The 112,342-nt window shown below is 59.9% G+C and carries 115 protein-coding genes and 3 pseudogenes (1 of these 118 cut by a window edge); 72 read left to right on the plus strand and 46 right to left on the minus strand.

Annotated features, from left to right (window positions below):
• Positions 1-251, plus strand: a pseudogene (locus tag ATN84_RS27925) (hypothetical protein); the annotation flags it as partial.
• 242 nt (positions 252-493) lie between these two features.
• On the opposite strand, the gene ATN84_RS23980 reads toward ATN84_RS27925, so the two are convergent.
• From ATN84_RS23980 to ATN84_RS27120, 5 genes and pseudogenes are all read right to left on the minus strand, one after another.
• The gene (locus ATN84_RS23980; protein ID WP_082766469.1) at positions 494-1,303 is read right to left on the minus strand and encodes a beta-galactosidase trimerization domain-containing protein; all 810 of its coding nucleotides are present in this window, start codon (positions 1,301-1,303) and stop codon (positions 494-496) included.
• Positions 1,304-1,333: 30 nt separating this feature from the next.
• The gene (locus ATN84_RS23985; protein ID WP_068885043.1) at positions 1,334-1,738 is read right to left on the minus strand and encodes a type II toxin-antitoxin system VapC family toxin; all 405 of its coding nucleotides are present in this window, start codon (positions 1,736-1,738) and stop codon (positions 1,334-1,336) included.
• Entirely contained in the window at positions 1,738-1,980 is a 243-nt protein-coding gene (locus tag ATN84_RS23990) for a type II toxin-antitoxin system VapB family antitoxin (RefSeq protein ID WP_068885044.1), read from the minus strand. Before ATN84_RS23990 ends, ATN84_RS23985 begins: the two co-directional genes overlap by 1 nt.
• Before the next feature lie 234 nt (positions 1,981-2,214).
• Positions 2,215-3,205 (minus strand): annotated as a pseudogene (locus ATN84_RS23995) (transposase); the annotation flags it as partial.
• 69 nt (positions 3,206-3,274) lie between these two features.
• A complete protein-coding gene (locus ATN84_RS27120) occupies positions 3,275-3,415 on the minus strand; it encodes an autotransporter outer membrane beta-barrel domain-containing protein (protein ID WP_161939618.1) in 141 nt (46 codons plus the stop codon).
• 133 nt (positions 3,416-3,548) lie between these two features.
• Between ATN84_RS27120 and ATN84_RS24000 the strand changes: the two genes are divergently transcribed.
• The 13 genes from ATN84_RS24000 (at position 3,549) to ATN84_RS27930 (ending at position 13,560) form a co-directional block, all read left to right on the plus strand.
• Entirely contained in the window at positions 3,549-4,217 is a 669-nt protein-coding gene (locus tag ATN84_RS24000) for a FadR/GntR family transcriptional regulator (RefSeq protein ID WP_201026440.1), read from the plus strand.
• Positions 4,218-4,422: 205 nt separating this feature from the next.
• Positions 4,423-4,998 (plus strand): TRAP transporter small permease, encoded by a 576-nt coding sequence (locus ATN84_RS24005; RefSeq protein ID WP_068885047.1) that lies wholly within the window; start codon positions 4,423-4,425, stop codon positions 4,996-4,998.
• On the plus strand, positions 4,995-6,275 hold the full coding sequence (locus tag ATN84_RS24010) for a TRAP transporter large permease subunit (RefSeq protein WP_068885048.1): 1,281 nt from the start codon (positions 4,995-4,997) through the stop codon (positions 6,273-6,275). The genes ATN84_RS24005 and ATN84_RS24010 overlap by 4 nt, the downstream gene beginning before the upstream one ends.
• Before the next feature lie 70 nt (positions 6,276-6,345).
• Positions 6,346-7,320 (plus strand): DctP family TRAP transporter solute-binding subunit, encoded by a 975-nt coding sequence (locus tag ATN84_RS24015; RefSeq protein ID WP_244491198.1) that lies wholly within the window; start codon positions 6,346-6,348, stop codon positions 7,318-7,320.
• Positions 7,321-7,377: 57 nt separating this feature from the next.
• Complete coding sequence (locus ATN84_RS24020) at positions 7,378-8,208, plus strand: carbon-nitrogen hydrolase family protein (protein ID WP_068885050.1); 831 nt, start codon at positions 7,378-7,380, stop codon at positions 8,206-8,208.
• Positions 8,209-8,230: 22 nt separating this feature from the next.
• Positions 8,231-9,016, plus strand: coding sequence for an HpcH/HpaI aldolase family protein (locus ATN84_RS24025; protein WP_244491199.1), 786 nt, complete (start codon positions 8,231-8,233; stop codon positions 9,014-9,016).
• Positions 9,013-9,702, plus strand: a complete 690-nt coding sequence (locus ATN84_RS24030) for an RraA family protein (RefSeq protein ID WP_244491200.1) — start codon at positions 9,013-9,015, stop codon at positions 9,700-9,702. Before ATN84_RS24025 ends, ATN84_RS24030 begins: the two co-directional genes overlap by 4 nt.
• 222 nt (positions 9,703-9,924) lie before the next feature.
• Complete coding sequence (locus tag ATN84_RS24035; RefSeq protein WP_068885052.1) at positions 9,925-10,662, plus strand: FadR/GntR family transcriptional regulator; 738 nt, start codon at positions 9,925-9,927, stop codon at positions 10,660-10,662.
• A 72-nt stretch (positions 10,663-10,734) separates the two neighbouring features.
• Positions 10,735-11,640, plus strand: a complete 906-nt coding sequence (gene kdgD, locus ATN84_RS24040; RefSeq protein WP_068885053.1) for a 5-dehydro-4-deoxyglucarate dehydratase — start codon at positions 10,735-10,737, stop codon at positions 11,638-11,640.
• Positions 11,641-11,817 (plus strand): hypothetical protein, encoded by a 177-nt coding sequence (locus tag ATN84_RS27610; RefSeq protein ID WP_201026445.1) that lies wholly within the window; start codon positions 11,641-11,643, stop codon positions 11,815-11,817.
• A gap of 210 nt (positions 11,818-12,027) precedes the next feature.
• The gene (locus ATN84_RS24045; protein ID WP_068885054.1) at positions 12,028-12,276 is read left to right on the plus strand and encodes a type II toxin-antitoxin system Phd/YefM family antitoxin; all 249 of its coding nucleotides are present in this window, start codon (positions 12,028-12,030) and stop codon (positions 12,274-12,276) included.
• Entirely contained in the window at positions 12,273-12,710 is a 438-nt protein-coding gene (locus tag ATN84_RS24050) for a type II toxin-antitoxin system VapC family toxin (RefSeq protein ID WP_068885055.1), read from the plus strand. Before ATN84_RS24045 ends, ATN84_RS24050 begins: the two co-directional genes overlap by 4 nt.
• A gap of 580 nt (positions 12,711-13,290) precedes the next feature.
• Positions 13,291-13,560, plus strand: coding sequence for a hypothetical protein (locus ATN84_RS27930; RefSeq protein ID WP_068885056.1), 270 nt, complete (start codon positions 13,291-13,293; stop codon positions 13,558-13,560).
• Between the two features lie 52 nt (positions 13,561-13,612).
• Here ATN84_RS27930 and ATN84_RS24060 read toward each other — a convergent pair whose 3' ends face one another.
• Entirely contained in the window at positions 13,613-14,137 is a 525-nt protein-coding gene (locus ATN84_RS24060; protein ID WP_068885057.1) for an RES family NAD+ phosphorylase, read from the minus strand.
• Positions 14,134-14,523, minus strand: coding sequence for a hypothetical protein (locus ATN84_RS24065; RefSeq protein WP_068885058.1), 390 nt, complete (start codon positions 14,521-14,523; stop codon positions 14,134-14,136). Before ATN84_RS24065 ends, ATN84_RS24060 begins: the two co-directional genes overlap by 4 nt.
• A gap of 822 nt (positions 14,524-15,345) precedes the next feature.
• Between ATN84_RS24065 and ATN84_RS24070 the strand changes: the two genes are divergently transcribed.
• The 3 genes and pseudogenes from ATN84_RS24070 to ATN84_RS24080 form a co-directional block, all read left to right on the plus strand.
• Positions 15,346-15,597: an AbrB/MazE/SpoVT family DNA-binding domain-containing protein gene (locus ATN84_RS24070; RefSeq protein WP_068885059.1), complete on the plus strand. Its 252-nt coding sequence runs from the start codon at positions 15,346-15,348 to the stop codon at positions 15,595-15,597.
• The gene (locus ATN84_RS24075; protein ID WP_068885060.1) at positions 15,594-15,992 is read left to right on the plus strand and encodes a type II toxin-antitoxin system VapC family toxin; all 399 of its coding nucleotides are present in this window, start codon (positions 15,594-15,596) and stop codon (positions 15,990-15,992) included. The genes ATN84_RS24070 and ATN84_RS24075 overlap by 4 nt, the downstream gene beginning before the upstream one ends.
• A 76-nt stretch (positions 15,993-16,068) precedes the next feature.
• Positions 16,069-16,676 (plus strand): annotated as a pseudogene (locus tag ATN84_RS24080) (transposase); the annotation flags it as partial.
• A 283-nt stretch (positions 16,677-16,959) separates the two neighbouring features.
• Here the strand turns inward: ATN84_RS24080 and ATN84_RS27935 are convergent.
• Positions 16,960-17,697 carry a DUF930 domain-containing protein gene (locus ATN84_RS27935; protein ID WP_244491201.1) on the minus strand — a complete coding sequence of 246 codons (738 nt, stop codon included), beginning with the start codon at positions 17,695-17,697 and terminating at the stop codon, positions 16,960-16,962.
• Positions 17,698-17,888: 191 nt separating this feature from the next.
• Here ATN84_RS27935 and ATN84_RS24090 point away from each other — a divergent pair, with 191 nt between their 5' ends.
• The 10 genes from ATN84_RS24090 (at position 17,889) to mog (ending at position 30,197) form a co-directional block, all read left to right on the plus strand.
• Positions 17,889-18,290 (plus strand): hypothetical protein, encoded by a 402-nt coding sequence (locus ATN84_RS24090; RefSeq protein ID WP_153020375.1) that lies wholly within the window; start codon positions 17,889-17,891, stop codon positions 18,288-18,290.
• Between the two features lie 187 nt (positions 18,291-18,477).
• On the plus strand, positions 18,478-21,222 hold the full coding sequence (locus tag ATN84_RS24095; RefSeq protein WP_068885063.1) for a nitrate/nitrite transporter: 2,745 nt from the start codon (positions 18,478-18,480) through the stop codon (positions 21,220-21,222).
• Between the two features lie 15 nt (positions 21,223-21,237).
• On the plus strand, positions 21,238-24,969 hold the full coding sequence (locus tag ATN84_RS24100; protein ID WP_068885064.1) for a nitrate reductase subunit alpha: 3,732 nt from the start codon (positions 21,238-21,240) through the stop codon (positions 24,967-24,969).
• The gene (narH, locus tag ATN84_RS24105) at positions 24,966-26,492 is read left to right on the plus strand and encodes a nitrate reductase subunit beta (RefSeq protein WP_068885065.1); all 1,527 of its coding nucleotides are present in this window, start codon (positions 24,966-24,968) and stop codon (positions 26,490-26,492) included. The genes ATN84_RS24100 and narH overlap by 4 nt, the downstream gene beginning before the upstream one ends.
• Positions 26,492-27,208, plus strand: coding sequence for a nitrate reductase molybdenum cofactor assembly chaperone (gene narJ / locus ATN84_RS24110; protein ID WP_068885066.1), 717 nt, complete (start codon positions 26,492-26,494; stop codon positions 27,206-27,208). The genes narH and narJ overlap by 1 nt, the downstream gene beginning before the upstream one ends.
• Positions 27,201-27,905: a respiratory nitrate reductase subunit gamma gene (gene narI / locus ATN84_RS24115; protein ID WP_068885067.1), complete on the plus strand. Its 705-nt coding sequence runs from the start codon at positions 27,201-27,203 to the stop codon at positions 27,903-27,905. The genes narJ and narI overlap by 8 nt, the downstream gene beginning before the upstream one ends.
• Positions 27,905-28,786 (plus strand): peptidylprolyl isomerase, encoded by an 882-nt coding sequence (locus ATN84_RS24120; RefSeq protein WP_082766470.1) that lies wholly within the window; start codon positions 27,905-27,907, stop codon positions 28,784-28,786. Before narI ends, ATN84_RS24120 begins: the two co-directional genes overlap by 1 nt.
• Positions 28,787-28,793: 7 nt before the next feature.
• Positions 28,794-29,087: a hypothetical protein gene (locus ATN84_RS24125; protein WP_068885068.1), complete on the plus strand. Its 294-nt coding sequence runs from the start codon at positions 28,794-28,796 to the stop codon at positions 29,085-29,087.
• Positions 29,088-29,120: 33 nt separating this feature from the next.
• Complete coding sequence (locus tag ATN84_RS24130) at positions 29,121-29,669, plus strand: DUF2478 domain-containing protein (protein ID WP_244491202.1); 549 nt, start codon at positions 29,121-29,123, stop codon at positions 29,667-29,669.
• A 6-nt stretch (positions 29,670-29,675) separates the two neighbouring features.
• Entirely contained in the window at positions 29,676-30,197 is a 522-nt protein-coding gene (mog, locus tag ATN84_RS24135) for a molybdopterin adenylyltransferase (protein ID WP_068885070.1), read from the plus strand.
• 72 nt (positions 30,198-30,269) lie between these two features.
• Here the strand turns inward: mog and ATN84_RS24140 are convergent, their stop codons facing one another.
• Entirely contained in the window at positions 30,270-30,734 is a 465-nt protein-coding gene (locus ATN84_RS24140) for an AAC(3)-I family aminoglycoside N-acetyltransferase (RefSeq protein ID WP_280139622.1), read from the minus strand.
• Between the two features lie 133 nt (positions 30,735-30,867).
• Between ATN84_RS24140 and ATN84_RS24145 the strand changes: the two genes are divergently transcribed.
• Positions 30,868-31,377, plus strand: coding sequence for a DUF305 domain-containing protein (locus ATN84_RS24145; protein WP_068885071.1), 510 nt, complete (start codon positions 30,868-30,870; stop codon positions 31,375-31,377).
• Positions 31,378-31,431: 54 nt separating this feature from the next.
• On the opposite strand, the gene ATN84_RS24150 is transcribed toward ATN84_RS24145, so the two are convergent.
• Positions 31,432-32,304: a LysR family transcriptional regulator gene (locus ATN84_RS24150; protein ID WP_068885072.1), complete on the minus strand. Its 873-nt coding sequence runs from the start codon at positions 32,302-32,304 to the stop codon at positions 31,432-31,434.
• A 157-nt stretch (positions 32,305-32,461) separates the two neighbouring features.
• Here ATN84_RS24150 and ATN84_RS24155 point away from each other — a divergent pair, with 157 nt between their 5' ends.
• The gene (locus tag ATN84_RS24155) at positions 32,462-33,355 is read left to right on the plus strand and encodes a carbapenem-hydrolyzing class A beta-lactamase PAD-1 (RefSeq protein ID WP_068885073.1); all 894 of its coding nucleotides are present in this window, start codon (positions 32,462-32,464) and stop codon (positions 33,353-33,355) included.
• A 66-nt stretch (positions 33,356-33,421) separates the two neighbouring features.
• Here the strand turns inward: ATN84_RS24155 and ATN84_RS24160 are convergent, their stop codons facing one another.
• A complete protein-coding gene (locus tag ATN84_RS24160) occupies positions 33,422-33,745 on the minus strand; it encodes an ArsR/SmtB family transcription factor (RefSeq protein WP_068885074.1) in 324 nt (107 codons plus the stop codon).
• A gap of 49 nt (positions 33,746-33,794) precedes the next feature.
• Here ATN84_RS24160 and ATN84_RS24165 point away from each other — a divergent pair, with 49 nt between their 5' ends.
• From ATN84_RS24165 to ATN84_RS24190, 5 genes are all read left to right on the plus strand, one after another.
• A complete protein-coding gene (locus ATN84_RS24165; RefSeq protein ID WP_068885075.1) occupies positions 33,795-34,289 on the plus strand; it encodes an SRPBCC domain-containing protein in 495 nt (164 codons plus the stop codon).
• 17 nt (positions 34,290-34,306) lie between these two features.
• A complete protein-coding gene (locus ATN84_RS24170) occupies positions 34,307-34,669 on the plus strand; it encodes a VOC family protein (protein WP_068885207.1) in 363 nt (120 codons plus the stop codon).
• Positions 34,670-34,916: 247 nt separating this feature from the next.
• Positions 34,917-35,663, plus strand: a complete 747-nt coding sequence (locus ATN84_RS24175) for a YfdX family protein (protein ID WP_082766471.1) — start codon at positions 34,917-34,919, stop codon at positions 35,661-35,663.
• A 566-nt stretch (positions 35,664-36,229) separates the two neighbouring features.
• Entirely contained in the window at positions 36,230-37,333 is a 1,104-nt protein-coding gene (gene nspC / locus ATN84_RS24185; protein WP_068885078.1) for a carboxynorspermidine decarboxylase, read from the plus strand.
• 46 nt (positions 37,334-37,379) lie between these two features.
• Complete coding sequence (locus tag ATN84_RS24190; RefSeq protein ID WP_068885079.1) at positions 37,380-38,624, plus strand: saccharopine dehydrogenase family protein; 1,245 nt, start codon at positions 37,380-37,382, stop codon at positions 38,622-38,624.
• A 91-nt stretch (positions 38,625-38,715) separates the two neighbouring features.
• Here the strand turns inward: ATN84_RS24190 and ATN84_RS24195 are convergent, their stop codons facing one another.
• From ATN84_RS24195 to ATN84_RS24230, 8 genes are all read right to left on the minus strand, one after another.
• Positions 38,716-39,579 (minus strand): alpha/beta fold hydrolase, encoded by an 864-nt coding sequence (locus tag ATN84_RS24195; RefSeq protein WP_068885080.1) that lies wholly within the window; start codon positions 39,577-39,579, stop codon positions 38,716-38,718.
• A gap of 165 nt (positions 39,580-39,744) precedes the next feature.
• Positions 39,745-40,758: an ABC transporter ATP-binding protein gene (locus ATN84_RS24200; RefSeq protein ID WP_068885081.1), complete on the minus strand. Its 1,014-nt coding sequence runs from the start codon at positions 40,756-40,758 to the stop codon at positions 39,745-39,747.
• Complete coding sequence (locus tag ATN84_RS24205) at positions 40,758-41,726, minus strand: ABC transporter ATP-binding protein (RefSeq protein ID WP_068885082.1); 969 nt, start codon at positions 41,724-41,726, stop codon at positions 40,758-40,760. Before ATN84_RS24205 ends, ATN84_RS24200 begins: the two co-directional genes overlap by 1 nt.
• The gene (locus tag ATN84_RS24210) at positions 41,726-42,637 is read right to left on the minus strand and encodes an ABC transporter permease (protein WP_068885208.1); all 912 of its coding nucleotides are present in this window, start codon (positions 42,635-42,637) and stop codon (positions 41,726-41,728) included. The genes ATN84_RS24205 and ATN84_RS24210 overlap by 1 nt, the downstream gene beginning before the upstream one ends.
• A gap of 5 nt (positions 42,638-42,642) precedes the next feature.
• Complete coding sequence (locus ATN84_RS24215; RefSeq protein WP_068885083.1) at positions 42,643-43,617, minus strand: ABC transporter permease; 975 nt, start codon at positions 43,615-43,617, stop codon at positions 42,643-42,645.
• Positions 43,618-43,632: 15 nt separating this feature from the next.
• Positions 43,633-45,243 (minus strand): gamma-glutamyltransferase, encoded by a 1,611-nt coding sequence (gene ggt, locus ATN84_RS24220; RefSeq protein ID WP_068885084.1) that lies wholly within the window; start codon positions 45,241-45,243, stop codon positions 43,633-43,635.
• Positions 45,240-46,094 carry an alpha/beta hydrolase gene (locus ATN84_RS24225; RefSeq protein ID WP_068885085.1) on the minus strand — a complete coding sequence of 285 codons (855 nt, stop codon included), beginning with the start codon at positions 46,092-46,094 and terminating at the stop codon, positions 45,240-45,242. Before ATN84_RS24225 ends, ggt begins: the two co-directional genes overlap by 4 nt.
• A gap of 60 nt (positions 46,095-46,154) precedes the next feature.
• Complete coding sequence (locus tag ATN84_RS24230) at positions 46,155-47,729, minus strand: ABC transporter substrate-binding protein (protein ID WP_068885086.1); 1,575 nt, start codon at positions 47,727-47,729, stop codon at positions 46,155-46,157.
• Positions 47,730-47,933: 204 nt separating this feature from the next.
• Here ATN84_RS24230 and ATN84_RS24235 point away from each other — a divergent pair, with 204 nt between their 5' ends.
• From ATN84_RS24235 to ATN84_RS24275, 9 genes are all read left to right on the plus strand, one after another.
• Positions 47,934-48,686, plus strand: coding sequence for an IclR family transcriptional regulator (locus ATN84_RS24235; RefSeq protein ID WP_068885087.1), 753 nt, complete (start codon positions 47,934-47,936; stop codon positions 48,684-48,686).
• Positions 48,687-48,882: 196 nt separating this feature from the next.
• Complete coding sequence (locus ATN84_RS24240) at positions 48,883-49,167, plus strand: toxin-antitoxin system TumE family protein (protein ID WP_068885088.1); 285 nt, start codon at positions 48,883-48,885, stop codon at positions 49,165-49,167.
• Positions 49,164-49,535 (plus strand): HVO_A0114 family putative DNA-binding protein, encoded by a 372-nt coding sequence (locus tag ATN84_RS24245; protein ID WP_068885089.1) that lies wholly within the window; start codon positions 49,164-49,166, stop codon positions 49,533-49,535. The genes ATN84_RS24240 and ATN84_RS24245 overlap by 4 nt, the downstream gene beginning before the upstream one ends.
• A 217-nt stretch (positions 49,536-49,752) precedes the next feature.
• Positions 49,753-50,673, plus strand: a complete 921-nt coding sequence (locus ATN84_RS24250; protein WP_068885090.1) for an ArsR/SmtB family transcription factor — start codon at positions 49,753-49,755, stop codon at positions 50,671-50,673.
• A 117-nt stretch (positions 50,674-50,790) separates the two neighbouring features.
• Entirely contained in the window at positions 50,791-52,299 is a 1,509-nt protein-coding gene (arfA, locus tag ATN84_RS24255; protein ID WP_068885091.1) for an arabinosylfuranosidase ArfA, read from the plus strand.
• 29 nt (positions 52,300-52,328) lie between these two features.
• Positions 52,329-53,426 carry an ABC transporter ATP-binding protein gene (locus ATN84_RS24260; protein WP_068885092.1) on the plus strand — a complete coding sequence of 366 codons (1,098 nt, stop codon included), beginning with the start codon at positions 52,329-52,331 and terminating at the stop codon, positions 53,424-53,426.
• A 1-nt stretch (position 53,427) separates the two neighbouring features.
• On the plus strand, positions 53,428-54,309 hold the full coding sequence (locus ATN84_RS24265; RefSeq protein WP_082766472.1) for a carbohydrate ABC transporter permease: 882 nt from the start codon (positions 53,428-53,430) through the stop codon (positions 54,307-54,309).
• Positions 54,306-55,157, plus strand: coding sequence for a carbohydrate ABC transporter permease (locus ATN84_RS24270; protein ID WP_068885094.1), 852 nt, complete (start codon positions 54,306-54,308; stop codon positions 55,155-55,157). Before ATN84_RS24265 ends, ATN84_RS24270 begins: the two co-directional genes overlap by 4 nt.
• 110 nt (positions 55,158-55,267) lie before the next feature.
• A complete protein-coding gene (locus ATN84_RS24275; protein WP_068885095.1) occupies positions 55,268-56,578 on the plus strand; it encodes an extracellular solute-binding protein in 1,311 nt (436 codons plus the stop codon).
• Positions 56,579-56,654: 76 nt separating this feature from the next.
• Here ATN84_RS24275 and ATN84_RS24280 read toward each other — a convergent pair whose 3' ends face one another.
• Positions 56,655-57,734 carry a transporter substrate-binding domain-containing protein gene (locus tag ATN84_RS24280; RefSeq protein WP_201026441.1) on the minus strand — a complete coding sequence of 360 codons (1,080 nt, stop codon included), beginning with the start codon at positions 57,732-57,734 and terminating at the stop codon, positions 56,655-56,657.
• A gap of 514 nt (positions 57,735-58,248) precedes the next feature.
• Between ATN84_RS24280 and ATN84_RS24285 the strand changes: the two genes are divergently transcribed.
• From ATN84_RS24285 to ATN84_RS24305, 5 genes are all read left to right on the plus strand, one after another.
• Positions 58,249-58,494 carry a hypothetical protein gene (locus tag ATN84_RS24285; RefSeq protein ID WP_068885096.1) on the plus strand — a complete coding sequence of 82 codons (246 nt, stop codon included), beginning with the start codon at positions 58,249-58,251 and terminating at the stop codon, positions 58,492-58,494.
• A 23-nt stretch (positions 58,495-58,517) separates the two neighbouring features.
• Positions 58,518-58,865 carry an EF-hand domain-containing protein gene (locus tag ATN84_RS24290; protein WP_068885097.1) on the plus strand — a complete coding sequence of 116 codons (348 nt, stop codon included), beginning with the start codon at positions 58,518-58,520 and terminating at the stop codon, positions 58,863-58,865.
• A gap of 96 nt (positions 58,866-58,961) precedes the next feature.
• The gene (locus tag ATN84_RS24295) at positions 58,962-59,318 is read left to right on the plus strand and encodes a hypothetical protein (protein WP_425287446.1); all 357 of its coding nucleotides are present in this window, start codon (positions 58,962-58,964) and stop codon (positions 59,316-59,318) included.
• Positions 59,318-59,782, plus strand: a complete 465-nt coding sequence (locus tag ATN84_RS24300; RefSeq protein ID WP_244491216.1) for a hypothetical protein — start codon at positions 59,318-59,320, stop codon at positions 59,780-59,782. The genes ATN84_RS24295 and ATN84_RS24300 overlap by 1 nt, the downstream gene beginning before the upstream one ends.
• Before the next feature lie 64 nt (positions 59,783-59,846).
• Positions 59,847-60,254 (plus strand): lysozyme inhibitor LprI family protein, encoded by a 408-nt coding sequence (locus ATN84_RS24305; RefSeq protein WP_068885100.1) that lies wholly within the window; start codon positions 59,847-59,849, stop codon positions 60,252-60,254.
• Positions 60,255-60,322: 68 nt separating this feature from the next.
• Here the strand turns inward: ATN84_RS24305 and ATN84_RS24310 are convergent, their stop codons facing one another.
• The 6 genes from ATN84_RS24310 to ATN84_RS24335 form a co-directional block, all read right to left on the minus strand.
• The gene (locus ATN84_RS24310; RefSeq protein ID WP_082766474.1) at positions 60,323-61,867 is read right to left on the minus strand and encodes a sugar ABC transporter ATP-binding protein; all 1,545 of its coding nucleotides are present in this window, start codon (positions 61,865-61,867) and stop codon (positions 60,323-60,325) included.
• Positions 61,857-62,831 carry a sugar ABC transporter substrate-binding protein gene (locus ATN84_RS24315; protein ID WP_068885101.1) on the minus strand — a complete coding sequence of 325 codons (975 nt, stop codon included), beginning with the start codon at positions 62,829-62,831 and terminating at the stop codon, positions 61,857-61,859. Before ATN84_RS24315 ends, ATN84_RS24310 begins: the two co-directional genes overlap by 11 nt.
• Before the next feature lie 29 nt (positions 62,832-62,860).
• Positions 62,861-63,754, minus strand: coding sequence for an ABC transporter permease (locus ATN84_RS24320; protein WP_082766489.1), 894 nt, complete (start codon positions 63,752-63,754; stop codon positions 62,861-62,863).
• A 71-nt stretch (positions 63,755-63,825) separates the two neighbouring features.
• On the minus strand, positions 63,826-64,596 hold the full coding sequence (locus ATN84_RS24325; RefSeq protein ID WP_068885103.1) for an enoyl-CoA hydratase/isomerase family protein: 771 nt from the start codon (positions 64,594-64,596) through the stop codon (positions 63,826-63,828).
• A gap of 9 nt (positions 64,597-64,605) precedes the next feature.
• Positions 64,606-65,754 carry an ABC transporter substrate-binding protein gene (locus tag ATN84_RS24330; protein ID WP_068885104.1) on the minus strand — a complete coding sequence of 383 codons (1,149 nt, stop codon included), beginning with the start codon at positions 65,752-65,754 and terminating at the stop codon, positions 64,606-64,608.
• A 2-nt stretch (positions 65,755-65,756) separates the two neighbouring features.
• Complete coding sequence (locus ATN84_RS24335) at positions 65,757-66,950, minus strand: CaiB/BaiF CoA transferase family protein (RefSeq protein WP_068885105.1); 1,194 nt, start codon at positions 66,948-66,950, stop codon at positions 65,757-65,759.
• A gap of 221 nt (positions 66,951-67,171) precedes the next feature.
• On the opposite strand from ATN84_RS24335, the gene ATN84_RS24340 reads away from it, so the two are divergent.
• The 6 genes from ATN84_RS24340 to ATN84_RS24365 all read left to right on the plus strand — a co-directional run bounded on the left by ATN84_RS24340 (position 67,172) and on the right by ATN84_RS24365 (position 73,097).
• Entirely contained in the window at positions 67,172-68,368 is a 1,197-nt protein-coding gene (locus ATN84_RS24340; RefSeq protein ID WP_082766475.1) for a substrate-binding domain-containing protein, read from the plus strand.
• A gap of 72 nt (positions 68,369-68,440) precedes the next feature.
• Positions 68,441-69,280 carry an ATP-binding cassette domain-containing protein gene (locus ATN84_RS24345; RefSeq protein ID WP_082766476.1) on the plus strand — a complete coding sequence of 280 codons (840 nt, stop codon included), beginning with the start codon at positions 68,441-68,443 and terminating at the stop codon, positions 69,278-69,280.
• Complete coding sequence (locus tag ATN84_RS24350; protein WP_068885106.1) at positions 69,270-70,031, plus strand: ATP-binding cassette domain-containing protein; 762 nt, start codon at positions 69,270-69,272, stop codon at positions 70,029-70,031. Before ATN84_RS24345 ends, ATN84_RS24350 begins: the two co-directional genes overlap by 11 nt.
• Entirely contained in the window at positions 70,028-71,011 is a 984-nt protein-coding gene (locus tag ATN84_RS24355) for an ABC transporter permease (protein WP_068885107.1), read from the plus strand. The genes ATN84_RS24350 and ATN84_RS24355 overlap by 4 nt, the downstream gene beginning before the upstream one ends.
• A complete protein-coding gene (locus ATN84_RS24360) occupies positions 71,008-71,973 on the plus strand; it encodes an ABC transporter permease (protein ID WP_244491203.1) in 966 nt (321 codons plus the stop codon). The genes ATN84_RS24355 and ATN84_RS24360 overlap by 4 nt, the downstream gene beginning before the upstream one ends.
• 11 nt (positions 71,974-71,984) lie before the next feature.
• Positions 71,985-73,097 carry a M24 family metallopeptidase gene (locus ATN84_RS24365; RefSeq protein WP_068885108.1) on the plus strand — a complete coding sequence of 371 codons (1,113 nt, stop codon included), beginning with the start codon at positions 71,985-71,987 and terminating at the stop codon, positions 73,095-73,097.
• Between the two features lie 100 nt (positions 73,098-73,197).
• Here the strand turns inward: ATN84_RS24365 and ATN84_RS24370 are convergent, their stop codons facing one another.
• The 6 genes from ATN84_RS24370 to ATN84_RS24395 form a co-directional block, all read right to left on the minus strand.
• Entirely contained in the window at positions 73,198-74,187 is a 990-nt protein-coding gene (locus ATN84_RS24370) for a LacI family DNA-binding transcriptional regulator (protein ID WP_244491204.1), read from the minus strand.
• Between the two features lie 53 nt (positions 74,188-74,240).
• On the minus strand, positions 74,241-75,326 hold the full coding sequence (locus ATN84_RS24375) for a lactonase family protein (RefSeq protein ID WP_068885109.1): 1,086 nt from the start codon (positions 75,324-75,326) through the stop codon (positions 74,241-74,243).
• 83 nt (positions 75,327-75,409) lie between these two features.
• Entirely contained in the window at positions 75,410-76,165 is a 756-nt protein-coding gene (locus ATN84_RS24380) for an SDR family NAD(P)-dependent oxidoreductase (protein WP_068885110.1), read from the minus strand.
• A 31-nt stretch (positions 76,166-76,196) separates the two neighbouring features.
• The gene (locus tag ATN84_RS24385) at positions 76,197-77,375 is read right to left on the minus strand and encodes an aldose 1-epimerase family protein (protein ID WP_068885111.1); all 1,179 of its coding nucleotides are present in this window, start codon (positions 77,373-77,375) and stop codon (positions 76,197-76,199) included.
• Positions 77,376-77,426: 51 nt separating this feature from the next.
• The gene (locus ATN84_RS24390; protein ID WP_068885112.1) at positions 77,427-78,341 is read right to left on the minus strand and encodes a sugar phosphate isomerase/epimerase family protein; all 915 of its coding nucleotides are present in this window, start codon (positions 78,339-78,341) and stop codon (positions 77,427-77,429) included.
• Between the two features lie 28 nt (positions 78,342-78,369).
• The gene (locus ATN84_RS24395; RefSeq protein ID WP_068885113.1) at positions 78,370-79,461 is read right to left on the minus strand and encodes a Gfo/Idh/MocA family protein; all 1,092 of its coding nucleotides are present in this window, start codon (positions 79,459-79,461) and stop codon (positions 78,370-78,372) included.
• A 268-nt stretch (positions 79,462-79,729) separates the two neighbouring features.
• Here ATN84_RS24395 and ATN84_RS24400 point away from each other — a divergent pair, with 268 nt between their 5' ends.
• Positions 79,730-80,743 (plus strand): LacI family DNA-binding transcriptional regulator, encoded by a 1,014-nt coding sequence (locus ATN84_RS24400; RefSeq protein ID WP_068885114.1) that lies wholly within the window; start codon positions 79,730-79,732, stop codon positions 80,741-80,743.
• Between the two features lie 47 nt (positions 80,744-80,790).
• On the opposite strand, the gene ATN84_RS24405 is transcribed toward ATN84_RS24400, so the two are convergent.
• Complete coding sequence (locus tag ATN84_RS24405; RefSeq protein ID WP_153020376.1) at positions 80,791-81,441, minus strand: glycosyltransferase family 29 protein; 651 nt, start codon at positions 81,439-81,441, stop codon at positions 80,791-80,793.
• A gap of 241 nt (positions 81,442-81,682) precedes the next feature.
• Here ATN84_RS24405 and ATN84_RS24410 point away from each other — a divergent pair, with 241 nt between their 5' ends.
• The 4 genes from ATN84_RS24410 (at position 81,683) to ATN84_RS24425 (ending at position 85,589) form a co-directional block, all read left to right on the plus strand.
• Positions 81,683-82,066, plus strand: coding sequence for a VOC family protein (locus ATN84_RS24410; protein ID WP_082766478.1), 384 nt, complete (start codon positions 81,683-81,685; stop codon positions 82,064-82,066).
• 51 nt (positions 82,067-82,117) lie between these two features.
• Entirely contained in the window at positions 82,118-83,557 is a 1,440-nt protein-coding gene (locus ATN84_RS24415; RefSeq protein WP_068885115.1) for a carotenoid oxygenase family protein, read from the plus strand.
• Between the two features lie 161 nt (positions 83,558-83,718).
• Complete coding sequence (locus ATN84_RS24420) at positions 83,719-84,567, plus strand: site-specific integrase (protein ID WP_068885116.1); 849 nt, start codon at positions 83,719-83,721, stop codon at positions 84,565-84,567.
• Between the two features lie 38 nt (positions 84,568-84,605).
• Positions 84,606-85,589, plus strand: coding sequence for a glycerophosphodiester phosphodiesterase family protein (locus ATN84_RS24425; protein ID WP_068885117.1), 984 nt, complete (start codon positions 84,606-84,608; stop codon positions 85,587-85,589).
• Positions 85,590-85,600: 11 nt separating this feature from the next.
• Here ATN84_RS24425 and ATN84_RS24430 read toward each other — a convergent pair whose 3' ends face one another.
• A complete protein-coding gene (locus ATN84_RS24430; RefSeq protein WP_068885118.1) occupies positions 85,601-86,302 on the minus strand; it encodes an FCD domain-containing protein in 702 nt (233 codons plus the stop codon).
• A gap of 80 nt (positions 86,303-86,382) precedes the next feature.
• On the minus strand, positions 86,383-87,756 hold the full coding sequence (locus ATN84_RS24435) for an MmgE/PrpD family protein (protein ID WP_068885119.1): 1,374 nt from the start codon (positions 87,754-87,756) through the stop codon (positions 86,383-86,385).
• 335 nt (positions 87,757-88,091) lie between these two features.
• Here ATN84_RS24435 and ATN84_RS24440 point away from each other — a divergent pair, with 335 nt between their 5' ends.
• The 6 genes from ATN84_RS24440 to ATN84_RS24465 are packed head-to-tail and all read left to right on the plus strand — an operon-like array spanning position 88,092 to position 94,291.
• The gene (locus tag ATN84_RS24440; protein ID WP_068885120.1) at positions 88,092-89,036 is read left to right on the plus strand and encodes a Bug family tripartite tricarboxylate transporter substrate binding protein; all 945 of its coding nucleotides are present in this window, start codon (positions 88,092-88,094) and stop codon (positions 89,034-89,036) included.
• Between the two features lie 47 nt (positions 89,037-89,083).
• Entirely contained in the window at positions 89,084-89,578 is a 495-nt protein-coding gene (locus ATN84_RS24445; RefSeq protein ID WP_068885121.1) for a tripartite tricarboxylate transporter TctB family protein, read from the plus strand.
• Positions 89,579-89,622: 44 nt separating this feature from the next.
• Positions 89,623-91,137, plus strand: a complete 1,515-nt coding sequence (locus ATN84_RS24450) for a tripartite tricarboxylate transporter permease (RefSeq protein WP_068885122.1) — start codon at positions 89,623-89,625, stop codon at positions 91,135-91,137.
• Between the two features lie 3 nt (positions 91,138-91,140).
• The gene (locus tag ATN84_RS24455) at positions 91,141-92,517 is read left to right on the plus strand and encodes an MmgE/PrpD family protein (RefSeq protein ID WP_068885123.1); all 1,377 of its coding nucleotides are present in this window, start codon (positions 91,141-91,143) and stop codon (positions 92,515-92,517) included.
• Positions 92,514-93,257, plus strand: a complete 744-nt coding sequence (locus ATN84_RS24460; protein WP_068885124.1) for an SDR family NAD(P)-dependent oxidoreductase — start codon at positions 92,514-92,516, stop codon at positions 93,255-93,257. Before ATN84_RS24455 ends, ATN84_RS24460 begins: the two co-directional genes overlap by 4 nt.
• An 11-nt stretch (positions 93,258-93,268) precedes the next feature.
• The gene (locus ATN84_RS24465; RefSeq protein ID WP_201026442.1) at positions 93,269-94,291 is read left to right on the plus strand and encodes an AbrB family transcriptional regulator; all 1,023 of its coding nucleotides are present in this window, start codon (positions 93,269-93,271) and stop codon (positions 94,289-94,291) included.
• 3 nt (positions 94,292-94,294) lie between these two features.
• Here the strand turns inward: ATN84_RS24465 and ATN84_RS27365 are convergent, their stop codons facing one another.
• The 4 genes from ATN84_RS27365 to ATN84_RS24480 all read right to left on the minus strand — a co-directional run bounded on the left by ATN84_RS27365 (position 94,295) and on the right by ATN84_RS24480 (position 96,864).
• Positions 94,295-94,468 carry a hypothetical protein gene (locus ATN84_RS27365; RefSeq protein WP_161939619.1) on the minus strand — a complete coding sequence of 58 codons (174 nt, stop codon included), beginning with the start codon at positions 94,466-94,468 and terminating at the stop codon, positions 94,295-94,297.
• Between the two features lie 157 nt (positions 94,469-94,625).
• On the minus strand, positions 94,626-94,931 hold the full coding sequence (locus tag ATN84_RS27370; protein ID WP_068885126.1) for a hypothetical protein: 306 nt from the start codon (positions 94,929-94,931) through the stop codon (positions 94,626-94,628).
• Between the two features lie 36 nt (positions 94,932-94,967).
• Positions 94,968-96,251 (minus strand): hemolysin family protein, encoded by a 1,284-nt coding sequence (locus ATN84_RS24475; RefSeq protein WP_068885127.1) that lies wholly within the window; start codon positions 96,249-96,251, stop codon positions 94,968-94,970.
• 115 nt (positions 96,252-96,366) lie between these two features.
• Positions 96,367-96,864, minus strand: coding sequence for a hypothetical protein (locus ATN84_RS24480; RefSeq protein ID WP_068885128.1), 498 nt, complete (start codon positions 96,862-96,864; stop codon positions 96,367-96,369).
• Between the two features lie 812 nt (positions 96,865-97,676).
• On the opposite strand from ATN84_RS24480, the gene ATN84_RS24490 reads away from it, so the two are divergent.
• Genes ATN84_RS24490 through ATN84_RS24500 form a run of 3 tightly spaced genes read left to right on the plus strand, consistent with a single transcriptional unit; the run spans position 97,677 to position 102,660 of the window.
• The gene (locus ATN84_RS24490) at positions 97,677-98,084 is read left to right on the plus strand and encodes a FixH family protein (protein ID WP_068885130.1); all 408 of its coding nucleotides are present in this window, start codon (positions 97,677-97,679) and stop codon (positions 98,082-98,084) included.
• Positions 98,081-99,511: an efflux RND transporter periplasmic adaptor subunit gene (locus ATN84_RS24495; RefSeq protein WP_068885131.1), complete on the plus strand. Its 1,431-nt coding sequence runs from the start codon at positions 98,081-98,083 to the stop codon at positions 99,509-99,511. Before ATN84_RS24490 ends, ATN84_RS24495 begins: the two co-directional genes overlap by 4 nt.
• On the plus strand, positions 99,508-102,660 hold the full coding sequence (locus ATN84_RS24500; protein ID WP_068885132.1) for an efflux RND transporter permease subunit: 3,153 nt from the start codon (positions 99,508-99,510) through the stop codon (positions 102,658-102,660). Before ATN84_RS24495 ends, ATN84_RS24500 begins: the two co-directional genes overlap by 4 nt.
• 141 nt (positions 102,661-102,801) lie before the next feature.
• Here ATN84_RS24500 and ATN84_RS24505 read toward each other — a convergent pair whose 3' ends face one another.
• The 5 genes from ATN84_RS24505 to ATN84_RS24525 all read right to left on the minus strand — a co-directional run bounded on the left by ATN84_RS24505 (position 102,802) and on the right by ATN84_RS24525 (position 108,532).
• Positions 102,802-104,292: a sulfatase family protein gene (locus tag ATN84_RS24505; protein WP_068885133.1), complete on the minus strand. Its 1,491-nt coding sequence runs from the start codon at positions 104,290-104,292 to the stop codon at positions 102,802-102,804.
• Between the two features lie 68 nt (positions 104,293-104,360).
• Positions 104,361-105,332: an aliphatic sulfonate ABC transporter substrate-binding protein gene (locus ATN84_RS24510; RefSeq protein WP_068885217.1), complete on the minus strand. Its 972-nt coding sequence runs from the start codon at positions 105,330-105,332 to the stop codon at positions 104,361-104,363.
• Positions 105,333-105,339: 7 nt separating this feature from the next.
• Complete coding sequence (locus tag ATN84_RS24515) at positions 105,340-106,140, minus strand: ABC transporter ATP-binding protein (RefSeq protein WP_068885134.1); 801 nt, start codon at positions 106,138-106,140, stop codon at positions 105,340-105,342.
• Positions 106,137-106,910, minus strand: coding sequence for an ABC transporter permease (locus ATN84_RS24520; protein ID WP_068885218.1), 774 nt, complete (start codon positions 106,908-106,910; stop codon positions 106,137-106,139). The genes ATN84_RS24515 and ATN84_RS24520 overlap by 4 nt, the downstream gene beginning before the upstream one ends.
• A 71-nt stretch (positions 106,911-106,981) precedes the next feature.
• Positions 106,982-108,532, minus strand: a complete 1,551-nt coding sequence (locus ATN84_RS24525) for a sulfatase family protein (protein WP_068885135.1) — start codon at positions 108,530-108,532, stop codon at positions 106,982-106,984.
• Positions 108,533-108,769: 237 nt separating this feature from the next.
• On the opposite strand from ATN84_RS24525, the gene ATN84_RS24530 reads away from it, so the two are divergent.
• From ATN84_RS24530 to ATN84_RS24540, 3 genes are all read left to right on the plus strand, one after another.
• Entirely contained in the window at positions 108,770-109,675 is a 906-nt protein-coding gene (locus ATN84_RS24530) for a LysR family transcriptional regulator (protein WP_161939620.1), read from the plus strand.
• A 146-nt stretch (positions 109,676-109,821) separates the two neighbouring features.
• Positions 109,822-110,352, plus strand: coding sequence for an RNA-binding protein (locus tag ATN84_RS24535; RefSeq protein ID WP_244491205.1), 531 nt, complete (start codon positions 109,822-109,824; stop codon positions 110,350-110,352).
• A complete protein-coding gene (locus tag ATN84_RS24540) occupies positions 110,349-110,633 on the plus strand; it encodes a type II toxin-antitoxin system RelE/ParE family toxin (RefSeq protein WP_068885138.1) in 285 nt (94 codons plus the stop codon). Before ATN84_RS24535 ends, ATN84_RS24540 begins: the two co-directional genes overlap by 4 nt.
• Positions 110,634-110,755: 122 nt before the next feature.
• On the opposite strand, the gene ATN84_RS27375 is transcribed toward ATN84_RS24540, so the two are convergent.
• Complete coding sequence (locus ATN84_RS27375; protein WP_161939621.1) at positions 110,756-110,902, minus strand: hypothetical protein; 147 nt, start codon at positions 110,900-110,902, stop codon at positions 110,756-110,758.
• 293 nt (positions 110,903-111,195) lie between these two features.
• Here ATN84_RS27375 and ATN84_RS24550 point away from each other — a divergent pair, with 293 nt between their 5' ends.
• Positions 111,196-111,672 (plus strand): EF-hand domain-containing protein, encoded by a 477-nt coding sequence (locus ATN84_RS24550; protein WP_068885140.1) that lies wholly within the window; start codon positions 111,196-111,198, stop codon positions 111,670-111,672.
• Between the two features lie 49 nt (positions 111,673-111,721).
• Here the strand turns inward: ATN84_RS24550 and ATN84_RS24555 are convergent, their stop codons facing one another.
• Positions 111,722-112,342, minus strand: the 3' portion of a protein-coding gene (locus ATN84_RS24555; protein ID WP_068885141.1) for a GlxA family transcriptional regulator. The gene runs 411 nt beyond the window's last position; the window shows 621 of its 1,032 coding nt (coding positions 412-1,032); the start codon falls outside the window, past its right edge; the stop codon is at positions 111,722-111,724.

Consider the following 112,342-nt stretch of genomic DNA (forward strand, 5'->3'; position numbering starts at 1 on the left):
CCCTGCTGACTGCGGTCTGGCCCCGCGACAGCCATTTTGCCAGGCAGTGCCTTGCCCGCCTTGACCGGGCCTATGTCGAGGCCCGCTATGCATACCGCTACGAAATCACCGGTGAAGAACTGGCCTGGCTCACCGAGCGTGTGAAGGTGCTGCAGGAGACCACCGCCGCGATCTGCGCTGCCCACCTCAATGGTCTCGACTGCGCGGGAATGGAGAAAGCCGAGCCGCGCCATGACCATCAGGAGACCTGAGCGTCAGTCACTGTCATGGATCAGAGTCCGAGCCCCCGCCTGGACGTCGGCTATCTTTCCAACAAAATGTGAAACTCTGGCTGCCGTCCGCGGCACCTGAGCATTGCGCGGGTGCGTTGGCTTTCATCATGCTCGGCCGCCTCGATGCAAATCGACTCGCGGCCCTATTTCGATAGGAACCGCTTAGCGCCCAATTCCGGACATTTCGGCCGCACGCGGAATCAACCGCGAGGCGGCCTTCTTCACACGCGCAGAACCGCACAACCATAGGGTCCCAGAACCAGCCGGCCGTTCACCGGATCGCCCGAAAGGAGGTCCGTTCCAGCGGGAACAGAGCTCAATTCGACCGGCCCCGCATCGCAATTCAGCAGGAAAAGCAACTTCCTGTCTTCCGCCCCCCTTAGGACGACCTCCACGGCAGACGGCAAGTCCGGCACCAGCGGCTGGACAACCGCGTCGAGGACATGGTCCACCAGACCTTCGACGAGGGACCCGGTCAGGGAGGTCCCGACGTAGCAGGCCCGGCCCTTGCCGACCTTCCGGCTCGTCACCGCAGCCCTGCCGCTCGCAAAGCGGTTCGACCAGTGCCCCAGAACCTCGACGTCGTCATCGAACACGAGAATCTCGTAAAGATGTGCGGCCTCGTGCTCCTGGTTACCCAAGGTGAAACGATAGCGCCTTGATGCAGAACTGGACGGCAGGCGCTTTGCCGGGTTGTGAAGGCCGAACTCGGTTCCATGGAGGCCGAACAACCCGTCAGCGCCGGGCTCCGTGACCCGGCCGAATTCCTCGACGCGCACGCCGCAGAGTTTCGACAGGCCCGGGCCGGGGGCAAGGTCGGTCGGGATGTGATTGTTCTCATCCCGCGTGCCGGTCATCGCCCCAACGACCAGAGTTCCGCCATTGCGGACGAAAGCCTCGACATTCGCGTTCCACGCCTGCTTCCACATGACCCAATGCGGTACGTGGAGCACCTTGATCCTCGCAAGATCGTCCTCGGGATGGATGAAGCCGCAGGCGATACCCTTCGAGTAGCAGTAGCGATGGAGCAGCGGTCCATCCTCAAGCGGGCTCCGGCCATGTCAGGGTACGGTGTCGATATCTGTCTGTCTGAACTCATCTGCCGTGGCCAGAATGGGTACGTTGTAATATTTGGCGCATGCATAATGCAGGCAATCACCGAGATTGAGGCCCCGGCGGCCCACGCGATAGCGATGCGCGGCGGTAAGAGCGATCCGGGTTGTCGCGTCCGCGGGCGGCAGATCGCGGATTTCGATTCCGCGCTCTTCGAGGAACTCGATGACGATCGGTTCCACCTCCACTACGGCGAGGCCAAACTTGTCGGGGCGCGCAAGGCCGAGCACCGCCTCAAGCACGGCAACCGGGGAGGTAAAGGCGGCCTTCGCTGACGAGATCGCAGCGGAGACGCGCTCCGCTTCCGGCTCGTCGGAGAGAAGCGCGATGATGGCGCAGGCATCGACGAACATCAGCTTTCCCACAGTTCGTCATAGGCTTCACGGGGAAGCGGCTGCCTGGCTGCCGCATCGAGTTTGACGCCATGTTGTTCGCGGAGCCGGGCAGCGGTCTCTAGTGGGGTCTCCTTGTGACGCCGACGTTCAATCGCCTCCTTCATGGCGATCACGATCGCATCGGTAATGCTGACGCCGGCCATATGGGCGAACTTGCGCGTGAGCGCGTCCGCTTCCGGATTGTTGACGTTGATCGGCATGGCTCACTCCATGTAGATAATCTCAGAAAATAATGTAGATCGCTTCGCCCATTTCTGCAAGGTTTCTTGCAACGAGGGGCGAGAAAGACCGCATGACCGAATGGGAAAGGCGCCGCGCGCGCCCCGTCTGCCATCGAAGCCTGGAACCATCACGCTGCTGTCAATCGGCTCGGAATGCGGACCCTGGATCGGCGTCCAAACGGGGGTCTGACGCGATCTCGATGATTTCCGCGATCATGCTGCGCCGATCAGCCTTACCTGGAGAAGATCGATCTTGCCGCGCCCATAGATCTGGCGCTTCACCAGTTTCAGCTTCGTGATCTGTCCTTCCGTCTGGCCGTTCGACCACGGCTCGATGATCGCAGCACGGACAGCGGCTTTGTCGCGCGCGATGCCGCTGGCGAAAGAGGCGATCAGGCTAACACTGACTTCGGCGATCCAGGGTTCGAAATCGGCGGCGATGATCACGGTATCCGCCTTGCTCAGATGATCGCGCGCCATGGTCATCGAGCGGGCAACCGTCCTGGCCGACGGAACCTTGCGCAACTGATCGGACGCTTGCTCCGCCCGCCGACGCCGCGTAGCCCATTCGGCGACGACGCGCAGAGCCCCCCGGAAGCCTCGCGCCTTCAACCGCCGCCAGAGTTCGGCACCGTTGCGGCAGCCCAAGGCCCATTGCTCGTCGAGAAAGGGAAGATGGGCGTCGAGTGAATTTTGCCGGACCCGGAACGCGTCGGTTCGCTCGCCGCGCACGATCTGGCGGACGAGCTTTCGGCTGTGGCCGATGCGACACACGATCTCCTTGATCGGGATGCCGCCCGCAGCGAGCTTCATGACGGCAGCGTTCGTCTCCTCACGCCGCAGAAAGCCTTCATACTGCAGCCTCTCCGTGCAGGTGAGCAGTTCCGGATCGACCTTGCCGGTCCCGATTGCAGTCCGGATCGCCCGCATCGACTTGCGTACGGCATCGAGGAACGCGGCGCTGGCATTTTCCATCAGGTGCCAGCGGTCGGCGACCTGGACCGCGTCCGACAGGGCTTTCGCTGTCGCTTCTCCGTACCCGCCGCCGCGATCGCGCGCCACGATCGTGATACCGGGATAATCGGCCAACCACGCCTCCACCGTTGCAGTTTCCCGATCGGGCAAGAGTGTCACGATCCTGCGCCGTTCCACGTTCCAGGTCACATACGATGCTGCCGTAGCGGTGGTTGCGGCGGAACGCCCAAGCGTGTAGCCGAAGCCGTCATTGTCGCGTGCCAGATTACGGCTGGCGGCGCCCGACGACAGATCGCTGTCATACCACATGGCCTGCCTGCCCGTCGACATAGACGCCGCCGGCGCCGATGCATGTGAGGGTGCTGCCGATGCCATAGCCAGTGGTGTCGGCCTTGCCGCGGCCATGGGAGGAGGAGACGTCGGTGGAGACGGTGCGCAATCACGAGCTCATCGTAAACAGCACCAATGAATTGGGGCTAGCAAGCGCATCTCCCTATATTGTATGACATAGTACCAACATTCTGATGTTAGGGAGCGAGATGAGACGAAGACGCGACAGTTTGGCAAGCGTTGTGGCGAAAGATATCGCCCAACGCATCGACACAGGTGAATATGCGGTGGGAGCCAGAATTCCCATCGAGACGGAGTTTTGTGAGATCTACAATGTCAGCAGGACAGTCGTTCGGGAAGCGATCGCCTATCTTCGTTCCGAAGGGCTGGTCGATTCTCGCCAGGGAATTGGGGCCTTCGTTACCGGCCGGGGAAACGTCACCCTGAAGATACCGCCTGAAGCCGCGGAAGAGCTGTCTGAAATCATCGACATTCTTGAGCTGCGGATCGGCGTCGAAGTCGAATCTGCAGGTCTCGCGGCGCAACGTGCGAACCGAGACGAATTAGATAAGATACTGGAGAACCTTGAGAAAACGGCGGACCCGGATGCTTTCAACCAGAATCCGCGCCAGCTTGATTTCAATTTTCACAAGGCGATCGCCCTCGCCTCGGGCAACGCATACATGCCCCGTTTCATGGATTTCGTCGGGCCGGTGATCATTCCACGTAGCCAGTTAATCCACTCTACCGTGCCGAAGATCACCCGGGAGTATCTTGCCAAGATGACGGACGAGCACCGGCGCATCGCTGTCGCAATCAAGCGGAAGGACGTGCTCGGCGCGCGCGAAGCGATGCGCTTCCATCTCGCCGGGAGCCTGGAGCGCTATCGGGAACTTCAGCCCGAAAAGTGAGCCATGGCTGAAATTGTCTGTTGACAGTCATCATACAATTGAAATAGTGAACTCCTGTCGAATGGGAGTGAGGTCTTGGGAGCCTTCGGCGCCAGCTGGAGGAAACCCGACTTTTTTCAACGGCGCCAACACAGGCTCCGATACAAGGGAAGGCCCATAACCTATCGAGCTGGAAATTTGGCACTCAATGCCAATGGGAGGAGCGATGGGACATCTAAGGAGTTTTTATCTGAGGTTGCTGGAGTACGTGGTTATCACCAGCATCCTCACAATCCTGCTTCTTATCTTTGCGAATGTTTTCCTGCGCTATGCATTCAACTCGGGCATATTTCTGGCCGAGGGCATCGCGCGATTGCTGTTCGTATGGATGACCTTCATAGGCGCGCTTCTCGTTCTGTATGATCGAGGGCATATCGGCGTCGACATGGCGGTTCGCAGGTTACCTTTGCAGCTGCGCCGCGTGTGCTTCGTGCTGACCCACGGGATCATGATCTATGCCACGTGGCTGCTGCTAAAAGGCAGCTGGGCGCAAGCCCTCATCAATCTTCATGTCGTTTCAACAGAAACGCGGCTTCCGATTGCCCTGCTCTATCTGGCTGGCGTGGCGTTTGCTGCCGCAAGCGGTCTTTTCCTGGTTTGCCAGCTTCTCCTGATGCTCACGGGCAAGCTCACCGATGAGGAACTCGTTGTGAGCGTCGGAGAGGACGAAGCCGAGGCGGATCGGATGGCGTCCGAACTTCATCGAGATGAGCTCGCCAATGCCAGGGGTGGGTTCAAATGACGATCGCGATCTTCACCGGAACGCTGCTCCTCGCAATCGCCATCGGTGCGCCCATTGCCTACGCGCTTATCATCACGGGCGCCGCACTCATGTGGCAGCAAGGGCTATTCGACGGCCAGATTCTGGCGCAGAACATCCTCAACTCAGTTGACAGTTTTGCGATGATTGCGGTCCCGCTGTTCATTCTGGCGGGAGAAGTCATGAATGCCGGAGGGCTTTCCCGCCGCATCATTGCCCTGGCTAAGGCTCTCGTAGGTCACAGGCGGGGAGGATTGGGTTATGTGGCAATCTTCGCGGGCGTGCTGCTCTCGAGTCTCTCTGGCTCCGCTCTCGCTGATGCGGCATCTCTCTCCGCCCTCCTTCTGCCGATGATGGTTGCGGCCGGGCACGACAAGGCGCGCGCCGGCGGTCTCATAGCCTCATCCTCCATAATCGGCCCGATTATCCCCCCGAGCATCGGATTCATTGTATTCGGTGTCGCCACGAACCTGTCCATCAGCAAGCTTTTCCTGGCCGGAATTGCCCCCGGTCTGATGATAGCTGCGGCACTCGCCGCGACATGGTTCTTTGTAGCAAGACGGGAAGACGTCGAAGCAGCTCCGAAAGCAACGGCAGGCGAGCGCCTTTCGGCATTCATCGACAGCCTGTGGGCCCTGATGCTGCCGATCATCATCGTCGTGGGGCTGCGTTTCGGTGTTGTCACACCGACCGAAGCCGCGGCGCTAGCAGCTGCCTATTCGTTGTTCGTAGCGCTTTTTGTCTATCGCGAACTCAAGATCTCGGATCTTCCTGACCTCGCGCTCCGCGCCGGTAAAGTAGCTGCGGGGGTGATGTTTCTGGTAGGGGCCGCGGCCATACCAGCGTGGATGATCACCATCGCCGACATTCCTGGCCAGATCGTGGATATGATCGGTCCGTTCATGGACCATCCGAGACTGCTCGTCCTCGTTCTGATGCTTGTCATCATCGTCGTGGGCACGGCTATGGATCTTACGCCAACGATCCTTCTTCTCGGACCGATCCTTGTGCCGGTTGTCGTTCAAGCGGGTGTGGATCCGATCTACTTCGGCGTTCTGTTCATGATTAACGGCGCAATCGGACTCATTACGCCGCCCGTGGGAACCGTGCTGAACGTGGTCTGCTCCGTTGGCGGCATGAAATATGAGGCGCTGCTAAAAGGCACGTGGCCTTTCTTCCTGGCGCAGCTGCTGGTGCTTTTTCTTCTGGTTGTGTTTCCGGAACTGGTCACAGAGCCAGCTCGCTGGATCGCGCACTGACCGAGTCACGAAGCCTTCAACTTTAACCAAACAAAAGGGGAGTAAAATGAAACGACTTGTTGGAATGGCCATGGCCCTCGCGCTGCTGGTCGGCGGCGCCGAGGCACAGGAATACCAAAATCGCACGATCAAGTTTGCGGCAACCGGGCAGGAAGGCACGCCTCCTGTTCTGGGAATGCATATCTTCGCCGAGAAGCTGGCCGAACGCAGCGGTGGCAAGCTCAACACGCGCGTCTTCTCGAATGGTGTGTTGGGAGGTGACGTGCAGGTGCTCTCATCACTTCAGGGCGGTGTCGTGGAAATGATGGTCTGGAATGCCGGCAACATGATCGCCCAGGAGAAGGACTTCGGGATATTCGACCTTCCCTTCATCTATCAGGATGCGGACGTCATGGACCGCCTACTCGATGGCGAGGTCGGCAAGTCGCTGACCGACAAGCTGCCTGCCCACGGCGTTATCGGGCTCGCCTTCTGGGAGCAGGGCTTCCGCCTCCTCTCGAACAACCGGCGCGAGGTCCACAATCTCTCTGACATATCTGGTCTGAAGATCCGGGTGCAGCAGAATCCCTTGCTGGCGGACATGTGGGCGGCTTTAGGAGCAAACCCGACGCCGCTGGCCATCACCGAGCTCTACACTGCACTCGAGACCGGAGCAGTTGACGGTCAGGAAACCACCGCACCTTTCATGCTCGGCTCGAAATACTATGAGGTGCAAAAATATATCACTGTTACGCGACACAACTACAATCCTCAGATCGTCCTGATCGGGAAACCGTTCTGGGATCAGCTTAATGACGACGAAAAGGCCTTGATCATCGAAGTCGCGCGTGAGACCGCCATCGAGCAGCGCAAGATCTCGCGCGAGGCACAAACCACGGCACTCGACAAGATACGCGCCGCTGGCAATGTCGTCACCGATCTGGACCCGGCCGCCCTGGCCGAGATGCAGAAGGCCGTTGAGCCAGTCATCGAAAAATACGCCAAAACCTTCGATCCGGAACTCACCAAGACTGTTTTCGAGGCAGTTGGCTTCTCCCTTAACTGAAAAATCAAGCCGCACACGGCACGCCCGTGTGCGGCTCCAACCTGACCGGATTTGCTCATGAAGATCTCCTTTGCCCAATTCTCCCCTGTTCACGGGGGCACCGCCGCCACAACACGCCTTGTCGCGCAAAAGGTCCGCGAAGCGGCTATAGACGGAGCGCAGCTTATTGCGTTTCCCGAGTGCTTCCTGACTGGCGGCTCTTTCGACGATCGCGAAAGCCTGCTGAATGCGGCCGTCAATATCGAGCGCGGCGATCTGGAGCCGATCATCGCCGCCGCACGTGAGACAGGAATATTGGTCGTGGTGGGCTTCTATCAGGCCAAAGGCGACCAAGCGCTCAATACGGCAGCTGTCATCGGCCCTGAAGGCATAATCGGACTGCATCATAAGATGCACCTGCCCTTCATGATCGGCGACCGGTTCGCGGAAATCCCCGATGTCAAAGGGCCTTCGGTATTCGATACGCCCATCGGAAGGATCGGCGTCGCAATTTGTTACGAAATCCGGTTCCCCGAAGTTGCGCGGACACTGGCGCTGGAAGGGGCCGAACTTATCGTTCTTCCGGCAGCGTGGCCTGAGGCGGCACGCATCCTGCCGGATCTGTTCACGACAGTGAGGGCTGCGGAGAACTTCGTGTTCCTGCTGGCGGTGAACCGCAATGACATAGACCAGGGGATGGCCTTCATGGGATCCAGTCATGTCATCGGACCGGACGGGCGCGAAATCATCAATGCCGGCATGAAGGATGGCATTTTCTCGGTCGACATAGATATCGATAGTGCTCGCGTTAAGTCGATCATCCGGGAGCCTGGCGTTTACGAGGTACATCCGTTCCGAGACAGGAGGCCGCAGGACTACCGGATCTGCGCGATGCCCAGTGCGGTCTGATGCAATGCTCGATAGTTCGGCCTTGAGACAGAAACTCCAGGCAAACGAAGTCGTTTTTGGCATCAACGTCTATTCCGGCGCCCCGGCCGCAGTCGAAATTGCGGGACAAAAGGGACTCGATTTCGTGTTCATCGATGCCGAGCACACGGTGCTGGGTCTCGATTCGCCCATGGAGCGCATGATCCTTGCTGCGCGGCTCGCAGGTACTGCTCCCCTGGTGCGTGTACCCGACAGCGGCGCGGTGGGATTGCGCAAGGCGCTCGAACTGGGCGCGGCAGGTGTCATTGTCCCCCAGGTCCATACGGCGGAACAAATGCGGAGAATAATTGCCGCGACCAAATTCCCCCCGCTCGGACGACGAGGTGGAGATAGCTCCGTTCGTTCCGCCGGCTATGGGGGCCCAGGCTTTGATTGGTCCTCCTATACCGAGCAGGCGAACCGCGAAACGCTGATTATTCCGATGGCAGAGAGCTTCGAGTTTTTCGAGGAGATCGACGACATACTCGATGTTCCGGGAATCGATGCGGTCCATTTCGGTCCGGCTGATTATGCGCTTTCCCGCGGAATCGAAGTGGATTACGCGATGAACCATTCAGTGGTTCGGATGGCGATGCGTGAGCTTGTTTCCAAATGCCGACCACGGGGGATCAAGGTGATGCTGCCTTGCTTTCCTGCCGAGAGCACCAAGGTACAGGAGCTGATGTCCGAAGGCGGGGACATGCTACTTCTGGGCAATGATCTGGGTTTTCTACACCAAGGTTGCGCGAATGCCGCGAGCATCGCCCTTAGCACGCGGAGACAAGCATGATGATCGTGCATCCGCGTGCAGCAGCGTCTGATGACGCGGATCTGTTCAACATGTTGGCGAAGGTGCAGCCTGCATCTCTCGGCCATTATCTTGCTTCCGGTTCCATACCGTCCGGAATCCGGGCGCTAGCGCCCGTGCAGCGTATGGTCGGGCGTGCCATGACGGTCAAGCAGCCTCTCCCGGACGGCGTACCGGTACACCTCGCACTCGATGAGCTTCGTGAGGGTGATATTCTCGTCATTGATCGACAGAGCGACCATCAGGTCGCATGCGTCGGGGAGATGGTCGCACGTGCCGCGTTTCACGCCGGCGCAGCCGGTATCGTCGTGGACGGCGTTGTCACGGATATCGAGGAGCTCGCTGCGCTTGGGTTGCCGGTCTATGCGCGCGGCACAAGCGTGATCACCACGCGATCACTTGGCGTGCCCGGCGCAGAACTGTTTGGAACAGTATCGATCGGGGGCGTGGCGGTTTCAACCGGAGACATTCTGTTCGGGGACATGAACGGCATTCTGTGCCTCGGCGTCTCGCACGTCGACCTTCAAGACTTGATCGAACGCGCCTTAGCCGATGAACGGAGAGAAGTCGAATGGCGACAAAGGTTGGCTGCCGGCGAATCTCTGGCTGACTTGAACGGAACTCGGCAGCGTGCAGCGAGTGTCTGCTCTGTGGCGGTCACTCCTTGATTTGGCATCTGCTGCACGCCTCGCGTGGCTCGGACCCGTGTTCTCCAGACCGTCGAGGTGAGTGTTCCGCAATCGTTGACTGGGAGAGCCGGCTTGACAACCTGTCCATGATACCGCTCTACGTATCATTATAACTTTCCGAACTTCGCAAGACGCGGGCATAGCTCATTCCGCGTGTCACCGACGCCGGAAAGAAGTGGTAAGCAAGAACGGTCACCGAGCATGGAAAGAATATCAAGCGATAACAATCGCCGGCGTTATGGGACGCTGACCCGTCATGTCCACGACACGCTTAGAGAGGGCATACTCGACGGCAATCCCGCACCCGGCGAGAAACTGCCGAGTGAAGCCCAGTTGATTGAGCGTTTCAATGTGAGCCGAACTGTCGTGCGCGAGGCGATTGCCCATCTGCGCGAGGAAGGACTGGTCGATCCACGCCGGGGAGCTGGCGTGTTCGTAATAGAACCTGCCGATGCCGTCGGCCCTGCATTGGCCGGGATCGATTCTAACCGTATTTCTTCGGTTGTTGAGGGATTGGAAGTCCGTACCGCCATTGAGGTAGAGGCAGCCTATCTCGCCGCCGCGCGGTGCTCGCCGCTTCAGGAGGAAGCGATCATCCGCTGCCATCGCGAAATCGGAAAGCTCATCAAAGAAAGAAAGCCGACCATTGACGCCGACTTCGCTTTCCATCTTGCGATCGCCGAGGCAAGCAACAACCGTCGCTTTATAGAAATATTGAAATCACTGGGAGTCGAGATGGTTCCGCGCGCCGCTCTTGAGGGGCCGGGTGCTGTCACTCCAAACGCTTATCTGGAGCGCCTGCATGAAGAGCATCGCCTGATCGTGAAAGCCATCACGGATCGGGATCAGATGGCCGCGAGGGAAGCGATGCGAGCTCATCTCGCCGGAAGTCAACAGCGCTATCGCTCTTATCTGAACGAAGATACTAACTTATCATAATAAGTTTATTGACATGTATTTTTAAAAGGGCATAACCGTGGTGCAGCGGACATCAGAAAGGTTGTACCATCCATGGATTTCTTGACTCTCAAACAAACCCTCGGGGCCGGCCTTCTGTCGTTCCCGGTCACCCATTTCAATTCCGAAGGGAAATTCAACCCCGACAGTTATGGCGAGCATGTCGAGTGGCTCTCAGGCTTTGGAGCGGCTGCACTCTTTGCCGCAGGCGGAACGGGCGAGTTCTTCTCACTGGCGCCGGACGAAGTTCCTGCGGTCGTCAAGGTCGCCAAGGCAGCGGCAGGCGCAACACCGATTGTAGCGGGCTGCGGTTACGGAACCGAGGTTGCCGTTTTGATCGCGAAAGCTGTCGAGAAAGCTGGCGCGGACGGGATACTTCTACTGCCTCACTACCTGATCGACGCTCCTCAAGAGGGCCTCTATCGTCATATCAAGGCCGTCTGCCAGGCCACCGCGATGGGCGTCATGGTCTATAACCGCGACAACTCGGTCCTGCAGGCAGACACTCTCGCTCGGCTTTGCGATGAATGCCCTAACCTGGTCGGCTTCAAGGATGGCACTGGCGAGATCGGGCTCGTCCGTCAGATTACCGCGAAGATGGGTGACCGGCTTACCTATCTTGGCGGCATGCCGACTGCAGAACTTTTTGCCGACGCTTATCTGGGGGCAGGCTTCACCACTTATTCTTCGGCAGTGTTCAACTTCGTGCCTGGCCTTGCGGTGGAATTCTACGATGCCCTGCGCGCTGGCGAACGGGCCAAGTGCGAACGGATTCTGCTGGATTTCTTCTATCCATTTATGACGATCCGGAACCGGGCTAAAGGCTATGCGGTTTCCGCGATCAAGGCAGGCGTTCGGATTCAGGGGTTCAATGCGGGCCCGGTCCGCCCCCCTCTGAACGATCTTTCGGCCGAAGAGATGGACATGATGGCTGAACTGATCGCGCCATATAAGCGCTGAATGAGTAAAACGGCGTGTCGCCTCGGCCAAATCGGGGCGACGCTTCTCAGGGAGGGACAGAGATTAGCTCCCGGCACCCAGAAGCAGCTCGGTCACGCCTCGGCCGAGATGAACCGCAAGTACCAGCGCCGCCGCGATCGGTTCCGTACCAATCTCACCAGGGCGAGCGGCCTCTGAAAACCCCTCCCCTGCCCGCCAGCAGCTAAGTTGTGGGGTTGAGGCCGGCGAGATTTTCGACGTCGCGCTTTGAAACTTCGCGATCCCATGGCCATCCTGGAAATCCGTCCCCGGAGTTGGGCCATGAGCAACCAAGTCTATGGGTGGGATTGACCTCTTCGATCCGAACACTCATATATGGTCACATATGACCACTTTGCGGAGTGCCCAATGTCGACTGTAAGCTTGAAAGATGCCAAGGCCGGCCTCTCGACCTATGTCGATGAAGCGATCCGGGGCGAGTTCGTGACCATCACGCGGCACGGCAAGCCGGTCGCCGCTCTCGTGCCACTGGCGGCGGCCGAGATCGCGCAACGCACGCTGAAGCCTACACGACGGAGCTTTGCCTCGTATTTGAAAGAATTCCCCGGCGGCGAGTTTGAGCGCAATCGGTCGCCCGCCCGAGAGGTCGACCTTTGAAGGGATACCTCCTCGACACCAATGTCGTCTCCCTTCTGTCACCGTCACAGGGTGAGGCGTCGTCAAGGTTTCTTTCTTGGCTCGACGAGGCTGACGCAAAGGCAGAACTCTTTCTGTCGGTGGTGACGGTCCACGAGATCGAACGTGGCATCACCCTGCTTGAACGTAAGGGCGCCACGGCGAAGGCGAGAGAGTTGCGGCGTTGGATGGATGGCCTCGTTTCCATTTATGAGGATCGCATTCTTCCTATCAACGCGGTAGTCTCCACGAGCTCCGGCCAGCTCGAAGCCGCGGCGGTTTCGTCTGGACATAGTCCGGGAATGGCGGACGCACTCATCGCCGGAACCGCGCGTGCGCACAATTTGACAGTCGTGACCTCCAACCTCCACCACTTCGGCCATTTTGGCGTTGATGTCATGCCCGCACCGGTTTAAGGCTGCGAAGTCAAGTCAGCGCTAAGGCGGCGCCGGACCGCAGATATCAGCGCCGACGCGATCGGTTCCGCGCAGCCTCTCCCTTACTAAGTGCGGAATGGTCCACGAGGATCTTGGCACCGCCAGCGAATGACCATTCGAAACTCGCTACCGCCTCTTTGGGCCGACAGACTAGCCCATCGTGGATTTGTCGCCTGGTTATCCTCGTGGTCAGCCGCAGGTGGCGCGCTCCAGTGTTCCAGCAGACGTTGTGAAGAGGTTCAAACGCGTCTCGCGGTAGTCCTCGGTATGGGGCTGGCCCGGACCTATGCCCCGCACGACACTGGACCGTTGACCTCGGCCCAACTGATGATCGAGATGTGTGGACGGAAATTGAGGATCATCTCGCCAAGAACGACGTGCGCGGGGCGGCAGCTCTTCTCAGGCACTATCTGGAACACTTCTCCGAGGAGGCCTATGATCGGCTGCGCGCAAATGTGAAATTTCGTGGCGATGCCCAGTTCATGCTTGGCGACCTTTTGCCGAACGCCACCGCAACGTTTGGGACCTTGCTGAAGAAATCGAAATCGGCGGCCAACTCTTGGAACAAAAGGATGTTGTCGAGCGCATCACATCTATCGAAGCGGCTTTCTCGGAGGCAAAGGTCAAGACCGGCTATGACAACTGGCAGGTCAACGCCGCTGTTCACTTCAACGAATGGGCCGACCTGAAGAAGGAAGATTTCGGACCGGTTGTGGCGGCGTTTCGGGAGTTCACCAATTCGTATGCGTGCGACGCCTGCGGCGAAAGTATTCAGTCTCACCGGAACGCGGCAAGAAGGAAGCGCTGCGTTGCGGATGTGGCAAACTGAACCTCAATCTACTCGAAAAAAGCGCCTAACTGGCGCTACCAGCCCTATGCCTCTAAGACCATGAAGACTGGTCTTTCGGAAGCCGGCCGTCGGGATCATGGACGGCTACTGAATCCGCGCCCGTCAGATTCGCAGGATATAGGACGAGGTTCGTCCCTCCGATATGACGCAAAGATGGGAAAAGCAATCCGCGTAGCCCGGACGAAATAACGGCATCAGCGAGTTTCCACGATGCCGGAACGTTCTTGTCGATACGTGCAATTTTGCGCCACTGGCAATCCCACTCATTCCATGCGGGATCCCAGTGATCTGGATCGAACCCCTCGGATAGATCGGCAACCTCTTCCAACGTAATCTTATATGCTGCGAGGGTGGCGGGCGGCGTGATGGTGGCGCCCTGCCGATATTCCTCAAGCGCTGTTTGCGGAGCCTTCGACAGGTACAACGCTTCGACGCCAGGCCGATTGAAGCGGCCGCCATCACCTGCTGCTCCGGCCCCGCTCGTCGGCAGGAACGCCCATCGCGGTGTAAGATATCGATGGTAGACGGCGTCTGGACCGATGCGGGTGATCTTCACCCACGGGCTCCGTTCTCAAGATCGCGAATATAGGCCAGGACGGCATCAGCATGACCATCCGCGACGAGCTCGGCCGCAGTATGGTGGTCGTAGTCGGCGATCGGCTCATTTCGATACCAGTAGATCGCTTTCTGGATATCGCCTGTTAGTTCAGCAGCAGCCGATATCACCTTAATCATCTCTCGCATCTTTAATTGCAGACGTTCCGATGATGGATTGCGCAGCGTGTTGCGATGGACGCCGGTCAGCTCCGCTAAAGCCATGACCCTTACGCCGAGCACCTCGGAAAAGCGTGCCGGCGAGATATAGGGTGTCCTAGGTTCCTGGAGGCTGTCCACGAACTTCGATACTACTACGTTTGCCTGTTCGGCATGGACGGGTGACATGACTAATCTCCGCACTGTTTGCTGCACAATATATGCACATTTTTGAGCATATCAAGTTAAATCGCGGATGCATCACCTGCCCGCAATGCCCTGAATCGCAACACCGACGTTCAGCAACGCGGATTTGGCGAAGCGACACACGATGAGCGTAAACGGGCATCCTCGATCTGGCCAAGGAGACGCACATAATATCTATGAGCATCAGTTGGAACGAAATCGTCGAGGTTTTTCGGACTCAGCCATGGTGGGTTTCAGCTTGGGCCCTGGACTCTTCGACGCGGGAGAGAACAAGGCAGTCCCTGGCCACTGGTATTGGGATGAACTGAACCGACATGTTCTCTGCCTGATGATTGACCAGGCAATGGGCCGAGAGGCAGCGGAGCTGTTCTGGACTGCATGCCTCGGCGACTATTTTTACGGCGTAATTGAACCGCACCGGATTTGCCGGAGAACGGCGCCTGGTCGTAGGTCAGCGCATAGGCATCGCGCTGGGCCGAGCCGACCCTGATGCCAATGGTGCGGATGCGCCGCCGCGTGACCGAGAGGTCGTGGCCGTTGGCCATCAAGATCGTGTCAGGGCGGGTTACTGACCGCGTTGTCCGCTGATTAAAGGCGGAGAAGCGCAAAACCGCCTTCTGGTGGAGAAGCGACTGGCCGATATCCGCCGGCCATATCTCGGTGCGGATGGCAAGACTATCGTCGACAGAAAATTACTGTGGGTTGTGGTGCTCCACACAGTAGCGAATGAATAGCAACCGTCGTCACTTGCCAGTAATGAAATTTTCAATTACTGTGTACTAATTCACACGGAAAGGATCACCAATGCCGTCACTAGCAGTCACAATGAAAGGGCAGGTCACGCTGAAGCGAGATCTGCTGCAACATCTGGGCATCAAGCCTGGCGAACGGATCGAGTTCGATAAACTTCCCAATGGCGAGCTTCGGGTGAAGGCGGCGAGGCCAACCGGCACCATTGATAACTTCATCGGGCGGCATGCCGGCAAGGCCAGAAAGCCGATGACGATCGAGGAGATGAATGAGATCGCCGCTTCCAGTTGGGCGGGTGAAGAGTGAAAATATCGGTCGATACAAACATCCTCGCTCGCGCTGTGCTGCAGGATGATCCGGCGCAGGGAAAAGCCGCCGGCCAACTGTTGAGGGAAGCGTCGCTGATCGCGGTTTCCTTGCCCTGCCTGTGCGAACTCGTCTGGATATTGCGAAGGGGCGCCAAGCTGACAAAGGAAGAGATTGCGGTAACTATCCGTGATCTGTTGGATGCTGGGAATGTCGTAATGAACCGGCCCGCAGTCGAGGCGGGGCTAGCGATCCTTGAGGCGGGAGGTGATTTTGCGGATGGTATCATGGCCTATGAGGGTAATTGGTTGGGCGGAGAGACTTTCATGTCATTCGACAAACAAGCAGTCGAACTTCTGACTCAGCAGGGAGAGACAGCAAGGCTGCTGTCCTAATCTCACTCACGTGCATTGGAGCATGCTAAAGGAGGCACCACGCTTCCATTCTGCCGTCTCGAACGCCCGTCGCACGGTGCGCGCCATCCTGCGCGAGGCCAGCGTCAAGCTCGGCACGCCCTCGCGCACCGCCTTTGCTGATCGCGTGCGCGAGCTGGGCTGGCACCGACGTCGAGCGATGGGGATGGTCGAGCCGCTGCTTACGATCCTCGGCTCCATGCTCAAGGAGTTCGCCCGCCTGACCAAGCAGGTTCAGGGCATCGTGCGCAAGGAGGAAGTCTGTCGGCGACTGATGAGCGCGCCGGGCGTCGGTCCGATCACCGCGCTCACCTTCCGCGCCACGATCGACCGGCCGGAGCGCTTCGGCTCCTCGCGGGCAGTGGGAGTCCATCTGAGGCTGACGCCGGCGCGATACCAATCCGGTGAGACCGACATACCGGGCCCAGTCAGCCGCTGCGGCGACGAACTTGCCCGCACCGCCCTCTACGAGCACATTCGCTGCTCGTGCGCTCGAAGAAATGATCGAGTTTGCGCGCCTGGGGCATGAACATCGCCAAACGCCGCGGCATGGCGCGAGCCCGCGTTGCGGTCGCCCGCAAACTGGCCATCATCCCGCACCGCATCTGGGCAGACGCAACCGAATTCCGCGTTGGAAAGGAAGCCGCCGGCCCCATATCGGCATGAAAATAGGACAAGGAACAAAAACGAACACAGACAGTGGTTCGCCCAGAGAGGGCGATCCGGATCGTTTCCGTGAGGACGATGGGCAAGGCGATCTCGTTAGCAGGCACGATCCCGGGCGAATTCTCCAAGGCCGTTCAACAGATTGAGACGCCTCGCTCTCCTGACCCCATCATGCGGCGCCCCCGCGCGGACCGCGGAGAGAAGCGAGTGGCCCGCGGGGCGACATGATCCGGAAGAACGACAGGAAAAGCTTGACCTCACCGACCCCAATTAGAGAAGCCTGCTAGTCAAATGATCCATTCTCGTAGGGAAGACTGTGCTCTGACCATTCCTCTTTCGGTATTGGGTCGCCGACGACAAATTCGAATGCTGTCACTTTCTTATGGTCAGGCGTCAAATCGCATTTAAACCGGAGGCGCAGCCAACTTTTCCCGCTATGCACGGCCGCTCCGTCAGCGGAAAAAGAGTTCTGTTCAAGCTTGGTATCATCCATCGCATAGGCAACGATGCGGTCGGGCTGCAGTGCCTTGTTCGATTCGGCGACTTGGGCCATTGCTTCGAGGTTGCAGAGTTGCTCAACCTGTTCAGCGGGCGCAAGCTGAGAAAGAGCCGCTCTCGCTTGGCTATTGCGGCGATCGGCCAGCATTGCATCAGACAACATGCGCGGAGGCTTTATGGTTTGCGACGCCCCGCCGCTCGGCGTTTGCGCACGAAAATCTGTAGATTTCACGTTTTCTTCCAACGGTTCTGTCATCCTCGCGGCCTTCCCGGCTCGCAGCACGGGCACCTGCGGGAATTCAGGTTGCGGAACCACAGGCGAACCTATCACCTGCGCAACAATCTCGACCGATATGCTTTCCACAGATGGAGCAGGCACTTCGGGAGTAAAGGGTAGAAGCAGAATTACGATGACTAGAGCGGCGTGAAGAAACGCGGATACTAAAATGATCTTCGGTGCCATGTCGCGCTCTGGCGGTGTGACACCGGCAATCGAAATATGCGGTGAGTTGCCCGGCGGCATTGCCCTTCAAGTTTCCTACGCAAAGCTGCGGGCCGCATCTGCTGCGACACTCAAATTGATCAACTATTCGGTGAGCATACTGGGTTTAGCATCCTGTTCAATGACCGCTTCTGATGCTGTGGACGGCTCCTCCACCGGCATCGCGACGTGCCCATCATTGCGGTGTTGTTAGCCCTCAGTTTGCGTGGACGATGACCAAGCGATTGCGCAAGTCCGGCCCACAAGGTTTCCACCAGCCGTTCCTCGCGCTCTGTCGCAAGCGCTTTCGTCTCTCTGACGCGGCTGTGGCCGATGTGGCGGTTGGCTTCGTCCCAACCCGCTTGCAAAAGAGCAAGCTCGGTTTCCTTACCGGCGCGCAGATAGGCGCGTTCCGGATATTGGCGAAACTAGAAGTCCAGATCCTTCACAACGCAGATCGGAACGCACCGTTGCTGGCCCGGCAGCTGGATCTCGACGCGCGGGATTTCCACTTCCGCCATCAATCTTGCATCGAGTTGCTGCTGGTTCTTGCAACATCGCAGTGTCTCTACATGGGCCGTCGGCCATCCCCGCCGCAGACCAAGCAGCGGATCGGCAAGATCAACCTCCACTGATTGCCACATGCCGGCCGGTCACACCATTGTGGCCGCCTCTCATTCAAATGATGCTGCGACAATCCGCCCCCGGCTTTTCTGCCGACCACAGGCGTGAAATTGCGCTGGCGCAAAGATCGTAACCGACATTTCTGGTGATGGTTCTGCAGATCCTGGGAAAAATATCCAGGAGATGAGGAAACGAACCATGATCCATCATCACCCCATGGGCCGCGACGGCCAGTCCCGGGCGCTCGCCGTGAGCACCGTCGCCTTTACCGTCTGCTTCGCCGTCTGGACCATCTTCTCGATCATCGGCGTGCGGATCAAAGACGAACTCGGACTGAGCGAAACCGAATTCGGGCTTCTCGTCGGCACACCCATTCTCACGGGTTCGCTCATCCGGATCATGCTCGGCGTATGGGCCGACCAATATGGCGGACGACCGGTCTATGCCGTGGTCATGCTGTCGGCAGCCGTCGCGACATTCCTCCTGTCCTACGCCGAAACCTATCCGCAGATGCTTCTGGCGGCGCTCGGCGTCGGCATTGCCGGCGGCTCTTTCTCGGTCGGCGTCGCCTATGTCTCACGCTGGTACGAAACGGGAAAACAGGGAACCGCCCTCGGCATCTTCGGCGCCGGCAATGTCGGCGCGGCGGTCACCAAGTTCTTCGCGCCTTTCGTCCTCGTCGCCTATGGCTGGCAGACGGTGGCGCAGGTCTGGGCCGCCGGCCTGGTCGTCATGGCGATCCTCTTCTGGTTCACCACGTCAGACGATCCCGTGACGCGCGAGCGCCGCGCACGCGGCGAGAAGCCCCGAAGCGCCTGGCTGGAGCTGGAGCCCCTGAAGAAGCTGCAGGTCTGGCGCTTCGCCCTTTATTATTTTTTCGTGTTCGGCGCCTTTGTCGGGCTGTCGCTGTGGCTGCCGCGTTATCTCATCGGCGTCTACGGCCTCGACATCACGACGGCCGGCATGATTGCCGCGGCCTATTCGGTACCGGCTTCCGTCTTCCGCGCCTATGGCGGAGTGCTCTCCGACAAATACGGCGCAAGAAGGATCATGTATTGGACGTTCCTCGTCTGCGTCGTCGTCACCTTCCTTCTGTCCTATCCGCCCACCGACTATGTCGTACGGGGCATCAACGGGCCGTTCGCCTTCCATTTCGAGGTCGGCGTCATTCCCTTCATCGTGCTCATCTTCATCCTCGGCTTCTTCATGAGCCTCGGCAAGGCCGCGGTCTACAAGCACATTCCCGTCTATTACCCCAACAATGTCGGCGCGGTGGGCGGTCTCGTCGGCATGATCGGCGGCCTGGGCGGCTTCGTACTGCCGATCGCCTTCGGCGTCCTCAACGATTACACCGGCATCTGGACGAGTTGCTTCATGCTGCTCTTCCTGCTTGTCGGCATCGCATTCATCTGGATGCATCTCGCCATCCGCCGCATGGAGCGCGGAGCCACCGAGCCGGAGCTTCGCGCGCTGCCCGAATTGCCGGAAATGCAGGAGGTCCATGGGCCGAAGCAGGTCGGCGCGCTCGGACCCCATCTCATCGACGACTGGCAGCCGGAAGACCCCACCTTCTGGGAAAAGACCGGCCGGCGGATCGCCCGGCGCAATCTCTGGCTCTCGATTCCCTCGCTGCTTCTTTCCTTCGCCATCTGGATGGTTTGGTCCGTCGTGGTGGCAAAACTGCCGGCTGTCGGGTTCAACTTCACGACCGACCAGCTCTTCTGGCTTGCCGCGCTCCCCGGCCTTTCCGGCGCCACGCTCAGAATCTTCTACTCCTTCATGGTGCCGATCTTCGGCGGAAGATTATGGACGACGCTCGCCACCTGGTCGCTGATGCTGCCGGCGCTCGGCATCGGCTTCGCGGTGCAGAACCCCGATACGCCCTATGTGGTGTTCCTTGGTCTTGCCCTGCTTTGCGGCTTCGGCGGCGGCAATTTCGCCTCGTCCATGGCCAATATCTCCTTCTTCTTGCCGAAATCGGAGAAGGGCAACGCCCTGGCGCTTAATGCCGGCCTCGGCAATCTCGGCGTCAGCGTGGCGCAGTTCGTGGTCCCGCTCGCCATCACGGCCAGCGTGTTCGGCTGGCTCGGCGGCGGACCGCAGGCGGCCGCCGGGACGGATGCGACGGCACGACTGTGGCTGCAGAACGCCGGCTTCATCTGGGTGCCGTTCATCGCGGCTTCCGCCTTCGCGGCCTGGTTCGGCATGAACGACATCGCCTCGATGAAGGCCTCGTTCGCCGAGCAGGCGGTCATCTTCCGCCGCAGGCACAACTGGATCATGTGCTGGCTCTATACCGGCACCTTCGGCTCCTTCATCGGCTATTCGGCGGGCTTCCCGCTGCTTGCCAAGACGCTGTTCCCCGAGGTCGACGCGCTGCAGCTTGCGTTTCTCGGCCCCCTCGTCGGCGCCATCTCGCGCTCGGCCACGGGCTGGATTTCCGATCGCTGGGGCGGCGGGCGCGTCACCTTCTGGGTGTTCGTGGCGATGATGGCCGGGGTTCTTGGCGTGCTCTACTTCCTCGGCATCAAGGATCAGCCGCATGCCTTCTGGGGCTTCTTCGCAAGTTTCATGCTGCTCTTCTTCGCCACCGGCGTCGGCAACGCCTCGACCTTCCAGATGATCCCCGCGATCATGCGCCAAGAGATCGCAAGGCTCGAGCCGGGAATGAGCCCTCCGGAGCGGCTGAAGCAGGCCGAGAAGGAATCGGCCGCCATCATCGGCTTTACCTCGGCGATCGCGGCCTATGGCGCCTTCTTCATCCCGAAGAGCTACGGCAGCTCGATCGCGCTGACAGGCGGCGCCGAAGCGGCACTGTGGGGCTTCTTCGCCTTCTATGTGAGCTGCCTCACCATCACCTGGTTCGTCTACACCCGCCGCGGCGGCCTGCTCCACGCGGTGGAGCGGGTCCGTCAAGTCCCGGCCGTTCGTGCGGCTGAATGAAAGGAGCAAAACTGAATGAGCCACTTTCTCGACCGCCTTGCCTTCTTCCGTAAGAATGTTGCCGAGTTCTCTGATGGTCACGGCATCGTCACCCACGAGAACCGCGACTGGGAGGAGAGTTATCGCAAACGCTGGCAGCACGACAAGATCGTGCGCTCGACCCATGGCGTGAACTGCACCGGCTCCTGCTCTTGGAAGATCTATGTGAAGGGTGGCATTGTTACCTGGGAGACGCAGCAGACCGACTATCCCCGAACGAGACCCGATCTGCCCAACCATGAGCCGCGCGGCTGCCCCAGGGGCGCGAGCTACTCCTGGTATCTCTATTCCGGCAACCGCGTGAAATATCCGCTGGTGCGCGGACGGCTCCTGAAGCTCTGGCGCGAGGCCCGTAAGGACAAGGCGCCGGTCGCGGCGTGGACATCCATCGTCGAGGACCCGGAGAAGCGCGCCTCCTACACCTCCATCCGCGGCCATGGCGGCTTCGTGCGGGCGGACTGGGACGAGGTCAACGAGATCATCGCCGCAGCCAACGCCTATACGGCCAGGCGATACGGCCCGGACCGGGTGGTCGGTTTCTCGCCCATCCCGGCCATGTCGATGGTTTCCTATGCGGCGGGCACGCGCTATCTGTCGCTCCTCGGCGGCACCTGCCTTTCCTTCTACGACTGGTATTGCGATCTGCCGCCCTCAAGCCCGCAGACCTGGGGCGAGCAGACGGACGTGGCCGAATCCGCCGACTGGTATAATGCCGGGTTTCTCATGCTCTGGGGCTCCAACGTGCCGCAGACGCGCACGCCGGACGCGCATTTCTACACCGAAGCGCGCTACAAGGGCACGAAGAGCGCCGTGGTTTCGCCCGACTATGCCGAGGCGACCAAGTTCGCCGATATCTGGCTGCAGCCGAAGCAGGGTACCGACGCAGCACTTGCGCTCGCCATGGGCCATGTGATCCTGAGGGAATATCACCTCAACCGGCAGGTGCCTTATTTCGCGGACTATGCGCGCAAATATACCGACCTGCCGATGCTGGTGCGCCTGGTCGAGAAGGACGGCGCCTATGTGCCCGAACGCTTCCTGCGCACCTCCGATTTCAGCCGCAATCTCGGCGAAAGCGAGAATGCCGACTGGAAGACCGTCGCCCTCGACGAGATTTCGGGCAAGGCAGTCGCGCCCGGCGGCACGGCGGGGTTCCGCTGGGACAAGAAACAAGGCCACTGGAACCTGGAGGAGAAGGACGGGAAAGGCCGAGAGACGCGCCTGAAGCTCAGCCAGATCGACGGGGAAAGTGAAACCGTCACCGTAGCCTTCCCCTATTTCGGCGGCCGCGCGACCGAGCACTTCGTCAAGACGGAGCATGGCGAAATCCTCACCCGCAACGTTCCCGCCAGCCGCGTCAAGCTCAGGGATGGCGAGGCGCTGGTCGCCACCGTCTTCGACCTTCTCTGCGCCAATTACGGTGTCGATCGCGGGCTGGGTGGCGACAATGTCGCTGCTTCCTACGACGAGGACGTGCCCTGCACCCCGGCCTGGGCGGAAAAGATCACCGGCGTGCCGCGCCAGGCGATCATCACGGTGGCGCGTGAATTCGCCACCAATGCCGAAAAGACCAATGGCCGCTCGATGGTGATCCTCGGGGCGGGGCTGAACCACTGGTACCACATGGACATGAACTACCGCGGCATCATCAACATGCTGGTGCTTTGCGGCTGCATTGGCCAGTCCGGCGGCGGCTGGTCGCATTATGTGGGGCAGGAGAAGCTGCGGCCGCAGACCGGCTGGCTCCCGCTCGCCTTCGGGCTCGACTGGGGCCGCCCGCCCCGGCAGATGAACGGCACTTCCTTCTTCTACGCCCATACCGACCAATGGCGCTACGAAACGCTGTCGGTGGCGGAAATCCTCTCGCCCACCGCGCCCGCCGGCGACTGGTCAGGCAGCCTCATCGACTACAATGCCCGCGCCGAGCGCATGGGCTGGCTGCCATCCGCACCGCAGATCAAGGCCAACCCGCTGATGATCGCGGCAAAGGCGCGGGCCGCCGGACTAGAGCCGAAGGATTATGTGGTGCGGGCGCTGAAAGCGGGCGAGCTCGAGCTTTCCTGCCACGACCCGGATCATCCCGACAACTGGCCGCGCAATCTCTTCGTCTGGCGTTCGAACCTGCTCGGTTCATCGGGCAAGGGGCACGAATATTTCCTGAAACACCTGCTCGGCACCTATCACGGCGTGCTCGGCAAAGATCTGGGCGAGGAAGGCCAGGAAAAACCGAAGGAAGTCGCCTGGCATGACGAAGCGCCCAAGGGCAAGCTCGACCTCTTGGTGACGCTGGATTTCCGCATGTCCACCACTTGCGTTTATTCCGACATCGTGCTGCCGACCGCCACCTGGTACGAGAAGAACGATCTCAATACCTCCGACATGCACCCCTTCATCCATCCGCTGACAGCGGCGGTGGACCCTGTCTGGGGTTCACGCACCGATTGGGACATCTACAAGGGCATCGCGAAGAAGTTCTCCGAAATCGCCCTCGAAGTGTTGGGGGTAGAAAAGGACGTGGTGCTGACGCCCATCCTGCACGATAGCCCCGGCGAACTGGCGCAACCCTTCGACGTGAAGGACTGGAAGCGGGGCGAGACGGAGCCGGTCCCCGGCCTCACCATGCCACAGGTCGCGGTGGTGGAGCGCGACTACCCCAATCTCTACAAGCGTTTCACCGCGCTCGGCCCCCTCATGGAAAAGCTCGGCAATGGCGGCAAGGGTATTGCCTGGGAGACGACACATGAGGTCGAACTCTTGAAGGCGCTCAACGGCACCGTGCTCGAAGAGGGCCCGGCGAAGGGGCTTGCCAGGATCGAGACCGACATCGATGCAGCCGAAGTCATCCTCACGCTCGCGCCCGAAACCAATGGCGAGGTGGCCGTGCGCTCGTGGGAAGCGCTTTCGCAGCGCACCGGCCGCGACCATGCCCACCTCGCGCTCCCGAAGGAGGACGAGAAGATTCGTTTCCGTGATCTGGTCGCCCAGCCGCGCAAGATCATCTCCTCGCCGATCTGGTCTGGGCTCGAAAGCGAGCATGTATGCTACAACGCCGGCTACACCAATGTGCATCAGCTGATCCCGTGGCGTACGCTGACCGGCCGCCAACAGCTCTATCAGGATCATCTGTGGATGCGCGCCTTCGGCGAGGGCTTCGTCACCTGGAAGCCGCCGGTCGATCTCAAGACTGTCGCCAACGCGCTCAGGAATAATCACGACGGCAGCCCGCATGTAGTGCTGAACTTCATCACGCCGCACCAGAAATGGGGCATCCACTCCACCTATTCCGACAATCTCCTGATGCTCACGCTCAATCGCGGCGGACCGGTGGCTTGGATTTCGGAAGAGGACGCGAAGAAGGCCGGTATCCGCGACAATGACTGGATCGAGGTTTTCAACTGCAACGGCGTGCTCACCGCGCGCGCCGTGGTCTCGCAGCGCGTCAATCCCGGCATGTGCATGATGTACCACGCGCAGGAGAAGATCGTGAACACCCCTGGCACGGCCATCACCGGCCAGCGTGGCGGCATTCACAACTCCGTCACGCGGGCTGTGCTGAAGCCGACCCACATGATCGGCGGCTACGTTCACCAGGCCTACGGCTTCAATTATTACGGGACCGTCGGCTCCAACCGCGATGAATTCGTGATCGTGCGCAAGATGGTGGGCGCGGTCGATTGGATGGAAGAAAAAATGGAGGCCGCAGAATGACCATTCGCGCCCAGATCGGCATGGTGTTGAACCTCGACAAGTGCATCGGCTGCCACACCTGCTCGGTAACCTGCAAGAATGTCTGGACGAACCGCGAGGGCGTCGAATACGCCTGGTTCAACAATGTCGAGACGAAACCCGGCATCGGCTACCCCAAGGACTGGGAGAACCAGAAACGCTGGAAAGGCGGCTGGAAGCGCCGCAAGGACGGCAAGATCGAGCCCCGGATCGGCGCCAAATGGCGGGTGCTCGCCAATATTTTCGCCAATCCCGACCTGCCCGAGATCGACGACTATTACGAGCCCTTTACCTTTGACTATGGGCATCTGCAGAACGCGCCGCTCTCCAGGGCCTTCCCGACCGCGCGTCCGCGCTCGGCCATCACCGGTGAGCGCATGGAAAAGATCGAATGGGGACCGAACTGGGAAGAGATACTCGGCGGCGAGTTCGAGAAGCGCTCCAAAGACTACAATTTCGAGGGCGTGCAGAAGGAAATCTACGGACAGTTCGAAAACACCTTCATGATGTATCTGCCCCGGCTGTGCGAGCACTGCCTTAACCCGACCTGCGTGGCGTCCTGCCCCTCCGGCGCGATATACAAGCGTGAAGAAGACGGCATCGTGCTGATCGACCAGGACAAATGTCGCGGCTGGCGCATGTGCATCTCCGGCTGTCCCTACAAGAAGATCTATTACAACTGGTCATCAGGCAAATCGGAGAAATGCACCTTCTGCTTTCCACGCATCGAGGCGGGAATGCCGACCGTCTGCTCGGAAACCTGCGTCGGTCGCATCCGGTATCTGGGCGTGCTGCTCTATGATTCCGACGCCATCGAGAAGGCGGCGAGCACCCCTAACGAGAAGGATCTCTATCAGGCCCAGCTGGACCTGTTCCTCGATCCCAATGATCCGGAGGTGGCCGCCCGCGCCCGCGCCGACGGCGTACCAGAGACCTGGATTGAAGCCGCCAAGCGCTCGCCGGTCTACAAGATGGCGATGGAGTGGAAGGTCGCCTTCCCCCTCCATCCGGAGTACCGCACGCTGCCGATGGTCTGGTACGTGCCGCCGCTATCGCCCATCCAGTCGGCCGCCGAGGCCGGCAAGATGGCCCTCGACGGCGATATGCCCGATGTGCGTTCGCTGCGCATCCCGCTGAAATATCTCGCCAATCTGCTTACCGCCGGAGACGAGGAGCCGGTGGCGAAAGCGCTGGAGACGATGCTCGCGATGCGTGCCTATATGCGGGCGAAGACGGTGGACGGCGTGACCGACGAGGCTATCGCCCAAAAGGTGGGCCTTGGCGCGCACCAGATCGAGGAGATGTATCGCATCATGGCGATCGCCAATTACGAGGACCGCTTCGTCATCCCCACCTCCCACCGGGAACTGGGCGAGGACGCCTACGATCTGCGCGGCTCATGCGGCTTCTCCTTCGGCAATGGCTGCTCCGGCGGCGACAGCACTGCGAGCCTCTTCGGCGGGGCGAAACAGCGCAAGGCCAGAAATCCAATGGAGATCGTCTGATGAAAACCTTCAAAGCGCTCTCGGCGCTCATTTCCTATCCCACGTCTGATCTCGTTGCCGCGCTGCCCGATATCCGTGACCTCCTTCATGAGGAAAGGCTACTTGCGCAGGAGCGGCTCGCCGATCTCGACCGTCTTTTCGGCTGGATAGAGGAAACCGGGCTCTATGAGCTGGAGGAAACCTATGTCCTTCTGTTCGACAGGTCGCGGGCGCTTTCGCTCAACCTGTTCGAGCATATCCATGGCGAGTCCCGCGACCGCGGCCAGGCGATGGTCGACCTGAAGGCGCTTTATGAGCGCCATGGCCTCCATATGGGGTCGGAAGAATTGCCGGATTTCCTGCCGTTGTTCCTGGAATTCCTTTCCATTCTGCCGCCCGGCGAGGCCCGCGAACATCTTGGCGACGCAGCGCATATCGTGGCGGCGCTCAATGAGCGGCTCACAAAACGGGAAACGCCCTATGCGGCGGTATTCGCGGCAATAGAGGATCTGGCGGGCGAAGCCTCGCCCGTTGAACTCGTCGCCGATGACGGCGTCGCTCCCGACGATCTCGCGGCACTGGATGCCGCGTGGGAAGAAACCGCGGTCACCTTCGGCCCCGGCGAAGCGCTCGACGGCTGCTCGCGCGACCGGCTGGCGATGCGCATGCGTGCCCATCAGCGCCCCGGCGGAACAGCATTTGGAGACAATGTAAGTGGAGACCAGGCAAATGTTTGAACATGTCAATTATGCCGTCTTCGGCCTCTATCCCTATCTGTGCCTGACCGTCTTCCTGGCCGGCAGCCTCATACGCTTCGATCGTGAGCAATATTCCTGGAAGAGCTATTCCAGCCAGCTCCTGCGCGGTCGGCAGCTCCTCTGGGGCTCGAACCTGTTTCATGTGGGCATCCTCGTTATCCTGCTCGGTCACATGGGTGGCCTGCTTACGCCAATATGGATCTGGGATTTCCTGGGCGTCTCGCACGGGGCAAAGCAGTTGCTTGCCATGATTGTCGGCGGCATCGCCGGCGTCGCCTGCTTCATCGGGCTGACCCTGCTTTTGCACCGGCGTCTCTTCGATGCGCGTATCCGCAAGACGTCGAAACCCAGCGACATCGCCGTGCTCGTCATCCTCTATGCCCAGCTCATTCTCGGGCTTGCCACCATTCCCGTCTCGGCCGGGCATCTCGACGGCGAAGAGATGGTGAAACTCATGAGCTGGGCGCAGGCGATCGTCACATTCCAGCCCGGGGCGGCGGACCATGTCGCCAACGTACATCCCATATTCCGGGCGCATCTCTTCCTTGGCATGACGATCTTCCTCATCTTCCCGTTCACGCGCCTGGTGCACGTCTGGAGCGCGCCGGTGTGGTATCTCGGGCGGCGCGGCTATCAGATCGTACGGACGAAGCGATCTCCGGCGGAGCGCGCGTGATGACGACGATCTGCATCGACCACCGCGCCTCTCAGAGCGCCAGCCCGAAGCGGAACGCCCCCGCTCCAGTGAAGCCAACCACCCGACGCCCGACCGTAGCGGTCAACGGCGCCACCATTCCGCATGCGGCGATCGCCCGCGAGGTGCAGAACCATCCGGCGGAAGATCCGGACACCGCATGGGCCGAGGCGGCGCGCGCCTTGGTCATTCGCGAACTGCTCCTGCAGGAGGCCAGCCGGCTCGGTCTCATGCCGGAGCCGGGCGAGGAAGGCGAGGGACGCCGCGAGACCGAGGAAGAGGCGCTTATCCGTACGCTGCTCGACCGGGAGCTCTCGGTGCCGCAAGCGGATGAAGCCTCCTGCCGGCGCTATTTCGAGAAGAACCGCAGCCGCTTCAAAAGCCCCGATCTTTTCGAGGCGGCGCATATTCTCTTCTCCGCCGACCAAAGGGATGAAGCGGCATTCGCCGAAGCGCGCCGGTCCGCCGAGGCGGCGCTGGAGTTGCTGGCCTCGAACACTAAGCGATTCCCGGATCTTGCCCGCGAGTTCTCCGCCTGTTCCTCGTCCCGTGATGGCGGCCATCTCGGCCAGTTCACGCGTGATCAGGTCACGCCGGAATTCGCTGGGGCCCTCGACCCTCTCGAACCGGGCGAGATTGCAGCCGCACCGGTCGAGACGCGCTACGGCGTGCATGTCATCCGGCTCGACCGCCGCATCGAAGGTCGCCCCCTCCCCTTCGAGGCCGTGCGGGAACGGATCGCCGACTATCTCACCGAGGCTGTCTGGTCCCGAGCGGCGGCGCAATATATCTCCCTGCTTGCGGGGAAGACTGCGATCACCGGCGTCGATTTCGACGGCGCCGGTACACCGCTTGTGCAGTGAGGATGCGATGTTCGGCGAACTGATTGCCCGTCTCGACCGGCCGGAAATAGCAGCGGAAGCGCTGGCTGCGCTCGATGACGCCGCGCTGGAAACAACCATCCGGACCTATGCCGCCGACAACGGTATGGCCATGGCCGATTGCCTGGCCGGCATCGTCCGGCGTTTCCTCGACCGGGCCGATGACGACACCTGGCTGCAGCTTGTCGGCATCATGGGACGAGCTGACGATCCGGGCCTTGCCGCGCTTGGCGCGATCCTGCGACACTGCGCCCATGATTTGCAACCGGCCGCTGCGACCTGAGCGAACACGAAAGGCGATGCCATGCTCCCAGACATGCCTGTGATAGCAGCCATCCGCGCGGAGGGCGGCGAACCGCTCGATACGGTCCTTGCCGAAGTCGCCGCCGCGCTGCGCTCATCCGACCTCAGCATCGGCGGCATCCTGCAGGAAGAACATTACGGCTTCGATGGCGCACATCCTATCACGCGGCTGCGCGACCTCTCCGACGGCACCCTCATCCAGATTTCGCAGGATCGTGGACGCCATGCCCGTGGCTGCCGTCTTGATCCGGGCGCGCTGGCCGAGGCCTCGCGCCGCCTTGAAGACACCATCGAGAGGGGCGTCGACCTTCTTATCCTCAACCGCTTCGGCAAGTCCGAGGCGGAGGGAACCGGCTTGCGTTCCATAATCGAGCGGGCGATCCTGGCCGGCACACCCGTGCTCATCGCGGTTCGGGGCGAATATATCCCCGCATGGGAGGATTTCCACGGAGGCATGGCAACCTGGCTCCCCCCTGAAATGGGCGCTGTACTTGGCTGGTGCCGCGCCGTTACAGGTTTCGACCGGATGCCGGCCCGCGCATCCGATATGATGGCGAGTTGAACAATCATGGTCCGCATCGGCATTCTTACCATTTCCGACCGCGCCAGCCGCGGTGAATACGAAGATTTGAGCGGCACCGCCATCGAGGCCTGGCTGAAGCGCGCCGTCACCACCGAATGGAAACCTGTCCGGCGCATCGTACCCGACGGTATCGAGACGGTGCGCGATGCTCTGCTTGCCCTTTGCGACGAGGAACGCGTTGATCTCGTTCTGACGACCGGTGGCACGGGACCGGCGCCCCGCGATCTGACACCTGAGGCGATGTGCATGGTGATCGAACGGGAATTGCCGGGCTTCGGCGAGCTGATGCGCCGCGTCAGCCTGGAGTCCGTACCGACAGCCATCCTGTCGGGGCAGATGGCGGGCACGCGCGGACACACTCTCATTATCAACCTGCCGGGCAAACCCGCCTCGATCGACGTCTGCCTGAATGCGGTATTCCCGGCAGTACCCTATTGCCTGGACCTGATCGGGGCCGGTCGGATAGAAACCGACCCCAGACTGTGCAAGACATTCCGACCCGCCTGATCGACTGCCGACACTCATCCCGTTGCGCTGCGCTCTAGCGCGGAGGAACAGGCGCACGCGGACAGCTTCTCGTCAAATAACGGGGATGTCGAAATGCAGAACGTCTTCCCTTGTCCCCAGCTTTGAGTAGAGAGCAATGGCAGGGGGATCGGTGAGGTCGGCCTGAACATATATCACATAGGCTCCGCGTGCGGCGGCAATCGCCTTCAACCGTGTGATAAGGCTGGTGGCGACACCCCTGCGGCGATGATCGGCCGCGACCGCTAGATCATAGATGTAGATTTCACTACGCTCGCGTTCGAATTTTTTCAGCTCATATGCCGCGAGGCCACCGATGACAGCGCCGTCCTGTAACGCGGCCAGGGCTATGAACTGATCACCGCCCAGCAGCTCCCTGAGATATCCGTCTTCCGGCTGCGCCGCCACATATGTGTCCTTCTCGCCGAATGCTTCGCCGAATATCGCGAGAAGTCCTCGAAAAAGGCGGATATCCCGCGCCGAAAGCGCATGAACGGAAAATTTGGTGTCGCGCGGCACTTGTCTATCTCCTGCTATACAGCTCAGCCAACCCATCGCCTGAATTCCGAAGAGAACGGGCGCCCTGCCGGTTGCATCCATTTCGACGGCAGCGAGTTAATCTCTATCAGACCCGAATGAAAGGTTTGCAGAGATGAGATACGGACGCTTTGCGGCAATGATCGCAACTTCCACGGTCGTCATGTTCGGACTGATGTATCTGAACACCTATTCAATCGATCATGTGGTCTACAGCCAGACGCGAACCTGGATGGCTGTCGTCATGGGCGCGACGATGGCCGCCATCATGCTCGGCTTCATGTGGTCGATGTATGGAAGCCGCGGGATCAACGCAGCGATCTTGATCGGCAGCGTGATCGCTTTCTCGGGCGCGCTGTGGCTTGTCCGGTCGCAGGAAACCGTTGACGACGTGTCCTACATGAAGGCCATGATCCCGCACCATTCCATCGCGATCATGACGAGTGAACGGGCGCATATTCGTGATCCGCGGGTTCGCGACCTCGCGGACAAAATCATCGAGTCGCAGGAACGGGAAATCGGCGAGATGAAGCAGCTGATTGCCGAACTTCAACGAAACCCGCCTCCGGACAGTGCGCCCGATATATTGTCCTATCGCAAGCGTGGAGCGCCACCGCCCGGATAAGCCTTGCAGATAATGCGCGCCGGCCAGAAGCCGGGACACTGAACAGATGGACTGCTAACCCGCCTCGACTTCATCCAACAGCCATTGCCGGAACGCCTTCATCGCCGGCGTTTCGCTGCGGGATTTCAGCCGCGTCAGCCAATAGCCGCCCGTCAGTGCAGTTATTCCGAATGGCTGAACGATGTGACCTTCCTCGATCTGGCGGGCAAACATGGCGACGGGGACCAGCGCGACACCTACTCCTTGAATTGCGGCATCCACGAGCGTCAGCGAGGAATCGAACATCCAGCCGCGCAGGCTGGGCGGCTGGATGCCCGCGGCCCTGAACCAGATCGACCATTCATCCATGCGATAAGAGCGCAACAATTCCTCGCCCGCCAGATCCTTCGGCGCTTGAAGCCGCCCGGCGATCGCGGGCGCGCAGACCGGCGAAAGCGGTGCATCCATCAGATGGATCGCGTCCGTTCCATGCCACGCGCCATCCCCGAAACGGATGAAGAAATCGAGACCGTCGAGGAGAATGTCGGAGCGGTTGTTGTTCGTCTTTAGGCGGAAATCCACATGCGGATGCATGTCCTTGAAGGTCTTCAGACGTGGCAGCAGCCAGCCGATCGCGAAAGTTCCGACCACGCCGACAGTCAGCACCTCCCGAAAATTGCCCTCTTCGAACTGGCTGAGCGTCGCGCTCATTCGGCGAAACGCGTCAGTCAGAACCGGCAGCAAAGCGTGGCCCTCATCGGTCAGTGCCAGCCCGCGCGGAAGGCGCGTAAAGAGGGTCACGCCCAATACCTCCTCCAGCGCCTTCACCTGATGGCTGACAGCTGTCTGCGTGACCCGGAGCTCGAGCCCGGCACGCGTGAAGCTGCCATGCCGTGCGGAAGCCTCGAAAACGCGCAGTGCATTAAGGGGGAGTTGCGATACGTCCATTATCCGTTTGACCCAAGTTTTTCTCATAGCAGAGCGAAGAAATCATCGTTTGTCTAGGGCAATTGCCCCGCGCATATTCGCCACGGCAGGCAGCCGCCGAGCTTCATGAGGGTTCGACTGCCCGCCTCGACCTCCCACCCAAGGACGGAAAAACAAAATGACGATATCCCTTTCCCGCCGGCAGGCACTTGCCGGAAGTCTGCTCGCCGTTCCGGCATTGGCCTCGCTGACAAGCGCCGCACGGGCGCAGAGCGGCGGCAAGCTGGAGAACGAACTCGCAAAGCTTGAAGACAGGCATGGCGGCCGTATCGGCGTCGCGATCCTCAATCTCGCCACCGGCGACAAGATCGGACATCGTGCCGACGAACGCTTCCTGCTGTGCAGTACCTTCAAGGCCCTGACGGCAGGCTATATCCTCGCCCGCGTCGACAGAGGCGAGGAAGAGCTCGACCGGCGGATCGTCCATGCGAAGAAGGATCTGGTCACCTGGTCGCCGATCACGGAAAAGCACGTCGGCGGCGCCGGCATGTCCGTGGCCGAGCTCTGCCTGGCGACCGTGACCCTGAGCGACAACACCGCCGCCAATCTGCTGCTCAATAGCTTCGGCGGGCCGGCGGGGCTGACGGCATTTTTGCGCTCCATCGGTGACGAGACCACGCGGCTCGACCGTTTCGAAACCGAGCTGAATGTGCATGAAAAGCCGGGTGACCTGCGCGACACCACGACGCCCGCGGCCATGCTGGAGACGCTGCGCAAGCTTCTCTTCGGTGACGTGCTTTCCCGCTCCTCGCGCGCCCAGCTTGCCGCCTGGATGGTCATGAACAAAACGGGCGACGAAAAATTGCGGGCGGGCTTTCCCGCTGACTGGATGATCGGCGACAAGACCGGAGGCAATGGCGACAAATACGGCAACAGTAACGACGTCGCGGTCGCCTGGTCACCGGACCGGGGCGCCGTCATCGTGTCAGCCTATTGCGAGATACCGTCGGTCTCCGAAAAGGAGCGCGCCGCCATTCTGGCCGAAATCGGGCGGATCGCTTCGCGGGTCTAAAATCGGAATGATCGAACCGCATCGGCACCAACGCCGGTGCGGTTCGATCGGCGTGTCACCGGGCCGCTAATTCTCCAGATCGGATTTCATGCGATCGAGAATAGACATCGCATGGGCGGCGTACTGGCCGATCCATCGGTCATGAATCTGCTTGATCGGCAGCGAATTGAGATGGTTCCACCGTTCGCGCCCTTCGCGCCTGACGATGACCAGTTCGGCCTCTTCCAACACCTTGAGATGCTGCATGACGGTGCAGCGGTCCATATCCGCGAACACGTCGCACAACATGCCGGTGGTGCGCGGTTCATCCTTCAGCTGATCGAGCATGGCGCGCCGGCGCGGATGGGCCAGCGCCTTGAAAATACGGTCTTCCTTGGCTTCGCTTGACATGTTATGTTTTTATAACATACGCTCCTCTCATGCAATAGGGAGGTAGCCCATGAAACCGGAATTCAGGGTTTCCGCGCGGATAGCAAAGCCGGTTGCCGAGGTATTCGATGCGGTCGTCAACCCGACGAAGCTCAGCAGCTATTTCACCACCATCAAGGGCGCGAGCGCACCGCTCGTCGCTGGAACGACGGTCGTCTGGTGGGGTGAAATTCCCGTCGAGGTGGATGAGGTGACCAGGGATAGACGCATCATCCTGCGCTGGGACGGGCCGGGTTCAGCCGATGGCAAAGCCATCTACAAGACGCGGATCGAAATGGATTTCAAGCCGCTCGAAGACGGCGCAACCCTGGTCACTATCGCCGAGACGGGATGGCGCGAGGATCTGCAGGGCCGGCAAGCCTCTTACCTCAACTGCGAGGGCTGGACCCAGATGCTGTGCTGCATGAAGGCATTCCTCGAGCACGGCATCAACCTGCGCGAGGGTTATTACGAAAACGAACTGAAGGGCGAGCCTGGCTGCGAGCCCAAAACGGAAATCCTATGAAACAGGAGAAAAGCGCAATGGCTGCGAAAATCCATGGCGGCGTCGACATCGCCATCAAGGTGCCACCGCATCAATATGAGGCGACCATCGCCTTCTATCGCGATGTCATCGGCCTGAAGCCGATAACCGCCAAGGCTCCCGCCGTCGGCTTCGAATTCGGCCCCAACAAGCTATGGATCGATGAAGCTCCCGCGATGAGCCAGGCCGAGATCTGGCTGGAATTCTTCACGGACGATTTCAACGCGGCGGCCGATCATCTCGGCAAGGCCGGCGTCGTCCGCTGCGATGCGGTCGAGCAACTGCCCGAGGGGTTCAATGGAGGCTGGATCACCAGCCCGGCGAACATCGTGCACATGATACGCGAACCGGACGCCTGGTAACTGGTAGCCCCGTGACGGCTGGAACTGTCGCGGGGCCGAGGAACCGTCATTAGCAATGCTTTATATGTTTTAATCGCGATAAAGCAAATAACATCAAAATAATAATACTATTTTACTTGAAATATCATTCAACAATAGAAGTGCTATTTTCTTACATAAGTTTAACTATGTGACAAAAACAAAAGTTCCTATCATGGATTTTGTGACAGAATAGATCATCATCTTTTTGTCCAAAAGGAGTTATCACATGAAATTGAGAACTTTGTCTGCCTGTCTCTTGTCTGCAACGATCATTTCTTCTTTCGCTGTGGCTCCAGGCTTTGCCCAGACCCAGCCTAACACGGCTGCGGCTGCGCCTTCGCAACCGTCCCAGCCGACGCCGGCACAGATAGCCGCGATCAAGAAGCTGAATGTCATCTCCGATGAAGGCTATTCGGCGGTTCGCGGGATCGCCCTTGCCAGGCTCGCCATTTTCCAGGGTCAGCCGGACCGTGCGAAGACTATCCTGACGACAGTCAAGCAGAATCTCGACCAGGCCCAGGCCAGCACGGCTGATCTGGCTGAGAAGCTCAAGCAGGCCGGCGGGCCGCAGGACGAGATCGCCGCGATCCAGTCGGGCCAGGTTCCGATCGATTTCGCGGTGGGGGTCGATGACGACTACACCGTGACGCCGGAGAACGCCAAGCACATCGCCAATGCCAACCAGCATCTCGGCAGCGGCAACACGCAGAAGGCCGTCGAGGAGCTGAAGCTTGCCAATAGCAATGTCTTCGTCACGGAAACCGACGCGAAGCTTCCCGTTCTTGAAAAAGCGGTCGACGACGCGCTGGCCCAGCTCTCGGGCCAGAAATATTACGAAGCGAACCTGGCCCTGATGAAGGCCGGCGACGGCATCACGGTGCGTTCGCTTTCCCAGAACCAGAATTCGCCAAACACGTCCAGCACGACGACACAGCCGGGCGCGGCTCCCGCTCCCTCGGGAAGCGCCAATTAATGGACCAATCGTGACAGGCCCGCACCTGATCCATGGTGCGGGCCTGTCATGAATATCCTTTTCCGAGCACCACCCACTCCCAGACCAGATCGATCGCATTCCATCACGGCGGCGATCGCCTTCTCCAGCCCGCACGTTGCATTCCGCGGAAGCGCTGCTATAAGGCACCCAGCCTGATGCAGGCATCATCTGCTGGTTGGGGAGGACGCTATGTCTCACGACGCCCTCTTCCAATTGGGGATGGGCTCAGTCGAACTGGACGCCACCCAAACGGAAGAACCTTTCGCCACGCGCGCAGTGAAAGCGTGCGTAAAGGTGCTTTATGCCGTTCGCCCGAGCGAGCGCATGGGTTTCACGGCCGTTGTCTGTGCGATAGCCGACCTTCTCCGTAGAGAAAAGAGAAGCCGGGGAACAGCGCCGAAACGCTGATCTCCTCTGCGGGATATCCGATACCCCCGCAAGAGCCCGACGGCTCGATCCAGATATTCGAACAATAAGATCGAATTCACCGCCATGGGCAACCATGGCCTTCCGCAATCTGCCATTTGCTGTTTCACGGGATCCCAATGGAGAAGATCCAGACCCCCTATTACCTGATCGAGAAAAGCAAGCTCCTGCGCAATCTCTCGACGATCAAACATGTTCGCGAACATTCCGGCGCGAAGGCGCTTCTGGCGCTCAAATGCTTCGCGACGTGGTCCGTCTTCGATCTCATGCGCGACTATATGGATGGCACTACATCCTCCTCGCTTTACGAGATGAGGCTCGGCCGCGAGAAATTCGGCGGCGAGACCCATGCCTATAGCGTCGCCTACGCCGATCACGAGATCGACGCGGTGATAGCCAATGCCGACAAGATCATTTTCAATTCGATCGGCCAGCTCGAGCGCTTCGCCGATCGCTCGGCTTCCCTGAGCCGGGGCCTGCGGCTTAATCCGGGCATCAGCTCGTCGAGTTTCGACCTGGCCGATCCCGCGCGCCCTTTCAGCCGGCTCGGGGAATGGAATCCCGAAAAGATCGCGGCCGTCCTCGACCGCGTCAACGGCTTCATGATCCACAACAACTGCGAGAACGCGGATTTCGCGCTGTTCGACCGGATGCTTCACCAGATCGAGGAGAAGTTCGGTTCGATGTTCTCGAAAGTCGACTGGATAAGTCTCGGCGGCGGCATCCATTTCACCGGCGATGGCTATCCGCTCGATGCGTTCTGCGACCGGCTCAGGGCTTTCTCGCAGCGCTATGGCGTTCAGGTCTATCTCGAGCCCGGCGAAGCCGCCGTTACCAGAAGCACGACGCTGGAAGTCACGGTGCTCGACACGCTGTTCAACGACAAGGACATCGCCGTCGTCGATAGTTCGGTCGAAGCGCACATGCTTGACCTCTTGATCTACCGCGAGAGCGCCAGAATGGCGCCCGGGTCCGGCGACCAACGTTACATGATCTGTGGCAAGTCCTGCCTTGCAGGCGATATTTTCGGCGAATTCGCCTTCAACCACCCCCTGAAGCCCGGCGACCGCATCTCGATCGAGGATGCGGCCGGTTACACCATGGTCAAGAAGAACTGGTTCAATGGCGTGCAAATGCCATCGATCGTCGTGCGAGAACTCGACGGCAGCCTGCGTGTCGTCCGCAAGTTCTCATTTGAGGATTATCTGTCGAGCCTGTCCTGAGGCTCTTTCCGGTCTGTGAAGAAGAAAATGGAGGCCCCAGCCTGAAATGAAAAAGAACGTCCTGATCATTGGTGCCGGTGGCGTGGGCCACGTGGTTGCCCACAAATGTGCCCAGAACAACGATGTGTTGGGCGACATACATATCGCGTCGCGCACCCTCGAAAAATGCACCGAGATTGTCGCTTCCGTCATGGAGAAGAAGAGCCTGAAGACGGAAGGCAAGGTGGAGGCACATGCGCTCGATGCCATGGATGTGGAGGCGACGAAGGCCCTGATCCAGAAGACGGGGGCGCAGATCGTCATCAATGTAGGCTCGGCCTTCGTCAATATGTCGGTTCTGTCGGCCTGTATCGCGACGGGCGCAGCCTATATCGATACCGCGATCCACGAAGATCCGCTCAAGATCTGCGAGACACCGCCATGGTACGCCAACTATGAATGGAAGCGGCGGGAGGAATGCGAGAAAGCCGGTGTGACGGCCATTCTCGGCGCCGGCTTTGATCCCGGCGTGGTCAATGCCTATGCACGGCTCGCCAAGGACGACTATTTCGACCGCATCGACTCAATCGACATCATCGATGTGAATGCCGGTGACCACGGCCGCTACTTTGCCACCAATTTCGATCCCGAGATCAATTTCCGCGAATTCACCGGCCAGGTATGGTCCTGGCAGAATGGCGAATGGACCTCGAACAAGATGTTCGAGATCCGCAAGGATTGGGATCTGCCCGTCGTCGGCACGCGTCCGACCTACATGACCGGCCATGACGAGATCCATTCGCTCTCGCAGAACCTCGGCGTACCCGACGTCCGTTTCTGGATGGGTTTCGGCGAACGCTACATCACCGTCTTCACCGTGCTGAAGAACCTCGGCCTTCTCTCCGAGCAGCCTGTCAAGACCGCCGAGGGGCAGGAGGTCGTGCCGCTCAAGGTGGTCAAGGCGGTGCTGCCCGACCCGTCGTCGCTCGCTCCCGACTACAAGGGCAAGACCTGCATCGGCGACGTGGTGAAGGGCGTCAAGGACGGCAAGGAGCGCGAGGTCTTCATCTACAATGTCGCCGACCATGAGGAGGCCTACGGTGAAGTCGGCAGCCAGGGCATATCCTATACGGCGGGCGTGCCTGCCGCGGCGGCTGCGATCCTTATTGCGAAGGGCGACTGGGACATCAAAAAGATGGCCAATGTCGAGGAACTCGCGCCGCGGCCCTTCCTGGATCTCCTCAACCGGATCGGCCTGCCGACCCGCATAAAGGACGCAGATGGCGACAGGCTGCTGACATTCGAGAGCTAAACCCTCCGAAGTGGACGGCATATGTCCCGATAAGGGCGATAGAGCTTGCAGGGGACTGCCAATCACGGCGGTCCCCTGCTTCATTTAATCTCTACTCGAACATCCCCTTCGGTGTCTCGCCTTTCAGGAAAGGCTCTATAAAGGCGGAGAGCAGATCAACCTGCCCGATGACCGCGGTGTGTGATGTCGCCGGCATGACGGCCAACCGTGACGCCGGCAGCGGCTTGCCCATATCACCCATGACGCCGCCGCCAAGCAACCGGAACATGGCGATCGAATGTTCCAGCGTCGCCACGTCGGCGTCGCCGCTGATAATGAGTACCGGCGCCTTGATGGCTTTGACGTCATTCTCCCACGCCATCGGCTCGTGCTCGAGTGCGATCAGCTTTTCGACCAGGGCTGGAAATCCGTCGGGATTGGGCGCCAGCTTGCGGTAATCCTCGGCAAAAGGCATGTTGACGAACATCTCCACGGTCATTTGCGGAATGAAAGCCTTGAATTCGGGCTGCCAGCCCTCGGCGTCATAGGCAGCCGATGCCGCAACGAGCTTGTCCACCTTTTCCGGATGACGAATGGCGAGCTGCAACCCGGTCGCCGCCCCCATGGAATAGCCGAACACATCCGCCTTTTTCAGGCCGACCTGATCCATGAAGGCCGCAACATCATCCGCCAGATTGGGATAGGTGATCGGCCGGTCGATATCGGTGGTGCGACCATGGCCCTGGAATTCGAGCGCGTAGACCTTATGGGTCTCGGCCAGCTTGGGAATGATTGCGCCCATGGACGGGATGTTCATATAGGCACCGTGCAGCACGATCAGCGGAGCGCCCTCGCCTGCAACTTCATAATACATCCGCATGCCGTTGACCTCGACCCGCTGGCCCGCCGGCCGGGTTTCGGCAAGGGCAGGTATGGCAAGAAGCAAAGCCACTGCAATGAAAGCTGTACGGAACATCGATCTCTCCTCTCTATCTCGCGCGTTTTCGCGGCGATGTTGATAAGACGAAGGGACCGTCCGCAATCCGACAGTCGGATAAAAATTATTGCAGCCACCACCGGTACGGAACTGGTGGTACGCCGACGTCGTCCGCCCCGGTCAAAGGACATCACGCAAGAAACGTTAAATCGCCGGCATATCGTTGAGATGGCAGGCCGATAAATGCCCGGGCGCTATCTCGCGCTTCACCGGTACTTCAATCCGACAACGATCCATCACAAATGGGCAGCGCGGATGGAAATGGCAGCCCTTCGGCGGATTGAGAGGGCTCGGCAATTCGCCTTTCACCGGCTTGAAGCGTCGCTTGGTCAGCTCGATGCGCGGCACCTCGCTCAACAGCGCCTGCGTATAGGGATGATTGGCGTGCCGGAAAATCGCTTCGACCGGAGCCTCCTCGACGATACGCCCCAGATACATGATGGCCACACGGTCGGAAATATGTTCGACGACGCCGAGATCGTGGCTGACGAACAGATATGTCAGGTCGAGCCTCTCCCGCAACTCCATGAAGAGATTGATCACCTGCGCCTGGATGGAAACATCGAGAGCCGCAACGCTTTCGTCGCAGACGAGGAAGCTCGGCTGCACGGCAAGAGCACGTGCGATGTTCACCCGCTGCCGCTGACCACCCGAAAGCTGGTGAGGATAGCGATTTTTCATGGACGGATCGAAACCTGCAAGTCCTAGATAGTGGTCGACATAGGCCTGTCTCTCACTCTTTTTGACCAGACCATGGGTAAGCGGCGCCTCGGACACGATCTCCTCGATCGTCATCCGCGGATTGAGGGCCGCCATCGGGTTCTGGAAGATCATCTGCGTGGCAAGCGCTGCCGCGTGCCTCTTGGCCGCCTTCAGATTGTTGCGATCGACGCCCTGCCAGATCACCTGGCCATCGGTCGGCGGAATGATCCCGGCAATCACCCGACCAAGTGTCGATTTCCCACAACCGCTCTCGCCGACGAGGCCGACGACCTCCCCCTTGCGGATGCGCAAACTGACGTCGTCAAGCGCGTGCACAACCGGTTGTGCCTTGGCGAGCCGCAGGCGAAGCGCGATCTTCGCCGCCAGATCCGGTTTCGATCCGAAGCGGCGCGTAATGCCGCGAGCTTCGACGAGAGGAGGCGTCTCTTCACGCATCAGGCATCTATCCTTGTCATGGGATGGAAACAGCGGAAGGCGCGGTGGTCTTCCGCCATCAGGTCGGGCATCACCGCGCAGGCCTCGGTCGCCCGATCGCAGCGCGTGCGGAAGCTGCATCCCGACGGAAGGCGGCTGATGGCGGGCGTCATGCCGAGGATCTGACGCAGCGGCTCACCGCGGCGGTTCTGCGACGGCACGGACATGATCAGTCCTTTTGTATAGGGATGGCGCGGATCGCCCAGTACATTCCTGACACTGCCCATTTCCACGAGCCGGCCCGCATACATCACCGCGATATCGTCGGCGACGCGCGAGACGATGGCGAGATCGTGGGTGATCCAGATGACCGCCGTGTTCGACTGCTCCGTCAGCTTCTGGAATTCGGAAATGATCTGGCTCTGGATCGTGACGTCGAGAGCCGTCGTCGGTTCGTCCGCGATGATCAGGTCTGGATGGTGGAGGAGTGCGATGGCGATCGCCACGCGCTGACGCATGCCGCCGGAAAACTCGTGCGGATAGGCGGAAAGCCGCTCTTCGGGACTGGGTATGCCGACAAGACCGAGCGCATCGCGTGATCGCTGGCGGGCGACTTCCTTCGATACCGGGTCATGCGCCAGCACGGCCTCGATCATCTGGGTCCCGATCGTCAGCACCGGATTGAGCGTCATCATCGGATCCTGGAAGACCATGGCAATCCGCTTGCCGCGCAGCCGACGCATTTCCCCGTCGGAAAGCGTGGCAAGATCGATGCCGTCGAACAGGATCCGCCCGGCCGCCACGCGCCCCGGCCTGTCGAGCAGGCCCATGATGGAGAAGCCGGTCACCGACTTTCCCGAGCCGGATTCGCCGACGAGACCGAGCACCTTGCCGCGCTTGAGACTGAAGGAAACGTCGTTTACCGCGCGCAAGCCCAGCTTGACGCCGAATTCGGTCACGAGATTGCGGACTTCGAGGAGATGAGACATTAGACATTCCTCGGATTGAGAACGTCACGCAGCCGGTCACCCACAAGATTGATGGAAACGATGGTGATGAGCAGCGCTATGCCGGGGAAGAAACTGATCCAGTAGAGACCGGTCAGGAGATACTGGTAGCCTGTGGAGATCAACATGCCCAGCGACGGCTCTGTGACCGAGGCGCCGAGCCCGAGGAAGGACAAGGTCGCCTCGAGCCCGATGGCGCGGGCGACCTGCATGGTGGCGATAACGATAACCGGCGCAAGGCAGTTGGGCAGGAGATGCCTGAACAGGATGCGCCAACCCGGCAACCGGAATGAGCGGGCGGCCTCGATATATTCCTTCTCCCGCTCGACAAGGGCCGTACCCCGAACTGTCCGAGCATAGGTTGCCCATTCGGCGATGATCAAGGCGATGACCACGTTGAGCACGCCCTTGCCGAGAATGGCGAGCATCATGAGCGCCATCAGGATCGTCGGAAAGGACAGTTGCAGGTCCACCAGACGCATGATCGTGCTTTCGGTGCGGCCGCCGAAATAGGCGGCGATAAGACCCACCGTCGTGCCGATGATGGCAGCAGCAAAAGCCGAAAGAATACCGACGGTAAGCGAGGTCCTCAAACCATAGAGAATGCCGGACAGGATGTCCCGCCCTTGGCTGTCGGTGCCCAGATAATAGGTTAAACCAGAAAAGGATTCCGACCCAGGCGGCAGCCGACCGTCGAGAATATCGAGCTGCGTCAGATCATAAGGGTCCTGCGGCGAAATGAGAGGCGCGAACAGCGCCAGCAGCACGATGATGATAATAAGACAAAGCCCCGCCACTGCCGCTGGCGATCGCAGGAAATCCTGCACTTGCCGCCGCAACCTGCCCGGCTCCGGCGGAGCTTCGTATGCTTCTGGAAAAGGGGAAATGGTCATGAGCATCAAGCCTTCGCGTCGAGCCGGACGCGCGGGTCCAGCAGCGTGTAACAGACATCGATCAGGAAATTGAGGGCGACGAACAAAACCACCATCATCATCAGATACGCGACGATGACAGGCCGATCGAGTAGGTTGATGGAATCGATGATGAGCTTGCCCATGCCCGGCCAGGCGAAGATGCTCTCCGTTACCACCGAGAAAGCGATCAGCGATCCGAATTCCAGTCCGATGATGGTCACCAATGGGATCATCAGGTTCTTCAGCACATGCACGAAGATGATACGTCGGTCGGCCAGTCCCTTCGCGCGGGCGAACTTGATGTAGTCCTGCGGCAACACCTCCTGAACCCCGGCGCGCGTCAATCTCAGGACGAGCGAGGTCTTGAACAGAGCGAGGTTGAAGGCCGGCAGAAGCAAGTGCGCCAAGCCGTCCCTGGTGAGGAAGGACCACTGCACTCCCAGCATTTCAGCGGTGGCACCCCGACCGTTGGTGGGCAGCCAGTGCAGTTCGACCGAAAACACCATGACCAGCATGAGCCCGACCCAGAAGGTCGGAAGGGAGAAGCCCAGAATGGAGCCGCTCATGATGATGCGGGAAGAAATACGGTGCGGGTGGAGCCCCGCATAGAGCCCGAGCGGCAGTCCCACAACGATCGCGATCAAGAGTGCCGAGATCGCCAGCTCGAAGGTGGCGGGCAGCCTTTCCAGGATCAGCCCCAATGCCGGACGCCCATAGACGAAACTGTCGCCGAAATCACCGTGCATCAGCCCTTGGAGAAACAACAGATACTGCTTCCACAAGGGCTGATCGAGCCCGTAATGCGCGATGAGCCGCAGCCTCTCGGCCTGATTGGCATCGGGATTGATCAGGATGTCGACGGGATTGCCGATAACGCTGACCCCGACAAAGACGATCACGGTCATGGCAAGGATTACGAACAATGCCTGGATCAACCGCCTTATCAGGGAGATGGCCATGGTGCCCTTCCTTTCTCACGCCACCGACAGCGAAAGTCCGTCGCGTTGGGGATCCGCCGCGCCCTCGGATACACCGTCTTCAATCCTGATCGCATGAAGGGCGGCAAAGGCATAAGTCTGCGGCGAACGGGCGACATCATAGCCTTCCTCGCGCAACTCCTTTTCCACGGAACGGCGAATGCGGTTGCAGATGTCGATCTTGCTCGATACGCCGACCACGCGCGGCGCCACCACCGCCTCCAGAACCGACATGTCGAAGTCGATGATGTTCATCAGGCATTGCGCGACCGTCGGCGCAATATAGCTGCCGCCTGGTGCGCCGACCACCACATAGGGCTCATCTCCCCTGAAGACGATGGTCGGTGCTGCCGAACTCGGCCTGCGTTTTCCCGGCGCGATCGATCCCGGTTTGCCAGGATATGGATCGAAGCGGCTCATGGTGCCGTTGTACATGAAACCGAGCCCTTCGGTGATCGCGCCAGAGGGGCTGCCGAGCGTATGCGTCATCGCCACCGCGTTACCGTATCTGTCGATGACGGAGACATGGGTCGTCTCGCGCTGCGAGCGATCCATCCGGCGCACCACGGCACGTTCGCCCGCCTTGATTGCCTCGGCATGAGCCGCCGCATGGCTCTTCGATATCAACCGCTCATAGGGCACCGGCACATAAGCCGGATCACCCATATGGGCATCCTTGTCGATGGTCATGCGCTTCATCGCCTCGAACAATATCCGCACATGCTCGGTGCTGCCATGGCGCATTGCGCGAACGTCGAAATTCTCCATGATGTGGAGGAGTTCGAGCATGGGGAAGCCGGAGCCGGGCGGCGGCGAGGTGGCGATGCGGTGGCCACGGTATTCACCCCATATCGGCGCTGTTTTCGACAATTCGTAACGCGCGAGATCCTCGCGGGTAATGAGACCGCCATGGGCGGCAAAATCCTCGGCGATCTGCCCGGCGATTTCTCCGAAATAGAAGATGTCCGATCCACCGCTTCGCGCGATCCGCTCAAGTGTGTCGGCCATGTCAGGGTTTCGCAGGATATCTCCCACCTCACGCAGCCTGCCGTCCTCATGAAAATAGACCCGGCGTCCGGTTCTCGAAAAGCGCAGCTTCTCGCAGGTGTTGGCGAAACCGTCCGAGGACTGGTCCTTGCTCCAGTACCAGTGCATATGGTTGCGGACCATGAAGCCGTTGCGGGCATAGTCTATCCCAGGCGCGATCACATCGGCCCAGTCGAAGCTGCCATAGTCGCGCAGCGCCGTCTCGTATCCTTTCAGGGATCCCGGCGTACAGACCGCGAGATAGCCGATATCGGAGATGTTGCCATCGAGGATATAGCCGAAGCCGTCACGGCTCTGCCCCTGAACCTTGTCGGCCCACATGTCCGGCGTGGCGGCCAACGGTGCGCGTGCATAGAATTCGAGAATGTCATGAACGCCCTTGGAGGGCATATAGACATGCATCGATCCAAAACCGCCGATACCCGCCATCTGCGGATCGACCACGCCCTGGACAAACGCGCAGGCCAGCGCGGCATCGACCGCATTGCCCCCACGTTCAAGCACGGCAGCCCCCGCTTCCACGGCTTCCGGCTGCGGCGCAACGATTGTCGCGTTCTTCATTTCATGCGTCTTTCGGCCAAGACCTTCGTCAGGAAGGCTTTGACATGACCGAGTACCTTCATCCGGTCGTGGGAAATGCCGGCGACCTTATCGAGCGTCACGTTGACCCCGACGGCGCGGAAGGATGATGCCAGCGCTTCCAGCCGCTGCGGACGGGTCTCGCCGGCATCATTGGCGCCCTCCATATAATAGGCGCTGCCGGGCTTGTGGGTGATTTCCCAGGTTTCGAGATCGGCGTCGCCGACGACCATGTGAACAGGGACCCTAGCCAGCGCCTCGTGATCGAGCCGCCTGCCGAAGCGCGCTTCCATATCACGAATGCCCACCCACCAGTCGCGGTTGGGATCGAGAAGCGTGACGGAGCCTGGCGCGCCGACGGAAGCAGCCCACAGCCGGTCCGGATGCAGGATCGCGAAGCGATGAGCGAAGTGCCCCCCGCCGGAGAAGCCGAAAATGGCGAATTTCGACCAGTCCTGATCGTATTTCGCCGCCATTTCCTCCACCATGGAAAGCACGGCGAGATCGTAGCGAATGTCGCCTTCCTGCATATATTTGTAGCCCGACCTGGCTCCGTCACCTATGACATTCACCGGGAAGATCGGACAAAGGATGGCGCAATCATTGTAGAGGCCGAATTCGGCGAAGCCGTCGCGAAATTCGATGGCTGACGTCCGGCCCGTACCATGCACCGCGACCAGGAGATCGATCTTGCGGCCATCGGCCGCCGCCGGCGGAACGTAGAGAAGAAGATGGAGTCTTGGATCGATGGTCGAAGCGAAAATCGCCGTATGGCCATAGTCATAAACGGCCCGCGCCCGGGCGGCGGCGCCGCTCGTTCCGAGTTCCTGCATGCTGGTCTCCTGGAGGAAAAGGTGGGGCGGACGACCTCGTGCCGCCCGCCCACGTCACACTTATTGTGCGGGCTCGACAAAATAGGCGAGCGTATATTTGTCACCGCGTGGAGTGTAGCGAATAGTCTTCTTGGCGCCCAGCACGACATTCTCATAATGCATGGGCAGCAGCCACAGCTTGCCGAAAGTCAATTCGGAAAGCTTCTTGAGCAACGGGAGCCGTTCCGTCTCGTCGAGTGTGGAACTCGCCTTTGCCAGGACATCATCGATTTCGGGATCCGAGACGGCGCCACCATTGTAGCGGCCGGTTCCCTTCTCCTCGTTGCGTGTGGCGACGAGCGCAACGGTCGGATTGGTCGTCTCGCCCGTATTCACGCCCCACGATCCGAAATAGACGCTGAATTTGCCGTCTGGATAGGCTTCCGAATACATGGACCAGGGCTGGACTTCCACCTGCGTCTGGATGCCGATGCGTGCCAGCATCTGACCGACCGCCTGGAGGACTTCGCTGTCCTTTACATAACGTCCGGATGGACCATGCAGCGTCAGACGAAAGCCGTCGGGATAGCCCGCCTCGGCGAGAAGCGCCTTGGCCGCTTTCGGATCATACCCGACGGGTTCGATCATCTCCGAGTGCCCTGCATAACCCTCGGCGACGAACTGATCGGCGACCGTGCCGTTCTTCTGCATGACACGGTCGACGATGGCCGGCCGGTTGATCGCCATCAGCATGGCGCGGCGCACGCGCTCGTCCTTCAACGGATTTTCGGTCAGTGCCGAACCATCGGCGGCCTTTACGAAGGGTGACACGTTCCTGCCGACATCCATCCCGAGATAGACGAGGCGCGACGACTGACCGTTGATCACCTGTAGCGCATCGCTTTGCTCGACGCGCGACATGCCGTCAGCGGGCAATGCCTCGACGATATCGATCTCACCGGAGAGCAGTGATGCGAGGCGGGCGCCGTCGTCAGGCAGGAAACGCAGGGTGACATCGGACCAGTGGGAAGCGCCCGCGAAGTAATCATCATTACGCTTCAGAATGAGCCGGTCACCTGGATTGAATGAAGAGAAGATGTATGGACCAGTGCCGACGGCACATTTTCCACCGTCGAAATCCTGAACCGACGCATCGGCACAATCAGCACTGATGATGCGGATGCGGCTTACGGAATTCAGGAGCAGCGGATCCGGCACGCTGGTCTCGACAATCACCGTCATCGGATCCTTTGCGGTCACATTGGCGATGTTACGGGTATAGGAGGCGAAGCCCTGGCTCGGCTTGTCGCGGGCCCGAAGCAGGGAAGCAACGACATCCTGCGCGTCAAAGGCACTGCCGTCATGGAACTTCACGCCCTCGCGCAGCTTGAATTCCCAATGGGTGGGGTCGATGGCTTTCCACCCGGTCGCAAGCTCAGGCTCATTGGCCGAAGTGCCGGTAAGATTGATGAGACTATCCCAGATGTGGCGCGAGGTTGCGTTGTTGGGCGCCGAGCTGTCCTCGTGGGGATCAAGCGTGGTGGGCGTGGTGGACATCCCGATTGTAAGCGGCGCGGTCTCTGCCAATGAAATGCCGGGAACGGCGGCTGTTGCCAGCAGCATCAGCGCCGCTGATTTCCAGATTTTTTTGATCATGGTCCCTCTCTCTGTCGGTTTGATCTACGCCGATCTTTTTGCCGGCTTCGATGAACGGAACGGCCCCGCTTCTTCGCAAATGTTTAGAATTGTGTCACAAGGCTGTCAAACCGAAATCATTCCTGTTACATTGAACGTAACGCGCTAAACGGCCGGATTTGAAGGGCTTTACGGTGCAGTCCATCACATGGAGAAAGGCAGGCCATGCGGGAAGATTCGTCGATACTTCAATCTGTTGATACGGCAATCTCCGTGCTCATGTCGGTTGCCAAGGCACCCGACATCCGCCTGTCCGAAATCGCCCGAAATCTCGGTGAAACAAAACCTAGAATCCTTCGTATGTTACGCACACTGGAACACAGGGGAATGGTGCAGAAGACCCAAAAAGGCGGATTTCGTCTGGGCAACACCATCATCGTTCTCGGCACGGCCGCATCGACGCAGGTCGATCTGGTCAGGATCGCTAGTCCGATCATGGAGGATGTCGGGCAGAAGGTGAATGAAACCGTGCAGCTCCGCATAATCGACAATTCGGAAGCGCTCTGTATCGCCAAGTTCGAGCCGACCCGGGATTTGAGGGTTCACGCCATGATTGGCCGGCGGCGGCCACTCTATGCGGGATCGAGGAAAGTTCTGCTGGCATTCCTTCCGCCGCAGGTTCAGCAACAGATGCTGCCTGAACAACTCGATCGCTTCACGCCGCGAACGGTCACACACCGCCCAAGGCTCATTGCCCAGCTCGAGGCCATTCGAAAGACCGGACATTGCATCACGCGCGGCGAGGTCAGCGAGCAGATCGTTTCCGTGGCGGTCCCGGTCCTTGCCTTTGACGGATCAGTAATCGCCGCGCTGAACATCGCCGCCCCTGCCTTCCGCACGCGGGAAGACGACCTTCAACATTTTACAACACTGCTGAAGGATGCTGCCCGGCAAATCTCGAAAGGCCTGGGCTGGTGATTTCTTCGGATATAACAGCGCTGTAGGCGGCATCGGTCGGTGCAGGACGGCCATCAGGGGGGCAGACCTCGGTGCTGCGGCCGGAGCAGCGAGAAAATCGTGTTCGTGGAGTTACGCGACTTGGAGTCGTTGGGTCGATAATAGCAGAGTGTTGGCGTTATTGACAACACTTGCAAGCGTTGTCATAAATGACAACATGAAAGCGATAAAGATCACCGAACTCAAGAACGTCCAGGCCGATGGCAGCAGCATCCAGTTTGTTATCTGGAAATTACCGACGCCCGTTTCCCCGACGACGCACGGCTTCAAATATAGAATGGTCTATATTCGCCACGGCGAACGGGTTGTTGGTTTCGACAATGAGCGCGGAAAAGGCGATCATATGCACTTGGACGGCCAGGAGTTTCCCTATCGCTTCACAACACTCGACCAACTCATAGAGGACTTCATGGCCGAGGTAGAAAAACGGAGACAGTCATGAGGACATTGACAATCACGACGAATCCCGACTGGAAAGCGGTTCTGCGCGGCGCCGGTCAGCAAGCCAAGATCGGCTTGACGGAGGGGGCATATCAGGGCGAAACACTCAACTTTGAAACCCCCGGATCGTTCTTTGCGCATCTGACGGAACGCCGCTGGCAGCTTCTCAACGAGCTTTTGGGTGCGGGCACAATTGGCGTGCGGGAGCTGGCCCGCAGGCTTGGCCGCGACGTCAGGCGCGTTCATGAGGACGCCGCTGCATTGGTCGAGATCGGCTTGATCGAGAAGGATGAACGAGGTGCCCTGCATTGCCCGTACGAGAATATCCACGTTGATATGGTGATGACGCCGGCGAAGAAGGTCGCGTGACATCTTAGCCGACTGCCGCGGATGGCGGACGGTCCGAGGGGAACCTCTGCCTCTCCCCTCACACTCCTCTCCCGCAAAGGCCCCAACTAAGCGATCGGGTTGGAAGCCGACTTGATCTCGATACAGCTATGTCCGCCACAGCCGGCACGGCATGCCCGATCGTCCTTGAATACATCAAAATATCTGATATGCATCGAGTTAGGAGAAGGATATCGCGATGAGCAACCGGTTTCTGATGATAACGCCGGATAATGGGAAGGAGGTCCTGAAGTGCCTTTCGGCCCCGGCGCGCTTGTCAATGCTGGAGCTGCTGCATATTCGGGGTCCCTTGAACGTCAACGACATCGCGGAGATCCTCGACCTGCCGCAATCAACGACCTCCACCCATTTGAACCTGCTCGAAGAAGCCGGACTTATCCGCACCGAAGTGCAGAAGGCAAAGAAGGGCAGCCAGAAAATCTGCCACACGGTACATGACGAGATCGTGCTGTCCTTCGCCAGCCCCGCCAGGACCGCCGCCGAGGCGATTGAGGTCGCCATGCCGGTGGGGCTTTACAGCGGCTACGATGTCGCCGCGCCCTGTGGAATGTGCGCGCAGGACGGCATCATCGGCTATCTCGACAATCCCGACACATTCCTCACGCCTGACCGGATGAAAGCCGGATTGCTGTGGTTCACCAGGGGGTATGTCGACTATCAGTTCCCCAACAACGCCCGGATCAAGGGTTCTGAAGTCAAGGAATTGGAACTGATCCTGGAACTCTCCTCGGAAGTTCCGGGCACCTCCGACAACTGGCCGTCCGACATCACGCTCTCGATCAATGGCAAAGCCATTGCCACCTGGACCTCCCCCGGCGACTTCGGCGACCGGCGTGGGAAATATACCCCCGACTGGTGGAAGCTGCGCGGCAGCCAGTATGGCGTCCTGAAGTGTTTTCGCGTGACATCCGGCGGTACGTTCATCGACGGCGTGCGCGTTTCCAACACGAGCCTCGAAGACCTCGACCTTCTCGGACACCGATCTATCCGCCTGCGCATCGAAGTGCCCGAAACCGCGGAACATCCAGGCGGCATCAATATTTTCGGGCGGGGCTTCGGCAACTACGATCAGGACATCGTCCTGCGGCTGAAAACCTGACACATGGCGTGGTGCCTGCCGGCGGCAGCGGCAAGACCGGTTGACGCCCGTTCAATCGCGTGTATCATATCCTCAATAATGATATATATCTGATTTTCAGATACATTGGGAGGAAGCATGCGGGCAGCCGGAACCGTTCACAGCGGCTATGTGATCAGCACCATCGATCCACGCCTTTACGGCTCGTTCATCGAGCATCTGGGGCGTGCCGTCTATACGGGGATCTACGAACCGGATCATCCGACCGCCGATCGCAACGGCATGCGCCAGGACGTGATCGATCTCGTTCGCGAGCTTGACGTGCCGATCGTACGCTATCCCGGCGGCAATTTCGTTTCGGCCTATGATTGGGAGGACGGAATCGGTCCGCGCGATCAGCGCCCTGTCCGCCTCGACCTCGCCTGGCACAGTTCGGAGTCCAATCAGGTCGGCATCCATGAATTCGCCGACTGGGCCGAGGCCGCTGGCACAGAGATGATGCTTGCCGTCAATCTCGGTTCGCGCGGCCTCGATGCGGCACGTGCTTTCCTCGAATATGTCAACCATCCGGGCGGCAGCTACTGGTCGGACCTGCGGCGCAAGAACGGCCGCGAAATGCCCTGGGGCGTCAAGATGTGGTGCCTGGGCAACGAGATGGACGGCCCGTGGCAGATCGGCCAGAAGACGGCGGACGAATATGGCCGCATCGCGTTTGAGACCGCCAAGGCGATGCGCGCCTTCGACAAATCGATCGAGCTCGTCGTCTGCGGATCGTCGTCGCCAAAGATGCCGACCTATCCCGCATGGGAGGCGACAGTGCTCGACTACACCTATGATTCCATCGATTACATCAGCCTGCACATGTATTTCGACAATCACGCGGGCAACACGGCCGATTATCTCGCGCAGAATGCCCGCCTCGACGATTATATCGGCACGATCGCCGGCGTCATCGCCTACACCAAGGCGAAGAAGCGCTCGAAAAAGAACGTCTATATCAGCTTCGATGAATGGAACGTCTGGTATCATTCCCGCGAGGCCGACAAGCAGGTGCTGGAGGGCCGCGAGGGCTGGCCCCACGCAGCGGCGCTGCTGGAGGACATCTATAATTTCGAGGATGTGCTGCAGGTCGGCTGCATCCTCAACACGTTCATCCGCCGCTCGGATATTGTGAAGGTCGGCTGCCTGGCGCAGCTCGTCAACGTCATCGCGCCCATCATGACCGTTGCGGGCGGGCCGGCATGGCGGCAGACGACCTTCTTCCCCTATCTCTACGCCTCACATTACGGGCGCGGAAACGCGCTGCAACTGTCGCTCGACTGCCCCGGCTATTCCACCGATTTCGCGGAAGACGTGCCCTATCTCGACGTTTCGGCGGTGGAAACCGAGAAAGACGGCGCCCTCACCTTCTTCATCGTCAACCGGCATCAGGAACAGGCGATCGAATTCGAGCTCGCCCTGCAGGGGTTCGGCGAACGCAAGGTGATCATGGACAAAGTGATCGAGGGCCACGGGCTTCGCGACGTCAACGGGCCGGAAAAGGAAGCGGTGGCGCCACGGGAGGGAACGGGCGCGAGGGCGTCCGACGGCAGGCTCAACGTGACCCTGGCGCCGCTGAGCTATCGGATGATCCGATTGGGTAGCTAAAGCGGGACGGACAGTAGAGAGGAGGAACCGTGTCGGCATCGATCGAAATCGCCAACGTCACCAAACGATATGGCACGCTCACCGTGCTGGACGATATCTCGCTCTCGATAAGCCCAAGCGAGTTCGTCGTTTTCCTGGGCCCGTCCGGCTGCGGCAAGTCAACGCTCCTGCGGATGATCGCCGGCCTTGAGGACGTGACCGAGGGAATGATCTCGGTGGGCGGTCAACGGGTGGACACGCTTCCTCCGGGGAAGCGCGGCGTCGCGATGGTCTTCCAGTCCTATGCACTCTATCCGCATATGACGGTGCATGAAAACATGTCCTTTGGCCTTGAGAACATCGGGGTAGCCAAAAAGGAAATCGAGAAGCGCATCCGGCTTGCCGCCGAGACGCTGGAAATCGCGCATCTGCTCGACCGGAAGCCACAAAAGCTGTCGGGCGGACAGCGCCAGCGCGCCGCGATCGGCCGGGCCATCGTCAAGGAGCCGAAAGCTTTTCTCTTCGATGAGCCGCTGTCGAATCTCGATGCGGCCTTGCGGGGACGGACCCGCCTGGAGCTGGCCCAGCTGCACGCCCGTCTCGGCAGCACCATGATCTTCGTCACCCACGACCAGGTCGAGGCCATGACCCTCGCCGACCGGATCGTCGTCATGCACAACCGCAAGATCGAGCAGATCGGCACACCGATGGAGATCTACCACCACCCGGCAACGCGTTTCGTCGCCGGTTTCGTGGGCTCTCCAGCGATGAACTTCATCCCCGTTCAGCGCATCACACAGAACGAAAACGGCACCGCGGTCGATGCCGCCGGGATTGGAAATCTCGATACGGCCATCCGCCTGCCCACCGCCTTCTCATCGCAAAGCGCCACGCTCGGCATTCGCGCCGAAGACATATCCGTCTTGTCTCCCGGCCAATCCGGCGTTCCCCTCATCGCCGAAGTGGTCGAGCGCCTGGGCGACCGCACGCTGATTTACGGCCGCCTTTCCGATGGCACGAAACTGACGGTCGAAGCCGACGGCCGCAACGAGGCCAGCGCCGGCGACCGACTTGAGATCGCGCTGGACGCATCCGCGATCCACCTCTTCGATGCCGACGGCATGGCGCACCACCCAGAGGGCGAGTGACATGGCTGAAAGCTACCGCCGCGGCCACCCCGGCCATGCTCTCTTCATCCTGCCGTACCTCACGGCTTTCGTCGTGCTCCTCGCCTTCCCGCTCTTCTGGAGCATCTGGCTGAGCCTCCACAAGGTGGATTTGTTCGGGCCGGGGCGGTTCGTCGGGCTCACCAACTACACCAGGGTCCTGGCTGATCCGGTCTTCCTGCAGGCATTCCGCAACACCATCCTGTTCGTCGCGCTCAGCGTTCCGACCCTCGTGGCGCTTGGCCTTTTCCTGGCTCTGGCGTTGAACAGAACCACCCGCACCACCTCCTTCTTTCGCGGGCTTTTCTTTTCCTCGTCCGTTCTGTCAGTCACGATCGTCACGCTGATCTGGCGTTTCGTCTTCATCCCGAGGGACGGCCTGATCCCGGTCATTTTTGAACAGCTCGGCCTGCAGCCGATCAACTTCCTGTCCACCTCCGGCTGGTCGCTGTTCGCGGTTGGCGTGGCAACGGTCTGGTGGTGCCTTGGCCTGCCGATGATGCTCTTCCTTGCGGCGCTTCAGCAGATCCCGGCGGACCTCTACGAAGCCGCGGCACTCGACAATGCAAGCCCCTGGCGCGTACTGAGACGCATTACCCTGCCATCGATCGCAAGGACGATCATGCTGGTGACGATCATCCAGATCGTCATGCAGTTCCAGCTTTTCGGCCAGGCGCAGCTGATGACGAATGGCGGCCCCAACGGCACGTCGCGCCCACTCGTCATGTATATCTACGAAACAGGCTTTATCCGCTGGGACGTCGGCAAAGGGGCGGCTGCCTCCGAGCTTCTCTTCCTCATCATCCTGTGCGCCGCCATGGTCCAGTACATCATCTCGACCAGAAAACCGGAGGTCAGGGAATGAGCCGGGATCAATCGACTTACAGGCCCGAAACCCTGACCGCCAGCCGGCCGCTGCTGTGGATCGCCGCTCTCCTGTCGGTGGTGATGATGGCCCCGGTCGCCTGGCTGGTCGGCCTTTCGATCAAGAACAACCGGGAGCTCATGCTGGGAACAGAGTCCGTTTTCCGGCTGCCCTACACGCTCGTCAACTATGTCAACATCCTGCATTCCTCCCAGGCCTTCGGCTGGTTCTTCAACAGCATGATCGTCGCCATCGGCCAGACGATTGGCGTGCTCGTCCTGTCGTCTCTGGCCGGCTACGCCTTCGCCCGCCTCGAATTCCCGCTCCGGCGGACGATCTTCGTCATCGTCCTCTTCGGGCTCGCGGTGCCGGAACAGGCGGTCATCATCGCCCGTCACCAGATGTTCAACTGGTTCGGCCTCCACAACAGCCATCTCGGCCTGATGCTGCCCGGCATGTCGTCGGCCTTCGGCGTGTTCCTGATGACCCAGTTCTTCCGGGCGATCCCCAAGGAGATCGACGAGGCAGCGTTGCTCGACAACGCTTCGCAATGGCGCATCTTCTGGAAGATCATGCTGCCCTTGACCCTGCCGGCGCAGGCGACGCTCGGCATCTTCACCTTCCTGCACGCGTGGAACGATTACTGGTGGCCGCTGATCTCCGCCACGAAGAAGGAGATGTACACGCTCACCATCGGCATCGCCTCGTCGCAAACCAATTTCGCGCAAAGCGAAGGGCTCGGATTCCTGAGCGCACAGGCCGTCTTCGCCAGCCTGCCGGTGCTGATCGTCTACATTTTTTTCCAGCGTCATATCGTGACCGCCGTTTCCGGCGGCGCCGTGAAGTGACTTCTATACCGGCCGGGAGGAGTTGGTCGGTAGGTTGGTTTTTAGCTGCATGATCTTATCCGAAAAGTCTGCAACTTTTCGGGATCATGCTCAAAGGGAGAGGCAGTATCATGCGACGTTTTCTTTTATGCACAGCAGCAATGGCCGCTCTGAGCTGGAGCAGTTTTGCCCATGCCCAGACCGTAATCGAACTTCAGCGCTTCTTCGGCGCCTGCGAAGCCGACTATGGCAAGGTCACGGACGTCTCCTCCGCCGTCGGAGAATGCGGCATCATCACTTCGCTCATCAACAAGTTCGGGGCCGACAACCCCGATATCGACGTTAACGTGACCACCGTCGAATGGCCGGGCTACGATCAGCTAAACGCTCAGCTCGCGTCGGGCGCCGCACCCGATGTGGTGTCGATCCACTATTCGGCAATCTCGGATTATCAGGCGCGCGGCCTGATCGAACCCGTCGATGAAATCCTAGCAGCGCAAGGCATCGATCCCGCGAGCTTCACCGACGCGGCGCGGAGCGGCGTCACCAAGGAAGGGCAGATGTTCGGCCTGCCCTTCGACAACTGGACCATGCTCTTCCACGTCAATCTCAACCTCATGAAGGAGGCCGGCCTCGTCAACGCCGACGGCACGCCGATCCTGCCCAAATCGATCGACGAATTCTTCGCCCAGGGCAAGCAGTTCAAGGAAAAGACCGGCAAGCCTTATCTCGTGCAAATCCTCGCAAACGAAACCGCGGTTTACGCCCGCATGCTCTACACATTCCTGCAGCAGCAGAATTCCGATTTCTTCGCCGATCCGACGAAGATCAAATTAATGACGCCGGAAGCGAGGAACGTCGTCGAATTCATGAAGCGGATTAATGATGAAGGGCTTACAACGCCCGGCCTCGATTATGCCGCCGCCGTTTCCGCCTTTGCCAATGGTGCGGGCGGCATCGCCGTCAACGGCACCTGGCTGATCGGCGACTATGTCGCGCAATCCGAAAAGAGCGATACCGCGCTTGCGGGCGGCTATACCGTTTATCCCGTCCCGCAGCTTTTCCCCGAACGCGACAGCACATACGCCGACGGCCATGCCTGGGTACTGCCGAAGAAGGACCGTACCGCGGAACAAACCGCCGCGCTCGGCAAGCTCTTCAAGTTCCTCGCCGAGAATGATTTCCAATGGGCCCGGACCGGCCATCTGCCCGCGGTCAAGGCGGTCTTCGACATGCCGGAGTTCAAGGCGCTGCCCTTCCGCGATAATATCGCGAAGATCGCCGAAACCGGCAGGTCGCTGCCGGCGGAAGTCCAGCGCCAGTTCGCCATTCAGGACATCATCGGCGATGAAATAGGCGCGGCGATCAATGGCGACAAATCAGTAGATGACGCCTTGGAGAGCGCCGAGAGCCGCATCAACGACCTGCTGGCTAATATCTGAAGTCTGGACGACACCAGGCATATTTGATCAGGCTTGCATGATGGCGTGGAGGCCAACATGCAAGCCAAATCGATTATCAGTCAGCCGGCCCGAAATACCTGGTTCGCAGGTCATCGATCTCGCCGGCATCAAGAGCCCCGAGCAGTTCAACGGTCAGCGACCGGGTCAAGGGACTTTGACGTGGAAGGGCGAAGCCGTATTTGTCCTTCTCGAACAGTCTCCCCACCACATCCACCGGCTGATCAGGGTGGGTATGCGCATAATATTCGAGGACCGTCGCGTCGTGGATGATTGCGGCCACATCGCCGTTCACCAGAGCCTCGACGGCATTGTCGATTCCAGGATAGACCCGAACGCGCAAACCCTCCTCCCGTGCAAAATCCTCCTGGACCGTGCCGTCCATCACGCCGACCGTCTTGTCCGCCACATCGTCAAGGCTGTTGATCTGGCTTGTAAGCGAAAGGGTCGTCATCACGCTGGTGACTGAAGAGGTCACAAAGGCAAGGACGGCAATGCCGCAGACAAGCCAAAGCCCCTGCCAGATGCGCCCGACCCAGCCGAACAGGTTCTTTCGCGAGGGGGGCCTGCCGGATGTGGCGACAGACATTACGGCGTAGAAGCTTTCGGCGATGCCGTCGCGCCAGCGCTTGGGGAAGGATTCATCGAACCGGCGATCGAAGAGCGTGAGGAGAAGCGTCGCAACTACGATGATCGAAGCGATCCAGGCATAGGCTTTAAGGAAGCCGGCATCGCTCAGCCCCGCGATCAGACCGCCGAAGTTGCTTCCCCGCTCCGTCCCGACCATGAGGCGATCACCACCGTCAAACCAGGGTTGGGTAAAGTCGACACGCCTGGCCCGGGATTGGTTGATGGTCAGGTTCGTCACGGCGACATCCAAATTGCCGGAGGCAGTCGCCTGAACAAGATCGTGAACGGTTTCGAACTGGACGTAGCGGTATTGACGACCGAGTTTCGCTGCGACGTTCTCCCAGAGATCGACCGCCATACCAGTGAAGCGTCCGCTATCATTCATTACGAAAGGCGGATTGACGAAAAGGCCCACCTTCAGCGGCTCCGAAGGCTGTTGCACCTGGGCCGTAGCCATCGGCAACAGAAACATCAGCAGGAGCATGAATGAAATTGACGACCTTTTCATTGCCTGCCTAAACATCCACCCCTTCCATCTCAATCATGCAGATATACTAAGGATACGCCTCATTATATAGTTTATTCATGGTAATTATTCCTACTATTTGTTAAAATCGCTTATATATACCAAGTATTCTATATTATAGAAAGTATATATACAGCAACAACCTCATGTCACTTCAATTGAAGTGTTATTTCTATTATATTTTACTATTAATTCAGCAAATAAGATTTCGTAACTTCGATTACATTTAAACCGAAGTTATCGCATATTATTTTTTCTTGCCACAAGTTAGACTTTTATGCAACATTCGACGTCCTGGGTGGCGGGCATCAAATGATGCACGGAGAGGGATACCGATATATTCAGTAAGCCGGCTTCGGCTTGTTCATCCTCACCAATTAATTCCCCAAGACGGGCTGAGTTATTGGGTGCGCGAGCCACCTGTCGCCTATGCGCAAAGCAGGTGCCATCCTTCCGGTGCTCTCCTTTCGACAATCAATCGTACCTGGAGAAAGCAATGAAGAAATCAATCGTGACAATCGTGCTCTCGGGCACTTTCGCGCTTTCGGCGTGCCAGTCGTCATCGGATCCGAACGTTCGGGCGCAGAATGCGGAATTCGGCTGCATCGCGGGCACTGTTGGCGGCGCGATCGTGGGTGGCCTCATCGGCAGCACCATTGGCGGCGGAACCGGACGGGTCATCGGTTCGGCAATCGGCATCGGCGGCGGCGGCTATCTTGGCAACCGCCTTGCTTGCGGCTGAGACAGGAAGAGAGGGACAACACGATGAAATCCATAATTGCGACGATGGTTTCCGCGCTGCTGGTTTGCACCGGCGCAGCCATGGCCCAGGAAGCCATGTACAAGGGGCAACAAGATCATATCGACGCCGATAAGAGCGGCGAGGTGAGCCGGCAGGAGTATCAGGCTTTTATGACGAATGCCTTCGGAAAGCTGGATGCCGATAAAAACGGCTCTCTCAGCCAGGCCGAGACGGCCAACATCCTGACTGCGGATCAGTTCGCGGCAACCGATGCGAACGGTGATGGCCGCGTCAGCAAGGACGAGCTCATGAACCGGGTAATGCAGGATTTCTCTGCGGCAGACAAGAACGGCGACGGCAGTCTGCAATAGCCTTCCGGCCGGCGCTCAAGCCGCTCTTGATTGCCGGCATGCTGACCATGGACCGGATGGAGGACCTATCGCCCTCGGTAAGGCAGAGGAATGATTATGCTTCGATACATGGCAATCGCATTTTTTGCGCTGATGCTTGCCGGCTGCGTGAGCCCGGAAGAACAGCGCGCAATGGATCAGGACAAGTGTTCCTCGTTCGGGTTCGCGCAGGGAACAGACGCGTTTGCAAACTGCATGATGCAGCAAGACAGCCAGCGGGCGGATCTTGAGCAACGGCAATGGGAAGCGGATGAAAGGGCCGATGCCGAGCGCAGCCAGCAACGTTCACGAGACAATTATATCGATCCAACCCCGCAATACGACAGGGACGGTAATCCGAATTTCGATACGCAAGGCAATTATCAAGGATGCCATGGCATCGGCTGCGAGGTCGATACACCGGACGATTCTTGATGACCCCACAGCAAAAAAAGAGGAAGACCAAGATGTCCCCATTCATCGGCTTCATCCAGCGGCATGCCATAGCCATCCTCACGGGACTCGGAATGACGCTGACGCCCGCTTTCGCCGCGAGCAAAGCCTGCGACGGTGTCAAGATTGAAATGACGACGGCGCGCAAGCTGGCTTATGCTCCTCTCGTCGCCTCGGCGATGAACACCAAGATCAAACCTGCTCAGGTAGAGTTCAGCGCCATCATGGAAAGCGGCAACTGGAGCGCCGCTTATGTCTCCACGCCGGTAAGCGATGACGGCGTGATGTTCTTCCAGACGGTCAACGGCAAGAAGCGGTTTCGTGATGTGTGGGGCGGCTATGCCGAACCGTCGGAAAAACCTGAGCTGGTATCCTGGGCGAAGAAACTTGGAGCGCCAGAAAATCTGGCAAGATGTTTCGCCGAGACCGTCACGAGTGATGAATGATGACGGCGACAATGTACTTGAGCTCCTGCCGATCAACAGCTGTATCCCAAACGGAGGATAATCAATGAAAACCGCGATACTGACGGCTGCCATGGTTCTCACCATGCAGGCTCCGGCCTTTGCCGAGGACAAGTGCGCCGATGCCCAGGATCAGGCCACCATGAACCAGTGCGCCGATGCTTCGTTCAAGAAATCCGACAAGAAGCTCAACACGCTCTACAAGCAGATCGAAGCCCGCCTCAAGGATGACGCCGATACCAGGAAGCTTCTTATCAAAGCGCAGCAGGACTGGGTCAAATTTCGCGACGCGGAATGTACTTTCCAGACCGCAGGGGCCGCCGGAGGAAGCGTGATGCCAATGCTCACCGCGCAGTGCATGGACGGCCTGACGCAATCCCGTGTCAAGGATTTCGAGAGCTATCTGAATTGCCAGGAAGGCGACATGAGCTGCCCCGTTCCGGCCGCGAACTGACAGATTCCACCGCTGATTTGATTACGATAACGCGGCGGCGTGCTCGTCGCCGCCATCTTACCTTGCTGCTAATGCTCCCTGAAGGCCATGGTTAGGATGTGGTCCTCCGTCATCTCATTGCGGCTAAGGACGCCGGCGAGACGTCCTTTGGAAAGAACAGCCACGCGATCGCACAGCGCGAGAATTTCAGGAACTTCCGAAGAGGCCATCACAACCGTGAGCCCATGTTCGGCTTCACGCGCGATGATACTATAGAGATCGACCTTCGCGCCAACGTCAACCCCGTGCGTGGGCTCATCGAGTAGAAGTAGCCGGGGATTGGCCATAAGAGCGCGAGCGAAGATCACCTTCTGCTGATTGCCGCCCGAGAGGGTCGAAATCCGCTGATCGTCCGACGCCATCCGGATACCCAGCGATGCGCGGAATTCCTCCATGCGCTGCTTTTCGCGGGAACTGTTTTTAAACGGACTTCGGGAAAACCGCCGCAAGCTGCTGATCGAGGCATTATCCCTCACCGAATGGAGCGGCAGGATACCAGCCGTTTTGCGACCTTCCGGCACAATGACAACGCCCGACCGAACAGACACGCTCGGATCCCGGACAACGTGTTTTTCGCCGAAAAGCTTGATTTCGCCTGATTTCAGTTTCCGCACGCCATGGATGAGATCGAGAAGCTCCGTACGCCCGGCACCCACCAGACCGAATAGACCGAAAATCTCTCCCTTGCGCACTTCAAGATCAACCTCATGGAGATGTCGGCCATCACTGACGTTCTCCAGTTTGAGGGCGATTTCGGTTGCCGGTATGTGGCGCGGCCGGTGTTCGTAGATCGCGGGTTTACCCGTCATGTCAGTGACGATTTGTTCGCGACTTGTTTCCCGCGCCGGACCCTCACTGACGATAGACCCGTTACGAAGCACGACAATGCGATCGCAGAGCGCCAGCGCTTCTTCAAGACGATGCGTAATGAAAACGATGGCGGCGCCCCTGTTGCGCGCCTCACGCACATAGGCCGTAAAGCCCTCGACCTCATGCGGCGTGAGCGAGGATGTCGGCTCGTCCAGAATGAGCAGGCTCGGGTCACGCGCCGCGGCCCTGGCGATTTCGACCAGTTGCTGTTCCCCCGCCCTGAGCGTTCCCGCCTCCCGCAACGGATCAATATTTGAGGCACCAACCCGAGCCAGAATTCTTCCGGCGGCCGTCCGCATGGCCGACCCGTCGACGAAGCCAAGCTTCGTTTTCGGCATGCGGCCAAGATGCAGATTCTCGGCGACGCTCAGCGCACCGATCACAGACAGTTCCTGATGCACGAAGCTGACACCTGCCGCGATACCTTCCGCAACGCTCAAGAAGCAAATCGGCTTGCCATGCATTTCGATGCTTCCAGCATCAGCTTGCAGCCCGCCGGAGAGAATTTGCATGAGCGTCGACTTGCCGGCACCGTTTTCGCCCAGAAGTCCGACGACTTCCCCTGGATAGAGATCGATATCCACGGAGCGGAGGACATGGTTGCCGCCGAAACTCTTGGCAATGCCGCGCGCGCTGATGAACGGCGCACGCAGCAGCGAACCGACGGTAGAATGGCCAACCGGGGAGATCACGTCACTTGGCATCGGCTGGCGTCAACAGCTTGCCGACAACCGGGATGACCTTGGACGGCGGTTCCTTTCCGGCCACCAGGTAGTTGTAGAGCATGACACTGGCATCAAGCGCCTGCTGATAAGGCGCCTGGTCAAGCAGACCGACCATTTCGCCCGTTTTCAGATACTGCATGTTATCAGGTGTATGATCAAAGCCGACCACGCCGACCCTGCCCGTCAGGCCGAGATCCTTCACGGCCTTCGCCGCACCGAAGGGCCCACCGGCGGTAACATAAATCATCGAAATATCGGGATTGGACGTCATCATGTCCTGGGTCAGCGAATAAGCGGCCTCAGCCTTATCCTTGTTCTCGAACGGGCCGACAATTTCGATCTCTGGAAATTCGGTCTTGAGATAATCGATGGCACCATTCATGCGCTGTGTGTGCTGGGTCGCACCGAAATAGCCCGTGATGACGCCCAACTTGCCTTTGCCATTCATCCGCTTGGCGATGTATTCGCCGATCTGCCTGCCGGCCGACGTCGCATCCTGTCCGATAAAGGCCAGACGCTCGGAAGGGGCAGCGCCTTCGGCTATGATGTTGAAGACCGGCACGCCCGCCTCGGTCGCTTCGTTGATAATGCGCGCTGTGCCGTCGAAGATGGGAACGACGACAATGCCGTCATATTTCTTGGCAAGCGCGCCTTCGATCCCGGCCACGACAGCTTCCGCCGAAAGCGTATTGCCGAGGTCGACGAAGTCCACGGTTGCGTTGGAATTCGAGAGATAGCCGTTCGCAGCGGCCGCGCCCTCCGTGACCGGCGTCCAGAACGGATTGTTCTGGAATGACAGGAACGCAATCTTGATCGGACCCTTGGTATTTTCCACCGCGGCGATGGTACCGCCTTTCGGCGGCTCGGCTGCGGCGGCGGCAAAGGTGAGGGATATGGCTGCGAGAGCAGCGGATACCGTCGTCTTAACAGATTTCCAGTTCATGAATATTTCCTCCCATATGAAATTTCGGATTAGTCTTCCTCCGCCCCGCGCTGCAGGCCGTCGAGGCCCACCGCGAAGATGATCACCAGCCCCTTCGTCACCACCTGCCAGTAGGCGGAGATGCCGAGAAGCACGAAGGCATTGTTGAGAAGGGCCATTAGCAAGGCGCCGATGATGACACCCACGATCGAACCGCGCCCGCCGCTCAACGCCGTACCGCCGAGGATGACGGCGGCGATGACGTCAAGCTCGTAACCCATGCCGAGATTCGGATCGGCGCTTGCGAGATTTCCCGCCAGGATCAAGCCTCCCAATCCTGCAAGAAACCCCGAGAATGCGAAGACGAACAGACGGGTACGCTTGAGATTGACTCCCGCAAGGCTCGCCGCCTTGGGATTGTCGCCGATGGCATAGATCTCCCGCCCTCGCACGGTTTGGCTGGCAAAGATGTGCACGGCAACAGCCAGGACAATCATCACGAGAAGCGAAACCGGAATGCCGGCGATCCGTCCGGCACCGACAAATTCGGCGAAGCCGCCGAAGGTGACGGGAATACCGCCCGTCATCAAAAGCGCCATGCCGCGCGCGACAGATAGCGTGCCAAGCGTAGCGATGAATGGATTGATGCGAAACCGCGTATAAAGCACGCCGTTGACGAGGCCGCAGGCAAGCCCGGTCAGGAGACCCGCAACCAACCCGACTGTTTCGCTTCCCGTATCGCGCATCAGGACGGCGGCCACGACCGCTGAAAGTCCGATAACCGAGCCAACCGAGAGATCAATGCCGCGCGCGATAATTACCAGAGCTTGCCCCAGCGCCACGATGGCGACGACCGATGCCTGGCGGCCGACATTCAACAGGTTGCGTGGCTCAAGGAAATAATCGCTCGCAAATGAAAGATAAATTGCAACAGCCGCCAGCATGACCAGCACCGAGGCTTCCCGCTGCCGGCCCAATGCCCTGATCGCTTCTACTCCTCCCACATTTCTCTCCCTTAGCGTCGGCGGAAAACCGGCTGTCGTTTTTCTTTGAATGCCGCTCGGCCTTCGGCGGCATCGGACGTAGCGAAACAGATGGTCTGAAGATCGCGCTCATATTCGATCGCCTTCTCAAGCGGCATCGAAACGGCTGCCTTCAGGTTGAGCTTGGCCGTCTCCGCGGCGATCGGCGCACGCGCGGCAATCGTTTCGGCGATAGCCCGTGCCCGAACAAGCAGTTCGCGCTGCGGCACGACTTCGCTCACCAGCCCCCAGGAAAAAGCCTTCTCGGCCGAGATCGGATCACCGGTCATCAGCATCAGCGCCGCATTGGACGCGCCGATCGAATGTGAGAGATGTGCCGCCATGCCACCACCGCCGATCCAGCCGAGCTTGATCTCGGGCGCGGCGAACTGGGCGTTCTCCGAGGCCAGCCGGATATCGCAGGACATGGCCGTCTCCAGTCCGCCGCCGAAAGCATAGCCATTGACGGCACAGATGCTGGGTTTCAGGAGCGCGCGAAACGCATCGCAATAATCCGGCCGGTTACGGAACTCCCATGGGGTTTCATAGCTATCGAGTTCCCGGATATCAGAGCCCGCGCAGAAGGCGCGTTCGCCGGCGCCCGTCAGTATGACACAGCGTATCGTATCGCTGTCATTGCATGTCTTCACGGCAGCAACGATGGCGTCCGCCATCTCGGGCGTCACGGCATTGAGTTTCTGCGGCCGGTTGAGCGTGATGACCGCAATCGCGCCATCGACCTCAAACACAATATCGTCGGTCATCTGAGCCTCCTATCGTTCGCCGCCGGTGTCGCGATATCCGCTATAAAGTTTCTGAAGGGTGGAAAGCGTGTCTTTCGCCGCGGCGCGCGTCTCGAAGGCCTGCCGCAACAGCGCGGAGGCCTTGCCCTGGAAGGCGATGTATCCGTCATGCCGGGGGCGGACATAGGCCGTCTCCAGCGTATTGGCGGTATCGAGGTAGAACCCGTTCCAGCGGGCATTCACATCAGGATCATGCCATGCTTCGCGGCGGGATGGCTGACCATCATGGGCGGGAATGAACCCGATCTGCGCCTTTGTACTCATCAACCACAGCAGATGATTCCTGAGCGCCGGCGTCACCTCGCATCGCCTGGAAATGCCGATGCCTGTTCCGCCAAGCGTCGAACCCGGACGACCTCCCACAACAGCGCGAGGCGCATTGTGGAATGCGATAGGATGACCGTCGGATGGCACCGCATAATTCACATAGCCATAGATGAGCGGGCACATGAGGACGTCATCGTGTTGCGCCATATGGCCCAGAATGCCGATCGGATTCATGTCGCGAACCGCCGCCGGGCTGCGCGCCGCAAGATCGAGCATCAATTCATAGACTTTCTCACCCATTCTTTCGGAAACGAGCACATCCGGATCGGCTTCGGCGGGCGGCTCACCGAACGCGGCGGCGATGGACAGGAAGGAAAGGATGGCGTGAGGCCCGGCAAGCGACAAAGCCACCTTGCCTGTTTCCTTCGACAGCCTTGTAACCTCATCCCATGTCACGGGCACGGGTGCGGCCAGAAGATCGGCGCGCAGTGCCATGACCTGCGTGGCTGCATCGAGCGGCAGTGCCCAGTGAGCGCCGCCGAAACGATAGCTCGCAAGTGAGGGCCCGATACTGTCGGCTTCGAGTTCTGCTACGCTCTCCTGTCCAAACACCTCTTCAAGGGGCCGGAGGCATGCCGACTTAACCGCCTCGCCGACATGCGGATGATCGAGCACCACCAGATCGTAGCGTCCGCAGAGGTCGGCGATCGGATGACTTTCGAAGCCCTCGAGCGGCTGCCTGTCCCATTCGATGGCGATGCCCGCTTCGGCAAGGGCGGGAAGCCCGGCGGCGGCAACCAGCGCGTTGTATCCACGCGGGTGATCCCAGGTCAGGGCCTTGTAGCGCTTCATGATCAGGAGGCCCCAAGGGCGATCGCGCCCGACTTCGCCAGCGCCTCGATCCTGCCCGCATCATATCCCGCCTCCTCCAGCACCTCGCGCGTATGCTGGCCGGTCAGGGGCGCGCCCCGATCGACCGTCGATGGCGTTTTGGAGAATTTGATCGGAAAGCCTGGCGTCTTCACCCGTCCTTCCGTCGGATGATCGTATTCGACGAAAGTGCCGTTGTGCCTGATCTGCTCGTCCTCGACCAGATCGGCATAGCCATAGACCGGGCCGCACCAGATATCCACGGCACGCAGAAGCGCAAGCCATTCCGCGGACGTCCTGGTCTTCAGCTTCTCACGGGTCTTGGCGAAAATCTCGTCACGCCGCGTCCAGGTGTCGACATCGTCGACCATGGTCAGGAAGCTTTCTTCACCGATCACTTCGCCAAGCGTCTTCAGTTTCGGAAAGGCGATGATGATAAAGCCGTCGCTGGTGGCAAAGGCGCCATAGGGAGCGCGGATATAGACATGCGCATGCGGTTCGGCCGAACGCGTCTGCGGCTTACCGCCGACGGTGAAGACCGACAGTTCCTGCATCTGAATGGTGGTGATTGCATCGAACATGTTCACCTGGACGAGTTGCCCCTCGCCCGTCCGCTCGCGATGCAGGAGGGCGGCCAGCGCGCCCTCGAAAGCGTTATAGGCCGTGACCGCATCAACCAGATATTGGCCGGCGGCCGTCGGCGGTTCGCCCTCGCGCCCAGCCGATAGCATCGCACCGGACATGCCCTGCAATACGAGGTCCTGTCCCGGACGGTCGACATAGGGGCCATCTTCACCATAGCCGGAGATGGAGACATAGATCAGCCGCGGATTGATTGCGGAGAGCGTTTCGTAGTCGACGCCCAGCCTTTTCGCGACACCGGGACGATAGTTTTGAAGAAATATGTCAGCGGACTTCACGAGGTCGATCAGTACCTCCTTGCCGCCAGGTGATTTCAGATCGACCGCCAGGGACCGCTTGTTGCGATTGAGCGAGAGGAAGGACACATTGATTTGCTTGCCCTCCGCACCGCCGGCGGCAACGTGGCGCTGCCATTCGCCGGCGGTAGGCTCCACCTTCACCACATCGGCGCCAAGATCACCCAGTCTCTGCGCTGCGAACGGGCCCGCCATTGCGATCGAACAATCCAGCACGCGATAGCCCGACAATATTCCCATTGCGCAATTCCTCTCATGCGATGTCTTTCGTCGGCCGGACAGTACGCAAAGTTTTACGTTTGTCTAGAGTGAGCGCTAACATTTTTCATGAAATTTTTAATCCATGGCCATTGACAGGAGGATGCGTTAGCGCTCACATTTTTTATTGACCGACCTTCCGGAAATGAATAACAAATTTATGGGTGAAGGCAGCGGAAGGTCGCTGTGGAGGAGGAAATCATATGTCGAAACGTTGTTCAGGCGCCCGCTTGAAGGCGCTTGCTGTTGCATTGCTGGTCCTGCCAGCGGTGCAGGCACAAGCACAGGATCGTGCAGAGCTCATCGGCGCACTGCCAGAGAAGCTTCAGGCACTTTATACCGATGCCATCGAAGTCGGTCCGTCCATGTATTCGGATTTCAAGGCACCAGCCAAACCCTGGCGCTGGTGCCATTCCGAATCCTATATGGGCAATCCCTGGCGCGTCACATTCAATGATGAACTCAAGCGCCTGGTCGAGGGTGCGAAATCGGCGGGCGACGTCTCGGAATTCGTCGTCTCGGATTCCAACGGCGACGTCACCCAGCAGATATCGCAGATCCGCGCCTTTATCGAACAGGGCTGCTCGGTCATCACAACGATCGCCGGATCATCGACGGCTCTCAATGCCGTTATCGAGGACGCCTACAAGGCGGGCATTCCGGTCATCACCAGTGCGGGCGCTGTTACCACACCCTATGCCATCAATGTGATGCACAACCAGAACCTCTGGGGCTACCAGATGGGCGAAGGCATCGCCGAAAACCTGCCCGATGGCGGAACGATCCTTCAGGTCGAAGGCATTTCCGGCCATCCGTTGGTCCAGCAGGAAAATGCAGGCCTCGAAAAGGCGGTTGCCGAAGCCGGAAATCTGACCATCGCTCGCAAGGTCAGCGGCGAATGGACCGGCACGACAACGAAATCGTCCGTGCTCCAAGCGCTTGCGACGACCCCACAGCAGATCGATGCCGTCTGGTCCACCGGCAGCGAAGCCCGCTTCATCGCCGAGGCCTTCCAGCAGGCAGGCCGCCCTTTGCCGCTGATCACGGCCTCGATCTCCGGTGATGCACTGGGCTTCTGGCATGCGAACCAGGACAATTTCAAATTCTATGGTGGGGAAGTCTCTCCACACGTCGCAGCACAAAATGCATTCCGCGTGGCTTTGCGCATTCTCGAAGGCCAGAAGCCACTCATCAATACAATTATCGCGCCGATGCCAACTATCACGCAGATCGATCTACCCACCTGGTACAAGGACTGCATGAAGCCGGACTCCGCCGCTATTTTTCCCGTTCCGCCAACGGACCCTTTCCCTGAGGAGCTGCTGAACGGCTATTTCTCGAATGGCGCGGCGACACCGCTCTATGATTTCTCAAAGGTGCCGGCTTCCTGCGCCGATTGATCGCGCTTGCACGGTCATGGCCGGAATCCGGCGATGCCCGTGCAGCGACGGCATTGAAAGACACTGAACATCATGCTTGAGACGGCCAAACAGCGTACCCATTCAAGCAACCCGCCATCGCGCATTCACCAGGCGCTGCAGTCGGCTTGCGGCGGCAATGTCAGGCAGGCATCGCCCGTCACATCGCTCGTCATTGAGAATGTCGGCAAGCGCTATGGCGAAACTGTCGCGCTTGCCGACGCGACCCTGAATTTCCGGCCCGGCATCCACACCATTCTCGGCGAAAACGGATCCGGCAAGAGCACCATGCTGAAGGTCCTGTCCGGCGTGATCGCTCCCTCGGAGGGACGGATGGTGCTCGACGGGCGGACCATTTCCGCTTCCTCGCCGCGCGACATGCAGGATCTCGGTGTTTCGACAGTCTTCCAGGAAGTGTTGATCGCGCCGCATCGCGCTGTCCTCGACAATATTTTTCTCGGCTATGACGGCTTCTTCCGAAGATCACTCGACAGGGCTCGGCGGCGAACTGCCGCAGAAGGCCTTCTTGCCCTTCTCAGCCGGTTCCCGATCGATCTCGATGTCCCGGCCGGCACCCTCGCACTGGCGGCGCAGCAGCTTGTGGTGATCGCCCGGGCCTTCATACGCCTGCCCTCGATCCTGCTGCTGGACGAGGCAACGGCGGCGCTCGACTATGCCGACCGCGATCTCGTATTCGAAGCCGTCGAGGATTATGCCGGGGCCGGCAATATCGTCATCTTCATCTCGCACCGCATGGAAGAGGTCAAACGGCTTTCCGACCGCGTCACCGTGCTGCGCAGTGGCCGGATCATCGAAACGATCGAGCGTGACGGCATTACCAGTCAGAGGCTGCTCGATCTCATGGCGCCGGAGGCGCATATCCATGTCGAGTGACGCCGTCATCCTGCAATACGAAAACCTTACACTGGCGGCGGGGCGTACCCCAGTCTCAGGCATGTTGCGTGCCGGCGAGATCAAAGGCCTTGCCGGGCTCGAAGGTCATGGGCAGGAGCAGTTCCTGCTGGCACTGGCGGGCTTCGACCAGCCACAAGGCGGCACGGTCCGCATCAGGACGGCCGGCGAGGATTTTGCGGATTATTCCAGCCATCATGCCGCCGCGCGTCACGGCGTCGTTTATCTGCCGCGCGACCGGCGCTCGACCGGCATTTTCCCGGTTCTTTCCGTTCTCGACAATTTCGGCATTCCTTCCATGCCGCGCTTCTCGCTCGCCGGTATTCTCAACCGTGGAAGGCAGAAGGAAGCGCTCGCCGCCTATACGGATTTCCTTTCGATCCGCTATCCCTCGATGACGGCTCCCATCTCGGCGCTTAGCGGCGGCAACCAGCAGAAGGTCCTGCTTGCCCGGCTGCTTGCCCTCGAACCGCGGGTAATGCTGCTCAATGATCCGACCCGGGGCGTCGATCTCAACACCCGGCTGAAATTCTATGAGGCCTTTCGCCAGCTTGCCCGCGACAAGGGCATCGCGCTCGTCATCCTGTCGAGTGAGATCGAGGAGATCCTGCAGATCTGCGATACGGTATCGATCTTTCGCGATTTCGAGCGCACAGAAGTGATCGAAAAGGAAGCCATGACCATGAGCCGTGTCATCGCCGCCATGTTCGGCCAAAACGAGGTGGCCCTATGACCGCGCGATCGGAAAGCCCTGGCAGGCTCGCCCGTTTTTTTGCCGAAAGGCAGGATACGCGGCTTGCGGCCCTGCTTTTCATTGTCCTGTTGGCAGCCAATATCTGGCTCAATCCTGCACGCTTCATGCCTCATAACTGGGGCTCCGTACTCGGACTGGCCGCTCCCCTCCTCCTCGCCTCTCTCGCCATCACCATTCCCTTTCTGGCTGGCCGGGGCTCCATCGACGTCTCGGTCGGCCCCCTGTTGGGGCTAATCAACGTGATCATCGTCAAGGGATTGATCATGACGGCGGACGTAACATCTCCGCTGGTGATCGTGCCAGCGGCCCTGCTGATCGGGCTCGCTTCCGGCGTACTGAACGGCTTTCTGGCGGCGATCCTGCGCATTCAGCCGATCGTCGCCACCCTTGCAACCTATTTGATCTATGCCGGACTGGCGCTGGCAATACTCCCCTCCCCGTCAGGCTCCGCTCCGGCTTGGCTGACGGCACTCGCCGGCCCCTGGTCCATACTGCCGATCGGCCTTGCCGCGCTCGTCTGGCTTTTCGTGAAGCGGCTCCCCTATTACGACCTGCTGATGGCGACCGGCAGTGACGATCGCGCGGCTTTTACGGCAGGCGTCAATGTGCCGGGCGTGCGATTTGCCGCCTACCTGCTTGCCGGATTCTTCGCCGGTCTTGCCGCACTTTCACTGACGGCGCTGATCGGCTCCGGCGACCCAAACATCGGGCCAGGCTACACGCTCATCGCGATCGCCGCCGTTGCCCTTGGCGGGGTGAGTCTTGCCGGCGGGGTTGGCGGCATGACTGCGGCATTCCTCGGCGCCGCCGATATCTTCCTGCTTCAAAGCATGCTGACGGCCTTCAACGTTTCAACATTCGTGCTGCAGATGGCTTATGGTGCGGTTCTCGTTCTTGCGGTCTGCCTGAATTCGGAAAAACTGAAACGCCACTTCAAAGCCCGGGCAGCGCCGCGATGAACATGATCCTGAAGCACCTGACAGGCAATCGGGCACTGGTCGCCTATGCAGGGGTACTCCTGGTTTTCGCCGTCGGGGCCATGCTGATCCCCGGCTTTGCAAGCCTCTTCTCGATCCGGGCCATGCTGATCCTCGCCTCGCTCCTGGCGATTGCCGCGCTCGGGCAGACCCTGGTCATGATCCTGGGCGGCATCGATCTTTCCATTCCCTTTGTCATCGGCTTTGCCAATGTCGTCTTCGCCAGCCTTTACGGCGGGGGCATGCCAGCCTGGGTCGCCCTCGCGATCGTTCTCGCGGGGGCGGCGATGATCGGTGCCTTCTCCGGCGCGATCTCGGCAGCGCTGTCGATCCATCCGCTCATCGTGACGCTGGGCGTGGGAACCGTGGTCCAGGCGCTCGTGCAGATCTGGACGCGCGGTCTGCCGACGGGGTCCGCTCCTCCCTTCATCAACGAATTCGTTTCTCTCGGCGGCTCTGTCGGTCCGCTGCCTTTTCCCTGGCTTATACCGTTCACCCTCGCCCTGACGATCGCGACGATCTTCGTCCTGCGCAGAACCATTTACGGCCGCAAGCTCTATGCCCTCGGCTCCAATCCGAAGGCGGCGGAACTCGCCCTTATCCGGCCCGTCGTCATGTGGGCCATGACATTTTCGCTGAGTTCCATCTTTGCGGCCCTTGCCGGCATTTTCCTTCTGGGGTTCACCGGCTCGTCCAGTGCCGGCGTCGGTACGCCTTATCTCTTCCAGACCGTTGCGGCCGTCGTCATCGGCGGAACAGCGCTCATCGGCGGGCGCGGCGGTTTTATCGGCACGATCGCCGGCGCCATCGTACTGGTAGAGCTCAGAACCGTACTCATCGGCATAGGGCTTTCCGAAGCCATGGTGCAATCGGCGCTGGGCGTTCTCATTCTGCTTCTCGTGGCAGCCTACGGGCGCGACCAGCACATTCGCAACCTGATCTGAGGAAGCCAGCGATGGATGAACGCCTTGCCAAAACCATAGAAGCGTTAAAAGCGTCCGGCGCCGACTGGGGGCTCATCACCAGTCCGGACGGCGTCGCCTATGCGACCGGTCATGTCACCTCGATTGAAGCTGGGCCTTCGCCCTTTGCCGGAGGACCGTGCCTCGCGATCATCGGTACCGGCGGCCAATGTGGCCTCGTCGTAACCAATCTGGAGGCGGGCCCGCCAAGCTGGGCTGACCGGATCGTCACCTATGAAGGATTTTCCTACAAGCAACCGACCGACATCTTTACCAATTACTGGAAGGCTGCGGCCCAACTCGCCAGGGAATTGGGTCTCGGCGGCGTGATCGCCATCGAGGAACAGAGCTTTCCCCTGTCACTTCTGCCGCTCATCGAGCGCTTTTCACGTGTCTCCATCGAGCCTGCCTTCAAGCGTGAACGGGCGATCAAGACCGGAGCCGAGATCGAACTGTTGCGTGAAGCGGCGTTGACGGCGTCGGTAGGGCAACGTGCCTTTCTCGAGGCCGCGCGCGCCGGCCGCAGCGAACTGGAAATCTTCGCTGATATCAGACTGGCAATGGAGAGCCGAGCCGGCGAGCGCCTGCCGGTAACAGGTGATCTGATTTCGGGTAGGGAACGCACATCCGCCTTCATGGGCTGGCCGGGCAACCGCCGGGTCGCCGCCGGTGATCCGCTGATCTGCGACCTTGCTCCCCGTTTGAAAGGCTATTGGGGCGACAGTTGCGCCTCGGCCATGATCGGCGCTCCCTCGCCCGGCTTCCTCAAACTCTATTCGGTAGCCAAATCCGCGCTGGCGCTGGCGGCCGAGACGGTGCGGCCGGGCATCGTCATCGGCGAACTCGACCGCAGCCTGCAGGATCACGTTGGCCGCCACGGCTATTCCTACGCCCACCATTCCGGCCATTCCATCGGCACCAGTGTCCATGAATGGCCGCGGATCGTCGCCTATGAACAGGAACCGCTGAAAAAAGACATGGTCGTCATGGTGGAACCGACGGCTTTCGATCCGGAAATCGGCGGCGTGCGGCTCGAATTCATGCTGCACGTGACGGATAATGGCTGCGAAATTCTGACGGATTTCGCGCATCAGCCGGAGATTTAGAGCCGGATGCAATTGGATTGAGCCGGGCATCCTGCCCTAAATCTTTTGCTTTAACCGCATGATCTTATCCGAAAAGTCTGTAACTTTTCGGGATCATGCTCTAACCGCTCTGTCTGATCATCAGCTCGAAGCCGACATCGATGCGCTTTTGAAAAGGCGCCTGCCCTTTCATGGTTTCCAGCAAAAGCCTGCCCGCCTCGCGGCCAATCCTTGCCGATGGCACGGCGACCGTCGTCAGCGGCGGGTTGAGATGACGTGCAAGCTCGAAATCGCCAAAGCCAGTGATCGCGAGCTTTTCCGGTACAGGCAATTCGCGCCGCACGGCTTCGAGCAGCGCGCCGGAAGCGATGATGTCGCTCGAAAACATGATGGCATCGGCATCCGGATGCTCGGCGCCGACGCGTGAAAGCATTTCGATACCGGATTCCATCGCCAACGGCAGATCGTGCGCGATGCACAGCCGCGGCTTTTCGCCTGGGAAAAGCGCCTTCATCGCCGCGACAAAACCGTCCCGGCGCTCCGCCGCACGGCTGTCGCCCCGCCGCAGCAGGCCTGCGAAAACGATTCGCCGGCGGCCCGATCGGACAAGATGCCGGACCAATTCCGCAATCGCCTCATTATTGGAGAATCCGACCAGTCCATCGATCGGCCTTGCCGTCAGATCCCAGCCCTCGACGACCGGGATGCCGGCGCGACGCAGGAGATTAACGCTGTTTCGGGTATGATGTGTGCCGATGATGAACATACCGTCAGGGCGTCGTCCGAGCAGGCTTCGGATCACCGCCTCCTCGCGGTTGGACTGGTAGTCCGTATTGCCGAGAAAGATCTGATAGCCCTCGGCGTTCAGCACATCGGAGAAATGTTGGATCGTCTCCGCGAATACCGAGGCGGAGAGCGTAGGTATGACAGCCGCCACTGTATTGCTTTTTGCCGATGCCAGATGGCTTGCCGCCAGATTATGCACGTAATGCGTCTTCTCGATCGCTTCCTCGATGAGCTTGCGCGTCTCGGCGGTGACGGTTTCCGGAAAGCGCAAGGCGCGCGACACGGTCTGCATCGACACGCCAGCGGCGGCGGCGACTTCCGCCATGGTTACGCCGGATCCCTTCCGGCGTGCCTTTCGAGGAGGGGAAGGCATATCGGTCACTGTCGGAACGGCCTCACACAGACGGGATTACCGATTTCGATGCGCCGGCCCGTGTCCGCCAAGGCGCCGGTCTCCTGATCCCGGTTGAAAATGACGATGCAATCCTCGTTCTGATTGGCCACCAGCACCAGGCGTCCGTCGGGCGTCAGGGTGAAATTGCGCGGTGTCTTGCCCCCCGACGGGGTGTGACCACGCGGCTCCAGATGTCCCGTTTCCTGATCGACCGCGAAACAGGTGATGCTGTCATGCCCACGATTTGAGGAATAGAGAAAACGCCCATCGGGAGAAAGATGGATATCGGCACCGTGGGTCTCGATATCGTGCGGTGCCGCAGGCAACGTCTGGACGAGGGACAGAACATCGCCATTGCGCTCGATCAGCGAAACCGTGGAATCCAGTTCGTTCGAAACATAGACGAACCGGCCGTTCGCATGCTGGGCGATGTGGCGCGGCCCTGCACCATCGGGGAGTTTCACCGATGAGATTCTTTCCGGCACGCCCTCCGCCGTGAGCCTGTAGAGAATGATTTCGTCGAGCCCCAGATCCGCGACGAGCAAGGCATCGCCCCGCGGCGTTTCGACCACGCAATGGGCATGGCTGCGCTCCTGCCTGTCCGGCACATGGAGAGCCGCTCCGGGATGCGCTGCACTTCCGCATGGGGCGCCAAGCCGACCGTCCGCTAGGATCGGCAGCACCGTCAGCGACTGATCGGGACCGCCCGATCCCATGGCATAGTTGGCGACCAGCAGAAAACGACCGTCGCTCGAAATTGTGTTATGAGCGGAGATGCTGCCGAGTGTCGGCTGCTTGTTGAGATAGACGACCTCGCCATCCTCAAAGCGGTAGGCGCTGACCATTCCTTCATGCCAGCCGAATACCTCGGAATTGGCATAGATGGTGGCTGTGTCTGCGTCGACGCTAAAGAAGGTCGGATTGTCGATCGAGCCCGTCGAGGCGATCCGCTCGACTTCAAGGCTCTCCTCATTGAGGGAATAGATGGTCAGACCTTCACCGCGCGCGCCCTGGAAATAAGGCGCTTCCCGGTTCAGCGATCCGACTGCCAGAAACAAATTCCCGCTCACCCGATTCCTCCCTCAGTAGTTTGATCCAAATGAGGTGCTTTCATCGCGGCCGATAGTCAAGGAAAGATGCACGGGCAGCATTGTTAGTGCATCACCCAGCCTCCGTCGACATTGAGTGTCTGCCCCGTGATGAAACCTGCCGCGTCCGACGCAAGGAACATCAGCGCATTCGAAATGTCGCTCGGCATGCCGCGCCTCTTGACGGCCTGGTGATCGAGCACGAAGCGGGTATAGCCTTCCGGATCGGGATGGATCTTTTCGGCATCGGTCGGAAAGGCCCCCGGCGCGATGGCGTTGACGGTTATGCCATACGCGCCGAATTCGCGCGCCCACGCACGCGTGAGGCCGACCAGCGCTCCCTTGGATTGAACATAGGGCGAAAGATTGGTCCAACCGCCATAAAACGTCACGCTGGCGATATTGATGATGCGACCCCAGCCCTTCTTCCGCATATGAGGCAGGGCGACCTGCACGCAGACAATGCCGGCATCGACATTAACGCGCTGCACCGCCTGCATTTCTTCAAGCGAATAATCTTCAAAAGGCTTGGAGGGATAGATGGCTGCATTGTTGATGACGATGTCGAAGCCACCCACTTCGGCAGAAACTGCTTCGAGTTCCCGCCGCAATGTGGCCAGATCCGAGAGATCGATCGTCCGGATCATCAGTTTCCGAAGTCCCTCCTGTTCGGCCTTCCCGGACAGGTCGGCGACCTTCGCGGGATTGTTGTCCGCCGCCACCACCTTAGCACCGGCCCGAAGCAGATTTAGCGTCGTCTCCATGCCGAGCCCCCCGGCTGCTCCGGTATAAAGGATGGTCTTGTCGGTAACCGATATCATCGGCGATTCCCTTTTGTTTTGATGTTATTCCTCAGCGCCCGCGAAGCGGCAGATGGTGGCCCGACGGCTGCGGATAATCCTCATTGGGCTGAGCGGCAATGGCGCTGATCCGGCGCTCGCTTGCGGCGATGGCGGCGGCATCGGGAAGGACACGCATCACCGTGTCGTAGCGCCGCTCCTCGCCATGCTCGAGCCATATCAGCTCGCCGCGCTCGCGCGCCGCGCCATGCCCCTGCACATGGTTGGTGGAGGGCTCGATGCCGAGCGCATATTGCCCGGCCTGAAAGTTCTGCCATTCATACATGCAGGGGAACTGATCCCTGCGGGTCACCACTTCGAAACCGATGCCGAGCCTGCCATTGACCAGCGCTACGGGGACCTCGCCATCCCTATCCGCACGCATTTCGTGCTGCCAGACCTGCTCGTGGAACCGCATCCGCGGCGCCGGCATGGTGCGATAGCCGGTATTCTGCTTTCTGTAATTTTCGCCCGCATGGGCTGCCCAGACGACATCGCTAATCGGCGCGAGATAGCGTGAGCCTTCGGCAAGCACCGGATATCCGACATTGATATGATAGCAGTACATGTGCGGTGTGCGATAAAAGCCGCGGTTCACCACCCTGTCCTGCAGGCGGATTTCATTCGTGCCGGCCTTGATCTCGATGCGACGCGAGAGCTCCAGATGCTCTCCGAAGACAGTGCCCTGTGTGACAATGCCCTCGCACCAGAGATAGCAATCATCGCCTTCCCAGCGTTCGCCATAACCGACGAGCCTGGCCGGAATGGTGCCGACCCGGCCGTGGATCGAATGGCTGATCGATTTCCTGGGACTGTAATTATAGTGATCAGCCGCCTCCTCATACATGAAGAGGATATGGTCGAGGCCGCAGGTGACCATCAGGCCGGAGAAGGAGCGCATCCAGCCGAGACCGCCCTCCCCCTCATATTCGTGCAGACCGGGGTGCTTGAAGCCGGCCGGGGAATGCCAGCCGATCGCCATGCCCCGATAGTCGCAATCGGCTATGTCGAGGGCCCGGTCGACGAGGACGGTGAAGCGAAGGCCCGTTCCGGAGCGGAACTCCAGCATGCGGATGCCGCGTTCGACCCCGTCGCCGAGCGTCATCAGCCGCACACCGAAGAATTGCGAGAAACCGCCGGCGCTTGCCGCCATATCCCGGCGCGTTTTCGCTTCACCGTAGAGTTCAACCATGCCTGTTTCCTGAAATTAAGGATGCGGCCGTGAACCGGCCGCCTTTTTTGATCAAAGTCCGAGCGCGCGCAGCTTGCCATCAAGGAATTTCTTGGCCCGTGGCACATCGGCTTCATCCAGGTGCTCGATGATCATGGGGATGTTGGGATGCTTCTTTGCCAGACGCTTGAGGTAGAGATCATAATTCAACGAGCCGAGGCCAGGCGCGGGCAGTTCGATCTCGCCGACGCCACGGAAGGTATGGCTTTCCAACGCATCCTCGTCGCCGATATCCGCATGCTTTTCCGTCTTGTCGGAACCCGACCGTTTGACGTCCTTGGCATGGGCGATCTTGATCTTGTCCGACAGCGTATCGAACACCTGATCGAGGATCTCATCCATCCGGTCGATATTATGCGCCTCGAAATAGTTGGTTGGATCCATCAGCAGGCCGAGCCCCGGATGGTCGACCTGGGCAAACATCTTCACCGTCTCCTCGACCGAACCAACGACATTGTTGACATAGGTCTCCAGCAGGAAAACCGCGCCGTGATCATAGGCGTGCTGGGCGAGATCGGCGATGACCTTGCGGCACTCCTCGAACCCCTCCCCAGTCTTGTTCTTCGGATGATGCACCCAGTCGGATTCGGTATTGTAAGTCCCGGTCTCGGAAATCACGTATGGCGTGCCGAGATATTGTGCATGGCGGATGATCTCCTTGAGATATCCGACCCGGCGATCACGTTCCGCCTTGTCCGGGTGGATGATGTTCGTATAGCCGGAAATACAGGAGATCGGCAGGTTATGGTCGCGGAAGGTCTCGCGGATCCGCACGCACTTCTCCTTCGTGATCTGCCCCGCCGAGAGATCGATATCCCGAAAATGCATGTCGAGCTGCACGGTATTGAAGTCGAGCGCCCGGATCTTGCGTGCCGTCTCCTCCAGCCCATAGGGAAAATAGCCGCTGAAAATGCCCACCTGCATCATGATCTTGTTCCTCCCATAATTGATTGGCCTAGTTGATTGATATCTCGTTGAGCCTGACGGTCCGCTTCTTCGCGATCGAGCGGTAGCCCGCCTCCACCAGGGCAACAGTCCTGACGTTGTCGGCCACCGAAAGCGCCGGTGGCTCGCCGCTCTTCACGGCATATTGGAGTTGCTCCATCACGCCGGTGAAGGCGTGCGGAAACCACATGGTCTCCCAGGCGGGCGTCACCCACTTGCCATCGGTCGCGCTTTTCGAGGCATAGGAGAGCGTCGAGGCCGAGCCATCGGGCCAGCCGATCGTCCCCTGGGCGACACCATCCGTCCCCTCGACCCGCCATTTGATATAATTGTCGTGCTCGAAGCCCTCTTCCCGTGGGCCAGCCCAGACATCCTCCATCGAAACCGCCAGTAGCCCTGAGCCAAACGTCAGGGTCGAGACGGTGATCCCGTCGCCATGCGCAAAGCGCGTGCGCGGGTCGCTGCGCGCCAGCGTGGTGATCGTCTCAGGCTCACCGAAGAGAAACCGAAGAACATCGAGATGATGAACGCTCATATTGGCCAGCGTCAGCCGGTCATAATCCTCAAGGAAGGTCTGCCAGTGCGGAATAGCCCGCATTTCAATGGTCGCCATGACGGGCTGGCCCAGTTCGCCACGGTCCAGGATCTGCTTGAGAACCCGCATCGATTGATCGTAGCGCATGTTCTGGTTGACGGAGAGGATTTTGCCTGATTTCGCCGCCTCGTCGCGCAGCGCGATCGCCTCCTCCAGGCTCAGGGCCAGCGGCTTTTGTGCAAGAATCCCTTTGATATGCGGCTGCCGCAAGGCCTTGCGGATCAGGTCCGGTTGCTGGTCGGGCGGAAAGGCGATGTCGAGAATCTCGACATCCGGATCAGCGATAAGCTCATCGGGTGTCTCATACACCACCGGGATGTGCCAGCGTTCAGCAACCGCTTTCGCCTTGGTGAAAGTCCGCGAAGCAATCGCCACGACCGGGAAGCTCGCCTGTGCGTACGCCGCGAGATGGCATTCCGCCATGATCATTCCCGCGCCGATGCAACCGATTTTATAATCCTTCACCCGAACGGGCGGGTCGGGCGTGAAGCCCCTCGCGCCTGACATGATGTCTCCTCCCTGGCATGCTTATGGTGGCCCGAAGAACCTCCCCCTTCAGCGCTGCGGATACTGATCTCCAAAATGATGTGAGTCAACATCAAAATAAATCATTTTCCATCACCAAGCGAATTTTATAGCGCGAGTCGGCGAGCAGCAGTGCCGCAAGCTTTTTGAAAAACGTGTATTTTCATTGTTGAAAGAGCCGTTCCCTATAGAAGCCGCTTGATTTCCTGCTCCACGAAATCCATCATTTTACATCATTTGGAGAATAGACTTGCGTTTCACACTGACAGACATCGCCCGCGAGGCGGGAGTATCGAGCGCCACGGTAGACAGGGTCCTCAACAATCGCAGCGGCGTGAAGGAACGGACGCGCGAAATCGTTCTCGATGCCGCCCGGCGACTTGGCTATCTCGGCAGCACGGCGACCGGTTCCCCGACAACCCCTATCAAACTGGATTTTGTGCTTCCAGCCGGCACGAATGCCTTCATCGCCAGCCTGCGCTCACAGATCGAACGGCAGGCCGCGGCACAAAAACAGCTCGACGTGCGCGTTCATTCCATCGATGGCTTCAACCCGGACCGGCTGGCGAACACACTCAATGACCTGCAGGGCAATACACAAGGGGTTGGGGTGGTTGCGCTCGACCATCCGACCGTGCGCGAAGCGATGCGCGCCCTCGCCGGCTCTGGCGTGCCCGTAGTGACCCTCGTGTCCGATATCCTGCATGTGCCGAGAATCTCCTATATCGGCATCGACAACCGTGCCGCCGGGCGCCTCGGTGGGTATCTCCTGGGGAGGCTGATCGGAGACAGCGAAAAACGCAAAGTAGCTCTCTTCGCCGGATCGCTCTCCTATCGGGGCCACGAGGAACGTGAGATGGGCTTCCGGCACGTTCTCGTGGAGGAATTTCCCCAGCTGGAGATCGTCGAGTTGCGGGAAATCCATGATGACCGCGATCAAGCCTATACGGGAACGCGCAAATTGATGGAAAGACACCCCGACCTGGCCGGCATCTACAATATCGGAGCCGGCAATCAGGGAATCGGGCGGGCGCTCCTCGAAATCGGCAAGAACCAGTCCGTTATCTTTGTCGGACACGAGCTGACCGACGGCAGCAAGGCGCTGCTGCTCGACCGCACCATGGATGCGGTCATCGACCAGAACCCAAGGATAGAAGCGCGGGAGGCGCTATCAACATTGACGCACGCCATCCGCGGCGAACCGATCGACTATCATCCCCCGCGCCTGCAGGTGATCTTCCGCGAGAACATTCCGGAGATATAGGCGGAGCTCGAACTGTCAGCGTCGACCATCCGTCTTCGCTCGGGAATTCAGATCTCTTCGAGCATATCCGCGGAAAGAGAAGAGGAAAGCCGGCGGAGACGGCCCTCGGCTACAAGAGAATCGACCAACCGCCGCTCGGCGGCGAAGGGATGCCATTCCCAGCCCACATGATCGAAACCGGTCAGCACAACGTCGTCATCGCGCGCCGCAAAGCCGGCGAGGATTTGGGCAATGACGATCATGCCGCTCGACGGCACGACGTAGGGCTCAGGCGCAAACCGCTCGAGATCGCGGTCCAGTTGCTCATGCACGGTGGCGGGGATAACCCGGTGCAAACGGCCCGTTTTCTCGGTGAAATTCTCGAAACTTGCGGTGTAATCGTCGCAGAAATCGTCAAGGTCGGGATGGGATCTGGCCAGTTCAGCCCGCATTCCGGCGAATTTTTCACCAGCGCGCACGCTCCAGATCTCCCGTGCCTGCCGCACGCCGTCGCTCGTCTTCCAGCCGTCGCCATCGAGCATCGCCCGCGCCGGACGGCCGGTATTGCAGACGGCGACCACATCCGTTTTCGTTCCGCCGGCGCCGATGGAGCGGCAATCGTTGAAGCGGATCACCACATCGGCCGCATCGATCAGGGCGCCACCCCTGGCCGGTATCCCGCCATTTCCCACGATCATGATGATGCGACCTGCCTTCAAAGACCGTTGCTCCCATAATGACGCATTTCAAGGCGGAGACGCCGGGCTGCCAGAACAGCACGTACCGCGGAATTAGCATACATCTGTGAAGCTGGCGACACGCCCTTGCGCTCCCGGCATTTCATTGCGTGTGAAGAGCTTGAGCAGGCGCCCGATAGCTTATCCGTATCTTTTTGATGTGGGATGTCGGAACCGAAGCGCCTCGTGCGTCCTATGGACATCAGCAACAGGAGAGATTCCGATGAGTGTGCTTAAAAAAAAGGCTTCCTCGGCCATCATCGCGGTGAGCGACATCGAGCGGGCACGGCGCTTTTACAGCGATACGCTCGGCCTCGAACTCAACGAAAAAGGCATGGAGGGCGTGCTGGTCTATAAGACCGGCGCGACCCATCTTGTCGTCTACCCTTCCGAATTTGCCGGCACCAACAAGGCCAACGCCGTAGTGTGGGACTGCGGTGCCGATATAGACGCCATCGCTGCCGATCTGCGCGCCAAGGGCGTGAAATTCGAGCACTATGAGATGAATGGTGTGACTTATAAGGATGGCGTCCACGACGCCGACGGGTTCAAGATGGTCTGGTTCAAGGATCCTGACGGCAATATCCTGCATCTGAACAGTGCATGAAACACCCCGTTATGCCGATATCGGCATAACTTGCACCGGGAGGAATCGTATATGACGCATTCCAACTCCTATGCGCTCGGCTTCACGACCCTGGACCACGAGATCGAGAACGTGTCCCTGACGGTGACAGGCGCCCTGCCCGACTGGCTGAGCGGTAGCCTGATCCGCACCGGTCCCGCTCGGTTCGAGGTGGGCAAACAGGCCTATATCCACTGGTTCGATGGCCTCGCCATGTTGCACGCCTTCGCGTTCGACTCGGGATCGGTAAACTATTCCAATCGGTTCATCCGATCACGGAGTTGGTGCGAAGCCGAGGAGAAGGGCCGCATCGCGCGGGGTGAATTCATGACCGATCCGTGTCGGACGATCTTCGGCCGGGTGGCAGCGCTTTTCGCCCCAAAGCTCACCGACAACGCCAATGTCAATATCGGGGTGCTCGGCGAGCGGATCGTCGCGCTCACCGAGACGCCGATGCCGATCCGCTTCGATCCGCAAACGCTCGAAACGCAGGGACACCTCACGCTTGGCGAAGCGGTGAGGGGGCAGCTCTCCACCGCTCACCCACACAGCGATGGAACGCGCAGTTACTCTTATGTAATCGAGATGGGGCGCAAGAGCATCTACCGCCTGTTCGTCGATGAGAACGGGCAGCAGCGCGTGCTTGCCGAACTGCCAGCCGATCAACCGAGCTATATGCACTCGTTCGGCATGTCGGAACGCTACTTGATCCTCACCGAATTCCCGTTGCTCGTGAACCCGCTCCGGCTGGCGCTCTCGGGCAGACCGTTCATCACCAATTACCGCTGGCAGCCGGAGCGTGGCACGATTTTTACCGTAGTCGACAAGACAAGCGGTACGGTGGTAGCGCGAGCCGCGGCGGCGCCCTGCTTTGCCTTCCACCACGTCAATGCCTTCGAAGAAAAAGATGCGGTACATGTCGACTTCCTCGCCTATCCAGACGCCGGAGTGATCGACCGCCTTCGCCTCGATCGGCTGCGTGCCGGCGGGCCGTCCTCCGCGGTCTCGACGCTGACCCGCTTCTCGATTCCGCTGGGCGGGGCCGATAGCGGATTGCAAGCGGTGGAGGGAGAAATTCTATGCGACACGCCTTTCGAGCTGCCACGCATTGATTACCCGCGTCACGCCGGCAGGCGGCATAGCCACGTCTGGGGTGTCGGCCAAAGCGATGCGGCGACATTTCTCGATATGATAGTGAAGGTCGAGCTCGCCGGCGCGACGCCCCTCGTGCGGCGATGGCATCAGGACCATTGCTACGCCGGCGAACCCGTATTCGTCGCCGGCCCGGGAGGCAATGCCGAGGACGACGGCATTCTGCTGTCGGTGGTGCTGGATGCGCGGGCGCAGACGTCGTTCCTGCTCGTCCTCGATGCCGCGACCCTTGCCGAACGCGCAAGGGCCGCGGTGCCGCACCACATTCCGTTCGGCTTCCACGGCAATCACTTTCCAGACCCGGCCTCCCGGCCTCGGTGAGGACGCCCGCAGCACGGTAGACCTTCGGAGGGTTGACGTTGGAAGACTGAAAACTATACGCGTGGTTATAGTCGCGCCAGGCTTCGGCTACCCGCGCAGGCGTTTGCGCCGTTAGCTTTTGGCAGCTTGCCTTATCGGACATGAATTGCTAGCCCTTGCGAATGTCGGCAGAAAAGCCTTCCCACACCGCCAATACCAACGCCGCCTATATCCGGGACTGGCGCCATTATGCCGCCTGGTGCAGACGTCGAGGGCTGGAACCGCTGCCGCCGGATGCTGAGCGGATCAGCCTCTACCTCATCGCCCAGGCCTCTCCCGCCGAAGATGATGGCGCGGCGGCGCTTTCGATCTCCACCATCGAGCGCCGGCTGGCGGGGCTTGCCTGGAATTTTGCCCAACGTGGCTTCGCCTTCGACCGCAGGGACAGCCATATTGCCGAAGCCATAGTTGAGATCCGCCGCCATCGCCGTCCGTCAGCCACCAAGGAGACGGTGAGCGCCGAGGATATTCTGGCCTTGATCGGTACCCTTGGCTACGATCTTCGGGGGCTGCGTGACCGCGCCATTCTACTGATCGGTTTTGCCGGCAATTTGCGTCGTTCTGAAATCACCGGCCTCGATATCCGCCAAGGCGACAGCACCGACGGTACTGGCTGGATCGAAATTCAGGAAAAAGGTGTGCTTGTGACCCTCAATGCCAAGAATGGCTCGCACACGGTGGAAATCGGACGCGGCCCATCGGAACGCTCCTGCCCAGTCGTGGCGCTGGAGAAGTGGATGCACTTTTCCAGGATATCCCGCGGACCGCTTTTCCGCCGCATCCTGCGCGACGGCAAGACGATCGGCACTGAGCGGCTCAACGACCGGCATGTCGCCCGTCTGGTCAAGCAGACGGCGCTTGCCGCCGGCATTCGCGCCGATCTTCCCGAAGAGGCCCGGATAGCCAGATTCGCCGGCCAGTCGCTGCGCGGCGGCAAGCGGGGCGCTCCCGCCAGGCCGAGCCGGCCATAGCCAGACAGCCCTACCACACAGATAAAGCAATCGAACCCATGCGAAGAATCTGGCGCCCTCTGCTCGTCCTCCTCTTGCTCCTCGCGGCTTTCGTCTATCTAACCAATACGAGCCTGCTTGCCTCCAGATCGGCCGGCGACCCCATTCTGCTCGCGCATCGCGGCATCGCCCAACGCTTCGATACGACTGCTCTCGAGAACGACACCTGCACAGCGGAACGGATTTTCCCACCGACGCACGCATTTCTGGAAAATACGATCCCTTCAATGCGCGCGAGTTTCGAAGCAGGCGCCGATATCGTCGAGATCGACGTCCATCCCACGACCGATGGCAAGTTCGCGGTCTTCCATGACTGGACGGTCGATTGCCGCACCGACGGAACAGGCGTGACCCGCGAGCATTCGATGGCCGAGTTGAAGAAGCTCGATATCGGCCATGGCTATACGGCGGACGGCGGCAAGACCTTTCCGTTCCGGGGCAAGGGCATTGGGCTGATGCCATCACTCGACGACGTGCTGAACGCATTTCCCAACCGTCGTTTCCTCATCAACGTCAAGAGCCGCGATCCCGAAGAGGGTGCGAAGCTTGCCGCCGCGCTGAAAGCTCTCCCGGCGAACCGGCGGGCGCAGCTCATGGTCTATGGCGGCGACGAGCCGGTGACCCGGCTCAAAAGCGAATTGCCCGAGGTGAAAACCGTCTCTCGCGGTTCGCTCAAAGCCTGCCTCATCCGCTATATCGCCTATGGCTGGACCGGGATCGTGCCGGAAACCTGCCGCAACATGGCGGTTCTCGTTCCGATCAATGTTGCGCCATGGCTGTGGGGCTGGCCGGATCGCTTCCTCAACCGTATGGAAGCCGCTGGCAGCACGGTCTTCCTTCTCGGCCCTTATGGCGGAGGCGCATTCTCCACCGGCATCGACACCCCGGAAGAGATCAAGCAGCTTCCTGTCGGCTATTCCGGCGGCATCTGGACCAACGAGATCGAAATGGCAGCCGATGCGCTGAAGTCGAAGCCCCGGTAGACCGGCGCCTATCAGCCATCATCGCCGGCTGCCGAGCGGAAGCGTGCCTTGGCGCGTTCCACGTGACGGAAAAAGGCTTCCTGCGCCCGGTATTTGTCGCCGGAAGCAATCGAATCGACCATTTCACGATGCTCGCGGTTGGAAACCGCCAGCCCCCCTGCCTGGACAAGGCTGCGGACCCGGCAAAGATGCAGCTTGTCCACCAGGGTTTTGTATTCCCGCATCAGGACGCTGTTCCCGGTGGCCGACATCAGATATTCATGGAACTCCAGATTGGCATGATAGTAGCCGTCAAAGTCGCGCGCCGCCGCCAGTCCGTCCATCGTATCGAGCCGGGCTGAAAGCTTCTCGAGCATCCGGTCTGTCACCTTCTCCGTCAGTAGACGTCCGGCAAGGCCGAAGATCGCGGCGCGGACATCGTAGATCTCCAGGGCTTCCGCAGTGGAGATCGCGCGCACGAACATGCCGCGATTTCGCACCATGGTGACGAAACCGCGCGCTTCGAGGCCGCGCATCGCTTCACGGAGCGGTCCCCGGCTGGTGCCGAAACGGTTCGACAGGTGGATTTCGTTCAGGCGCTCTCCCGGCGCGATCTCGCCCGCGAGGATCAACCGCTCCAACTCGCGCTCCAGATGCGCGGTCAAAGACCGTGTAGACTGCCGACCCGCTTCCTCCTGAACGGCAGCGGTCGCAGTGTCCAATTCTGTCGTCATCCCTGACTCCGACAATGCGCGCCCTTCCCGTGCGTATTGGAGGCCGGATGGCGACGGGCGCTCACCGGCCTCCCGCTTCATTATCTGACCGCCGACGCTCTCGCGACTTCACACGATTCAGCCAGACTTTCAAGCCGCCAACTCGTTTGCAACAGCGCCTCGGTCCGCGCTTCGCCAATCACAAGAGCGGATTGCACCCGGAATTTGCGGTCCAGTTCTTCATCGGAAAGCGGCCGTTCACGGCTGCCGATCGCCCGCTCCACATGCTTTTTGAGCGTCGAACCGTCGCTGAAGGTCACCTTGATATCGACGGAGGCCTCGTGACAGTTCGCATCAGCAACAGCAACGACGCGGTCGCGAAGCGCGACGATTTCCGGAAGGTTCACCACCTCGTCCGTAAAGGCGGTAGGCGCGCCATCGCCGCGCAGGAGAGCGCTGGCAGCGGAATGATAGACGCTGAACTTGCCCTCCAGGCCCGTCTTCGGACCGCGCTTGCCGGTGAGCTCGAGCACCAGCGGATGGGTCGTGAGCTCGACTTTTTCGATCTCATGCACCCGATCGCCGATCTCTTCGCCGATCTGCAGACAACCGTCGATCGTCGGATGAATCACGATCCCACAGGCGAAGGGCTTATAGCTGTTCAACGCGGCTTCCCACCGTGTACCGAGATCATCGAGGATTTCGGCGTAGTCCTGCTTGTCGGACATGACATTGGCAAATCCGCGCGGCGCTTCCAGAGCCCGCAACGAGCTGTCGTACCCCGCTTCGGCCAAAAGAGCGGCGAACATGCCGTTCTGCGCCGCGCGTCCCGGATGAAAGCTCTTCGTCATGGTTCCGAACATTTCACGCAAGCCTGCCGACTGCGTTGCGGCAAGGCCGATCGCCCATGCCATCTGCCGTTCATCGAGGCCCAGGATCTTACCGACGGCGACGGCAGCGCCGAACACGCCTGTCGTCCCGGTAATGTGCCAGCCGCGGTCGTAATGCGCGGGATAGACGGCGTTGCCGATGCGACATTCCACTTCCACACCGATGATCAGCGCTGTCAGAAGATCGTATCCGCGGATGGTACGGTGTTCCGAAAGGGCGACAAGTGCCGAGGCAACCGGCCCGGCAGGATGGATGATCGTCTTCAGATGCGTGTCGTCATAGTCGAGCACGTGGGACGATATGCCGTTGATCAGCGCTGCATGCAGCGCATCGAGACGCTCGCCGCGACCAAGGACCGTCGAAGAGGCTGGACCCGAAAACGGCAGAACGGCCGCAAGCGCCCGATCGACCGTTTCATGGCGGGCTCCGCCAACGGCACACCCGACCCAGTTGACGAACGTCCGCAAGCCTTCGCGGCGGACCTCCGCGGGAATGTCACTCCCCTTCAGCCCGACAATCCATTGGCACAGTTCGGCCGTCACCGCCGTCGTCTGTGACGGGGCATTGCGGCTGTGTAAATTCATTGCTTTCTCCTATTGCGATCGGCGTTTGGATGCCGGTGAATGTGTTGACAATAATTTGCATTAAAGCTGCTATCAACCAAAAAATTCCTATATTGTTGACACAAGAGAATAGATACGATCGATGCGTCTTATCCGATTTCAACTTTTAGTACGCATAATTGCTTGTTTTTTCGGGAATATCGCCTAGGATACCACCGTCAAGAATCAATCCGATTTTTGCTAACACAATTTGGAACGATAAAAGTGTTGACAATTTAAATTTCAGGGCTGTTAAATGGAGAGAACGGCGACTACGAGGGGCATGGGGTCGCCGTCAAATCCAAGGGAGGAAGGAAATGCTGAAGAATTGTCTGACTGCGACAGCTATTGCCATATCGTTCGGTGGCACTGCGGTTGCGCAGGACTATCCGGTGAAGTCGGTCACGCTGGTCACGCATTCGAGCCCTGGTGCGGGGGGCGACGTATTCCTGCGCGAACTGGCAAAGGCCTTATCGCCGGTCCTCGGCGTGAATGTCGTGGTCGAGAACATTACCGGCGGCTCCGGCGCAACGGCCATGGCACACATCGCAAAGGCTCCGAAGGACGGATCCATTCTCTACGGAACAACGCCGACCTTCATCTACACGTCCCTGCTGTCCGATCCCGAATATAGCTACAAGGATCTCGACCCGGTCGTGAATGTGTTCGAGGATCCCGAGATGATCTTCACCAGCGCGAAGGGTCCGTTCAAGACCCTCGAAGATGCGATGACCAAGGCGCGCGAAAGCCGCGGCACCTGGGGAGCGGCCAATCCGGCATCGCTGGAACGGCAATCCATGGAAATGTTGAAGACGGCATCGGGCGTCAACGCTGCCGTGGTCACCCACGAAGGCGGCGGCGACATGATGATCAACGTGCTCAATGGCACGCTCGACATCGGTGTCGGTGAAATGCAGGAGCTGAAGTCTCAGGTCGAAGCGGGCCAGGTCCGCATTCTCGCCGCGCTGACCGCGGAGCGTGTGGCGGACTATCCCGACATACCGACGGTCAAGGAGCTTGGCTATGACGTGGCGGTTCGCAAGTTCCGGGGCATTGCGGGACCGAAGGACCTGCCGGCCGATGTGATCGCGGCCTGGGAGGCAGCGATTCCGCAAGTCCTTGCCAAGCCGGAGTTCAAGACCTGGTACGAGACGAACAGCCTTCGGCCCGATTTCATGCCCCAGTCCCAATACCGCAATTTCATCAACGGTTTTGCGGATCAGACGAGTGACTTCCTGCGCTCTGCCGGCGTCACGCAATGACCCTGAAAAACGGTGGGCGCAACAATCAGCGCCCCGGAGGAGATGCAATGATCACGCGCAATATCGTCGGCGGCATCGCCACGACCATCATCGGGGCGGTTTATCTGTATCTCGCCCTGCACATCCGGGTCAGCGCACTTGCGGATGGCTTCGGCCCTCGCGGCATGCCGGTCATTTATGGTTGGCTGGTTACCGGGCTCGGCCTGCTTCTTCTCGTTCACTCGGCCATCGAGGTGGCCCGGCTAAGTCCGGAAGCTCGTGCTGTCCTAAGCGAAAAGGAATGGGCTGGCCAGGGACGAAAGATCCTTCAGGCGGCCGGTCTGTTTGCGATTGCTATCGCTTTTTTGTTCGCTGTAAACATCCTCGGCTACCCGCTGACCCTGGCGCTGCTCATTGCGGCCGTGGCCGTCTACATGGGTGCACGACCGGATCTTCTCCTCCTGGTCATCGCCGCCGGGGGCGCCGCGATGATGTGGTTCATTTTCGTCGGACTTTTGGACGTGCGCATGCCGCAAGGCATCTTCTCCTCGCTGGGTTTTTGAGCTCGATCACGAGCGGATGAACCTTCGCCATCCTGGAGCATATAATGGAATCTCTCTTGGATACGCTGCCGCATCTGCTTGATCTTTCGTTGATCCTTGCGGCCTTCATTGGCGTCACCTGCGGCATTCTGGGAGGTGCCCTGCCAGGTATCTCTCCCTCCATCACCATGGCTTTGCTGCTGCCCTTCACCTATGCCATGCAACCGGTCGACGCGATCGTCATGCTGGCGGCGACCTATATCGGGGCCGAGTATGGCGGCTCCGTCCCCGCGATCCTGATCCGCACACCGGGGACGAATGCTGCCGCGGCAACGGTGCTCGACGGATATGCCATGAACCGTCAGGGCAAGGCTGGACTGGCGCTCGGCATCTCGCTTTATTCCGGCTTTCTCGGCTCGATATTCGGCCTGCTGTTATTGATCATGCTGTCAGAGCCCCTGGCAAATCTGGCGCTCGCCTTCTCACCGCCCGCCTATTTCGCCCTCGGCATCCTCGGCCTCAGCGTCATTGCGACCTTATCGGGCGACTCCATGCTCAAAGGGCTGATTGCCGCTCTCTTTGGACTCATGATCGCGACGATCGGAACCGACCCCGTGACCGGGTCGAACCGCTTCACCTTTGGAAATTCCGATCTTCTAGGCGGTATCGAACCGGTTCTGGTCATGGTCGGACTTTTTGCCTTGAGCGAACTTTTGGCGCAGGCGGGAACGCGCGATGACATCGACCGCATCACCTCCCGCCCCCGGATCGAATTTCCCGGCCTCAGGCTTGCCCGGCGCCTGATCAAGCCCCAGGCGATAGGAGGCACCATCGGAGCCTTCGAAGGCGTCATGCCCGGCGCAGGCGGAACGATCGCTTCGTTCATGGCCTATAACGAGGCCCGGCGCTGGTCGAAGAACAAGGAAGAGTTCGGCAAAGGATCGCCCGAGGGCATCGCCGCTCCGGAAACGGCCAACAATACCGTGGCGGAAACCGCGCTTGTGCCTCTTCTTTCCTTCGGCATCCCGGGCTCGAATTCCACCGCGATCCTTCTCGGTGGTTTCCTGATACACGGCCTGCAGCCCGGCCCCATGCTCTTCGAGAAGTCGGCGGATGTCATTCACGGCCTTTACGCCGGTATACTCGTAGCGATCTTCGGCATGGTCGCTGTCGGCATTGCCATTCTTCCGATCTGCGTCTGGATGGTCAATCGGCCCCGCGCCTTCCTGAATGCCTTCATTCTGGCGCTGATCCTGTCCGGTATCTACACGATTCATGAGGGATTGACCGATGTAGCTTTCATGCTCTTTGCCGGCGCCTTCGGCTTCTTCATGCGGTTTCTGCGCTTCCCGTTCCTTCCGACCGTGCTGGGGCTTGTGCTCGGCTTCCTGGTGGAAAGCAACTTCCGCCGGTCGCTGGTCCTGTCGGGCAATGACATGTCGATCTTCGTAGGCGACTGGGTTTCGATCGTGCTCTTGACGGTCGCGGCGCTGTTCATCGGCGGCTCCATCATTCAGCGCGGCATTTCCTTCTTCAAACCCTCGCCAAAAACGGCCGAGGCTGAACAGATAGGCGGCTGATCCATGCTTGATACCATCCAAACCCGCTCCGTATCGGAGCGCCTGGCCGATTGGGCGACGGAACTGGAGCCCGGTGCGCTCCCCTCCGCGACCCGCGAGAAGGCACGTGATATCCTCGTCGATATCGTCGGCCTGTGCATTGCCGCCCGCAACACGGATTATGTGAATGCAACGCGGCAAGCCGTCGAACCCGGCCACCATACGGTGATCGGCCATGCCTTCACCGCCTCCGCCCAGGGCGCGGCCCTCGTCAATGGCACGGCCGCGCATGGCGAGGACTTCGACGACACCTTCGAAGGCGGCCCGGTCCATTCCGGCGTGGTGATCGTGCCCGCGCTGCTGGCCGCCGCGGAAACCTGGAAGCTGGATAATGCCAGCACCATGCTGGGTATCTCCGCCGGATGCGAGCTCCTCTGCCGTCTGGCTCTGACCGTGCCGAAAGCCGTGCATAAGGCGGGCTTCCACCCCACTGCGGTTCTCGGCACCTTCGCGGCGACCTTCGGCATCTGTGTCGCCTGCAGGGCCAGCGAGAACATCACCGTGAATGCGCTCGGCATCGCCGGAAGCATGGCTTCCGGTATCATCGAATATCTCGGTGACGGCAGCTGGACGAAACGGATGCATCCGGGTTGGTCGGCACAATCGGCTTTGCGCGCCTACAGCCTCGCGCGCGCCGGTTTCATCGGCCCCCGCCAGGTGTTCGAGGGAACGCACGGTGCTTTCACGGCCTTTGCACCCTCCGTGAAACCGGCTATCGACCACCTGTTCGAAGACCTGGGCACACGCTTCGTCAGCGATACGATCACGTTCAAGCCATACCCCTGTGGAACCATGATCCAGCCCTACATCGACTGCGCCATCGCCCTGCGCCGGAGCGGCGCCCCGCTCGAGGGCATCCGATCGATCACCTGCAAGACGGCGGAGGGCATCGTCCATCGCCTGTGGGAGCCGCTGCCTTTGAAACGCCTGCCGCCCACCGCCTACGCCGCCAAATTCTCCGTGCCCTTCGGCGTGGCGCTCGGTCTCGCGCGTGGCCGTGCCGATCTCGGCGACTACACCGAAGCGACGATCGCCGACCCCGCACTCACGGATATCGCAGGCAAAGTCGGATTTGAAATCGATCCCGCCAATCCCTATCCCAAGGCCTTCACCGGCCATGTGCGCATTACCTATGAGGATGGCGGGATCGTCGAGCATGAGCAGAATTATATGCGCGGTGGTGCGGCACATCCTCTCACCCGGGCCGAGATCAACGCCAAGTTCGCCGCCAATCTTGCCTTCGGAAACTGCGCCGAGAGCGACCGGCTGTTGTCGATCTGCGATGGCATTGCGGCAGGCGAAGGCGACTACAGTGACATCGCAGGATTGGGAATAGCATGAGCGCGCGGACCGTAGCACTCGTCACCGGAGCCTCACGCAATATCGGACGTGCGATCGCCGTCAGACTGGCGCGGGACGGCTCGGATGTCGTCGTCCATGTCGGCCGGGACAAATCCGCGGCTGAAGAGACCGTCGCGGAAATACGTGCCGTCGGCCGGCGGGTTCACGTCGTCAGTGCCGATCTGACAGCTCCCCCGACCTGCCGCGCCCTAGTCGAAGAGGCCGTCGCCATATTCGGCGGCCTGGATATCCTGGTGAACAACGCCGCCATTCGCCCCGAGGCCCCGTTCGAGGAGATCACGCTCGCGGAATGGCGGCGGGTCATGGCGCTTGCGCTTGACGCGCCGTTTTTGGTCTCCCAGGCAGCCGTGGCGCCACTTTCGCAAAGCGGGCGTGCCGCCATCGTCCACATCGGCGGCCTCACGGGCCATACGGGCGCGGCCAACCGGGCGCATGTCGTTGCGGCCAAGGCCGGGCTTGTCGGCCTTGGCAAAGCGATGGCCCACGATCTCGCGGACAAGGGCATTACGGTGAATTGCGTCGTGCCGGGGCTGATCGACACGGCGCGCAAGGGTGGCACCAGTGGCGCGCCGGCGCACCACGCCCACCGCGCCAACCTGCTTGGCAGGCGAGGTACGGCGGAGGACGTTGCCGAAGCCGTCGCCTTCTTCTGCTCACCGGCAAACCGCTATGTGACGGGACAAAGCCTGCATGTGAATGGCGGCGCTTTCCTGCCATGAGAAGAAGCAGATTGTGGTTTTCCCAGATCCTGGCGCTTTTCGCGGCTGCGGCGGGCGGTGCGCTGTTCAACTGGACAGGCATACCGATCGGCTGGGTTCTCGGATCCCTGATTGCCGCCGCATTGTGGACGAACGCCACCGGCGGCCCGGGTCTTTCTCCCAATATCAGGCGTCTCGGCCAGCTGGTGCTTGGATGCGCCACGGCGTCCATTCTCACGCCCGCCCTTCTCGGCCAGATGGCGAATGCGCTGCCGGCGATGGTTCTCGCCGCCATCTTCGCCAATGGCTTCGCGTTTCTGCTGGCGCGGCCGTTCGCCCGCATTGCAGGCGTCGACAGGCTGACGGCGATGCTTTCCGTCCTGCCCGCGGGACTAGCGGAAATGGCGGGCCTCGCCCAGGACAGGAAAGCGCGCGCTGACGTCGTGGCCCTGGCCCATACGGCACGGGTAACGCTGATCGTCCTTACGCTGCCGGCGCTCGTCGGCGCAGGCAGACAACCGCTCGTCCCCGGAGACGGATCGGCCTGGGCGACATTGGCCTGCCTGACAATCAGCCTTGGCCTCGCCTGGATGATGAGCCGTGTCGGACTTCTGAACCCCTGGATCGTGCTGCCGGTGGTCGTCGGCGCCGTATTCGTTCTCTTCGGGATCGAGCTCGCGGCCCTTCCGCCGTTTGTCGTCATTGCGGCCCAGATCCTCATCGGCGCTTCGCTTGGCGCACGCCTGCCGTTCGACAGCTTCGCGCGCATGCCGGCCGTCCTCCTTGCGGCCATGTTTAGCACGCTTGCGCTCTTCACCGGAATGCTGGTGACTGTCGGACCGCTCCTTCACTGGGTCTATGACGTCGACATGACGTCACTTTCCCTGGCGCTTGCGCCCGGAGGGCTTGCTGAAATGCTGGCCGCGGCCAAGGCCGTTGGCGCCGATGTTCCCCTGGTTCTCGGGTTTCAGCTCCTGCGTTCCCTGCTGACCAACACCGCCGCGCCGATGATCATCCGTGCCGGCGGCCGCAACAGCGATCCGCCGATTGCATGAACATCATCCCGGCAGGTGCCGCCACAGGCTGAAGACAGTCGGAAGCACTGCGAAGGCCGCGGCAATCGCAAAAAGCACGAAGAGGAAGACGAGTTCGATCACCAGGCTCTTCGCACCTCCCTTTCGGGAGGAGATCATCTCCGGCGATCCGGTAACGGAATTCGGGTTCTCGCGCATAGGTCTCACCGCCGCCGGACGAAGCACGCCGCGACGCCTTTCTTGGCCTCGTTCGCGCGGTAGCCCGCCGTATTCAGCAGTTCCAAGGTGAACCGGCCGTCGGCGAGCTGGAGATAGAGCCTATAGGCGCCCTCGGCGGCGCCCGATACCCTGGCTGTCAGAATGCCTGCCGGCGCGAAGGACAGGCGATATCGTGAAAATCTCCCTCCCTACGGACCCGCCAACCGGAATCATAATCCTGGAATACCCAGAATACCGGAACCATCTCGGAGACGCCGCCGGATCGCGGCACATTGGTATGAGAATGTAAGTTCATGGGCTCATACTCCTGGAAGAGCCCAAGTCTTATGTCCGATCGATACATGAATTCGAGATGAGCCCGCAGGCAAAAAAATAAATGGATATTGATGCAGGCGGCCGCCGGCGGGGCGGCGGCCTTATCTGTTTGTTTTGCCGCCTTCATGCGGACGTCAGGTGTGTCTACCTGACTGCAAACGCTCTATCGCGCCTCTTCCTTCGTCAGGAGCAGCTTGTCGATGCGGCGACCATCGAGATCCACGACTTCGAATCGCCAGCCATTCTTGCTGAAGCTTTCCCCCAGTTCGGGGAGGCGCTTCAGCTCTTCGAGAACGAGTCCCGCGAGGGTCTGGTAATCGATATCGTCGTCGAGGGGAAAACGCATGACTTCGGCGAATTCGTCGATCGGCATCCAGCCAGCGACCAGATACGAGCCATCCTGACGGCGGATCATCGCCCGCTCTTCGGTTTCCCCTCCCCGAAACACACCCATGATGGCTTCCAGAATATCACCCGGGGTGATGATCCCCTCAAAATGCCCGTATTCGTCGAAGACCAGCACCATACGCGTGGGCGACCTGCGGATGGCTTCGATCACACTGTTGGCCATCGCCAGATCCGAGACCACCGAAGGCTCCCGGACCAGACTGCTGATGTCGACACGCCCGCCGGTCGACACGGCATTATAGAAATCCTTGACGAAGAGAATGCCGATCACCTCGTCGTCACTTCCCTTCCTGACCGGAAGGCGTTGATGGCTTGTCCCGTGCAACTGAGCGCGGATCTCGTCGAAGCTGTCTTCGAGATCAATCACCTCGACGTCCCTGCGCGGCGTCATCAGCGCCCTGGCGGTACGGTCGGCAAGCCGCATCACGCCGGAAATCATCGCCGATTCCTCTCTCTCGATGACACCCGCGCTCTGCGCCTCGGCAAGAACCGCCTTGATCTCCTCGTCGGTAACGCCCTCATTCGTCTTTCCCGACTGACCGAGAAGCCTGAGAACCAGATTGCCGGAGGCATCGAGCAGCCAGACCAGGGGCGCAGCCAGTTTCGATAGAAAGACCATGGCGGGAGACACCTTGCTCGCGATACCTTCCGGATTGCGCAGCGCGATCTGCTTTGGCACCAGTTCGCCGACGATCAGTGAAAGATAGGTGATGGCGACGACGACGGAGCCGACGCCGAGCGTATTGGACAGCGCGGGCGACAGCCCTTGTGATGCAAGCCAGCCGGCGAAGCGAGAGCCGAGAGTGGCCCCGGAAAAGGCACCGGCAAGAATCCCGACAAGGGTGATGCCGATCTGAACCGTCGAAAGAAACCGGCCGGGATTGTCGGCCAGTAGCAGGGCAAGGCGGGCACCGTTGCTCCCCTGATCGGCAAGAACCCGCAAGCGGGCCGGCCGCGATGAAACGACGGCGAGTTCCGACATTGCCAGCACACCATTCAAGATAGTAAGCAGGACGACGATTGAGATTTCCAGGAGCAAATTCAGCCTGTTTGGTTGATGGCGACGACCCGAGGATAGGGTGAAACCCGCGGGATGAAAAGCTCTCTCCCCAATGCAACGCATTTAGCAGCGGCTGCACCCGCCGGGCTGAAGGCTACCTTCGTTTTCCCTTGCCGCGCAATTGCCTGGCATAGACCACGCATTCGTCGATCATGCTTGCGCAGAGGGAATTCAGACTGGTGGGCGTGTTGTTATCGCCGGAAAACGCGACTTCCGCGACGCGACCATCAACCATCCGGACCTGGGTGCTGCAGGAGCCGCCCGGAGCCACGTTAACGCCACCACCCACGCCGGGGACCGAACCGATGCCGACCGTTGGCACCGAGATGTTCAGGCTTCCCCGCGATATATTCCGCTGCTGATACGTCCATATTTTTCCCGCATCTCCGGCATTGACAGTGGCTGTCGGAAAGCCGGCGCACATCCGTATCTGGGCTTCGGTCAGGCCGACTAGCCCCCTTCGCGCTTCGTGCACCGTGGCGTCTTCCCCGATCGTCGCCGACGTGTCGGCGGGGATGGCGCAGGACGCCGCCGCCAAGCCAAAGGCCGAGGCAATCACAAGCCTCAAGATTTGCCTGAGATGGTGCTCCATGACAGTCCCTGCACACGCATTGGGGGTAACCGGCTCGCCCACGAACACCCCGAACCACGGCAAGAGGGCGTTGTTCCTCCGATCGGGTCGTCACCAATATGGGTCGTTTGCGGAAGGGGCGGAATCCTGCGTTAAGCTCTCGCGAGATCATCCAGAATTGGAATGTCGCCTTCACCATGCACTATCCTTAAGTGTGCCACAGGGTCTGCTTTTCTGCGATCTTTCAATTTGGGTCAAAACGAAAGCTTTAACTTCATATTGTGACCGTCCACTGGAGGTGTGACATTGTTTCTCTTTTGCTGGGACGCATAGTATGCAATGGCTATGGACCATGAGACTCCGGTCCCTCATCACCTGTCTGCTCTCGATCTTCGCGATCCTGGGCATATTGACTGCACCGATGGCGATTCCATCGGATGCGGCAGCGATGGCGATTGAGCCAATGGCGCATATGGATATGTCAGCCATGCAGAACGACATATCCTGCTGCCTGGATCAGAAACAGTCTGTGCCGGACTGTCAAAAATCTTGTCCGCTGGCGACTATTTGCATGGCTAAGTGCTTCCCGGGCATTGCCCAGCGGGAGTTTGGCACGCTTCGCATTGAAGCTCGCTCCAAAATAAATCCATACAGCGATCCATTTCTAGATCCTACGACCGGCTACCCGCCAGATCGGCCGCCGAGAACCTGAATTCATCGTGTCCTTTGGGGACTTGTAACTGCTTGGCTTAGCCGAGCGTTAATGCGTGGCTTTGCGCCATAGCCATCCCGTGCTTTCGCACGAACCTACGATGAATTCAGGAAAATCAACAATGACGCTTTTCACTTTTAGGCCTGCGGTTGCCGCAGCGCTGATCGGCCTGACCTTCACAGGCCTTTCCACCCTGGCCTGGGCTCAAATCCAGGACTATGAGTTTCAGCTCGTCAGAAACGAGATCAAGCAGGGCAACGCGGCCGAGATCGCCGTGCGCCTGGTCGACAAGCGGTCGGGCCAGGTCGTCCCGGACGCGGTCATCTTCGCGCAGCGCGTGGACATGGCACCCGATGGCATGGAGATGATGGCCGCGCCGATTGAGGCTCTGCCGTCGACGGAGCCGGGTATCTATCGTTTCAAGGCGCAGATTTCCATGGCAGGCGGCTGGCGTCTGTCGCTTGGTGCCAAGGTTCAGGGCGAGACGGACACACTCGAAAACAAGCTCGAGTTCAAGGCCGTCGAATGAGCAGCGTCGGTCGAATTGGCCTCACCCTCGTCGCCATAATGACGGCGGGGGCTGGAGGTCTATGGGCCGGGCAGCGTGGTATCGCGCTGCCTGACCTTTCATGGCTCCGCGCCATCATCGGTGTCGAACTTGTCGCGGCGAAAGTCGAGACGCCGACGGGCACAGGGCTTGTCATTTATTATCGCGATCCGGATGGCCGCTCGGCTTATTCGATGACGCCGAAGGAGACCGCCGACGGGCGCGCCTTCGTGGCGGTGCGACAAAACGAGGACGTATCGTTCGAGACGGTCTCCGGAAAATCAGCCGCTGCCCCGGACGCAAGCGAGCGGAAAATCCTTTATTACCGCAACCCAATGGGGCTGCCCGATACATCCAAAGTGCCGAAGAAGGACTCGATGGGAATGGATTACATTCCTGTCTACGAGGGGGACGAAGCTGACAGCGGTATCGTTAAGGTTTCGTTGGGCAGGCTGCAAACAATCGGTGTGCGAACCGCAGTGGCAGAGCGTAGTGCGATTGAGCGCAAGATACTTGTCCCCGGCACAGTAGCGTTCGACGAACGGCGGATTCAGGTCGTTTCCATGCGGGTGGATGCGTTTATTGACAACGTTTCCAGCGTCACAACCGGAGACCGCGTCAAAAAGGGGGATGACCTCTTCCATTTCTACTCGAAGGATATCGCCAGAGCAGGAGCCGAGTATATCACGGAACTGCGCGGAGGTAGCAGACCGGGACTCGATACTGGTGGCGACCGGCAGTTGCGCAACCTCGGTGTGTCGGAAGAAACGATCCAGGCAATCGGCAAGGATCGATACGTGCCCCGGAGCATAACCTACCTGTCACCGAGTGATGGTGTCGTGCTTGAACGTAGCGCTACCGCCGGCATGATGGCGGAGGCTGGCAACGTACTGTTCCGGATTGCTGACACATCCAGGGTTTGGGTGATCGCCGACGTCCCGGAATATGATGCCGCCGCCATCCGTAAAGGCGCTCAAGCAACCGTCCGGGTGCGAAACCTGCCCGGCAAGGCGTTTAAGGGCACGGTCGACCTGATTTACCCCGAGCTACAGGCCCAGACGCGAACGGCCAGGGTGCGGATCGAGCTTCCCAATCCAGAGGGATTACTTCTCGCCAACATGTATGCCGAGGTCGAGATCGCATCCGGCGAGCCGAGCCCTGTTGTCGCCGTGCCGAACAGCGCTGTCATCGATACCGGTGACCGCCAGATCGTCTTCATCGACAAGGGTGAAGGCCGCTTTGAGCCGCGTGACGTCGCTGTTGGCGTACGCGGTGATGATCGAACGCAAATCACCAGGGGAATAGAAGTGGGTGAGAAGATCGTTGTCGCCGCGAACTTCCTGCTCGACGCCGAAAGCAACCTCAACGCTGCGCTCAATACGCTGACGGCAAGTGAGGGACAGCCATGATCTCCAAACTTATTGCCTGGTCTGCCCGCAATCTTGTGCTGATCTTCGTCGGAGCTGCACTCGCGATCGCGGCGGGCGTCTATTCAATTCGCACGCTTCCCCTCGATGCCATCCCCGACCTCTCCGATGTGCAGGTTATCGTCTTCACCGACTATCCTGGCCAGGCGCCGCAGGTGGTCGAGGACCAGGTCACCTATCCGCTGACCACGTCGATGCTGACGGTGCCACGATCGAGGGTCGTGCGTGGCTTTTCCTTCTTCGGCGTCTCGTTCGTCTACGTGATCTTTGAAGATGGCACCGATCCCTATTGGGCGCGGAGCCGCGTGCTCGAATATCTGAATGCCGCCGCAAGCCGCCTGCCGCAAGGAGTATCGCCGAGCCTCGGCCCTGATGCGACCGGGGTGGGCTGGGTCTACCAGTATGCCCTCGTGGCCAGGGAACTGTCGCTTGCCGAACTGCGCTCGCTTCAGGACTGGGTGGTGCGGTTCGCGGCGTCCAAGTCAGAAGGGGTCGCGGAGGTCGCGAGCGTCGGCGGCTTCGTCAAGCAGTATTCAGTCGTCGTCGATCCGGCCCGGCTCAGGGCCCAGAATGTGACGCTGAAGCAGATCGCCAACGCCGTCCGAGCAAGCAACCGCGATGTCGGCGGTCGAACCGTCGAGATCTCCGAGTTCGAGTTCATGGTCCGGGGCAAGGGCTATCTGCAGGGCGTCAAGGACATCAAGAACATCGTCCTCATAACCGAAGGCGGCACGCCGCTGCGTCTCGGTGATGTCGCGCGGGTTGAGGTCGTTCCCGACGAGCGGCGCGGCATCACCGAACTCAACGGTGAAGGCGAAGTCGCAAGCGGCATCGTGCTGCAGCGTTTCGGTGCAAATGCGCTGACCGTGATCGAGAATGCCAAAAGTAGTCTCGCGGCGGTCAAGGACAGCCTGCCTGCAGGCACGGAGATCGTGCCGGTTTACGACCGTTCCGAACTGATCGAGGCCGCGATCGAGACGCTGAAGGGCACGCTCGTCGAGGAGTCGATCGTCGTTGCGCTCGTCACGATTGCCTTTCTCCTCCATGTCAGAAGTGCGCTTGTCGCCATCATCATGCTGCCGATCGGTATCCTGATGTCCTTTGTCGCCATGCGCGCGCTCGGGATTGGGGCCAATATCATGAGCCTCGGTGGCATTGCCATTGCCATCGGCGCCATGATCGAGAACGCTCACAAGCACCTGGAGTGCGCACCGCCTGACAAATCCCGCACGGAAGTGCTGATCAAGGCGGCAAGCGAGGTCGGTCCGGCTCTGTTCTTCAGCCTGCTGATCATCACCGTATCGTTCCTGCCGATCTTTACGCTGGAATCGCAGGAGGGCCGGCTATTCGGGCCGCTTGCCTTCACCAAGACCTTCGCCATGGCGGCAGCCGCGCTTCTATCGGTCACGCTCGTGCCGGCGCTGATGGTCGTGTTCGTCCGCGGCAAGATCGTGCCGGAGCACAAAAACCCACTTAACCGTTTTCTGATATGGGTTTACCGGCCGGTCATCTCCGTCGTTCTTAGGACGAAGACGGTGACGATACTGCTTGCTGTGGCAGCGCTCGCCGCCACCGTCTGGCCCGCACGCCATATCGGTAGCGAATTCATGCCGAGCCTGAATGAAGGCACACTCATGTATATGCCGACGACGTTGCCCGGCCTGTCGGTGACCAAGGCGGCCGAACTGATGCAGACGCAGGACCGCATCATCAAGTCGTTTCCTGAGGTCGAGACGGTGTTTGGCAAGGCAGGCCGTGCACTGACCGCCACCGATCCCGCCCCGACGGAGATGTTCGAGACGATCATCACCCTGAAACCGAAATCCGAATGGCGGCCGGGCGTGACGATCGACAGCCTGAAACAGGAGATGGATGCAGCCTTGCAGTTTCCCGGTGTTTCCAATGCCTGGACGATGCCGATCCGCGCCCGCATCGACATGCTGTCAACGGGCATCCGCACGCCAGTCGGCGTCAAGATCTACGGCGCTGATCTGAAAGAGATGGAGCGGATCGCTCGCGATATCGAGACGGTCCTCAAAACCGTGCAAGGCACATCAAGTGCCTATGCGGAGCGCGTGATCGGAGGCTACTACCTCGATATCGTTCCAGACCGGGTGGCGCTTGGCCGCTACGGTTTGAGCGTCAGCGACGTTCAGGATGTAGTGGGAACGGCGCTTGGCTCGGAGGTGGTCACCTCTACGGTTGAGGGCCGTGAACGATACGGCGTGGCGGTGCGTTATCCGCGGGCCTTGCGCAGTGATCCGCAATCGATCGCCCGCGACGTCCAGGTTGCGCTTCCGGGCGGCGGAACCGTGCCACTCGGTGAAGTGGCTGAGATAAAACTGACGCGCGGCGCGACGACCATTCGAACGGAGAATGGCCAGCTCGCCGTCTATGTCTTCGTCGATATCGCCAATCGCGATCTTGGCGGATATGTTGCTGAAGCGAAGGAAGCGGTTGCGAAGAGTGTGAAGATGCCGGCTGGATATTCGGTCGGCTGGAGCGGCCAGTACGAGTATCTGGAACGGGCGAAGGCGCGGCTGGCTATCGTCGTCCCGCTCACGCTGGCACTGATCTTTCTGCTGCTATATCTGAACTTCAAGCGGCTCACCGAAACGCTGATCGTCATGCTGTCGCTGCCCTTTGCGCTCGTTGGCGGCATCTGGCTGATGTGGTGGCTGGGTTTCAATGCCTCGGTGGCCGTCGTCGTGGGGTTCATCGCCCTTGCAGGCGTTGCGGCCGAGACCGGGGTGATCATGTTGATCTATCTCGATCAGGCCCTGAGAGAGCAGCGGGCCGTCTGCGAGGAGGAAAGGCGGGTGTTCACGCGCGCCGACCTGCGGGAGGCGATCATGGTCGGGGCGGTCGAGCGTGTCCGGCCGAAGATGATGACCGTCGTTGCGATCATGGCGGGGCTGGTGCCGATCCTCTGGAGCACCGGAACCGGATCGGAAATCATGCAGCGGATCGCCGTGCCGATGATCGGTGGTATGATCTCATCGACGATCCTGACGCTCGCGGTGATCCCCGCAATCTACGGATTGGTCAAGGGCTGGCGGTTGTCAGAGAATTCCGACAGCCAATCGCCCGCCACCGAATCCGAGTTCACCCTTCTAAAGGCAGCGGAATAAAGGAGGATGCCATGATGAACGATATGATGGGCGGCGGCATGGTATGGGAATGGGACTCATTGAATATCGTCTATCCAAGACCGAGCATTTCCACGGTCGTGTCCGGCCCGTGGAAGTGCCTCGGCCAGCCGATGATACCTCTTACCGGCGAACGGGGTGCGCCTCGCGGGGATGGCGCTTTTCCAGCGCATCGGCATGATGAGCCCGTCCGGTGGCGCGCAAACGCTTGAGATAGGCCGGCAGTTCGCCCCGGCAGTGGAACGGGCCGCCTTCGCGCATGACGGTCATCAATGGATCGATATTCGTCGAGCTCTGTTTCATCATCTCGCCACGCCACTCCTCCAGCAAGCGGCTTGCATGCGCGACCATTTCGGGATGTCGGCCAGCTACATTCTCCTGCTCATGCGGATCGTCCGTCAGATTGAAGAGAGTGGTCGGCCCGAAATCCTTGTATCCGTCATGGTAGGTGCGCAGCATCAGCCAATCCGCGCCATCGCGGTTAAACCTGACGCCGCGCTGTGCCGCCCAGGCGCCCTGGCTGGTGATCAGATACTCTCGCCCTCCATCATTCCCGTCCAGCAGCGCTGCATTGAACGAACGCCCGTCCCAGATGTCGGGCACCTTGCCTCCAAGCCGCTCGATGAGCGTGGCCGGCCAGTCGAAATGATAGTGCAGCCCCCTGTTCACGCCCCGCATCTCGTTAGCGCCCGGCCAGCGAATGATCAGCGGCACGTTGCAGGTGAACTGGTCCACCGTCTGGTGATCGGCCCAGACATTGAGCTCGCCCATATTCTCACCGTGATCCGCACCGATGACGATGATGGTCTTGTCGAAAAGACCCTGCCTTTTCAGTTCCTCGATCAGGAGGTCAACATAGCCGTCCGCATAACGGATGCCGGTATCGTATCCGTCGAACCAGGCCTTGGCCTTTTCCATGCTGTCGATCGGCGTCGGCGCGCGGGGATAAAGCGACTGTTGATCATCCTCGGTGAAACCCGTCGGCTCTAGCGGGCTGTGCGGTCCGTAACCGGCGACCCCCTTGGCAAGCACTTCTTCGGTCAACCATTGCGGTCCGGGTTCATCGGCGAACGGGTCGCCATAAGCCTCGGGCACGCGATAGGGCGTATGCGGATCCCAGACATTGACATGCAGGAACCAGCTTTTGTCGGAGCCGTTGCGGCGCAGCCAGTCGATTGCCTTGGGAACGACCTCATCGGCATTCTCCATCCCGACTTTTCCGGGGTTGATCACCTCGTTGAAACCGGCATACCAGTGCCAGCATCCATGCCGCTCTCCGAAACTGCTAACCGTGGCGGTATGATAGCCGAGATCGCGAAGGGCTTTCATCCAGCCATGATAGTAGAAGGTCCCCGCCCATATACGATCCGCACCTTCGTGGAAGGGTTCGCAGGCGGTTCCCCCATGACCGACGACGCCTGTCTTCATTCCGAAACGTCCACTCCACAGTGCCGTGCGCGAAGGATGGCAGGGGACGTCAGAGACATAGACATTCTCGAACCGGATGCCTTCGGCGGCGATGCTGTCGATCGCCGGCGATGTGTTCCGGTGGTATCCGTAACAACCGAGGTGATCGCGACGCAGGCTGTCTATGTCGATATAGAGAATGTTCATGGATCGTCCCTGTCAGATAATGGCAGGTATCGCCATCCGGTCGCCTCATGGCCGGTGGCGATACGAAACTAATCGGCAATGAAGAGATCGACGGTATAGAATTCCTTGGGCGGCAGTGGCTTGTCGAGCTTGCCGAAGGACGTGAAGAGCTCGTTCATGCCCGAGAGCCATTTGTCGACCGTGCCGTCCCTGGTGAAACCGACAAGCTCGGCGGTGCTGAAATATTGGCCGTTGGCGGCATCCGCCTTGACGGCGTCAACCGAAACGCCAAGCAATGTCGCCGTCAATTCGATGGATTTCTCCATGTTCCTGGCGCGGAAATCCATGGCTTTCTTCAAGACGCGGAGATATTTGGCGGTAAGTTCAGGCTGTTCCGTCACCACCTCGTTGCGGGCGACCATGGCGGTCGGAAAGCTGTGCTCGGGATAGAAATCCTTGCTGCCGGCAAGTTCCTTCATATCCGGCACGTTCTTTTTGATGATCCCGATCAGCGGATACCAGATACCGGCAGCATCGATCTGTTTTGACGAAAACGCAGCCACGACGGTGCTCGGATCCATCTTGATCTGCTGGATATCGTCAACGGTCATTCCCGCCTTTTGCAGGGCGAGCCTCAACACCATGTCCCCGGAGGTGCCTTCCGGAACGCCCACTTTCTTGCCCTTCAGATCCTCCATGGAGTTGATGCCATCCTGCGCGATCACGCGATCGGCAAAGCCGATCGAGTTGATGGCGACCACCTTCGTCTTGCCGCTCGCAGGCAGCCACAGCGCGCCCGGTCCAATATAGCCGAAATCGAGGCTACCCGCGCCCAGCGCCTGGATCTGCAGAGGACCGTTGGTAAAGACTTTCAGATCGGGAGCAAGGCCCTCAGGCTCCCAATAGCCCTGGTCCTCGGCGATCGCATAGAGACTGCCGCCGTTGAAATCAGCGATATAGCCGATGCGGACCGTCTGTTGATCGGCGCGGGCACCGCCGCCACCAAATGCAAGTCCTGCGGCTGCCAGGGAAGTACCTGCCACGAATTGTCGTCTGGTGATGCGCATTTCAGTTCTCCTCCAAAGCTTTTTGTTCTGTCTGAGATGCATGCTGGTGATAAACCTCATGCCAGACGCTGTTGCGAATGGCGGCGAACTCAGGTGACAGCCGGATTGCTTCGTTACGCGGATAAGGCAGGCCGACGTCGATAATCCGATGCAATCTGCCGGGCTTTGCCGCCATGACGATGACCCTGTTGGCGAGATAGACGGCCTCATCGACATCATGGGTGATGAACATGACCGTCCGCCGCTCCCTGCTCCATGTGCTCAGAAGCTGGTCCTGCAGCTGCACGCGGGTCAGCGCATCCAGCGCACCGAAAGGCTCGTCCATCAGCAGGATTTTTGGGTTGACCGCGTAAGCGCGGGCGATCGCGCAGCGCTGCTTCATCCCGCCCGAGAGCATTTTCGGCAGGGCATCGGCGAAGCGCGACAAGCCCACCAGCTCGATGAAGTGATCCGCGGTTCTCTTCCGCTCCGCACGTTCCACGCCAGCGATCTTCAGCCCGAACTCGACATTTTCCTGAACGGTCAGCCAGGGGAAAAGCGCATATTGCTGGAATATGACGCCGCGCTCCGGTCCCGGACCAGAAACCTCGACCCCATCCACCAGAACTGCTCCGGCGCTGGGTTTCATCAGGCCCGCCGCGATGTTCATGGCCGTCGATTTGCCGCAGCCGGACGGGCCGACGACGGTGACGAATTCCCCATCGGCTATGTCGAGCGACAGGCGATCGAGGGCAAGAAATGCCTCACCATGTCCGAGGTCGAACTGACGCGATACGCCCTGAAAGGAGATCTTCGGCTTCATACGCGCTCCTGCCATATCGTGAGTTTGCGCTCGGCAAAAAGCAGGAAGCGATCCATGATCAAACCGAGAATGCCGATGACGATGAGGCTGACGAAGATCGTCGGCAGATCGTAATAGAGCTGCGCCTGCTGCATGCGGAATCCAAGACCCGATTGCGCGGCGATCAGTTCGGCCGCCACCACGGTCGCCCAGGAGGAGCCAAGGCCGATCCGGATGCCGACGAGGATGAAGGGTGTCGATGCCGGTATGATGACGCGCCAGAAGATGGTGCCGTCCTTTGCGCCCAGCACCCGCGCGGCATTGATCAGCGTCTTGTCGACGCTGATCACGCCCTGATAGGTCGCGACCACGCTCGACAGGAACGAAGCCAGAAAGATGACGAATATCTTCGGCGCCTCGTCTATCCCCATGGTGACGATCGCAAGGGGAATGACGGCGAGCGGCGGTATCATGCGAAAGAACTGGACGTAGGGCTCGATCAGCCCGCGCGCCACCTTGTACCACCCCATCAGAAACCCGACGGGGATGGCAAGGACTACCCCGAGGAGAAAGCCCGTCAGAACGCGCCTCAGGCTTGCGAATATATCGACCGGCAACTGGCCGCTGCGGACGAGATCAACAGCCCGGGAAAAGACTTCCCCCGGTCCAGGCAGGCCGACGACCCCGAAATGGGTGACAAGCGCCCAGCCGGCAAGCCCGACAGCAAAGGCGCCGCCATTGAGCGCCAGCAATGCCGGATCGGGAAAATATCTCCACAGGCTTTTCGCCATGGGCCGTTGCCCTCTCGATTGCGCGCGTGCCAGCTTTGCCGGCGCCACCGCGCTATTGATGTGCCCCTCGGTCATGCGTGGGCCACCCGAGGCATCTTCATCGGCTCCGAACGCATCAGGCCCTGCAGCATTTCGTGCGTAAGCTCCTGTTTGAGCCCGGCCATCCGCGGTTCGTTCCAAAGATTATTGATTTCGGCTGGATCCTCCTCAAGATCGAATATTTCGCCATATGGGCCTTCTTTATAAACCGTGATCTTATAGCGGCCGTTCACATAGGAAATCAGGTGCGGCATGCCGGGATTGTGCCGGTTCTCGCACAGAATGAAGTCACGCGCGCGTTCTTCCCTCCCGGTCCAGACGCCATGTTGGGAAACGCCCTGCAGGCCTGCCGCCTGATCGCCGAGCCCCACGGCTTTGAGAACCGTCGGCGTAAAATCGACCAGGCTCTGCAGGGCATCGCTGACAACGCCGGCGGGCACCGTGCCCGGCTGGCGCACAATCATCGGAATGCGCAGCATGTCCTCGTAGTGGAACGGCCCCTTGGCCACGAGCCCGTGCTGACCAAGAAAATGACCGTGATCGGTGGAAAAGACCACCAGGGTATTCTCGGCCATGCCCAGTGCATCCAGCCTGTCGAGGATCCGGCCGATCTCCTGGTCGAGAAAGCTCATCATGCCATAATAGACCGCCATGTCATTTTTCAGCTCGTCGACGGGGTAGAGGTGGCTGTCGCAGCCATGCGCCTCGAACGGCTTGTGCCAGGCGCGGAAGTCCGGCGAAACCTCCTGGGTCATGCGGAAATGCGGCGGGTTCCTGTCGTGTTCGCCCGGCACCAGCGCTCCCGGCTCCATATCGGCGGGATCATACATCGAGGCCCAGGGTTCACTCACCGCATAGGGCGGGTGTGGATCATGGAAGCTGGTCCACAGGAAGAACGGCGCATCATCTCTGGAGCGCTCGTCGAGATAAGCGAGAGACCGTTCTCCGGTCCAGCGTGTATAGTGCAAGTCCTGCGGCAGCTTCCACGAGCGGTCGCGGCGGGCCCAGTAGGGATGGTCCGCAAAGGTGGTCGGCGCCATGCGGGATTTCGCCCCGGCGACGGGCTGGAAATATTCCTGCCAATCCGCCAGACCATGCTCTTCGAGCCAGATGGCGTAGTGCTGGCCGACATGTTTTTCGTCCGCATGGTTGCGGGCCAGTTCTACATGCTGAAAACCATACCACTGATCCCTGAAGGCGCGCCAGAAATCGAGATCACGCAGGGTCGGATGCGCCTCGATCGAGGGACTCTCAACCGTCGAGACCAGCGGCTGGAAATGCGCTTTTCCGATGAGGCCGGTGTTGTACCCGACCCTTGTCAGCCTTTCGCCGATCGTCGGGACATCTTCGGGCAATTTGACGCCGATCGTCCACGCGCCGTGATGCGACGGATAGAGCCCGGTAATGATGCTTCCGCGTGACGGCGTGCAGACGGGGCTCGGACAATAGGCGCGCTCGAAACGCATGCCTTCCCGGCAAAGGCGGTCCAGATTGGGCGTGCGGATCTTGTCGTTGAGCACGCCAAGCGTCGAATAATGCTGCTGATCCGTTGTGATGAGAAGAATATTCAGCGGTTTCGGCACGCCTTGCTCCAGCTTGCCAGCGTTCCGGCCGGCTAATGTTCAACATCGGATTGGATTTGCCGACCACGCGCCAAGAAGCGCCTCTCCCGACCACTACGCGCCATCCTCCCAAATGGCCCTCCCGCGTTTCGGCATTTGATTTTTGTCAGCATTCCGCGATTATGTACAATGCCGAGAAGTACGGAATTGATAAGAAAAGCTGATCGCATGTTTGAACGGTTGCCGGATTTGAAGCGTATGCTTGTTATTGCAGAATGCGGCAACCTGCACGCAGCAGCGCAGCGCCTGAATATCACCCAGCCCGCGCTGACCCGCTCCTTGCAACTGCTGGAAGAGCAGTTCGGCGGCAAGCTGTTCCTGCGCCAGCCGCGTGGTGTGACACTGACGCAGTTCGGCGAACATGTCGTCAATCACACCAAGCACATCCTGCGCGAATGCCAGGTCGCCGAAGCGGAACTCGGTACGCTCCTGCAGGGCGAGGCCGGCACGCTGAAGATGGCGGCCGCCCCCGTCTGGGTCTCTTATCTGCTGCCGCCGGCGATCGTGGCCGCGCAGAAGCGCTATCCCGCCATGCAGATCCACCTGCTCTCGATGGATTACGCCGATGCGATGCCGCGCCTCAGGAATGGCGATCTCGATATCTTCTGCGGTGGTTTCACAAGCGAGGAGATGCTGCCGTCATTTCTCGCGCGCAAAAGATTCTTTCAGGCACGGATGCATGTCATTTGCCGGCAGGATCATCCGATATTGCGGGAATCGCCGAAGGATCTGGAAAAGCTGCTCGATTATCCCTGGCTTTCCTATCAGAACGACTGGGGCTATCTCGATCTCGCGATGGAACGCATCGAGGCCAGGACTGGCCGGCGCAAGAGCGCTTCGGTCTTCTGCGAAACGATCATCGCGGCGCTGATCATGATACAAGAAGGCGATTACCTCTCCTATCTGCCCGACAATTTCATGCGCATCGTGCCCGGCTTCAATTTGCGTACGGTCGCCGTCGATATGCCCGGCGACACGTTCCACTCCGGCATCATTTTCCGGCGCAGCCTGGAGCAGAATCGCGCCTTTCAAACGGTGGTCGCTGTCGTCGACGAAATGATCAAAAGGAAAATGGACCCGGGAACGCGAGGGTTTTCGCTTTAATCACGTAACGACCGGCCGCCGGCCAAGCCGAAGCGGCTTGCTCCCAATTGTCTCGTCGAGAGGGCCTGCAATCTCGATCCCAGGCAGACGGTTCGTCGTGAGCGCCATCAGACGCAAATAGGTCAACAATTTTACTGGAAATCTGCATGCGGTTTCTAAATAATAGTGCAGCACTTATTCAAAAAGGTTACTCACTCATGCCGCGCAATCATACTCCACCCGACACCATCGACGGAAAAGCCGTCAAGAGCCTCGTGGATGCACACGCAATCGAGAGTGCGATCGTGCTCGGCCAGCCTGGCGGATGGGCCGTACTGGTGCGCTATGGAACCAACGAACGCGCCGTGTCCGCGCAACGGGAACGGCGGCCGCGTCTGTGGCGAAACCTCAACACGGCTGCTGCTTTCGTGCGTGATGAGCTTAGGGTTTCGCGCTTCGAGGTCGATACAGCCGACTACGATCCCGAGGCGATCGAGCGCAAACGCCCTGACCAGGCCGAACGGCTTCGCCGGCAACGCGAGGCTGCTGAGCATGATGCGTGGTTCCGCTCCGAAGTGGGGGGGACGTTGGATGGCATTGCGAATGGCACGGTCGGTTTCGTGTCCGACGAGGACCACCGAAAGCGCTGGCAGAAAAAGCGTGCTGAGTTGCTGGCTCGCGCCAGGCGAGCCAGATGAAGCGGCTCGTCTGGTCCGAAGACGCCGAAACCGATCTTGATGCTATCACCAACTACATCGCACGCGACGACGTGATAGCGGCGATCGGTATGCGTGACGAGATTGAAGGGCAGATCGAGAGGCTGCGGGAATTCCCCCTTTCTGGGAGGGAAGGGCGCGTCGAGGGTACGCGCGAACTGGTGGTGACGCACACACCGTTCATCGTCGTCTACATTATGGGCGACGCCGTTCAGATTGTTCGTGTCCTTCACGGCGCACAACAATGGCCACCGCGCGCTTAGTTGAAGACCTGCACGATGCCCTTATGCCCGCGACATTGAGCGTAGCGGCGAGCTATCATGCCACATTCCGTGAAATGCAGAAACGCGCGGAAGTAAGCCGATATAGAGTTTCACCGAACTGCCTATGACTTGGTCGCCTCTAGCCGTAGCTTGAAAGCTTCGTCCTTGCTTGCTGCGCGACGCAGCCATGCCCGGTTGCCCGCCCGTTTGATGGCGAGATCGGCGATGTCGAGCGAATAGACGGTGCAGCCGGTGGTGGTCAAGAACATCAGGGTATCGCCAGCAAGATCCGCCAGCCTGACCCCGGTGCCGCGCGCGACCACCTGTCTGGTCGTGATGGCGCGGTCGAATAGCGGAGCGGATCTTGTTCTATTTACCCGCTTGACTCGTAGGGAAGGATTGAGCGGAGCGCTCCAGGTGCCCGACCCAAAACGGGAGCCTGATCGGTTAAATCATTACAAATAATTAATAAGTTAATTCATTTTGTGTTCATATTGCAGGCTAAATATTACTCGCACGCCTTCGACGGCGCATCTGAAATGAGTAATGGAGTTTTATAGCCATGAAAGCAATTCCTTTGTATATAGCCCTTGCATCATCGATAATTCTTGCGTCACCCGCGCTTGCGCAAGAAAATGATGATGCTGACACCAGCAACTCGGCAGTTGAGTCGTCCGAATCTTCACAGAACAGCTTTGGAAAAGAGCCCGTCGATCTGGCGAAATTTTCCAGAATGGACGAGCTGAAGGCTGCTGACACGAATGGCGACGGCACGCTTTCACGCGAGGAACTCGAAGCTCTGGCCATGAAGCGCATCGCATCGCGCGCCGCGGACCGCATGGAGCGCCGCCTCGACGTCAATGGCGACGGCAAGGTGACGCTTGAGGAAGTGGAAAAGCAGCGAGGCAAGGAATTCGCCGCTCTCGACCGCAACGAGGACGGCAAGCTCGATCGCAAGGAATTGCGCGCCGGCAAGCGCTTTCATCACGGTGGCCACCATGACAGGCATCACATGAAGCGCATGCACCAGCCGCAGTAAGCGGCGGGGGGAGCCCGGGCCTTCGGGCCCGGGCTTTTTGGTGATTACGCTATGCGCGCTGCCGGCCGAGGACCGGCCGGAGGTGACGGCGCCGGTAAGCCGACGGCGTGACGCCAACCAGTTTCCGGAACAGGTGACGAAATGCCGAGGGCTCGCAATACCCGACTTCGATGGCGATATCGTCAAGAGACATGTCGGTCGTCTCAAGAAGCTGCTTGGCCTCCTCGATCCGCAGGGTCCGCACATATTCCATTGGCGACTGTCCGGTCGCACGCTTGAAGCGCCGGAGAAAGTTCCTCTCGGCAAGGCCGCTTTGGGCGGCCATAGCCCCAACCGGATTGGGATTGGCATAATTATCGGCCACCCAGAGCTGGGCTGCCGTGACAGCCTTGTCCTCATGGCGGCGGCCAACTGTGAGCGCCGCGAATGGGAGCTGCCCCTCGTCGTGCCAGCTGAGCAGGAACAGCTTCGCGGTACGCCGTGCTTCCTCCGGCCCGGCAACGCGGCCGATCAGATAAAGCAGAAGATCGTGCCAGGAGGAGAAGCCTCCCGCCGTGACCAGCCTATGGCCTTCACCCGCGTGCACGAGGATCCGCTCCTTGCGGAAGCGGATATCGGGGTGGCGGCGTGCGATCGCGTCGGAATAGGCCCAGTGAGAGGTGGCCTCTTC

Origin of the sequence: Paramesorhizobium deserti (assembly GCF_001558695.1) — a bacterium.
Taxonomy (GTDB): domain Bacteria; phylum Pseudomonadota; class Alphaproteobacteria; order Rhizobiales; family Rhizobiaceae; genus Paramesorhizobium; species Paramesorhizobium deserti.

What these genes read in the sequence shown, in the direction of transcription:
- ATN84_RS23985 (WP_068885043.1), bottom strand. Translation starts at nt 1,738, where the DNA reads ATGTTCGTCGATGCCTGCGCCATCATCGCGCTTCTCTCCGACGAGCCG.
- ATN84_RS23990 (WP_068885044.1), bottom strand. Translation starts at nt 1,980, where the DNA reads ATGCCGATCAACGTCAACAATCCGGAAGCGGACGCGCTCACGCGCAAG.
- ATN84_RS24005 (WP_068885047.1), top strand. Translation starts at nt 4,423, where the DNA reads ATGGGACATCTAAGGAGTTTTTATCTGAGGTTGCTGGAGTACGTGGTT.
- ATN84_RS24010 (WP_068885048.1), top strand. Translation starts at nt 4,995, where the DNA reads ATGACGATCGCGATCTTCACCGGAACGCTGCTCCTCGCAATCGCCATC.
- ATN84_RS24015 (WP_244491198.1), top strand. Translation starts at nt 6,346, where the DNA reads ATGGCCCTCGCGCTGCTGGTCGGCGGCGCCGAGGCACAGGAATACCAA.
- ATN84_RS24020 (WP_068885050.1), top strand. Translation starts at nt 7,378, where the DNA reads ATGAAGATCTCCTTTGCCCAATTCTCCCCTGTTCACGGGGGCACCGCC.
- ATN84_RS24030 (WP_244491200.1), top strand. Translation starts at nt 9,013, where the DNA reads ATGATGATCGTGCATCCGCGTGCAGCAGCGTCTGATGACGCGGATCTG.
- ATN84_RS24035 (WP_068885052.1), top strand. Translation starts at nt 9,925, where the DNA reads ATGGAAAGAATATCAAGCGATAACAATCGCCGGCGTTATGGGACGCTG.
- kdgD (WP_068885053.1), top strand. Translation starts at nt 10,735, where the DNA reads ATGGATTTCTTGACTCTCAAACAAACCCTCGGGGCCGGCCTTCTGTCG.
- ATN84_RS27610 (WP_201026445.1), top strand. Translation starts at nt 11,641, where the DNA reads ATGAGTAAAACGGCGTGTCGCCTCGGCCAAATCGGGGCGACGCTTCTC.
- ATN84_RS24045 (WP_068885054.1), top strand. Translation starts at nt 12,028, where the DNA reads ATGTCGACTGTAAGCTTGAAAGATGCCAAGGCCGGCCTCTCGACCTAT.
- ATN84_RS24065 (WP_068885058.1), bottom strand. Translation starts at nt 14,523, where the DNA reads ATGTCACCCGTCCATGCCGAACAGGCAAACGTAGTAGTATCGAAGTTC.
- ATN84_RS24070 (WP_068885059.1), top strand. Translation starts at nt 15,346, where the DNA reads ATGCCGTCACTAGCAGTCACAATGAAAGGGCAGGTCACGCTGAAGCGA.
- ATN84_RS27935 (WP_244491201.1), bottom strand. Translation starts at nt 17,697, where the DNA reads ATGCCGCCGGGCAACTCACCGCATATTTCGATTGCCGGTGTCACACCG.
- ATN84_RS24090 (WP_153020375.1), top strand. Translation starts at nt 17,889, where the DNA reads ATGACCAAGCGATTGCGCAAGTCCGGCCCACAAGGTTTCCACCAGCCG.
- ATN84_RS24095 (WP_068885063.1), top strand. Translation starts at nt 18,478, where the DNA reads ATGATCCATCATCACCCCATGGGCCGCGACGGCCAGTCCCGGGCGCTC.
- ATN84_RS24100 (WP_068885064.1), top strand. Translation starts at nt 21,238, where the DNA reads ATGAGCCACTTTCTCGACCGCCTTGCCTTCTTCCGTAAGAATGTTGCC.
- narH (WP_068885065.1), top strand. Translation starts at nt 24,966, where the DNA reads ATGACCATTCGCGCCCAGATCGGCATGGTGTTGAACCTCGACAAGTGC.
- narJ (WP_068885066.1), top strand. Translation starts at nt 26,492, where the DNA reads ATGAAAACCTTCAAAGCGCTCTCGGCGCTCATTTCCTATCCCACGTCT.
- narI (WP_068885067.1), top strand. Translation starts at nt 27,201, where the DNA reads ATGTTTGAACATGTCAATTATGCCGTCTTCGGCCTCTATCCCTATCTG.
- ATN84_RS24120 (WP_082766470.1), top strand. Translation starts at nt 27,905, where the DNA reads ATGACGACGATCTGCATCGACCACCGCGCCTCTCAGAGCGCCAGCCCG.
- ATN84_RS24125 (WP_068885068.1), top strand. Translation starts at nt 28,794, where the DNA reads ATGTTCGGCGAACTGATTGCCCGTCTCGACCGGCCGGAAATAGCAGCG.
- ATN84_RS24130 (WP_244491202.1), top strand. Translation starts at nt 29,121, where the DNA reads ATGCCTGTGATAGCAGCCATCCGCGCGGAGGGCGGCGAACCGCTCGAT.
- mog (WP_068885070.1), top strand. Translation starts at nt 29,676, where the DNA reads ATGGTCCGCATCGGCATTCTTACCATTTCCGACCGCGCCAGCCGCGGT.
- ATN84_RS24145 (WP_068885071.1), top strand. Translation starts at nt 30,868, where the DNA reads ATGAGATACGGACGCTTTGCGGCAATGATCGCAACTTCCACGGTCGTC.
- ATN84_RS24150 (WP_068885072.1), bottom strand. Translation starts at nt 32,304, where the DNA reads ATGGACGTATCGCAACTCCCCCTTAATGCACTGCGCGTTTTCGAGGCT.
- ATN84_RS24155 (WP_068885073.1), top strand. Translation starts at nt 32,462, where the DNA reads ATGACGATATCCCTTTCCCGCCGGCAGGCACTTGCCGGAAGTCTGCTC.
- ATN84_RS24160 (WP_068885074.1), bottom strand. Translation starts at nt 33,745, where the DNA reads ATGTCAAGCGAAGCCAAGGAAGACCGTATTTTCAAGGCGCTGGCCCAT.
- ATN84_RS24165 (WP_068885075.1), top strand. Translation starts at nt 33,795, where the DNA reads ATGAAACCGGAATTCAGGGTTTCCGCGCGGATAGCAAAGCCGGTTGCC.
- ATN84_RS24170 (WP_068885207.1), top strand. Translation starts at nt 34,307, where the DNA reads ATGGCTGCGAAAATCCATGGCGGCGTCGACATCGCCATCAAGGTGCCA.
- ATN84_RS24175 (WP_082766471.1), top strand. Translation starts at nt 34,917, where the DNA reads ATGAAATTGAGAACTTTGTCTGCCTGTCTCTTGTCTGCAACGATCATT.
- nspC (WP_068885078.1), top strand. Translation starts at nt 36,230, where the DNA reads ATGGAGAAGATCCAGACCCCCTATTACCTGATCGAGAAAAGCAAGCTC.
- ATN84_RS24190 (WP_068885079.1), top strand. Translation starts at nt 37,380, where the DNA reads ATGAAAAAGAACGTCCTGATCATTGGTGCCGGTGGCGTGGGCCACGTG.
- ATN84_RS24195 (WP_068885080.1), bottom strand. Translation starts at nt 39,579, where the DNA reads ATGTTCCGTACAGCTTTCATTGCAGTGGCTTTGCTTCTTGCCATACCT.
- ATN84_RS24200 (WP_068885081.1), bottom strand. Translation starts at nt 40,758, where the DNA reads ATGCGTGAAGAGACGCCTCCTCTCGTCGAAGCTCGCGGCATTACGCGC.
- ATN84_RS24205 (WP_068885082.1), bottom strand. Translation starts at nt 41,726, where the DNA reads ATGTCTCATCTCCTCGAAGTCCGCAATCTCGTGACCGAATTCGGCGTC.
- ATN84_RS24210 (WP_068885208.1), bottom strand. Translation starts at nt 42,637, where the DNA reads ATGACCATTTCCCCTTTTCCAGAAGCATACGAAGCTCCGCCGGAGCCG.
- ATN84_RS24215 (WP_068885083.1), bottom strand. Translation starts at nt 43,617, where the DNA reads ATGGCCATCTCCCTGATAAGGCGGTTGATCCAGGCATTGTTCGTAATC.
- ggt (WP_068885084.1), bottom strand. Translation starts at nt 45,243, where the DNA reads ATGAAGAACGCGACAATCGTTGCGCCGCAGCCGGAAGCCGTGGAAGCG.
- ATN84_RS24225 (WP_068885085.1), bottom strand. Translation starts at nt 46,094, where the DNA reads ATGCAGGAACTCGGAACGAGCGGCGCCGCCGCCCGGGCGCGGGCCGTT.
- ATN84_RS24230 (WP_068885086.1), bottom strand. Translation starts at nt 47,729, where the DNA reads ATGATCAAAAAAATCTGGAAATCAGCGGCGCTGATGCTGCTGGCAACA.
- ATN84_RS24235 (WP_068885087.1), top strand. Translation starts at nt 47,934, where the DNA reads ATGCGGGAAGATTCGTCGATACTTCAATCTGTTGATACGGCAATCTCC.
- ATN84_RS24240 (WP_068885088.1), top strand. Translation starts at nt 48,883, where the DNA reads ATGAAAGCGATAAAGATCACCGAACTCAAGAACGTCCAGGCCGATGGC.
- ATN84_RS24245 (WP_068885089.1), top strand. Translation starts at nt 49,164, where the DNA reads ATGAGGACATTGACAATCACGACGAATCCCGACTGGAAAGCGGTTCTG.
- ATN84_RS24250 (WP_068885090.1), top strand. Translation starts at nt 49,753, where the DNA reads ATGAGCAACCGGTTTCTGATGATAACGCCGGATAATGGGAAGGAGGTC.
- arfA (WP_068885091.1), top strand. Translation starts at nt 50,791, where the DNA reads ATGCGGGCAGCCGGAACCGTTCACAGCGGCTATGTGATCAGCACCATC.
- ATN84_RS24265 (WP_082766472.1), top strand. Translation starts at nt 53,428, where the DNA reads ATGGCTGAAAGCTACCGCCGCGGCCACCCCGGCCATGCTCTCTTCATC.
- ATN84_RS24270 (WP_068885094.1), top strand. Translation starts at nt 54,306, where the DNA reads ATGAGCCGGGATCAATCGACTTACAGGCCCGAAACCCTGACCGCCAGC.
- ATN84_RS24275 (WP_068885095.1), top strand. Translation starts at nt 55,268, where the DNA reads ATGCGACGTTTTCTTTTATGCACAGCAGCAATGGCCGCTCTGAGCTGG.
- ATN84_RS24280 (WP_201026441.1), bottom strand. Translation starts at nt 57,734, where the DNA reads ATGAAAAGGTCGTCAATTTCATTCATGCTCCTGCTGATGTTTCTGTTG.
- ATN84_RS24285 (WP_068885096.1), top strand. Translation starts at nt 58,249, where the DNA reads ATGAAGAAATCAATCGTGACAATCGTGCTCTCGGGCACTTTCGCGCTT.
- ATN84_RS24290 (WP_068885097.1), top strand. Translation starts at nt 58,518, where the DNA reads ATGAAATCCATAATTGCGACGATGGTTTCCGCGCTGCTGGTTTGCACC.
- ATN84_RS24295 (WP_425287446.1), top strand. Translation starts at nt 58,962, where the DNA reads ATGCTTCGATACATGGCAATCGCATTTTTTGCGCTGATGCTTGCCGGC.
- ATN84_RS24300 (WP_244491216.1), top strand. Translation starts at nt 59,318, where the DNA reads ATGACCCCACAGCAAAAAAAGAGGAAGACCAAGATGTCCCCATTCATC.
- ATN84_RS24305 (WP_068885100.1), top strand. Translation starts at nt 59,847, where the DNA reads ATGAAAACCGCGATACTGACGGCTGCCATGGTTCTCACCATGCAGGCT.
- ATN84_RS24310 (WP_082766474.1), bottom strand. Translation starts at nt 61,867, where the DNA reads ATGCCAAGTGACGTGATCTCCCCGGTTGGCCATTCTACCGTCGGTTCG.
- ATN84_RS24315 (WP_068885101.1), bottom strand. Translation starts at nt 62,831, where the DNA reads ATGAACTGGAAATCTGTTAAGACGACGGTATCCGCTGCTCTCGCAGCC.
- ATN84_RS24320 (WP_082766489.1), bottom strand. Translation starts at nt 63,754, where the DNA reads ATGCTGGCGGCTGTTGCAATTTATCTTTCATTTGCGAGCGATTATTTC.
- ATN84_RS24325 (WP_068885103.1), bottom strand. Translation starts at nt 64,596, where the DNA reads ATGACCGACGATATTGTGTTTGAGGTCGATGGCGCGATTGCGGTCATC.
- ATN84_RS24330 (WP_068885104.1), bottom strand. Translation starts at nt 65,754, where the DNA reads ATGAAGCGCTACAAGGCCCTGACCTGGGATCACCCGCGTGGATACAAC.
- ATN84_RS24335 (WP_068885105.1), bottom strand. Translation starts at nt 66,950, where the DNA reads ATGGGAATATTGTCGGGCTATCGCGTGCTGGATTGTTCGATCGCAATG.
- ATN84_RS24340 (WP_082766475.1), top strand. Translation starts at nt 67,172, where the DNA reads ATGTCGAAACGTTGTTCAGGCGCCCGCTTGAAGGCGCTTGCTGTTGCA.
- ATN84_RS24345 (WP_082766476.1), top strand. Translation starts at nt 68,441, where the DNA reads ATGCTTGAGACGGCCAAACAGCGTACCCATTCAAGCAACCCGCCATCG.
- ATN84_RS24350 (WP_068885106.1), top strand. Translation starts at nt 69,270, where the DNA reads ATGTCGAGTGACGCCGTCATCCTGCAATACGAAAACCTTACACTGGCG.
- ATN84_RS24355 (WP_068885107.1), top strand. Translation starts at nt 70,028, where the DNA reads ATGACCGCGCGATCGGAAAGCCCTGGCAGGCTCGCCCGTTTTTTTGCC.
- ATN84_RS24360 (WP_244491203.1), top strand. Translation starts at nt 71,008, where the DNA reads ATGAACATGATCCTGAAGCACCTGACAGGCAATCGGGCACTGGTCGCC.
- ATN84_RS24365 (WP_068885108.1), top strand. Translation starts at nt 71,985, where the DNA reads ATGGATGAACGCCTTGCCAAAACCATAGAAGCGTTAAAAGCGTCCGGC.
- ATN84_RS24370 (WP_244491204.1), bottom strand. Translation starts at nt 74,187, where the DNA reads ATGGCGGAAGTCGCCGCCGCCGCTGGCGTGTCGATGCAGACCGTGTCG.
- ATN84_RS24380 (WP_068885110.1), bottom strand. Translation starts at nt 76,165, where the DNA reads ATGATATCGGTTACCGACAAGACCATCCTTTATACCGGAGCAGCCGGG.
- ATN84_RS24385 (WP_068885111.1), bottom strand. Translation starts at nt 77,375, where the DNA reads ATGGTTGAACTCTACGGTGAAGCGAAAACGCGCCGGGATATGGCGGCA.
- ATN84_RS24390 (WP_068885112.1), bottom strand. Translation starts at nt 78,341, where the DNA reads ATGATGCAGGTGGGCATTTTCAGCGGCTATTTTCCCTATGGGCTGGAG.
- ATN84_RS24395 (WP_068885113.1), bottom strand. Translation starts at nt 79,461, where the DNA reads ATGTCAGGCGCGAGGGGCTTCACGCCCGACCCGCCCGTTCGGGTGAAG.
- ATN84_RS24410 (WP_082766478.1), top strand. Translation starts at nt 81,683, where the DNA reads ATGAGTGTGCTTAAAAAAAAGGCTTCCTCGGCCATCATCGCGGTGAGC.
- ATN84_RS24415 (WP_068885115.1), top strand. Translation starts at nt 82,118, where the DNA reads ATGACGCATTCCAACTCCTATGCGCTCGGCTTCACGACCCTGGACCAC.
- ATN84_RS24420 (WP_068885116.1), top strand. Translation starts at nt 83,719, where the DNA reads ATGTCGGCAGAAAAGCCTTCCCACACCGCCAATACCAACGCCGCCTAT.
- ATN84_RS24425 (WP_068885117.1), top strand. Translation starts at nt 84,606, where the DNA reads ATGCGAAGAATCTGGCGCCCTCTGCTCGTCCTCCTCTTGCTCCTCGCG.
- ATN84_RS24430 (WP_068885118.1), bottom strand. Translation starts at nt 86,302, where the DNA reads ATGACGACAGAATTGGACACTGCGACCGCTGCCGTTCAGGAGGAAGCG.
- ATN84_RS24435 (WP_068885119.1), bottom strand. Translation starts at nt 87,756, where the DNA reads ATGAATTTACACAGCCGCAATGCCCCGTCACAGACGACGGCGGTGACG.
- ATN84_RS24440 (WP_068885120.1), top strand. Translation starts at nt 88,092, where the DNA reads ATGCTGAAGAATTGTCTGACTGCGACAGCTATTGCCATATCGTTCGGT.
- ATN84_RS24445 (WP_068885121.1), top strand. Translation starts at nt 89,084, where the DNA reads ATGATCACGCGCAATATCGTCGGCGGCATCGCCACGACCATCATCGGG.
- ATN84_RS24450 (WP_068885122.1), top strand. Translation starts at nt 89,623, where the DNA reads ATGGAATCTCTCTTGGATACGCTGCCGCATCTGCTTGATCTTTCGTTG.
- ATN84_RS24455 (WP_068885123.1), top strand. Translation starts at nt 91,141, where the DNA reads ATGCTTGATACCATCCAAACCCGCTCCGTATCGGAGCGCCTGGCCGAT.
- ATN84_RS24460 (WP_068885124.1), top strand. Translation starts at nt 92,514, where the DNA reads ATGAGCGCGCGGACCGTAGCACTCGTCACCGGAGCCTCACGCAATATC.
- ATN84_RS27365 (WP_161939619.1), bottom strand. Translation starts at nt 94,468, where the DNA reads ATGCGCGAGAACCCGAATTCCGTTACCGGATCGCCGGAGATGATCTCC.
- ATN84_RS27370 (WP_068885126.1), bottom strand. Translation starts at nt 94,931, where the DNA reads ATGAAGGCGGCAAAACAAACAGATAAGGCCGCCGCCCCGCCGGCGGCC.
- ATN84_RS24480 (WP_068885128.1), bottom strand. Translation starts at nt 96,864, where the DNA reads ATGGAGCACCATCTCAGGCAAATCTTGAGGCTTGTGATTGCCTCGGCC.
- ATN84_RS24490 (WP_068885130.1), top strand. Translation starts at nt 97,677, where the DNA reads ATGACGCTTTTCACTTTTAGGCCTGCGGTTGCCGCAGCGCTGATCGGC.
- ATN84_RS24495 (WP_068885131.1), top strand. Translation starts at nt 98,081, where the DNA reads ATGAGCAGCGTCGGTCGAATTGGCCTCACCCTCGTCGCCATAATGACG.
- ATN84_RS24500 (WP_068885132.1), top strand. Translation starts at nt 99,508, where the DNA reads ATGATCTCCAAACTTATTGCCTGGTCTGCCCGCAATCTTGTGCTGATC.
- ATN84_RS24505 (WP_068885133.1), bottom strand. Translation starts at nt 104,292, where the DNA reads ATGAACATTCTCTATATCGACATAGACAGCCTGCGTCGCGATCACCTC.
- ATN84_RS24515 (WP_068885134.1), bottom strand. Translation starts at nt 106,140, where the DNA reads ATGAAGCCGAAGATCTCCTTTCAGGGCGTATCGCGTCAGTTCGACCTC.
- ATN84_RS24520 (WP_068885218.1), bottom strand. Translation starts at nt 106,910, where the DNA reads ATGGCGAAAAGCCTGTGGAGATATTTTCCCGATCCGGCATTGCTGGCG.
- ATN84_RS24530 (WP_161939620.1), top strand. Translation starts at nt 108,770, where the DNA reads ATGCTTGTTATTGCAGAATGCGGCAACCTGCACGCAGCAGCGCAGCGC.
- ATN84_RS24535 (WP_244491205.1), top strand. Translation starts at nt 109,822, where the DNA reads ATGCGGTTTCTAAATAATAGTGCAGCACTTATTCAAAAAGGTTACTCA.
- ATN84_RS24540 (WP_068885138.1), top strand. Translation starts at nt 110,349, where the DNA reads ATGAAGCGGCTCGTCTGGTCCGAAGACGCCGAAACCGATCTTGATGCT.
- ATN84_RS27375 (WP_161939621.1), bottom strand. Translation starts at nt 110,902, where the DNA reads ATGTTCTTGACCACCACCGGCTGCACCGTCTATTCGCTCGACATCGCC.
- ATN84_RS24550 (WP_068885140.1), top strand. Translation starts at nt 111,196, where the DNA reads ATGAAAGCAATTCCTTTGTATATAGCCCTTGCATCATCGATAATTCTT.